This window comes from Listeria marthii (genome assembly GCF_014227425.1).
GTDB classification, from domain to species: domain Bacteria; phylum Bacillota; class Bacilli; order Lactobacillales; family Listeriaceae; genus Listeria; species Listeria marthii.
In genome coordinates this window covers 115,344-230,686 of record NZ_JAASWB010000005.1, presented here as the reverse complement: position 1 = coordinate 230,686, position 115,343 = coordinate 115,344, and the positions used below count along the sequence as shown (strand labels likewise).

Annotated in this window: 115 protein-coding genes and 1 pseudogene (2 of these 116 cut by a window edge); 25 read left to right on the top strand and 91 right to left on the bottom strand. The window is 37.7% G+C overall.

All coding sequences use genetic code 11. From position 1 onward, the window contains the following. Together HCJ55_RS11240 and HCJ55_RS11235 are read right to left on the bottom strand one after the other, a co-directional pair. A protein-coding gene (locus HCJ55_RS11240; protein ID WP_185518235.1) for a cytosine permease crosses the window boundary here: on the bottom strand, positions 1–703 show its 5' portion. The gene continues 581 nt to the left of window position 1, outside the view; the window shows 703 of its 1,284 coding nt (coding positions 1–703); it begins with the start codon at positions 701–703; its stop codon lies beyond the left edge, outside the window. A gap of 135 nt (positions 704–838) precedes the next feature. Then, the gene (locus HCJ55_RS11235) at positions 839–2,434 is read right to left on the bottom strand and encodes a PucR family transcriptional regulator (protein WP_185518233.1); all 1,596 of its coding nucleotides are present in this window, start codon (positions 2,432–2,434) and stop codon (positions 839–841) included. A gap of 143 nt (positions 2,435–2,577) precedes the next feature. Here HCJ55_RS11235 and HCJ55_RS11230 point away from each other — a divergent pair, with 143 nt between their 5' ends. From HCJ55_RS11230 to HCJ55_RS11210, 5 genes are all read left to right on the top strand, one after another. Next, a complete protein-coding gene (locus tag HCJ55_RS11230) occupies positions 2,578–3,525 on the top strand; it encodes an AAA family ATPase (protein ID WP_185518231.1) in 948 nt (315 codons plus the stop codon). 4 nt (positions 3,526–3,529) lie between these two features. Further along, positions 3,530–4,678 (top strand): DUF58 domain-containing protein, encoded by a 1,149-nt coding sequence (locus HCJ55_RS11225; RefSeq protein WP_185518229.1) that lies wholly within the window; start codon positions 3,530–3,532, stop codon positions 4,676–4,678. Beyond that, entirely contained in the window at positions 4,675–6,834 is a 2,160-nt protein-coding gene (locus HCJ55_RS11220) for a transglutaminase TgpA family protein (protein ID WP_185518227.1), read from the top strand. Before HCJ55_RS11225 ends, HCJ55_RS11220 begins: the two co-directional genes overlap by 4 nt. 114 nt (positions 6,835–6,948) lie before the next feature. Further along, complete coding sequence (locus tag HCJ55_RS11215; protein ID WP_185518283.1) at positions 6,949–7,695, top strand: DUF4866 family protein; 747 nt, start codon at positions 6,949–6,951, stop codon at positions 7,693–7,695. A gap of 20 nt (positions 7,696–7,715) precedes the next feature. Beyond that, entirely contained in the window at positions 7,716–8,381 is a 666-nt protein-coding gene (locus HCJ55_RS11210; RefSeq protein WP_008946883.1) for a YoaK family protein, read from the top strand. Between the two features lie 46 nt (positions 8,382–8,427). Here the strand turns inward: HCJ55_RS11210 and HCJ55_RS11205 are convergent, their stop codons facing one another. From HCJ55_RS11205 to HCJ55_RS11195, 3 genes are all read right to left on the bottom strand, one after another. Continuing rightward, positions 8,428–9,153: a DUF2238 domain-containing protein gene (locus HCJ55_RS11205; RefSeq protein WP_008946882.1), complete on the bottom strand. Its 726-nt coding sequence runs from the start codon at positions 9,151–9,153 to the stop codon at positions 8,428–8,430. A gap of 211 nt (positions 9,154–9,364) precedes the next feature. Further along, on the bottom strand, positions 9,365–10,294 hold the full coding sequence (locus tag HCJ55_RS11200; RefSeq protein WP_008946881.1) for an LCP family protein: 930 nt from the start codon (positions 10,292–10,294) through the stop codon (positions 9,365–9,367). A gap of 138 nt (positions 10,295–10,432) precedes the next feature. Then, a complete protein-coding gene (locus HCJ55_RS11195; RefSeq protein ID WP_008946880.1) occupies positions 10,433–10,744 on the bottom strand; it encodes a hypothetical protein in 312 nt (103 codons plus the stop codon). 171 nt (positions 10,745–10,915) lie between these two features. Here HCJ55_RS11195 and pbp4 point away from each other — a divergent pair, with 171 nt between their 5' ends. Both pbp4 and HCJ55_RS11185 read left to right on the top strand, forming a co-directional pair. After that, positions 10,916–12,952 carry a penicillin-binding protein PBP4(5) gene (gene pbp4, locus HCJ55_RS11190; RefSeq protein ID WP_185518225.1) on the top strand — a complete coding sequence of 679 codons (2,037 nt, stop codon included), beginning with the start codon at positions 10,916–10,918 and terminating at the stop codon, positions 12,950–12,952. A gap of 204 nt (positions 12,953–13,156) precedes the next feature. Next, positions 13,157–14,425, top strand: a complete 1,269-nt coding sequence (locus HCJ55_RS11185; protein WP_185518223.1) for a condensation domain-containing protein — start codon at positions 13,157–13,159, stop codon at positions 14,423–14,425. 34 nt (positions 14,426–14,459) lie between these two features. On the opposite strand, the gene HCJ55_RS11180 is transcribed toward HCJ55_RS11185, so the two are convergent. Both HCJ55_RS11180 and HCJ55_RS11175 read right to left on the bottom strand, forming a co-directional pair. Beyond that, positions 14,460–15,083 carry a nuclear targeted protein LntA gene (locus tag HCJ55_RS11180; RefSeq protein WP_185518221.1) on the bottom strand — a complete coding sequence of 208 codons (624 nt, stop codon included), beginning with the start codon at positions 15,081–15,083 and terminating at the stop codon, positions 14,460–14,462. A gap of 227 nt (positions 15,084–15,310) precedes the next feature. Further along, positions 15,311–16,156: an SDR family oxidoreductase gene (locus HCJ55_RS11175; protein ID WP_185518219.1), complete on the bottom strand. Its 846-nt coding sequence runs from the start codon at positions 16,154–16,156 to the stop codon at positions 15,311–15,313. Between the two features lie 107 nt (positions 16,157–16,263). Here HCJ55_RS11175 and HCJ55_RS11170 point away from each other — a divergent pair, with 107 nt between their 5' ends. Then, positions 16,264–16,731, top strand: a complete 468-nt coding sequence (locus HCJ55_RS11170; protein WP_489433839.1) for an Rrf2 family transcriptional regulator — start codon at positions 16,264–16,266, stop codon at positions 16,729–16,731. Between the two features lie 46 nt (positions 16,732–16,777). Here HCJ55_RS11170 and HCJ55_RS11165 read toward each other — a convergent pair whose 3' ends face one another. From HCJ55_RS11165 to HCJ55_RS11040, 27 genes and pseudogenes are all read right to left on the bottom strand, one after another. Beyond that, positions 16,778–17,665, bottom strand: coding sequence for a hypothetical protein (locus HCJ55_RS11165; protein WP_185518217.1), 888 nt, complete (start codon positions 17,663–17,665; stop codon positions 16,778–16,780). Between the two features lie 938 nt (positions 17,666–18,603). Continuing rightward, the gene (locus HCJ55_RS11160) at positions 18,604–19,197 is read right to left on the bottom strand and encodes a hypothetical protein (protein ID WP_311773395.1); all 594 of its coding nucleotides are present in this window, start codon (positions 19,195–19,197) and stop codon (positions 18,604–18,606) included. Further along, entirely contained in the window at positions 19,173–19,769 is a 597-nt protein-coding gene (locus HCJ55_RS11155; protein WP_185518215.1) for a hypothetical protein, read from the bottom strand. Before HCJ55_RS11155 ends, HCJ55_RS11160 begins: the two co-directional genes overlap by 25 nt. An 882-nt stretch (positions 19,770–20,651) precedes the next feature. Then, positions 20,652–21,137, bottom strand: coding sequence for a DUF2716 domain-containing protein (locus HCJ55_RS11150; protein ID WP_160124121.1), 486 nt, complete (start codon positions 21,135–21,137; stop codon positions 20,652–20,654). A gap of 81 nt (positions 21,138–21,218) precedes the next feature. Continuing rightward, positions 21,219–21,389, bottom strand: a complete 171-nt coding sequence (locus HCJ55_RS11145) for a hypothetical protein (RefSeq protein ID WP_003725223.1) — start codon at positions 21,387–21,389, stop codon at positions 21,219–21,221. 299 nt (positions 21,390–21,688) lie between these two features. Beyond that, a complete protein-coding gene (locus HCJ55_RS11140; protein WP_185504483.1) occupies positions 21,689–22,354 on the bottom strand; it encodes a hypothetical protein in 666 nt (221 codons plus the stop codon). Between the two features lie 33 nt (positions 22,355–22,387). Then, complete coding sequence (locus tag HCJ55_RS11135; RefSeq protein WP_185518213.1) at positions 22,388–22,744, bottom strand: hypothetical protein; 357 nt, start codon at positions 22,742–22,744, stop codon at positions 22,388–22,390. 73 nt (positions 22,745–22,817) lie between these two features. Further along, positions 22,818–23,861 carry a hypothetical protein gene (locus HCJ55_RS13945; RefSeq protein ID WP_228470596.1) on the bottom strand — a complete coding sequence of 348 codons (1,044 nt, stop codon included), beginning with the start codon at positions 23,859–23,861 and terminating at the stop codon, positions 22,818–22,820. A 28-nt stretch (positions 23,862–23,889) separates the two neighbouring features. After that, complete coding sequence (locus tag HCJ55_RS11120) at positions 23,890–24,120, bottom strand: hypothetical protein (protein WP_228465093.1); 231 nt, start codon at positions 24,118–24,120, stop codon at positions 23,890–23,892. Next, on the bottom strand, positions 24,117–25,256 hold the full coding sequence (locus tag HCJ55_RS11115; protein WP_185518211.1) for a hypothetical protein: 1,140 nt from the start codon (positions 25,254–25,256) through the stop codon (positions 24,117–24,119). Before HCJ55_RS11115 ends, HCJ55_RS11120 begins: the two co-directional genes overlap by 4 nt. 476 nt (positions 25,257–25,732) lie before the next feature. Continuing rightward, positions 25,733–26,005, bottom strand: coding sequence for a hypothetical protein (locus tag HCJ55_RS11110; protein ID WP_185503072.1), 273 nt, complete (start codon positions 26,003–26,005; stop codon positions 25,733–25,735). Positions 26,006–26,043: 38 nt separating this feature from the next. After that, a complete protein-coding gene (locus HCJ55_RS11105) occupies positions 26,044–26,427 on the bottom strand; it encodes a hypothetical protein (protein WP_185503071.1) in 384 nt (127 codons plus the stop codon). A gap of 67 nt (positions 26,428–26,494) precedes the next feature. Next, the gene (locus HCJ55_RS11100) at positions 26,495–26,914 is read right to left on the bottom strand and encodes a hypothetical protein (protein ID WP_228465561.1); all 420 of its coding nucleotides are present in this window, start codon (positions 26,912–26,914) and stop codon (positions 26,495–26,497) included. A 148-nt stretch (positions 26,915–27,062) separates the two neighbouring features. Next, positions 27,063–27,758 carry a hypothetical protein gene (locus HCJ55_RS11095; protein ID WP_185518209.1) on the bottom strand — a complete coding sequence of 232 codons (696 nt, stop codon included), beginning with the start codon at positions 27,756–27,758 and terminating at the stop codon, positions 27,063–27,065. A gap of 55 nt (positions 27,759–27,813) precedes the next feature. Next, on the bottom strand, positions 27,814–28,488 hold the full coding sequence (locus HCJ55_RS11090) for an Imm26 family immunity protein (RefSeq protein ID WP_185518207.1): 675 nt from the start codon (positions 28,486–28,488) through the stop codon (positions 27,814–27,816). 245 nt (positions 28,489–28,733) lie between these two features. Further along, the gene (locus HCJ55_RS11085) at positions 28,734–29,444 is read right to left on the bottom strand and encodes a hypothetical protein (protein ID WP_185518206.1); all 711 of its coding nucleotides are present in this window, start codon (positions 29,442–29,444) and stop codon (positions 28,734–28,736) included. Positions 29,445–30,136: 692 nt separating this feature from the next. After that, on the bottom strand, positions 30,137–30,691 hold the full coding sequence (locus HCJ55_RS11080) for a hypothetical protein (RefSeq protein WP_008946856.1): 555 nt from the start codon (positions 30,689–30,691) through the stop codon (positions 30,137–30,139). A gap of 353 nt (positions 30,692–31,044) precedes the next feature. Next, the gene (locus HCJ55_RS11075; RefSeq protein WP_185518204.1) at positions 31,045–31,398 is read right to left on the bottom strand and encodes a hypothetical protein; all 354 of its coding nucleotides are present in this window, start codon (positions 31,396–31,398) and stop codon (positions 31,045–31,047) included. A 750-nt stretch (positions 31,399–32,148) separates the two neighbouring features. After that, on the bottom strand, positions 32,149–32,448 hold the full coding sequence (locus HCJ55_RS11070; protein WP_228470473.1) for a hypothetical protein: 300 nt from the start codon (positions 32,446–32,448) through the stop codon (positions 32,149–32,151). Between the two features lie 338 nt (positions 32,449–32,786). Next, a complete protein-coding gene (locus HCJ55_RS11065) occupies positions 32,787–33,209 on the bottom strand; it encodes a hypothetical protein (RefSeq protein ID WP_185518286.1) in 423 nt (140 codons plus the stop codon). Positions 33,210–33,748: 539 nt separating this feature from the next. Beyond that, positions 33,749–34,702: pseudogene (locus HCJ55_RS11060) on the bottom strand (RHS repeat domain-containing protein); the annotation flags it as partial. 118 nt (positions 34,703–34,820) lie between these two features. Further along, on the bottom strand, positions 34,821–35,525 hold the full coding sequence (locus HCJ55_RS11055; protein WP_185518200.1) for a HEAT repeat domain-containing protein: 705 nt from the start codon (positions 35,523–35,525) through the stop codon (positions 34,821–34,823). Positions 35,526–35,550: 25 nt separating this feature from the next. After that, complete coding sequence (locus HCJ55_RS11050) at positions 35,551–40,962, bottom strand: DUF6531 domain-containing protein (protein WP_446500398.1); 5,412 nt, start codon at positions 40,960–40,962, stop codon at positions 35,551–35,553. After that, positions 40,902–41,768 carry a DNRLRE domain-containing protein gene (locus HCJ55_RS14060; protein WP_446500397.1) on the bottom strand — a complete coding sequence of 289 codons (867 nt, stop codon included), beginning with the start codon at positions 41,766–41,768 and terminating at the stop codon, positions 40,902–40,904. The genes HCJ55_RS11050 and HCJ55_RS14060 overlap by 61 nt, the downstream gene beginning before the upstream one ends. Positions 41,769–41,798: 30 nt before the next feature. After that, complete coding sequence (locus HCJ55_RS14055) at positions 41,799–42,122, bottom strand: hypothetical protein (protein WP_446500396.1); 324 nt, start codon at positions 42,120–42,122, stop codon at positions 41,799–41,801. A 323-nt stretch (positions 42,123–42,445) separates the two neighbouring features. After that, positions 42,446–43,192 carry an SDR family oxidoreductase gene (locus HCJ55_RS11045; RefSeq protein WP_185518198.1) on the bottom strand — a complete coding sequence of 249 codons (747 nt, stop codon included), beginning with the start codon at positions 43,190–43,192 and terminating at the stop codon, positions 42,446–42,448. Between the two features lie 13 nt (positions 43,193–43,205). Next, the gene (locus tag HCJ55_RS11040) at positions 43,206–43,775 is read right to left on the bottom strand and encodes a DapH/DapD/GlmU-related protein (protein WP_185518277.1); all 570 of its coding nucleotides are present in this window, start codon (positions 43,773–43,775) and stop codon (positions 43,206–43,208) included. Positions 43,776–43,892: 117 nt separating this feature from the next. Here HCJ55_RS11040 and HCJ55_RS11035 point away from each other — a divergent pair, with 117 nt between their 5' ends. Then, the gene (locus tag HCJ55_RS11035; protein WP_185518196.1) at positions 43,893–44,768 is read left to right on the top strand and encodes a LysR family transcriptional regulator; all 876 of its coding nucleotides are present in this window, start codon (positions 43,893–43,895) and stop codon (positions 44,766–44,768) included. Positions 44,769–44,937: 169 nt separating this feature from the next. Then, the gene (locus HCJ55_RS11030; protein ID WP_109909189.1) at positions 44,938–45,042 is read left to right on the top strand and encodes a type I toxin-antitoxin system Fst family toxin; all 105 of its coding nucleotides are present in this window, start codon (positions 44,938–44,940) and stop codon (positions 45,040–45,042) included. Between the two features lie 153 nt (positions 45,043–45,195). On the opposite strand, the gene HCJ55_RS11025 is transcribed toward HCJ55_RS11030, so the two are convergent. From HCJ55_RS11025 to HCJ55_RS11000, 6 genes are all read right to left on the bottom strand, one after another. Next, the gene (locus tag HCJ55_RS11025) at positions 45,196–45,711 is read right to left on the bottom strand and encodes a hypothetical protein (protein ID WP_185518194.1); all 516 of its coding nucleotides are present in this window, start codon (positions 45,709–45,711) and stop codon (positions 45,196–45,198) included. Positions 45,712–45,847: 136 nt separating this feature from the next. After that, entirely contained in the window at positions 45,848–48,430 is a 2,583-nt protein-coding gene (locus HCJ55_RS11020) for an alpha-mannosidase (RefSeq protein ID WP_185518191.1), read from the bottom strand. A gap of 15 nt (positions 48,431–48,445) precedes the next feature. Then, on the bottom strand, positions 48,446–49,552 hold the full coding sequence (locus HCJ55_RS11015) for a PTS fructose transporter subunit IIC (RefSeq protein WP_033920569.1): 1,107 nt from the start codon (positions 49,550–49,552) through the stop codon (positions 48,446–48,448). Positions 49,553–49,564: 12 nt separating this feature from the next. After that, complete coding sequence (locus tag HCJ55_RS11010) at positions 49,565–49,885, bottom strand: PTS fructose transporter subunit IIB (protein WP_003722977.1); 321 nt, start codon at positions 49,883–49,885, stop codon at positions 49,565–49,567. Next, positions 49,882–50,346 carry a PTS sugar transporter subunit IIA gene (locus HCJ55_RS11005; protein WP_185518189.1) on the bottom strand — a complete coding sequence of 155 codons (465 nt, stop codon included), beginning with the start codon at positions 50,344–50,346 and terminating at the stop codon, positions 49,882–49,884. Before HCJ55_RS11005 ends, HCJ55_RS11010 begins: the two co-directional genes overlap by 4 nt. After that, positions 50,346–52,307 (bottom strand): BglG family transcription antiterminator, encoded by a 1,962-nt coding sequence (locus HCJ55_RS11000; RefSeq protein ID WP_185504498.1) that lies wholly within the window; start codon positions 52,305–52,307, stop codon positions 50,346–50,348. The genes HCJ55_RS11005 and HCJ55_RS11000 overlap by 1 nt, the downstream gene beginning before the upstream one ends. Before the next feature lie 160 nt (positions 52,308–52,467). Here HCJ55_RS11000 and HCJ55_RS10995 point away from each other — a divergent pair, with 160 nt between their 5' ends. The 4 genes from HCJ55_RS10995 (at position 52,468) to HCJ55_RS10980 (ending at position 55,746) form a co-directional block, all read left to right on the top strand. Beyond that, positions 52,468–53,325 carry a GRP family sugar transporter gene (locus HCJ55_RS10995; RefSeq protein WP_185518187.1) on the top strand — a complete coding sequence of 286 codons (858 nt, stop codon included), beginning with the start codon at positions 52,468–52,470 and terminating at the stop codon, positions 53,323–53,325. Between the two features lie 191 nt (positions 53,326–53,516). Continuing rightward, positions 53,517–54,065, top strand: coding sequence for a sigma-70 family RNA polymerase sigma factor (locus tag HCJ55_RS10990; protein ID WP_185518185.1), 549 nt, complete (start codon positions 53,517–53,519; stop codon positions 54,063–54,065). Between the two features lie 2 nt (positions 54,066–54,067). Then, positions 54,068–54,499: a PadR family transcriptional regulator gene (locus HCJ55_RS10985; protein ID WP_185518183.1), complete on the top strand. Its 432-nt coding sequence runs from the start codon at positions 54,068–54,070 to the stop codon at positions 54,497–54,499. Then, a complete protein-coding gene (locus HCJ55_RS10980) occupies positions 54,496–55,746 on the top strand; it encodes an FtsW/RodA/SpoVE family cell cycle protein (protein WP_185518181.1) in 1,251 nt (416 codons plus the stop codon). The genes HCJ55_RS10985 and HCJ55_RS10980 overlap by 4 nt, the downstream gene beginning before the upstream one ends. A gap of 51 nt (positions 55,747–55,797) precedes the next feature. On the opposite strand, the gene HCJ55_RS10975 is transcribed toward HCJ55_RS10980, so the two are convergent. Beyond that, positions 55,798–56,610, bottom strand: coding sequence for a Cof-type HAD-IIB family hydrolase (locus HCJ55_RS10975; protein WP_185518179.1), 813 nt, complete (start codon positions 56,608–56,610; stop codon positions 55,798–55,800). A gap of 103 nt (positions 56,611–56,713) precedes the next feature. On the opposite strand from HCJ55_RS10975, the gene HCJ55_RS10970 reads away from it, so the two are divergent. Beyond that, positions 56,714–57,013 (top strand): hypothetical protein, encoded by a 300-nt coding sequence (locus HCJ55_RS10970; RefSeq protein ID WP_008946832.1) that lies wholly within the window; start codon positions 56,714–56,716, stop codon positions 57,011–57,013. Positions 57,014–57,126: 113 nt separating this feature from the next. On the opposite strand, the gene HCJ55_RS10965 is transcribed toward HCJ55_RS10970, so the two are convergent. The 3 genes from HCJ55_RS10965 to HCJ55_RS10955 all read right to left on the bottom strand — a co-directional run bounded on the left by HCJ55_RS10965 (position 57,127) and on the right by HCJ55_RS10955 (position 59,846). Beyond that, the gene (locus HCJ55_RS10965) at positions 57,127–58,527 is read right to left on the bottom strand and encodes a polysaccharide deacetylase family protein (RefSeq protein ID WP_185518177.1); all 1,401 of its coding nucleotides are present in this window, start codon (positions 58,525–58,527) and stop codon (positions 57,127–57,129) included. Positions 58,528–58,819: 292 nt separating this feature from the next. Next, a complete protein-coding gene (locus HCJ55_RS10960) occupies positions 58,820–59,629 on the bottom strand; it encodes a ZIP family metal transporter (RefSeq protein ID WP_008946830.1) in 810 nt (269 codons plus the stop codon). A gap of 25 nt (positions 59,630–59,654) precedes the next feature. Then, entirely contained in the window at positions 59,655–59,846 is a 192-nt protein-coding gene (locus tag HCJ55_RS10955; protein ID WP_185503051.1) for a hypothetical protein, read from the bottom strand. A 223-nt stretch (positions 59,847–60,069) separates the two neighbouring features. Here HCJ55_RS10955 and HCJ55_RS10950 point away from each other — a divergent pair, with 223 nt between their 5' ends. Both HCJ55_RS10950 and ppsA read left to right on the top strand, forming a co-directional pair. Continuing rightward, the gene (locus tag HCJ55_RS10950) at positions 60,070–60,930 is read left to right on the top strand and encodes a cell envelope integrity TolA family protein (protein WP_185503050.1); all 861 of its coding nucleotides are present in this window, start codon (positions 60,070–60,072) and stop codon (positions 60,928–60,930) included. 199 nt (positions 60,931–61,129) lie between these two features. Further along, positions 61,130–63,730 carry a phosphoenolpyruvate synthase gene (gene ppsA, locus HCJ55_RS10945; protein ID WP_185518175.1) on the top strand — a complete coding sequence of 867 codons (2,601 nt, stop codon included), beginning with the start codon at positions 61,130–61,132 and terminating at the stop codon, positions 63,728–63,730. Between the two features lie 154 nt (positions 63,731–63,884). Here the strand turns inward: ppsA and HCJ55_RS10940 are convergent, their stop codons facing one another. The 18 genes from HCJ55_RS10940 to HCJ55_RS10855 all read right to left on the bottom strand — a co-directional run bounded on the left by HCJ55_RS10940 (position 63,885) and on the right by HCJ55_RS10855 (position 79,140). Then, on the bottom strand, positions 63,885–64,307 hold the full coding sequence (locus tag HCJ55_RS10940) for a NusG domain II-containing protein (protein WP_185390589.1): 423 nt from the start codon (positions 64,305–64,307) through the stop codon (positions 63,885–63,887). A gap of 12 nt (positions 64,308–64,319) precedes the next feature. Continuing rightward, entirely contained in the window at positions 64,320–64,712 is a 393-nt protein-coding gene (locus HCJ55_RS10935) for a DUF1149 family protein (RefSeq protein ID WP_185518173.1), read from the bottom strand. A 69-nt stretch (positions 64,713–64,781) separates the two neighbouring features. Next, complete coding sequence (locus HCJ55_RS10930) at positions 64,782–65,162, bottom strand: VOC family protein (protein ID WP_008949073.1); 381 nt, start codon at positions 65,160–65,162, stop codon at positions 64,782–64,784. A gap of 15 nt (positions 65,163–65,177) precedes the next feature. Continuing rightward, the gene (locus HCJ55_RS10925) at positions 65,178–66,185 is read right to left on the bottom strand and encodes an inorganic phosphate transporter (RefSeq protein WP_185503048.1); all 1,008 of its coding nucleotides are present in this window, start codon (positions 66,183–66,185) and stop codon (positions 65,178–65,180) included. Positions 66,186–66,293: 108 nt separating this feature from the next. Further along, positions 66,294–66,704 (bottom strand): hypothetical protein, encoded by a 411-nt coding sequence (locus HCJ55_RS10920; protein WP_185518171.1) that lies wholly within the window; start codon positions 66,702–66,704, stop codon positions 66,294–66,296. Further along, entirely contained in the window at positions 66,695–67,132 is a 438-nt protein-coding gene (locus tag HCJ55_RS10915) for a DUF4064 domain-containing protein (RefSeq protein WP_185518169.1), read from the bottom strand. The genes HCJ55_RS10920 and HCJ55_RS10915 overlap by 10 nt, the downstream gene beginning before the upstream one ends. Before the next feature lie 126 nt (positions 67,133–67,258). Further along, positions 67,259–69,193: a BglG family transcription antiterminator gene (locus tag HCJ55_RS10910; RefSeq protein WP_185518167.1), complete on the bottom strand. Its 1,935-nt coding sequence runs from the start codon at positions 69,191–69,193 to the stop codon at positions 67,259–67,261. 32 nt (positions 69,194–69,225) lie between these two features. Next, positions 69,226–71,853 (bottom strand): mannosylglycerate hydrolase, encoded by a 2,628-nt coding sequence (mngB, locus tag HCJ55_RS10905; protein WP_185518165.1) that lies wholly within the window; start codon positions 71,851–71,853, stop codon positions 69,226–69,228. 21 nt (positions 71,854–71,874) lie between these two features. Further along, positions 71,875–72,987, bottom strand: a complete 1,113-nt coding sequence (locus tag HCJ55_RS10900; RefSeq protein ID WP_061105414.1) for a PTS fructose transporter subunit IIC — start codon at positions 72,985–72,987, stop codon at positions 71,875–71,877. 3 nt (positions 72,988–72,990) lie between these two features. After that, a complete protein-coding gene (locus tag HCJ55_RS10895) occupies positions 72,991–73,323 on the bottom strand; it encodes a PTS fructose transporter subunit IIB (protein ID WP_003723112.1) in 333 nt (110 codons plus the stop codon). Then, entirely contained in the window at positions 73,320–73,778 is a 459-nt protein-coding gene (locus HCJ55_RS10890) for a PTS sugar transporter subunit IIA (protein ID WP_008946816.1), read from the bottom strand. Before HCJ55_RS10890 ends, HCJ55_RS10895 begins: the two co-directional genes overlap by 4 nt. A gap of 169 nt (positions 73,779–73,947) precedes the next feature. Beyond that, the gene (locus tag HCJ55_RS10885) at positions 73,948–74,430 is read right to left on the bottom strand and encodes an SRPBCC family protein (protein WP_185518163.1); all 483 of its coding nucleotides are present in this window, start codon (positions 74,428–74,430) and stop codon (positions 73,948–73,950) included. Between the two features lie 70 nt (positions 74,431–74,500). Next, complete coding sequence (locus tag HCJ55_RS10880; protein ID WP_008946814.1) at positions 74,501–74,644, bottom strand: BH0509 family protein; 144 nt, start codon at positions 74,642–74,644, stop codon at positions 74,501–74,503. Positions 74,645–74,662: 18 nt separating this feature from the next. Then, positions 74,663–75,829 (bottom strand): ABC transporter permease, encoded by a 1,167-nt coding sequence (locus HCJ55_RS10875; protein ID WP_185518161.1) that lies wholly within the window; start codon positions 75,827–75,829, stop codon positions 74,663–74,665. After that, the gene (locus HCJ55_RS10870) at positions 75,826–76,500 is read right to left on the bottom strand and encodes an ABC transporter ATP-binding protein (RefSeq protein WP_185503041.1); all 675 of its coding nucleotides are present in this window, start codon (positions 76,498–76,500) and stop codon (positions 75,826–75,828) included. The genes HCJ55_RS10875 and HCJ55_RS10870 overlap by 4 nt, the downstream gene beginning before the upstream one ends. Before the next feature lie 17 nt (positions 76,501–76,517). Then, positions 76,518–77,117, bottom strand: coding sequence for an efflux RND transporter periplasmic adaptor subunit (locus HCJ55_RS10865; RefSeq protein ID WP_185518275.1), 600 nt, complete (start codon positions 77,115–77,117; stop codon positions 76,518–76,520). Positions 77,118–77,158: 41 nt separating this feature from the next. Beyond that, positions 77,159–77,809: a GntR family transcriptional regulator gene (locus tag HCJ55_RS10860; RefSeq protein ID WP_008946810.1), complete on the bottom strand. Its 651-nt coding sequence runs from the start codon at positions 77,807–77,809 to the stop codon at positions 77,159–77,161. A 116-nt stretch (positions 77,810–77,925) separates the two neighbouring features. Further along, a complete protein-coding gene (locus tag HCJ55_RS10855; RefSeq protein WP_185518159.1) occupies positions 77,926–79,140 on the bottom strand; it encodes an LPXTG cell wall anchor domain-containing protein in 1,215 nt (404 codons plus the stop codon). Positions 79,141–80,067: 927 nt separating this feature from the next. On the opposite strand from HCJ55_RS10855, the gene proC reads away from it, so the two are divergent. Continuing rightward, positions 80,068–80,868 carry a pyrroline-5-carboxylate reductase gene (gene proC, locus HCJ55_RS10850; protein ID WP_185504515.1) on the top strand — a complete coding sequence of 267 codons (801 nt, stop codon included), beginning with the start codon at positions 80,068–80,070 and terminating at the stop codon, positions 80,866–80,868. 2 nt (positions 80,869–80,870) lie between these two features. Here the strand turns inward: proC and HCJ55_RS10845 are convergent, their stop codons facing one another. The 6 genes from HCJ55_RS10845 to HCJ55_RS10820 all read right to left on the bottom strand — a co-directional run bounded on the left by HCJ55_RS10845 (position 80,871) and on the right by HCJ55_RS10820 (position 84,740). After that, positions 80,871–81,296, bottom strand: coding sequence for a GNAT family N-acetyltransferase (locus tag HCJ55_RS10845; RefSeq protein ID WP_185518157.1), 426 nt, complete (start codon positions 81,294–81,296; stop codon positions 80,871–80,873). Positions 81,297–81,352: 56 nt separating this feature from the next. Further along, positions 81,353–82,036 carry an NlpC/P60 family protein gene (locus HCJ55_RS10840; protein ID WP_185518155.1) on the bottom strand — a complete coding sequence of 228 codons (684 nt, stop codon included), beginning with the start codon at positions 82,034–82,036 and terminating at the stop codon, positions 81,353–81,355. A 144-nt stretch (positions 82,037–82,180) separates the two neighbouring features. After that, a complete protein-coding gene (locus HCJ55_RS10835; protein ID WP_008946804.1) occupies positions 82,181–82,630 on the bottom strand; it encodes a hypothetical protein in 450 nt (149 codons plus the stop codon). Positions 82,631–82,664: 34 nt separating this feature from the next. Next, positions 82,665–83,609 carry a flotillin-like protein FloA gene (floA, locus tag HCJ55_RS10830; RefSeq protein WP_008946803.1) on the bottom strand — a complete coding sequence of 315 codons (945 nt, stop codon included), beginning with the start codon at positions 83,607–83,609 and terminating at the stop codon, positions 82,665–82,667. Next, positions 83,606–83,905 carry an NfeD family protein gene (locus HCJ55_RS10825; protein ID WP_003741454.1) on the bottom strand — a complete coding sequence of 100 codons (300 nt, stop codon included), beginning with the start codon at positions 83,903–83,905 and terminating at the stop codon, positions 83,606–83,608. The genes floA and HCJ55_RS10825 overlap by 4 nt, the downstream gene beginning before the upstream one ends. 169 nt (positions 83,906–84,074) lie before the next feature. Then, positions 84,075–84,740, bottom strand: a complete 666-nt coding sequence (locus HCJ55_RS10820; RefSeq protein ID WP_185503197.1) for a uracil-DNA glycosylase — start codon at positions 84,738–84,740, stop codon at positions 84,075–84,077. A 134-nt stretch (positions 84,741–84,874) separates the two neighbouring features. Here HCJ55_RS10820 and HCJ55_RS10815 point away from each other — a divergent pair, with 134 nt between their 5' ends. Beyond that, positions 84,875–85,990: a low temperature requirement protein A gene (locus HCJ55_RS10815; protein WP_185518153.1), complete on the top strand. Its 1,116-nt coding sequence runs from the start codon at positions 84,875–84,877 to the stop codon at positions 85,988–85,990. Between the two features lie 23 nt (positions 85,991–86,013). Here the strand turns inward: HCJ55_RS10815 and HCJ55_RS10810 are convergent, their stop codons facing one another. The 6 genes from HCJ55_RS10810 to iolA all read right to left on the bottom strand — a co-directional run bounded on the left by HCJ55_RS10810 (position 86,014) and on the right by iolA (position 92,205). Further along, positions 86,014–86,382: a hypothetical protein gene (locus HCJ55_RS10810; protein WP_008946800.1), complete on the bottom strand. Its 369-nt coding sequence runs from the start codon at positions 86,380–86,382 to the stop codon at positions 86,014–86,016. A gap of 93 nt (positions 86,383–86,475) precedes the next feature. After that, on the bottom strand, positions 86,476–86,847 hold the full coding sequence (locus HCJ55_RS10805) for an iron chaperone (protein WP_185518150.1): 372 nt from the start codon (positions 86,845–86,847) through the stop codon (positions 86,476–86,478). 134 nt (positions 86,848–86,981) lie between these two features. After that, positions 86,982–88,898, bottom strand: a complete 1,917-nt coding sequence (gene iolD / locus HCJ55_RS10800; RefSeq protein WP_185518273.1) for a 3D-(3,5/4)-trihydroxycyclohexane-1,2-dione acylhydrolase (decyclizing) — start codon at positions 88,896–88,898, stop codon at positions 86,982–86,984. 12 nt (positions 88,899–88,910) lie between these two features. Next, positions 88,911–89,888 carry a 5-dehydro-2-deoxygluconokinase gene (iolC, locus tag HCJ55_RS10795; RefSeq protein WP_185518148.1) on the bottom strand — a complete coding sequence of 326 codons (978 nt, stop codon included), beginning with the start codon at positions 89,886–89,888 and terminating at the stop codon, positions 88,911–88,913. Positions 89,889–89,904: 16 nt separating this feature from the next. Next, entirely contained in the window at positions 89,905–90,726 is an 822-nt protein-coding gene (iolB, locus tag HCJ55_RS10790; RefSeq protein ID WP_185518146.1) for a 5-deoxy-glucuronate isomerase, read from the bottom strand. A gap of 12 nt (positions 90,727–90,738) precedes the next feature. After that, a complete protein-coding gene (gene iolA / locus HCJ55_RS10785) occupies positions 90,739–92,205 on the bottom strand; it encodes a methylmalonate-semialdehyde dehydrogenase (protein ID WP_185518144.1) in 1,467 nt (488 codons plus the stop codon). A gap of 195 nt (positions 92,206–92,400) precedes the next feature. Here iolA and HCJ55_RS10780 point away from each other — a divergent pair, with 195 nt between their 5' ends. Continuing rightward, positions 92,401–93,162, top strand: coding sequence for a DeoR/GlpR family DNA-binding transcription regulator (locus HCJ55_RS10780; RefSeq protein ID WP_185518142.1), 762 nt, complete (start codon positions 92,401–92,403; stop codon positions 93,160–93,162). Positions 93,163–93,464: 302 nt separating this feature from the next. On the opposite strand, the gene HCJ55_RS10775 is transcribed toward HCJ55_RS10780, so the two are convergent. The 3 genes from HCJ55_RS10775 to HCJ55_RS10765 all read right to left on the bottom strand — a co-directional run bounded on the left by HCJ55_RS10775 (position 93,465) and on the right by HCJ55_RS10765 (position 96,151). Next, entirely contained in the window at positions 93,465–94,823 is a 1,359-nt protein-coding gene (locus tag HCJ55_RS10775; protein WP_185518140.1) for a reverse transcriptase/maturase family protein, read from the bottom strand. Continuing rightward, positions 94,820–95,419, bottom strand: a complete 600-nt coding sequence (locus HCJ55_RS10770; protein WP_185518138.1) for an SLATT domain-containing protein — start codon at positions 95,417–95,419, stop codon at positions 94,820–94,822. The genes HCJ55_RS10775 and HCJ55_RS10770 overlap by 4 nt, the downstream gene beginning before the upstream one ends. 312 nt (positions 95,420–95,731) lie before the next feature. Beyond that, positions 95,732–96,151 (bottom strand): effector binding domain-containing protein, encoded by a 420-nt coding sequence (locus tag HCJ55_RS10765; RefSeq protein ID WP_185518136.1) that lies wholly within the window; start codon positions 96,149–96,151, stop codon positions 95,732–95,734. 101 nt (positions 96,152–96,252) lie between these two features. Here HCJ55_RS10765 and HCJ55_RS10760 point away from each other — a divergent pair, with 101 nt between their 5' ends. Next, positions 96,253–97,173: a helix-turn-helix transcriptional regulator gene (locus HCJ55_RS10760; protein WP_031665275.1), complete on the top strand. Its 921-nt coding sequence runs from the start codon at positions 96,253–96,255 to the stop codon at positions 97,171–97,173. Between the two features lie 38 nt (positions 97,174–97,211). Here HCJ55_RS10760 and HCJ55_RS10755 read toward each other — a convergent pair whose 3' ends face one another. The 4 genes from HCJ55_RS10755 to HCJ55_RS10740 all read right to left on the bottom strand — a co-directional run bounded on the left by HCJ55_RS10755 (position 97,212) and on the right by HCJ55_RS10740 (position 100,584). Then, the gene (locus HCJ55_RS10755; protein ID WP_003723087.1) at positions 97,212–97,406 is read right to left on the bottom strand and encodes a hypothetical protein; all 195 of its coding nucleotides are present in this window, start codon (positions 97,404–97,406) and stop codon (positions 97,212–97,214) included. Positions 97,407–97,494: 88 nt separating this feature from the next. Further along, on the bottom strand, positions 97,495–97,797 hold the full coding sequence (locus HCJ55_RS10750; RefSeq protein WP_003723086.1) for a PTS sugar transporter subunit IIB: 303 nt from the start codon (positions 97,795–97,797) through the stop codon (positions 97,495–97,497). 17 nt (positions 97,798–97,814) lie between these two features. Further along, positions 97,815–99,149, bottom strand: a complete 1,335-nt coding sequence (locus HCJ55_RS10745) for a PTS sugar transporter subunit IIC (protein ID WP_149116887.1) — start codon at positions 99,147–99,149, stop codon at positions 97,815–97,817. Further along, complete coding sequence (locus tag HCJ55_RS10740; RefSeq protein WP_185518133.1) at positions 99,142–100,584, bottom strand: glycoside hydrolase family 1 protein; 1,443 nt, start codon at positions 100,582–100,584, stop codon at positions 99,142–99,144. Before HCJ55_RS10740 ends, HCJ55_RS10745 begins: the two co-directional genes overlap by 8 nt. A 156-nt stretch (positions 100,585–100,740) precedes the next feature. On the opposite strand from HCJ55_RS10740, the gene HCJ55_RS10735 reads away from it, so the two are divergent. Beyond that, complete coding sequence (locus tag HCJ55_RS10735) at positions 100,741–101,454, top strand: GntR family transcriptional regulator (protein ID WP_003723222.1); 714 nt, start codon at positions 100,741–100,743, stop codon at positions 101,452–101,454. Between the two features lie 39 nt (positions 101,455–101,493). On the opposite strand, the gene HCJ55_RS10730 is transcribed toward HCJ55_RS10735, so the two are convergent. The 6 genes from HCJ55_RS10730 to HCJ55_RS10705 form a co-directional block, all read right to left on the bottom strand. Continuing rightward, positions 101,494–101,832 carry a zinc ribbon domain-containing protein YjdM gene (locus tag HCJ55_RS10730; protein ID WP_185518131.1) on the bottom strand — a complete coding sequence of 113 codons (339 nt, stop codon included), beginning with the start codon at positions 101,830–101,832 and terminating at the stop codon, positions 101,494–101,496. Positions 101,833–101,868: 36 nt separating this feature from the next. Then, the gene (locus HCJ55_RS10725; protein WP_003733006.1) at positions 101,869–102,588 is read right to left on the bottom strand and encodes a YebC/PmpR family DNA-binding transcriptional regulator; all 720 of its coding nucleotides are present in this window, start codon (positions 102,586–102,588) and stop codon (positions 101,869–101,871) included. Positions 102,589–102,684: 96 nt separating this feature from the next. Next, positions 102,685–103,194: an NUDIX hydrolase gene (locus tag HCJ55_RS10720; protein ID WP_185503025.1), complete on the bottom strand. Its 510-nt coding sequence runs from the start codon at positions 103,192–103,194 to the stop codon at positions 102,685–102,687. 72 nt (positions 103,195–103,266) lie between these two features. Further along, entirely contained in the window at positions 103,267–104,532 is a 1,266-nt protein-coding gene (gene efeB / locus HCJ55_RS10715; RefSeq protein ID WP_185518129.1) for an iron uptake transporter deferrochelatase/peroxidase subunit, read from the bottom strand. 17 nt (positions 104,533–104,549) lie between these two features. Then, the gene (gene efeO / locus HCJ55_RS10710) at positions 104,550–105,704 is read right to left on the bottom strand and encodes an iron uptake system protein EfeO (RefSeq protein ID WP_185518127.1); all 1,155 of its coding nucleotides are present in this window, start codon (positions 105,702–105,704) and stop codon (positions 104,550–104,552) included. Then, positions 105,701–107,185, bottom strand: coding sequence for an FTR1 family iron permease (locus HCJ55_RS10705; protein ID WP_185518124.1), 1,485 nt, complete (start codon positions 107,183–107,185; stop codon positions 105,701–105,703). Before HCJ55_RS10705 ends, efeO begins: the two co-directional genes overlap by 4 nt. Before the next feature lie 308 nt (positions 107,186–107,493). On the opposite strand from HCJ55_RS10705, the gene tatA reads away from it, so the two are divergent. Both tatA and tatC read left to right on the top strand, forming a co-directional pair. Beyond that, complete coding sequence (tatA, locus tag HCJ55_RS10700) at positions 107,494–107,673, top strand: Sec-independent protein translocase subunit TatA (RefSeq protein WP_003723213.1); 180 nt, start codon at positions 107,494–107,496, stop codon at positions 107,671–107,673. Next, positions 107,670–108,413 (top strand): twin-arginine translocase subunit TatC, encoded by a 744-nt coding sequence (tatC, locus tag HCJ55_RS10695; RefSeq protein WP_185518122.1) that lies wholly within the window; start codon positions 107,670–107,672, stop codon positions 108,411–108,413. Before tatA ends, tatC begins: the two co-directional genes overlap by 4 nt. Positions 108,414–108,442: 29 nt before the next feature. Here tatC and HCJ55_RS10690 read toward each other — a convergent pair whose 3' ends face one another. From HCJ55_RS10690 to HCJ55_RS10675, 4 genes are all read right to left on the bottom strand, one after another. Continuing rightward, a complete protein-coding gene (locus HCJ55_RS10690; protein ID WP_185518120.1) occupies positions 108,443–109,873 on the bottom strand; it encodes a J domain-containing protein in 1,431 nt (476 codons plus the stop codon). Continuing rightward, a complete protein-coding gene (locus HCJ55_RS10685) occupies positions 109,870–111,555 on the bottom strand; it encodes a molecular chaperone HscC (protein WP_185518118.1) in 1,686 nt (561 codons plus the stop codon). Before HCJ55_RS10685 ends, HCJ55_RS10690 begins: the two co-directional genes overlap by 4 nt. 202 nt (positions 111,556–111,757) lie before the next feature. After that, entirely contained in the window at positions 111,758–112,774 is a 1,017-nt protein-coding gene (locus HCJ55_RS10680; protein ID WP_185518115.1) for an oxidoreductase, read from the bottom strand. Positions 112,775–113,007: 233 nt separating this feature from the next. Beyond that, on the bottom strand, positions 113,008–114,522 hold the full coding sequence (locus HCJ55_RS10675; protein ID WP_185518113.1) for a flavocytochrome c: 1,515 nt from the start codon (positions 114,520–114,522) through the stop codon (positions 113,008–113,010). A gap of 236 nt (positions 114,523–114,758) precedes the next feature. Between HCJ55_RS10675 and HCJ55_RS10670 the strand changes: the two genes are divergently transcribed. After that, positions 114,759–115,343: the beginning of a class I adenylate-forming enzyme family protein gene (locus tag HCJ55_RS10670; protein WP_008946751.1), read on the top strand. It continues 942 nt past the right edge of the window; only the first 585 of its 1,527 coding nucleotides appear in the window; its start codon is at positions 114,759–114,761; its stop codon lies beyond the right edge, outside the window.

Here is a 115,343-nt window from a genome sequence, read left to right as displayed (position 1 = left end):
CACCTGAGGGCAAAATGCCGATGATCGCTGCTTTAACAACGTCTTTACGTGATTTTGTATATTGCGAGTAATCGCCGGCAATAACGGCACCTAATGCGAACGAGCCGATTGTAATCGCAAGTCCGGTCATGAACGACATGCTGTTTGCTGGTTTATAATTTTCAACAATCGCAAGTCCGCCATTGTTTAACGAAACAACCAAACCATAAATACATACAAAAAGTAAAATCGGAACTGCAATATAATTTAAAATACTCAAAATTCGAATACCATAGATAGCTGATAGTAACATAATAACTCCCCAAATCAAGGAAGATGCTGGTATTGGAACATTAATTCCATAAATACCAAGGAACTGTGAAAATGCTGCGCCACAGACGTTTGCTTGAATACCAAACCATCCTAGACAAGCAATCGCTAAAAGAATCGATATAATTTTCTTGGATCCTTGTTCGCCAAATACTTGCGATGCTACGCTAACTGCCGGAATGCCTAAGTCACTACTTTGCATTCCTTGATATATCATAAATAAGACAATAACTCCATATCCTAAAAGTGCTATTAAAATTGCTTCCCATAGAGGCATGCCCGAAATAAGCGTTCCACCTACAAGGAGACTCGGTACGCAAATCATTGCGCCAGTCCATAAAAATGCCAAACTTTGCCAGGATTGTGTCTGCTCAACTGTGTTTTTCTCTGTCATAATGTTTCGCCCCTTTTTTTCTTGAATTTGTTCTATTAAGGACTAATTATATAAGAACTAGCTATCATTTGTATTTATCTGAATTGAAAAAAAACAGCGCAATCTTTGTCACTTTGGACAAAAATCATGCTATTTTTAATTATTATTGTTTGTTTCGCCAAGCAAACGACGAATTGCTACAGCTAAATAGAGATTATACGACTCTGGAATTTTTGTTGCTGGATATTGCAACAATTCATTAACCCTCTGAATTCGGTATTTAATCGTATTTTTATGCAAAAATAGCAGTTCGGCGGCTTGATTATAATTCGACTCGCCTTCTAGCAAAAACACTGACAACGTTTCAATTAATTCTTCGTTATCGTCTAATGCTTTTAGTGGCTTCATTTGTTCCGCAATCGCCAATTCTCCGCGATTAACGATATCCACACATTTGGCTGCAAAATCGATTTCTTGAAGTGAATAAATCGGTTTATTAGCGTAAATCGCATTGGCAGCATTTTTATATTCATTTACGAGCGAATAAGCACTCTGAACATCCGAAGTCTGCTCCATTCCCTGGCAAACGGTGATTTTTAGTTCAATTCCAATTTCCTTCATCATCGTCGCAAACTCATTGGCCGTATGCGTCCGATCTCGCTGCGCAACGGAATTATCAAGCAAAACAACGATATTCTTCTCAAATAAATCAATCAAAGAAACATCAAAATGGCTAGCGACAAAGCTTTTTAGTTCGCTCAAAACCCGCTCGTTGTCACGAATTTCTTCCGTTTTCACGAGCCACATCCATTTAATAGAAGAAACATCGACATTTAAAATTTTACCAAGTCGGCGCATCTTCACACTTTCATCATTCAAAATGGCCTTCATTAGCTCCGCCGTACTGATTTCGACATAGTTGCGGCCCCATAAGTTCATAAATACTTGGACTACTTCCGTAATTTGCATGACTACATCTGTTGTTAGCGCCCCTTTTTCCTTCATCATAAACAAGTGCATCGCCTGCATTCCATCTTGAAAAATCGGCTTTCTCGCTGTATAAAATTCACGTTCATCTAAAGTGAGTTGCACGAGTTCCTGTTCATTTATTTGTTTGGAAGCTTCAATCACTTTTTCAAAATCCCAGTGGCGCGTGCGTGGCCAAGTGATTGAATTAATTACTTGAAAGGAATTGTCGGTCAAAACGAGTGAAGTGTGCGTTCTGTCAGACAAGATTTTAAGCGTCGTATCAATATTCCGCTGCGGAGGCCGCACACTCGAAATCTGTTCTAACGATTCAGTTACAAAGTTGGTATCTGTCATTTCTTGCTTAACAATCGCTTCAACCACTTCATAAATCACTTCGCTATACCTTAGTGACATTTCGTTTTCCGGCATCACGATAATCGTAAAATCCAGTTCATTCGCAAAATCAATCAGCTTTTGATCAATTTTCGGCATAAAAATTCCAACGTAGTAAAGAATTAAAGCAACTTCCCCGACCTTATGTAATCGTTCAATCGTGCGGCACTGTGCCTCAACATCATCACGAATATTCACAAAAGCAGATACAACAATTTCACTGCCATAAAATTCATCATTATCAAATAAATCATCTTCTAAAAGAGCTACTTCTGTGTATTCTAAAACAGAAATAGACGAAACTAGCTTAGATAATCCAGACTTCCCAGATACTACTTTCGCTTCTTTTAAAGATGGTAATTTCATTAAATCAGCCAATTTAACGCTCAAAGTTCGCCACCTCCAGTTATTCTAAGTGTAAACAATCTCCTAGAAAAAGTCCATGCCACGTTAAATCTTTTACATTCAAGGTTGATTATAGTAGCATTAAACCATGAATACACATATTCTGACTAAAACATAGGAGGCAAATTATGTCTATAGAGCCATCCATTAAAATAAATGAGATTATTAATGAAGTTGAAAAAGTTATCGTCGGTAAACGACATGTTGTTAAATTAAGCTTAACTGCCCTACTTGCGGGTGGTCACGTATTACTGGAAGATGTTCCCGGAGTTGGTAAAACAATGATGGTGCGCACACTTGCAAAAACAATCGGGGTTTCCTTTAAACGAATTCAATTTACGCCGGATTTATTACCAGCAGATGTGACTGGGGTTTCGATTTTTAACCCAGAAACGCGTGATTTTGAATTCCGTCCAGGTCCGGTTATGGGAAATATTGTTCTCGCCGATGAAATTAATCGAACTGCACCGCGCACACAGGCCGCTTTACTGGAAGGTATGGCCGAAAACAGTGTGACAGTTGATGGGATTACGCGCAAACTCGCTGATCCGTTTTTCGTAATGGCGACGCAAAACCCGATTGAATACGAAGGCACTTACGCTTTGCCAGAAGCCCAATTAGACCGATTTTTACTTAAAATCAATATTGGTTATCCGACAGTTGAAGAAGAAATGCAGCTGCTTACTTTAAAACAATACCAAGATCCACTTGACCAAACGATACAAGTTGTAACGCTGGAAGAATTGTTGAATTTAAAAAATAAAGCAAAACAAGTTTTTATTGATGATGTGTTGAAAAATTATATTATTCGCTTAGTCGATGCGAGTCGGAAACACCCTTCTGTTGCGCTTGGGATTAGTCCGCGTGGCTCGCTGGCGTTTATGCAAGCCGCTCAAGCTTTTGCGCTTATTGAAGGTCGCGATTATGTGATTCCTGATGATATTCAGTATTTAGCGCCGTATATTTTCACCCATCGTCTTATTTTGAAGTCTGAAGCTTATTATAATGAGGAAACAGCCGAATCCATTATTGCTTCCATTTTGAAAAACACGTCAGTTCCGGTAGAGAAGAGGTAACTCAATGTTGAAAAAACGCCTCCTATTAGCATCTCGGTGGATTATTATGCTAATTATTTACGCTGGACTTTGGGCTTATACGTTATTTCAAGGCGACACAGCTAGTTGGTTTTTAACCTATTTCTTTAGTTTTATCTTGTTACTATTATTTTTGTCCTCGATTTATCCGCTCAAAGCGTGGAAAGTAAATCGAAATTTTGTTAAAACGACCTACCATGATGGCGATTTAGTTGATATGCAAGTATCGTTCTCTCGAAAATCGCGTTATCCAGTGGGTTATTTGCTATTCCAACAAAAAATACCGGCTAGTTTCGGTAAAGTGAGCGCACGCCAACAAGTGGTCTATCCGCTTTTTAAAAAGAATTTCACGGTGACGCTTGCTGGATTTGCCGGTGTTCGTGGGATTCATTCATTCCCGCCACTAGATGTGGAAACAAGTGATGCATTCGGTTTACTGGAACGTTCGCGCCAATTGTCGACCGAAAAAACGCTCACTATTTATCCCACCTATTTTCCTGATGTATTAGAAAAAATCAGTGAAGTTTCTCCGGAAAACGAACGCAATGCAGCTTATTGGACACTCAAGAAAAACAGCAATCTGCACAGTTTGCGCGAATTTTCTTCTGGCGACCGAATTTCCCTGATTGACTGGAAATCTTCTGCTAAAAGTGACCGGTTGATGACCCGGGAATTTGAAAATAGCGCAACATCACGCTTGTCAGTCATTTTTTATGGCGCTAACCATCCAAATTTCGAATTATCACTTCGGGCAGCATACTCATTTATCCGCAAAATCTCCGAAAATAATGGGGAAATTCGTGTTACGCTTCTAGGCGACCAAACGAGTAAATTTGCACCAGCGAAAGGCGCGAATAGACTTCAAGATATTTCGACAGCTTTTGCTGAAATTGCACCGGTAGATAGTTTAACCCTACAAGAATCGCTTGATAGTAATTTACATGCTGGTGAGAAAATCCTTTTATTTACACCGTGTATGGATACGATGTTAATGCAAAAAGTGACCCGTTTAACGGATAATAAACAGCTTCAAATTATTACATTTCAGTCAGAACATTCCAAAGCGATGGATGCTCCAGCGATTTTTCTTGAGCCAGCGAGTCTTCTAAGCAGACGGGAGCGTGAAACTAAATGAAAAGATACTTATCGCTCGTAATGCTGTTCATTCTTTCGGTTTTACTTATCTCCGAGTGGATTTATCCTTTTGCCGAGCTGACAGAACTCTCAACAGCAAATTGGATTATTTTATTTATTACTATTTCACTCGGCAGTTTTTTCCTCCGTTTGAAATATTACTGGACCATCCCTCTTCATGTCGTGATGATTTTCATTGTTTCAGGAATTTATTACGCTAAAGGTGGTATTCTGTCCGCGAATTGGTTTAGCTCCTTTTTCCAAATTACCTTTAATGGTTTTAAAGATATGGTGCAGTTCCGTTCTTCTGATATTTCTATGGACTTTATTTTAATCGTCTTTTTAATTGCTTTATGGCTTTTGAGTTATATTACTACGTATAGTATTTTGCGCAAACAGCGGATTATGAGTGTGTTAGTTTTAACGGTTGCCTATTTAGCGGTTATTAATACTTTTACGGATTATAATAGTAATTGGGCGATTGTTCGGACTGTGTTGGAAGGATTTTTACTGCTGCATCTTGCGCTGGCTAGCCGAATTGCAGCACCTAATCGAATAAGTGGGGATTCCTTGAAACGAAATGGGATTTTATATCATGTTTTTGTGATTATGTTACTGGCGGTTTTTGTTTTTAGTTCGTTAATACTTCCGAAAAAGGCGCCCATTTTCCCAGATCCTGTACCGACGATTAAAAATGCGCTTGGGATTAATACTTCGCGCACGGTTGGTTATAGTGAAGACGACACAACGCTCGGTGGTGCACTCAAAAAGGATAACGGGACTGTATTTACCGCACGTACGGATAAAGGCCACTACTGGCGCGTAGAGTCGAAAACTAACTACACTGGCACCGGCTGGGCAAATGCAAACTCAGGCGATGTGGTATCTTTTTCTTCCGGCGATATGTTCCCGATTCAACTTACAGAACAAACTACTGGTCCTACAAACACGGCTGAAATTAGTTTTGCTTCTTCCAGCGACTACATGCCTTACCCGTATGGAACGCAGACGGTGAATGGCGCTGTCGATTCGTTTAGTGCCAATTTAACGATAGAAAGAGTTGGACCTGTGGATACTATCAAAAATTACACGGTTCAATTAAAAACGCCTGTTTACAATATTGAAAAGATGCAAAGCGCGGATTTTAGTACATTATCTAGTGCCTTTGTTTCAAAATATACGCAAACGCCAAGTGAGTTACCGGATCGGGTTGCAAAACTGGCTAATAAAGTAACCAAAGACGCTGATTCCATTTATGACAAAACAAAAGCTATCGAAAGCTATCTAAGCTCTTCGGGCACGTTTACTTATAGCACAGATGATGCGAAAGAAACGCCTAGGGGAGCCGATTATGTCGACCAATTTTTATTTGAAACGCGGATTGGTTATTGTGATAATTTTTCTACTTCGATGGTTGTGATGCTTCGTTCGCTTGGGATTCCAGCAAGATGGGCCAAGGGTTACACACCCGGCGAGGGCGAGAAAAAAGAAAATGATGCGAAATCCACGTACACGATAACAAATAATAATGCGCATTCTTGGCCGGAAGTATTTTTCCCAGGTACTGGTTGGGTTCCATTTGAGCCAACAGCAACGTTCTCCAACCCAGAAGACTTCCAAGAACCGACAACCGAAACAGCTAATAAACCAGAAACACCGAACGATAGCACGAGCACGCCAGAAACACCAAATACACCAGAGAAAACACCAGAACAAGATAACGGCAGCAGTTCCACTGGTGAAGCAACGAAAAAAGAAGAACCTAAAACAGAAACAGCGGCCTCTAATTTCAAAATTCCTGCTTGGTTTTGGTGGATTCCCGCTGGATTAGTTACAGCATTACTTGTGTTGGCCGTATTATTCAGACGCAGAATTCGTAGTTATTTATTGCTTCGTTCCCTGAAAAACAAACCCGCATTTGGCAAAACGTATCATAAGCTATTGAAGTCACTCGCTTCTTATGGTTATGTGCGCGAATCAAGTGAAACTTTACGTCATTTTGCGGTGAGAGTTGATGCGGATTTAAAAACAGCTGATTTCTCGCGATTGACTAAAATTTATGAAGCTCAGGTTTATAGTAATGGTTTGGATGAAAAAGAGCTGAGTTCGGATGAGATGGAGCTTGTTCAGCAAATTATTGCTAAATTAAATAAGTAAACAGAGAAAAGCGCCCGCGAAAATATCGATGGGCGCTTTTTATTATGTAATATTTTTATCTTTTATCGATAAATATGAGATAATATTAACATGAAAAATAAAGGAGACCTGAAAATGACGACTATTTTCCCAAAAGAGCAAAATGTAGCTACCCTTTTCGAGCAGATTTTAGCTAATCCAACAGCTTGCAGGCGGTTCAAAGATGTATTTCTGGATAATTTAGAGAGTTATCAAGAAACGCGTGGTTTTGAGAAAGACGACACACTTTTGGCTAAAATCATTTTATCCTCCTATCAGCAAAGTGATGTCAGTGCGTTATTGTTAGGCGTTTGCGGCAGAACTTTATTTGAGCTTCTGCGTCAAGCTTTTCTTATTCCAAAAAAATTAACAGCAGATAACCCTTTCTTTTTAACAGACGCACAAGGTCATTTTATTGTAGAAATTCCTAATCGGGAACAAGAGAAATTTCAAGAAATATTTCAGACTGATCTTGCTAACTCCGAAACCGCGATTTATTTAGTTGATGACGAGGACACGGTGCATTCCTATGAGTCAGATTTTACGGTATCCACTAAAAAAATTAATAAAAAAAGAGGCATTCTCGTACTCTACTCCCTTCCTAATACTTTAAAATTAGGATTGACTGAATCGCAAGCTTATGCGGTTATTTGGAAAACTTTTTTACAAATACAAGAAATTATTCCATCGAGCAGAATTTTTTATGGGCAAGAAACCGCTGAAAATGCAGATGAATTAGGCGTCTTTCTTCCTATTCATCATTTCGAGAAAAGACTGTTACAGAATATCGAGCAGATCAATACATTAATTAGTACATTGCGCGAACAGATGGTTAATAAATAAGAAAAAAAGGATGAAAAGCTATGGCAAGAACTAGGCAAATTTCAGAATCAATTGGGTTGGGGCTTTTGCTCGCTCTCGCAGGCGGGTTTATGGATGCTTACTCTTATATCGAAAGAGGACAAGTATTCGCTAATGCGCAAACAGGGAACATACTTTTATTTGGAATTAATATTTCGGAAGGTAACTGGGCTACGGCTGTTCAGTATTTTTGGCCGGTTGTTTCTTTTACGGTTGGGATTGCGCTGTCTGAACTGATTCACCGGCGTGCTATTCGGCGGCTCCACTGGCGGCAGCTTTCTGTTTTGATTGAAGTGGTGATTTTGATTGGGGTTGCATTTATTCCGCTTGATAAAAATCTTATTGCCAATTCGCTGATTTCTTTTGTCTGTGGGATTCAAGTGGAAAGTTTCCGAAAAATGCATGGTAGAGGGATTGCGACGACGATGTGTATTGGGAATTTACGGAGTGCTACGCAAAATTTATGTGATTATTTTGAGTACAAGGAAAAACAATATCTGCATAATAGCTTCTTGTATTTTTCCGTTATTCTTAGTTTTATTATTGGTGCAGTTGTTGGTAATTTCTTTATTCAGTTATTCGCTCAATACGCCATTCTCGTTTGTGCATTTTTACAATTTATCGCCTTTTTAATGATGTTTATTGATAGAGAAAGAAAAATTATCTAAAAAAACTGCCAGCAAAATGATTTCTCACTTTGTTGGCAGTCTTTTTTTATTTCGCTTCTTCGTCTAGTTTTTTAAATTCGAAGTTTTTCATCCATTTTTTATTTTTACGAATGGAGAAGTAACCAACGATGGAAATGACGAATGCGCCGAGGAAATCGACGAACAGATCGCCCATTGTGTCAGCAACTGCTGCGTGGCCTTGAAGCATTGTTCCATCTTCCAGCATTGTTTTTTGCATGTTCATTCCAAAGCTATCCGCTGCAAATTCATAGAACTCCCAGAAAACGCCTAGGAATACGGCAAAACTACAAGCAAATAATGCTACAAAAACTGGACTCATCGAAAGTGTAACGCGTTCATCATTATTTAGTAAGCTCACAATCGAGAAGCCAAGCCCCCCAAGCATCGCGCCACTAAACGTATGTAAAATCGTATCCCAGTTAGGAATTAAATAATAGAAACTACGTACTTCGCCAAGATAAATGGCACAATATAAGAAAACGATAAAAACAATATACATCGCATTCGGAATCACGAATTTCATTTTTTTACTAATGATGGATGGTAAAAATAGCACTACCACACCAAGTACACACTGCATAAGCATAAGTGAGTAGTCGCCCTTTGTTTGTTGTCCTTCTGGAACATTGCCAGACGGTGCTGTAATTAAATTAACCGTTGCATAAACCATCGAAACTACGAGCGTTACTAATACAAAAATTGCAAGAATCTGCGCCCAGTTCCATTTTCTTTTCTTTGTTTTGTCTTTCATGAAGCGTCTCACCCCTTTTTAAAATATGTATTCATTATAAGCTATGTGAAGCGAAAAAAGAAATTTAAAACAAGATTTGTCAATATTTTGTGACAATATTCTGTCTGAAATTAGCAATATTTTCTATATTAGTACATATTGGTTTGATAACTGGCTTAACAATGACTATAAAAACACGGAAATCCAGTAACGAGGATTTCCGTGTTTTTTGTTATTTCAAAAAGTCTTGTAAAGCTTTCGCATTTGCGGCTACATCGTCTAAACGAAGGACTGCTCCTGCGCCGTCGATTCGCTCATTGTGCCATTTCCCTTCAACTGGGATGGCAAATTTTTCCATTGTTTCGGTTTTGCCTAGTAGGAAATCTGCGCCAATGGACATTAGTGTTCCTGTTGGGATATTAGTGGAAGAATAACCTTGTAGTTTTCCGATGACATCTGGAATTTTTGCTACATCACCAACGTCAATGGCTTGTTCTTTCAAGGCTTCTAACACTTGTTGCTGACGGCGAATTCGACCGAAGTCACCTTCTGCGTCTTTACGGAAGCGAGCATATTGTAAAAGTGTTTTACCATCCATTACTTGCTCACCTTTTTTAATATTTGCATCGATATTTTTCGACATATCTTTTTCGGCGTTAATTTTGATTCCTTCTGGTGCTAGCGTATCAACGATCTTAGGGAAACCTTCGAAATTGGCTACTACGTAATATTGCACGTCTACACCAAAGTTTTCTTTAATCGTTTGGCGTACAAGTTCTGGTCCGCCGTAGGAATATGCTGCATTGATTTTGTTTTTACCATGTCCCGGGATGTCCACATATGTATCACGCATGATGGACACGAGTTTTGGCGTATTTGTTTTCGTATTATAATGAGCAATCATTAAGCTATCTGAACGCCCTTGGTCTTCTCCGCGTGAATCACTGCCGATAAGTAACACATTAATCTCATCGCCAACTGCTTTGACACCATTAAATTCGTAATCTTTTAATTTACTTTCTGTTTGCGCTTCTTTTAAGCTAGATTGATATTGAAAATAACCGATAACTGCAACTACACCAACTAAAATTAATAGGGCTACAAGAATAGTAACAAAAATTCTCCCTTTACGCGCTTTTCTTTTTCGTGCATGTCTTGCCATTTTACACACCTCATTTATTGTAACTTACCTCCATATTACAATAAAATGACAAAAAAAGAGAGCGATAATTCCATAAGATTTTTTAAAGATTGGGAAAAGCCCTCTAAAAGTCTAGGTTTTAGAGGGCTTTTATAACTATTAAAGGGTCCCATCGCTACTTGTACTACTGTCACTTGTTCCAGAATCAGAACTATCATCTGAGCTTCCTGGCGCTTGACCTGGTTGACCGGACGGCGGTGTTCCACTCGGTTCCCCACTTCCTCCAGGACCTTGCATCGTTCCAGTATTATTTTCCGGGGTATTTTGACTAACTGAATATAGTTGATAACTTAAAACACTAATAATAATGACAGAAAGAATACTAACAATAATCGTGCTCCACTTCCATTTATTGTGGATGCCTTTCCCACGAATAATGAGTTTCTTTTCTGGCTGTTCCATCTCTTCCATCCAACATCATCCTTTCGTTACCACTACTTTACCAAGCAAATAAGAACAAATTATGACATGAATTAGAAAAAATTATGTCGGACAAAGCTAAAGTTTTCTTTAATTTTTTCAGCTTTTTTCGAAGTGTTTGGTATAATTAATTGAATATAACATGAAATTAAGGGGTGTATTATGGCTAGTTATAGTGGGAAAAAGAGGAATAACAAGAAGGCAATTTTGATTGGAAGTATTGCCGCTGTTGTCGTCCTCGCGGGTATTGCCATTTACTTTTTCATACAAAATCAACATAAAGATGAAAAAAATGCTTTAGCAGCCGCAGAAACTTTTACATCAAATATCGCTAAAGAAAAGTACGATAAACTTGGAAATAGTGTTTCAAAAGAATCTCTCAAAAAAGTTGAATTTACAACGAAAGAAATGGAAGCCAAGTATCAAGCTGTTTATGACGGCATTGGCGCAAAAGATATTAAAGTCAAAAACCTCAAGTCTGTCTATGATGACTCAGCGAATAAATTCAATCTAACTTACGAACTAGAAATGCGCACCAGCCTTGGAAAACTCGCTACACAAAAATATAAAACAACTATTTCCAAGCAAGATGACGACTGGAAAATCGACTGGAAACCAGCGCTTATTTTCCCGGGGATGGTAAAAACGGATAAAGTCCGCATAACCGAAGATGACGCAGAACGTGGCCAAATCGTTGATAGAAATGGCAATCCGCTCGCAACAACTGGTCAATTTGCCGAAGCTGGTATTGTTCCTTCGAAGCTCGGTGAAGGCGATGAAAAAGTGAAAAACATTACTGATATTAGTAAAAAACTGGATATTTCCACAGAGTATATTAACAAACAACTCGAGCAAAAATGGGTTCAAGCGGACAGTTTTGTTCCTTTAGTTACGTTAAAGAAAGAGAATTTGCCCGAATCAACTGGCCTTACTTACGCGCAAAAAGAAATGCGCACCTATCCTCTAAATGAAGCAACGTCGCATTTGATTGGTTATGTTGGCGAAGTTAGTGCCGAAGACATCGAGAAAAATCCAAAACTCAGTGTCGGTGATGTGATTGGTAAAAGTGGTTTAGAACGCTACTACGATAAACAACTGCGCGGCAAAAACGGCGGTGCAATCAAAATCATCAACGATCAAACGAAACAAGAAGACACTTTGCAAAAAATTGATAAAAAAGACGGCGAAGAAATTAAACTGACGATTGATGCCGCGATTCAGAAGAAAGCTTTTGATAGTCTTGGCTCTGAAACTGGTGCCGTGACAATGATTAATCCTACAAACGGCGAACTTTTAGCATTAGTTAGCACGCCTTCTTATGATGCCAATCAAATGGTGCTCGGGATTACTTCCGAAGATTACGCGAAATACAATGACGATAAGCGCTTACCTTTCTTAGCAAGATACGCCAATCGTTACGCACCAGGCTCTACTTTTAAAACGATTACTGCAACGATTGGGCTTGATACAGGAGTAACAAAACCTGATAAAGTCCGTGAAATTTCTGGCTTAAAATGGCAAAAAGACGCTTCTTGGGGTAATTATTTTGTCACTCGTGTCCATGATGTTCCAAAAGTAAATATGACCGACGCACTCGTGCACTCGGATAACATTTATTTTGCGCAGGAAGGGCTCGAAATCGGCAAAGATAAACTAACTGCTGGTTTGGAGAAATTCGATTTTGATAAGGAATACAACCTTCCGTTTACAATGAAACCCGCGCAAATTTCGAATGAAGGGCTGAATTCGGAAATTTTATTAGCTGATACAGCATACGGCCAAGGTCAGCTACTAATGTCGCCAATCCAACAAGCAATCGCCTATTCTGCCATTGCCAACGATGGAAAAATGCCTTATCCAAAACTAGATACAAAAGAAAAAGCTGGCGAGTCTAGCCAAGCAACCGAAGCCGCATCTGCCAACCAGGTCAAAGCGGCTCTAGTCAAAACAGTTTCCGACCCAGCCGGCACAGCCCATGCCTTACAAATCCAAGGTCACAATATCGCAGCTAAAACTGGTACAGCGGAACTAAAAGAAAAACAAGGCGAAGATGGCCTTGAAAATGGTTTTGTTTATGCCTTCGATGCTGACAATCCGAATTACCTCATGGTCGGAATGACCGAAAACGTTAAAGGTCGTGGTGGTAGCGGGCTTGTTATTGATAAGTTAAAACCAGTTATTGAGAGTATGTATAAATAAAAAAGAACGACCCAGTTCATGAACCGGGTCGTTCTTTTTTACTTAGTTTTCAAGGAATAAATCAGCAAATTCATCCCAAAGAACACTAAATTAGTTTTTTCGCTTTTAGGTAATGCTCTGGTAAAAGCGAATTAGTTTCGCAATTCCGCTTTCAGGGAAACTATTAACAACTATTTAAACCAAAGAAAGAAGGAAGGAAGTCCCATGGTAAAAATTACTACTTATCCCGCTGAACCTTCTGATGTTAAACATTATATTTCTGGAGAAAAAATGAAAAATGACCACCATTTGCATACGGTACTTACATTTGATAATCATTTAAATATAGACGTTCTAAAAAAAGCAGTTATGCAGTCTACTCAAAAACTTCCGCTATTACTTTGTCATTTTAAAGAAACGAAAAAAGGCGCTTTTTGGCAAGAAAGTGTTTTTTCTGCGGTGGATTTGGTTTTCTTAGTGGAAACGCAAACGCCCGAAACCGAAGTGAACCGTGCGCTTGTTAAGAAGTTATCTACGGAAAATGGTCCGCAAATTTGTTTGACTATTGTTCGGACGGAAACCGCAGATCAGCTTGTTATTATTATGAACCACATGTTAGCGGATGGCGCTGGTTTCAAGGAATATCTTTATTTGCTGAGTGAAATTTATTCTAAGATGTTGGAAAATCCGGATTATCAGGCGAATTTAAGCTTGGGTTCGCGGAGTTTGAATCAAGTTTTTGAGCAATTTTCCCGCAAAGAAATAAAGTCGATTTTCACTGAGAAAACGACGCAAAAAGCTGTCCATAATCCATCTTTCCCACTGAAAGGCGATCCGAAAAATCCGGAAATCATTTGGACTAAAGTATCGAAAACAAATTTTTCGCAAATTATTCATTATGCTAAAGAGCACGAAGCAACCGTTAATGACGTGCTTTTCGCGGCAATGGTGCGCACCGTTCAACAAACAACGCAGCAAAATGAGATGTCTATTGATTGCCCAGTGGATCTCCGGAAATATTTGCCGAATAAGACAAGCCGCGGCATCACCAACTTAACCGCCAATATTACCTGCCAAATGAAGACAACGGACGACCTAAGCTCATTCGAAAGCACCCTTCAAGCCGTCAAAAAATCTCTCAATCCACAAAAAAACAGCCTAGCTCCTTTGCGAATTTATTATTTATTGGAATTCATTTTCAAGAAAAAAAGCTATTCTATTGCCAAAAAAGCATCTGAAAAAATGTATTCTATTCCGAAAACCAGTTTTACAAATATCGGCATTATTGACGACGAAAAACTCTTTTTTGAAGGAAGTACTTTAACAGATTGCTTCATTTGCGGTTCTCTAAAATATGCTCCGTTTTTCCAAGTCGCGGCTACTACTTTCCACGGCGAGCTGACACTTAGCACTAATTTGCATGGTACTGCGCAAGATCACACTTGGCAGAAAGCATTTTTGGAAAAGATGATTGCTAATTTCCCTTCTAAATAAACAAAAAGCCATCCCCAGTCAGATGGCTTTTTGTTTATTTTTGACTATCCAATAATTGGTAGCCTACTTTCAAGTTATTCAAGGCTGTTTGTAATTTATCCGTGCGCACCTTTTTAAAAATGATTTGATTATGATATCTTTTTTTAAATGCAGCTTCACTATCTTTTTTCCCATTTAGCAAATCTATCGTCACTTGTATTCGCTGTATTTTGAAGTCGCTCCACTCTGTAAAAACTTTTTTAAATGTCTGTGTATCTGCCGAAGCTTCCGAACTTCTTTTTAGTGCGTCTATATTTAAAATTTCTTGCTGATATCGCTTCATTGTGTCGATCATTTGATTAATATTATCATTCGCAAAGTCTAAATCTGACCAAATTTCTCCCTTAATCGTATCTTTTAAAATGTTTTCCGAAGAAAGCTCCCGTCCTTCAAATTCTACTAAATCAAATTTAATTAATGCTAAATCTTCGGCCGAAAGTTGTGGCTTCGGCTTGCTCGTCTGTTTTGTTGTCTTCGAGTTGTTTACGTCCCCGCTTGCTTGCTCGCCCCCATCGTCACTAGTAGTTACCGCTAATACGACGACAAGCACCGCACCGATAATCACTACAATTTTCCACGTTTTTGATAACCCTTTGAACCAATCCACTAATTTTTTCACTTGTTTTCCTTCTTTCCTTATCTATGCAAACACTTCTTTTCCTTAGATAAATCTGCAAAAAATAGCTCAGTAACTCACATAAATTTTTAGATTGGAATCAAAGAGCATATAGAATTATAGTCCTCTTTTCATTCAATGGTTAAAATGTCTTATAAATAGTACCGATAAAAGGAAGATTTTTCAGACATAAAAAAAGCCCACCTCAATCAAGGTAGGCTGTTTCATTATTATTTCAACAATTCCCGAAGCGCATCCACGCGATTCGTTAATGGTTTTCCTAACGCATTTGCAAAATCATCAGAAGTAACATCTAATTGGTCGTTCTTAATATCATGTTGGAATGATAAGAACATTTCTGCGACTGGTTGTGGCATGCCAATGGAAACTAGATTTTCCACGAAGCCTTTATCATCAGAAGCGATAACTTCGAAATCTTTTCCGGTAGCTTCTTTTAATACTTCTGTAAGCTCAGCATACGTCATCAGTGGGCCAGATAGTTCTAAAATCTCTGGGAAGCCTGCGCCCGCAACAGCTTTTGCCGCTACTTCTGCATATTCACGTTTGAGCGCCCAGCCAACTTTACCGTTTCCAGCTGCATAAACAAATTTCCCAGCATTCAAAGCGCCGCCAATCATTGGCATTTCATTTTCAAAATACCAGTTGTTGCGCAAGAATGTGTGCGCGATTCCGGATTTTTCAATTACTTTTTCAGTAAAGAAATGATCTTCTGCTAAAGCGCTTGCGGATTTATCTGCGCCCGCGAAACTTGTGTAAGCAATGTAAGAAACTCCCGCTTCTTTTGCTGCATTTACAACATTTTCGTGCTCTACTTGACGATTTCCTGGAGCACCCGATACAAATAATACCCGGTCGATGCCTGCGAATGCTTGCTTCATTGATTCCACGTCACTATAATCACCAATTCTGATATTAAATCCAGCCGCTTTTAAGTCCGCGCCTTTTTCTTCATTACGAACCAAAGCATAAATGTCAGATGTTGGAACTAGCTCTTTCAAATAATTTAAAGCATATCCTCCAAGTCCACCTGTTGCGCCTGTTACTAAATAAGTCATTTAAACCACTCCTTCAAAATTTTATGCTGTACATTTATAATTTACACCTTTATAATAAACATTGTGATAAGATAAGTCAAGAAGAAAACTTGAAAGGATTGAAAAAAATGAAATACTCCATCCAATTTAGTGACGCTATCCATATTTTGGCTTATATAGAGATTTTCAAAAATACGAATTTATTGTCGAGTGAAATAATCGCCGGCAGCGTTAAAACAAATCCCGCTAATATTAGAAGAATTATGAGCAATTTAAAAAAGGCGGATTTAATCACCACGCAAACTGGTAAAGCGAACCCTATTCTTGCCAGACCGCCAGAAGAGATTTCGCTACTTGATGTCTATAAGAGCATCGAGGGCAACACGAATTTAATCCACGTCGATCCAAAAACCAACCCTGATTGTGTTGTCGGCGCTAATATCCAGCAAGTTCTTACGAGTAAATACGATTTGCTACAGAAAAAATTAGAACTTGAAATGGAGCAAATAAAACTGGATAGCATCGTGCATGATATTTCTGTGTTGGAGAGTAAAGATCGTCCGCAAAATATGGAGATTTTAGAGAAGTATTTGTAAAAAAAGGACCTAATCCATTGAAATTGGATCAGGTCCTTTTTATAAGTTAATTTTGAAATGAAGTAAAAGATGCAGCTTTTTTCTTCAGAATATCTAAAAATACTTGTTGATTGGAAATGGCGCTACCTTGTAATTGAACTTGACCTAATTTCGCAGTTGCAAGTACACAAATGAAGTCAAATTCGTGGTCTCTTTGCGCATTTTTGATGATTGTATCGTGTTTATCATAATGAACTTCTACTGTTAATTCTTCCCAGTTAAGCACCGTTCCATCTAAAGAAATGCCATCTTGTGTAACAAGGATTTTTTTAGCATTAGTAGCCATTAATTGATCTAGTTGCGCTGATTTTTGCGTATTTAATGGATTATTTGTTAGCTTTTTATCTAATTTCTGGTAAAAAGCTCTGTAATCGCTCGGAGCTAGGAAATTAAATGATAGCTGATTTTTTTCATTAAGTACTTTCTCATTAGTAGCAATTAATTTTGGCGCAACTTTTGTCAGGAAATTTTCTAGTAGTTCCCCGGATTCGCCCACTCTTGCTGGGATATAAATCCAGTTATTTGTATTTTCCGCGCGGTAAAGCACATTGTTCACTAGCTTTAGCCCTGGAACGCGTAACATTTGAATTTCTTCTATATTTTCGAAAGGAATAACCCCTTCAGATTTCCCTTTAAACAAGGATTCAATCCCATTTTCATGTAATTGGAAAGAACGAGCATAAACAGTACTTTTCACGCGGATTGTAAGTAAAAGTCCTCCGATGAAAAATAGTACTGCACAAGCGCCGACGCCCATTACAATAAGTTGTTTTACTGAGTCTGTTACATCGAGATAAGTCCCTATGTCTGTTGGTGTTGTAGGCATTGCATTTACTTTAAAAGTAACAAATATCAACATGACTCCAATTAATAAAATGACAAGCGCCAAAATCATTGCGCCTATATTAGTCCGATGTCGTTCTTGGTAAGTTTTGATAATCTTTCCCCCTAATATTTACTTAAGCAACGCCATGATGATCCCAACAATAAAAAGACCAATTACAAAACCAGCAATAGATTTCCAACTTCTTTTTTGTTTCATTATGTCTCCTCCGTTTCTCTAGATGTATTGTGAAACTTTCATTTCAAGTCTTTTATAAAATACCATACAAAAAGCCCGAAATCAACGTGTTTTTGAAAGGATTTATATCTAATTTTCCCGGCAAACTCACATTTTGAATTTCCATCTTGTAAAACATTGGTATTTCAGTAATTACCAAAATTTGTTCTATACACAAAATCGACATTAAAATTATAGTATGTTAATAGAATCCCATCCATCGGCACATAATCTTCCTAAATATATTGAGCAACCATTAATTTCTCGCCGTGCGTTAACGGCTTGCCCTCACTATCTTTCTTTAAAGAACTTCGAGCTAATTCTGTAAACTCTTCGTATGTCATTTGTGTAAACTCCTTTTTTTATTTAATTTTAAGCCACGAACAAGAAGTCTTTCACTAGCGCGATTACAAAAAGAACCAAACACACAAAATATACACCGCATATAAAGTATAGAATATTTTTGGTATTATAAGTAACCAATTTCAAGCGCAAAATAATAAAAATTATTCCGAGTGTCAGTGTGTAAACCGCTATTACACTCAACAAAAACGTAAGCATTGCCTTCCTCCTAAATTATCCTGTAAAGAAAACAAATGTAGACAAAATGACGGCACCTACTATCGGAAATATGTAAGGCATACATTTGAGTAACTTATTTTTCTTTCCTTTATATTTATCAAAGATGATAAAGCATAAAGTATTTATTGCTAAAAATTCAAGCGAGATTATCATTTTCAAGAATATCACGGTAAGAATAACCTCCTTTTGGATTAAACATGTTTGCTGTAACTCTTAATTAAACGCTTCCTGAACTTCCTGTATAGTCTATCTTTCATCCCCAAATTCTCCACAGTCAAAAATGTTTTTACGTCGTACCAAGGAATATCGATATCCAGTTTTTTATCAACCGCTAAAAGGGCTGTGTCTGAATATTCATTAACGAAAAGAAAGAGTTGCTCAGAAGGGAAATACATATAGCAATATAAAAATATAGTTGTCTCCGTTATATTTTCAAAATCCAAATTTTCTACTATATTTGCTTCACTCTGTGTAAAATCTATTGTTTCTCGTAAATTTAAGATAGTAATACTCTTTTGCAAAAATTTCTTTTCACCTAGAATTTCACTAATATATGCTTTCTCATCCTGTGTAATTTCCACAATTTGTTTAATCATATGGATGAATTCTTTCGTATCCAAAGAAATAGCCTCTGGTTCTTCAAAATAAAAGTTGTATTTTTCAGGATTAAGAAATACTTGTTGTGGCAAGCATTTTTCTACATTGATAAGCTTTTTTATTCTTTTTTCAACCTCAACGCTCGTTAAAATGGGCATAAAATCTATCTCCTCAACCTTTGCTTCCACCTGCGCAAAATCTTCCTCAGAAAATTTTCTTTTTCCAATTCTTCATCCGACCTGCAATTTATAATATATTTAAAATAGCTCGAAAACTCCGAGTCATAGCTAAAATTATCTTCCCCGTACTGAATAAGTTGCTCTCTGTTTCCTCTTTTCCATTTCAAAGAATCTTTTTCTGGTATACCAAAAGAAGTCAAAAAAACGTCATCTGGGTTATTTATTGCTACATTACGAAGCATTTCTTTCCCTTTCTCCTCAAGCTCCAAATAATTATCATCTTCCTCAAAATAGATTGGATTAATTTCCATGCAATAACCCATTATCCAGTTGACCTCTGTAATATTTTCCAGCTCGCTAATGCCAAAATCATACATGTTTTTTAACTTATCGCCTTCCGTCTCATCATCTTCCACTTCATACATATCAACCAGCATATCCCATCTTATATAAAACGCCCGCACAAAATAACGAATATTCTTCTTATCAGACATCCAGGTATTATAGCTATAATCTAATACCTCTTGAACCTTTTCCTCCATCTCCAACCGATCCAGCTCTTTCCATTCTAGGTTTATCATAACAGCCCTCTTTTCTGTGAGTACTTATTTTTATAATATAAAAGCTATCATGAACAAATAAATGATATAGCAGCACATTAATATACCCCATACCATCGAAATAACAATCATTTTGTAACTTTTTTTCAGATAACATAAAATCCACAATGCAATGGTAACTACTAGGCTCAGTAGGGTTAGCACTAATAATAAATTGGTACTGAACACCTCATCCCAGACTACAAATAAAGCATATGAAAGAGAAAGTCCACAAAATATAATTCCTGCACAAATCACATAAACAAAGTTCTCCTTCCACCTTGTCTTCAAATCGTCATTAAAATCTCGATAAACTATTAATATGTAACCCGAAAATAACGCTACTAAAACACAAAGTAAACTTATTATTATATTCATAAATGCTGCTTTCTCCGTACTTTGAACTAATAGAAAAAAATGATTGAACAAAAAAATAACATAAAAAGTCATCAACGCGCACCAAATAATCGTCAAAATTATTATAATGTTACTTCTCTCATTTTTATTAAATATGTATAGAAAAATACTAGTAACTATTACAAATATAATCATCTGATACATCGTAGCATCGTCGCGCACTTCCCACGGGATAAAGAAACCAAAAGAAAAAACAGCAGAATAACAGAGCTCTAAAATGCATAATATCGATATAGCTGTTGAAACTAGCTTGGGCACTTTACCCGCTAGTTGTTTTTCCGTTCGAAGCAATAGCACGCTAGAAAATACAATTAAAGTGCATAAAAGACTTCCTAATACTTTAGTTAAGAAAATAATGCTGTTCACTTCCTTTTGTAATGGTAATTTTGTTGAATTTCAGAACGTCATTAAGTCCAACCACCAAATTTCACAATACAATAAACAACGCTAATCTAAAAAATCAAATTCCAAACTATCCACTTTACCTATAAAATCTTCCCCAACTACAATAATCGAGCCATTGTTAAAATCAGTAATCCATCCCTCCATCAAATCTTTAGAAAGAAAAAACACTGTATCTGCTTCTGGCAGGAAACTTGGCATCCATATTCCATCAGCTTCTTCATTTAAAACTGAAAAAAATTCATAAGAATCCACTTCAAAACAGTCATGCTGCCAATCTAAAACATACATTCCATTTTTAAAATAACTAGCAAACAATTTCTTCAATTTATCTGCATTATACTTATACTCTTCTGATACTTCACCATCAGCATTATATGAAAAAGTCATGATATTTATGTTTTTAAGCGAATAGGTTTTATATTTAAGATTGCTTGGAGAAATAGCTTTATGACTATAATTTTTAAAGTCATACAGATCCCTTATTTTCTTCCATAAAATGTCTGCCTTACTATCTTTAATTACAGTCATTCCCAAAAGTCTCATCTCCTTCTAAAAATACTCTTCCTTATCAAAGTTATTAGTTCTTTCCGCCTCTTTTTCACAAATCCCTTAACCCAAAAGTCCGACATAAACCCCGAGATAAGCATACATTCCAACTGAAAAAGTACATAGGACAACAGCACATATACCTTTAAATATCATACTTATTCTACTTCTTTTAATTAAATATAATCCTGCAATTATTACTAGGTTAATCAACGCTGCAATTGAGATAGCCATAATAGAAAGACCTCCTTAATAAAATAAATATGACGTGATTACTGTTATACCAAGTAAGATTAAAAAATATATTTCTATAATTCTTGTTGTCCGCTTTCTTACCTTTTTAACATCCATAATTTCTAGTGAGAACATGACAATAAAAATTGTTTCTAATCCCAAAAACACAGTTACAATAATATCTGTGAGAAAATTATAAAAAAACATATGAATTAAAATGGAACTCATGAGAAATAATATTAAAAACAGTAGAAAGCTATTTTTTCTGATAAAAACCAATAAGTATTCAACTCCAATTTTCAATTTACTTCAACCTTATACACTAAACCTTTTCTTTGCTTGTGTTCCAAAATCAAATTGTTATTATCTAACCATTTAAATTTCCCTAGATACTGGGAAAATACTGCTGGGTTAGGTGAATCACTGATTATTAATTCTTTTTTTATTATTTTTCTTTCTTTATTAAAAATGACAATATGTATGTCTGCTTTATACAATCCATGTTCAATATAAATTTGTGCTTTTTGCTTTCTATTCGGACTGGATTTTGGTTTTTGATAATAGTACTTATTTTGATAATCTAATTCTTTTACTTTTTCGTATGCCTCCATAAACTTAGTCTTATCTAAGCCCAAATCACAACATGCTTGCATAGCACCTATATGAAGTAGTTCTAAAATAATCTTTTTCTTACTTGAATCAGTCTCATCATTAAACTGATTTAAATCAAAAAACGTATTTTCAAAATAAACTCTATAAATATCATCGAGGTGATGTGATTTATCTACCTTTTTTCCAATTGGTATACAATTTATATCAATACAAGAAGTCTCTTTTGTCACCATTGGCTTAAATGCACCTGAATACATTTCTGAAATACAATGACTTTGACTATCAAATGACATTACTGGATTCTTTTCTTTATCATAATCAAATCCAACAGAAAAATAGCTTAATTTTTTCATATTTCATCTCCAATGTTTTATTCTAGGTAACCCTTACGGATGAACAAAAGTCAAAACCACATAAGTTACATACGTAAATAAATTAACTACCGTTAGAACTAATACGCATATACCTATTAAAACTCCTGATTTTACTTGCTTACTTAAATAATTCATGAATATATTCGCTAAAAGTAGCCCTATTTCAATTAGCAATACAATGTACATATATGTGTGTACTTCTTCTACACCAGAAATAAGTAAGCCTGTTCCAACTGTGGACAATCCAACTATTGACAAGATTGCGATTACTTTTCCGAGAAAACGCTCCTCTTTTTTTATCGTAAGTCCACCTACTAAAAAGCATATAAAAGCTATAATAGAAATTAAAATATTTAAAATAAAATCCATTTTCCACTTCAACTCTCTTTTTTTGTTAAACAACTTATGAATAAATACGATTCTGATATAGAATAAAAGTCATCTACACCAGCTCTAATATAGACATATCCGCCGAATACGCCATTAACTCACTTGAATCTGATAAAATGACAATTAACGGAAAAAATGCTAACAATTCGGCTCTTAAATTGTCTTTCGTTGGCATTTCACTAAGTTTTAATTTATCTATATCCTTAGAAAAGTCACTATCTTTTTCTGCTAAAAGATACTTATCATAGTTAGAGCCCTCATCAAATCGCTCTTCCTTTTCCTTATAAAAATTAGCATATGTCTTTCTAAATCTAGTTTCCTTTACAAGGACTGATTTATCAGCTGAATCATCGAATTTATGGGACAAATGAAATTGATAAATATCATAATGAAGAATAAGCCTCTTCATTATTTTTTTAATATCTTCATGAATTTCTTCCAGACATTCCTCTCGATTATCGTATGCACCCGCTGTTGTTATGCCTTTTAAATAGATCATTTTTCTAACCCTTTGCTTACAAAAAAATATTTTGTTAAACGTTTTTAAATATTTTCGATTACCTTTTTCAGTCCACGCTGACCAATCTTGAAAATGTTCAGTAAACTCTTCAACTGTCATACTTTCTAAATTTAGGAATGAGTCCGACTTTACAAATGTTTCCTCCGTGGCTAAAATAACGAAACTAAATTCTCTAACAAAATATAAGCCCCAATTACCTGCGTTAGAAAATAAACACGCCTCCTCAAACGTTAAAAAGAACGTATTTTTCACATCCTTAGATTCATTTTCCAGTATATCAATCTGTTCGATGATTTTCTTTGGCTCAAGCGAAATAGGGATTTCAGCTACCGTATAGTCCATATTGTTTTCAGGAACAGTAGTAAAAAACAAATGCTGGTCATTACCATCAGCCAGATTTTCTAAAATCCATTTCCAACCAATTTCTTCATAAAAATAATCCATATCATATACGTAGAAATTGTTGAATTTATGATTAAATACGTTATGGGGTAACCAATTTTCCAGACTAAACATCCCAGTAAATTGTTCATTAAAGCTTGCATACGGTTTCTTTTTCAGCTCTACCTTCTCCAATTAAATATCCCCTTTTCTGCAGTATTTTCTAGTCAGCATCATTAACAATATCCACTAAATCTTCTATCTCTAACCCATAGTTATTTGGTCTTTCATCGTCTTCTAAACCATACATGATAAACGCGGATGTAAGAATATCCATTATCGCATCGATACTCTCACGTTTAAGATTGTCTACTCCATTATTTTCAATTTCGTTAATGTATTCAGGATGCCTTGTTAGCAGTGTATACAGCATTGCTCTTTGTCTTGTTTTCATGCATTTCCCTCGTTTCCATTACGATAATTAGCTATAAGTTCCGCTAGAAATTTCTCCTCATCTTTTAGCCATGGACACCATTCTTCTCCTGGATTCGCCGCGAACAACTCTACTTCTTTCCAATTTTCAAGCGGATTTTTGATGGAAAGAGATTTTTTAATTGCCAAAATACTAATTTCACTCTCTTTATCACCAAAAATAAAACAGTCGGAATTAAAGTACCAGTATAAATAATCAAAAGCCACAAAATCCATTTTTTCTGTATCGCTACACCATAAAATTTCACCATATTCCTTTTCCGTTATATCTATACTTAATTCAGCATATGGAACATCTATTTGTTTTATCTTTTTAAAAATAAATTTTCTTATAGTTTCATAATAAGAATGTGGCGTAAACAACCTGACACTTTCTTGCTTAAGCAGTTGTCCAATTTTATTTAAGTCGTTTATGAAGTCATCGTCATAACAATGAAAGAAATCGGTAAAATAAAAATCATATAACTCCGGCTTTTTAAAAATTTGTTTTGGTAATACCGCCTTATAGTCAACTAAGTACCCAATCTCATTTCTCAAATTTTCATTATGATCCTCAATCAATCGAGATTTTGCTCCTGTTCCTTGTACAGTATCCAGTAATTCTGTATTAGTAATTTGTTGAAAAATCCGCACCAAATCTATCCCTTTTGAAAATATGCCTATCGCTCTAACATCAAGTATAGGGGCGATAATAGCCATGCCATCTTCTAATTCGATTTGTTTCCTACAATCTAATTCTATTTTTTGTTTAAATAAAAATAGCCTATTCAGATATGGACTATAATCACCTTCTATAAACAAACGGAACATTTCTTGTTTAAGTTGTTGCGATTCCCCCTGCAAGAAAACTTTTTTATATCCACCTTTTTCGTCTCCTTGCAATTTTTCATAAGGACCATCCACATCATTCAAAAAATAAGCAGAAATCATATATTCGCCAAAAGCCTCGCAAATATCATATACATCTTGCTCTAACAGTTTTCCCGGGTCTTTAAAATAGTAAATATATATTTGGTCCGCTCCGTCGATTCCTATGTCACTTCCATACTCGAGTGCATCTTCGGCTCTGACAATCTCTATTTGTTCTCTATTCAACATGTGGTTCACCTTCTTTTTTTAGAAAATAATTAGTCCTAGACAATCAACAAAAACATTCAATATTTATCACCGTTTTTTATAAAAATAAATCCCCTATCTGTATTGTAAAAAACACTCCCAGAGCAAACACTAACCAAAACAAAACCTTGCTCCATTTTTGCTTTTTTGGCTCTAAATTAAGACAAGTTACTAAACAAATAATTACTAGAAATATATACATTGTTAATAACAATGAAAGAATCCCCCTCTTTTTTTCAATAAAAGTATTCCAAATTACCTAATTAAACAGTTCCTTAATCGCATAATACTCATATAATCCAAAAGTTATAAACACGATTAAAAAAACGGTTATTATATATGTATTTTTGTATTTTTTAGGGATATTATCTGAAAAAACTAGAAAATAGATTAAAACTAGTATATTTACTATTAACAGTATGATTAATATATCCGGCATAATTAATTTCTCCTCAACTTCAATATAAAAAAAATGAACTGATTAAAATGCTTACAAACATAATAACACAGGTGATTTCAAGTGACTCTTGGATTCTTTTCTTTAATTTCATTTTGCCAATTAAATCAGATAACATAAAAATATTTGCAATCAGAATAAACCCCACACTAACTTCTATAATGGATTTAGCCCATGATGATTCCAACAAATAATATGCTATTACTGTAACTATTAGCAACAAAATTACGCCTAATTTGAAATGTTTCCAAGATTTGTGTTCTTTATTCGTCATTGTCTTTCTCCTAACTCATTGAGGTTTGTAGTAAGTTGTTAGACACCCAATATAATTACGCTAACACCTAGCTCAAGTGCTTTTTCTAGCCATGCTTCTATGCTACGAACCAAGATGGACAACGACCGAATACCCGCATCTTTTTCTACCATACTATCTGAAATTGCTACCATATCTCGCTCTTTCAGCTTATTTTTTAAATTATCTACTTCCTCAAAACTAAAATGATTCTCGCCAAACATGCTGAAATCCTCTTTACTCTTTTCAAAATCATCAAGTAAATATTCAAAAATATCGCTATTAACATAATACGAATCTTCATCCCAAAAACCTTTTTTGGCGGAACTATATTTAAATTCTACATACATCGTTCCTTCTAATTGATCTTTTCTTAAAAACAACTCATTATCTATTTTTTTCATAAGCAATTATTTTCCCGCCTCTAATATTGTTTTACCACTAGAAAAACCGAAACTTCTTTTTCTATATTTAATGATCTAGTTGTTTACTTATGATTATAACCGAACTTCCATCATAATCCGACATGACCAAGAACTCGTCCTTGCCTAAACTTAACTTCATTTTCCCCACTACCTTATTTCTTTTAAAAAGAGTGTCTTTCTGTAAGTAGTGCAAAATTCTGTCTAGTTTATGCCCAGATATAATATACACAAGAAAGTTCGAGTTGGCTAAAAGTCTGAAAACAAATAGAACTTCATCGATTTGCAGATTATCTGTTTGGATATTCTGAATTAATAACAGCTTCTTACCTTCATAAGAAATCTCCTTCATTTCACTATCTGGAAACTTCTCGTTCAAATCTTCTCTATCAAAAATGCCAAATTCTAACAGTAAATGAATAGGTTGGCTTTTATTTGCAATCATATTTCGTAGGTCATCATCTGACATTTCATCGTTGTAACTAGTTTTTATTTCTTCCTGATTTTCTAGTGTGAAAATGCTGTTTTCTATAATTTAGACTCCCTCTTTTCTAGTTTCCGTATTCTTTTCGATTTCTTAATCATACTTCATCTGACTCAAACCATCTTCCACTATTTCAATAAGTTTTTCCCCTATAGGCTTCCACCATATATCCTTCATTAGCTGAAATAGAAAATGTATGCACTTCATTCTTAATATACTTATGCCTCAATTCTACTGTATCATTATTTGACCACGTAAGTTCTCCCAATATGTCTAACCCCATACGCCCTGGGTGCTTTAAAACTATTTTTTCTTTTAGCTTCACTTGTTTTTTTCTGTCTTCAATAAGTATATATGCCTCCGTCTGTTCAATTCCCCAATTAATTTCCACATAGGCTCTGAGCTTTCTATCTGGACTAGATTTAGGCTTCTTCCAAATAAAATAATTTTTAAAGTTTCGTTCCTCCATCGCTTTAAATACCTGTTCAAAAATCCTTTTATCTAACGCCAAAATTTCCGTTGCTTTCTCTAAGCCATTTTGCAGTAATCTTACAAGTTGTTGTTCTTTCTCAAATTCATTTAATTTATTGAATTCCGACACATCATATTCGATAAAAACATCTAGAAATGTAGAGATTATCATTGGATTTTCCATATTTTCTTTTATCGCACAATTAATATTAATAACACTAACGTTTTCAGTGCGAATCTTGCCTAATAAGCTGGAGAACAAATCGGTGATTGCTTCGGCTTGTATGTGAAATGTTTCTGAAAAAGGTATATTGCTAACATCTTCATCGCTGTATAATCTTACTTCTTTTAAATACATATTTCGCTCCTATCTTACTCATCCTTCACTTAGCTCAAATCCTCTTCCTCCAGAGTTATAAAATCGACTTTCCTTTATATAAATCTTCTAAAAACCCCTCTATCCAAAATTGACCTGGGATTCCATATGGATTATTTATTTTTTTTGCTTCTTCATAATCAATTTTAATAAATTCTCCATTATTTGGATCACCAATACTTTTATAATATGTTATTTCATTTGGTCGTAAAACTCCCCCATCTTCTTTGCTCACATATTCAATTTTAGAAAAATCGTAATATAATGGTTGCATACTGGTTACTTTTTGCCACTCACCATTAAGTACTCCCGTAACTCCACAATGGGACAACATTAAGACATTATCAGAGATTAATTGCTCTTCTAAATCTTGTAATGATGCTTCTTTTTTGGGAAAAAAATCAAAAAATGCAAAGATGTGATAAGGAATGTCCTCGTTCGGTCTCTCTTCTTTTACACACATTGCGTAACTATAGACTTTCTCTTTATTTAAATATATTTGGAAAATGTCTCCAAGTGAGTACTTTGGTTTTAACGCTTTTTTCGTCCGAATAGAAACGCTTGATAGTTGTTTTTCATTAAATAATCTTAAATCTAAAGACAACGCTTTATAAATTCTGTCCTTTAGCTCGTTTAATCCTTCCTCCGTCTCAATGTTATCAATATCTTTGGTTAGTATCAAATTTAATTTTGTAGTATCTTCTCTGTTCAATAGTATTGCCCCCTTATCTCCAATATTCCCATGACCACGACATGTACTTTATATATCGGTTATCTTTAGTGGCAACTGGTCGAATTTTATTTCTAAGTTTTTTCTTGCCACCTAGTTTAAGATAATATCTATGCTCTAGTCTTCTGACTTCATTATCATAAGTTTAAGTTGCATAGGGGTTTTATTATATTTTAATTTTTTTAGAATTCAAGTTAAGTATTTCTTCCTTTATCTAATTCGAGCTCTTAATCATACTTCACCTGACTCCAGCCCTCTTCCTCCATCTCAATAAGTTTCTTCCCTCTAAACGCACCCACCATATAGTCCTCAATTACATGTTGACCAAATAATCCATATGGATTATTAATATTTACGGCTTCTTTGTAATCAATTCGCATATAATTCCCATTATTTGGATGCCCTACACTTTTAAAATAGTGCCGTTCATTAGGGCGTAAGATTCCTCCGTTTTCTACTTTAAGATATTCTAATTTAGCAAAATCCACTTGCCAATCAAAGGTTAAATTGGTTACTTTCTTCCACTCTTTGCGAATAATCCCTGTATAACCTGAATCGGCAAACATAAAGATATTTTCTCTAGTTAGTTTAGCTATTATTTTTTCAAGCTTCTCCGGTAATTTACTGAAATAATTAAAGAGCCCAAATACGTCGTAATACTCTTTTTCATCTTCCAATTTTAGTATAGCTATATAGCCATATACGTTTACTTCTTCTAAATAAATTTCGTACACGTCTCCCACTTGCATTTTTGGTCGGGTTGCTTTTTTTGTGCGGATGGAAACATTGGAAAGCATTTTCTCATCCCACCTGCGTTTATCTATATTTAAGGCTTGTGTAATTCGTTCTTGAATGATGGAAATTTTTTCAGCATCATCTAAATTGGAAATATCCTTCAGTAATACTTCATGTAGTTTGATAAGTTCTTGATTAATCATGATTTAATCTCCGCTGTGGTTATTCTTCTTACATCTCTTATTCTTAGTTTATTTTTTTAATTTGTTCATCAAATCTTGTTCTAAACTGCCGCCGAAACGCAGGGCTAGAATATCTTCTTTTTTTATCCAACAAGTCCCGTCTAATTGACCTTCGTCATCCACTAAAATGATTTCTAATCATTCATATTCCCATAATTGGAACCCTTTCCTCTTTCCGAGTCCTTATTCCTCTTCATTTGGATAGCATCAGCTTAACATATAAAATAGCTTAACTAAAATACTCTTTAATATTATCTTCTAAGTCTAATTTAAAACCATTTGCAATCTTTTCTTTCAACTTTTCTTGAAATGCTATAAATATTAATGAACGGTTCTTTTCATTCAATACAGCTATCAAATTGTTCACGGCTCTATAACTAGCCGTCATATCACTAGAATATAGGAGTTCAATAAGCTGATCCAAAACGTAAATTTTGTCAGATTCATTAGACAACATATAAACCCCGTATCTCTGTCCTACTTTTGCTAAATATCTACTTTGTTAGATTGAACAATATCAATTAATTGTTCCTTACAATTCATATCTCCTTGGAGCTCTGATAACTCTTACTCTATGGCTTGGATTCCTGTCTTTATTCACGCTTATCTTTCTTTTTTATTTTAGAAAAAAGCTTTTCTAAAATGCCTTTTTTTCATATTTCCTCATCTAAATCCATCGTAATTATTTCCTTAAAATAATCCGAGAAAAGTGAATCATAATTAAGGTTTGATTGCAGATAATTTGTAAGTTGTTCTTTATTTTCACTTTCCCATTTCACAAATTCTTTTATACTCTTTTCTCCAGCAGCATAATAAAAATCTTTTAAAAATACATCTTCTGGATTAGCTAATGTAGCTTCATGGAGATACTTCCTTCCTTTTAACCGGACATCGTCGTAATCCTCATCTTCCATAAAACACTCTGGATTAAGTGAGAGGCAATATCCGATAATCCATTTTACCTCTGTAACATCAAGTAGCTCTTTCTCCCCATAACTATACATATATCTTAATTTTTCATCTTGTTCTTCATTACTCTCAATATCAAAGTTATGAATTAGTAAGTACCACTTTAAGAAAAACGCTCTTACAAAGAAGCGAATATTTTTTTGATCTAAAATCCAAGCGTCGTAGCTAAATTTCAATATTTGTTCAAACTGCTCATCTACTTCTAAACAATCTAATTCTTTCCACTCTAGGTTTATCATGACTCTCTTACCTCTTTTCTATCAAAAAACTTTATTTCCTTGCAATGACCTTCTAAATTATGTTTATCATTGCGCTATTTTTTTATGTTTTAGCGTAATGATTCTAAAAGGGCTACCGCTTCACACCCCTTCCCAAATAAAGCTACTGCAGTCACATCGAAAACTGGTACCATGATAATCTGATTATATTTCATTTGGATTTTTAGATATATCCTGATTCTCTTCACTAGGTTGTAAAAGTGACAAATTAGTTTTTACCAATATTTTATGGTCACTAATTTACATAATTTCTAAGCCTTCATATCCCTTTAATCAAAATCCCTTCCTCTTTCAGGCACCTCGCTACACTTCATCTAAATAAAACTCGCTACGACGTAATAAATGTATATTCCTAAAGCGACTATAGCTAATATTGCTGATAGGATAGATAAAATTGTAGACTTTCCTTTACGTTTACTCCATAACACTAATATAAGCTCGATGCACAAAATAATTATTTGCACTACCAAAATCACATAAATATATGATTTCAGGGTTTCACTACTGCTTATGAAAATACCTGTTCCAACTATCATAATCCCCGCAAAAAGTATGCTTGCACCTATTTTCTCCAAGGTACCTTTATTTTTTTCTGAAAGATGAAGCGGAATGAAACAAATTGCAAATGTAATAAAATTTATCGATACATCGATAATAAATTCAATCATGATGGTCTCCTGTAATGTTCATAATGTTTTTCTCTTCACTTTACAGAGCCCGCTGTAAATTTGAATAGAGATTAATATTGAGATTTCAAACGCTAATTCTTCTATAGTGACTTTCATTCCTTAAATGCCCAGCCGAGGGACTAACATTATACAATAACTTATAAGGGCTAGAAGGAAAATAATGATAGTTATATTGTTAAAAACGGTTTTATCTTTTTTCTTACGTTTCTTTTCATAGCCAATAATTAATATAAGTAGAAAAACAAAATATATTATTATCACTAGTAGCATATTATCCTCCATCCTTCTTAAAAGTAGATAGTTATTCCCGTAACCACAAATAAACTTAACAATAGTAAAACTTGTATACACCTCGAAAAGAAGTTGTCTTTCTTAAAATCTATAATAACTATGCACATTATAATTATGCCGATGAATTCCAAATCCATTATTAATTTCAAAATTGAATCCATTTCAATCTCCTAATTTGGTTATTTTCTTCTTTTTTGTTTTCTAGGATTATATTCTTACTATCTTGCATATGCTTCCGCAAAGTTTATTCTTTTGATATGTATTATTTATATCTCTTACTTTTTTAATTTGTTCATCAAATTTTGTTCTACACTGCCTCCAAAACGTATGGCTAGAATATCTTCTTTTTTATCCAGCAAGTTCTGTCTAAACGACCCACCAAAGTTATTTCTAATCCTTCATATAACCTTTGCTGTATTACCATTCGGCTCAAATTAGCTAGATTGTTTGCCTATACCACTCCTTTAAATATGCTTCAGGGAACTTAACTTTCTCAAAATCCAAACTCTGTAGTGTATCGATATCATACGAATTAACTAGATATAAATCCCATTGTGCTGATATATCTTCTAGTAACTCTCTTTCTTCTAATGATAGATCATCGTTTATTGACTGCTGGTTCTCATCAACATATAGTATTTTTTCCGACCTTTCAACCAGTTCCTTACTTGTAATTACATCGGTAAGTGCCTCAGTGAGATTCACTTTTATTACATCCATAATACTACTCTTATCCAAATTACATCCTCCTACCATTTATGAGAATATTTTCCGTTATTAAATTTATAATGTACCTTCTTCCCTTTTTTCATAATCCTAACTTGGTTAACTTTATTTTGGTGCGTCACAGATTCATGCCAAGTTCTTTTCCTAGAGAACGCCAATACTATCAACGTGATAAAAGTAAGTTGTATAGCGGATACACTTTATTTTTAATTTTTTTGAATTTAAGTTAAGTATTTCTTTTACTATTTAATCATATGCTCCCGCAGAGTTTATGCTTTTGATATGTATTATTTACATCTCTTACTTTTATAATAAGCCCTCCCTGTAAAAATGGAGGGCTTATTCTTAGTTTATTTTTTTAGTTTGTTCATCAAATCTTGTTCTACACTGCCGCCGAAACGCAGGGCTAGAATATCTTCTTTTTTTATCCAACAAGTTCCATCTAATCGACCTTCGTCATCCACTAAAGCGATTTCTAATCCTTCATATTCATTTTCAGCGATTATTCCAATCACTGGCGTTTCATCGCCTATGATGTCAATAATGATTATCTCTTTGCTTTGGTATACATAATCAGCGGCAATTTCAAAAAGAGAGTGCTTTTTGTTTGGTACTTTCTCAAATAATCCTGAGCTGATTGGTTGATTAAGATGTTTTGCAAGTAGTTCAGCTGTTTTTAAATGTGCTGTGTCAATTTCTATTCGGTACACTAATTCTAACGGAAGAACAACATGTCCCTCTTCGTAACCGTCCGAACGTCGTGAGCGAAACATAACATCACTCGCTGTAACTGCTTCAATGTAGCCCGCCTCGAAATATTCGTCTTCGCGCGATGCAGAGTAGATAGCTACTAGTTTATTTGCTTCCTAACATTTTAGTTTCTTCTCTTAAATTTGTAATCAATATATTTAATCTTTTTAAATTTTTATGGTGTATATAAAAAATCTTTAATAAGGGTAATTATAAAAATTGTTAAGCAGAAAAAATATAATACACATAAAGTATATATATTTTTTAGACTTTTACTAGAATATAGTTTAAAGTATAGCTCAGCAATAACTATCAATAATATTATAGTATAAATCGATATTACAATTAATAAAAAAGATAACATATTCTTCCTCCTGACCTCTTCTTCAAACTGTAAAAAAAACAAATGTAGATAAGATTATACCACCTACCACAGTAAATAGGTAAGGCATAAATTTTATTAATTTATTCTTCTTTCCTTTATATTTATCTACAAATATAAAGCATAAAGTAGTTATCATTAAAAATTCAAGAGAGATTATAGTTTTCAAAAAGGTCAACATTAATATTTCCTCCTTTTTTTCTTTCCCATTTTTTTTTGGGCTTTATTAACTTTTTTTGAAATTTTCTTATAGGATTTTGGAAAAAGTGAATTTTTAAAATGTCCCTTCCAATCTTTTTTCATGCTTTTGATTGAGCTCTTCACGTTATGCACAACTTGTTTTGTACCTTTTTTTACACTTTTAGCTTTCCATATTTTTTTCCCGATGTTCCCTATACTTTTATATCCTAGAACGCGTCCGAAACCTACTTTGAACACTCCTTGCACTGCGCCAACACCAGTAGCAACTAATGCCCCCTTCCAACTGTATCCTTTTTTTCTGTTATTCCATAAATATTTCGCTAAACCTGTTGCAGCTCCTACGCCTGCTGACACAGCCCACCAAGCAACCTCACCATCAGGATCAAAATACATAACAGGATTATTATTCGCATAATTATATCCATTCATCATCTGAGGATCATCTTCATCGCCTGGATTCGGATCATATGCAGTAAACACACCTTGCTCTGGTTCGTAATAACGCGCCATCAAGTAATATTGTTCGATTTCCTTGTCATACGTGTATCCTGCATAACTATAAGGATTGGCTTTGGCTTCTTCTGTAGAGGCAGTGTTTTTCAGCACATTTCCCCAAGCATCATACGCATATTCCGCAACAATTTTACCTGCTTCATCCGTGAGTGCAATTACGTCGCCATGCGCATTATAGTGATAATAGAGGGTTTTACCATTCACCTTCATCGCTAAACGAACATTATCATCCGAATAAACATACTGACGAACTACTTTGCCATCACTATCAGTTTCATACAGAACATCAATACTATCGCCATCATAATGATAATTCGTCGTCACGCCATCGACTGTTTTCGACAAGCGGCGGTTATCATCATCGTACGTATAACTCGTAAACGGCTCGCTCTCACCTTTTTTCGTGATGCTGCTTAAACGGTAGTCATTAATAAATGTAATTTCGAAGCCTTCATATCCCTTTAACCGAAATCCTTTTCTCTTTCAGAATCCTCATTTCTCTTCATCTAAATATAATCGACTTAGTATACGAAGTCTCTTAGCTAAAATACTCTTTTAAGTTATCTTCCAAGTCCATTTTAAAACCATTTGCAATCTTTTCTTTCAACTTTTCTTGAAATGCCATAAATATTAAAGAACGGTTCCTTTCATTCAATACGGCTATCAAATTGTTCATAGCTCTATAATTAGCCGTCACATTGCTAGAGTACAGGAGTTCAATAAGTTGATTCAAAGCAGAAATTTTATCAGATTCATTAGACAACATATAAATTCCGTATCTCTGCCCTACTTTTGCTAAATCATCTACTTCTACTTTGTTAGCTTGAACAATATCCATTAATTGTTCCTTACAATTCATATCCCCAAAAGCTTCTGCTGCTGTACAGCGAACTCCAGCATCTATGTGTCGAAGCAAATTCTTGATATAAGGAACAGCTTCCAAATACTCATACTCCGCTAGCAATTCTATACAACTCATCACAACAATGTCTTCATCATTTAAATGTTCTATAGCCTTTTGAGCTATTTCTTTATCTTTAATCTCACTCTTTGCTAAACCTTCAAAAGCAATACAACGAATCAGTGGACTTTCATCATCCATATATGATTTAAATAAGTTTTCTAGTTGACTATTTGTTGGATATTCTTTCAATTCTTCTAAAATATTGCTCAATTCATCTACATCAGAAACACTATGAACTTTTCTAATCAAGTCTTGATAATTCATATCATTATGAATCATTTTATCCTCCTAAAAATCCGTTATATTATTTACTTTTACGATTACCTTGTCTCTTTCGTTTATTTGCTTCTCCTTTATGTTTTAATTGTCTTTTTATTCTTAGCTTTTCTTTCCCCTTTGCCGTTTTATATAACTCTTTTAATCTTTCAACTGATGTACCTTCATAAGCTGTATCTCCAACACGTTGTTTTCCTCCTTTGGAAAACATTCTAGTTGTTCTTTTCCAAAGTTTTCTTGACTTCTTATACACCTTTCTAGCAATCGGCTTACGATACTTCCACAGAGTTTTGTATACTTTCCCCTGTCTTTGCATATTTTTGTATGCCCAGGAACCGGCTTTTCCAATCCCATAACCAACAAATGGCGCGGCTGCAATAGCAACACTAACTCCCCAATAAACAGCAGGGACTACTATAGCGAAATGCCCATCAGGATCCACATATCTCACCGGATTATTATTCGCATAATTATACCCATTCATCGTCTGCGGGTCGTCTTCATCGCCTGGGTCTGGATCGTATGCAGTAAACACGCCTTGCTCTGGTTCATAATAACGCGCCATCAAGTAATATTGTTCGATTTCCTTGTCATACGTGTATCCTGCATAACCATAAGGATTGGCTTTGGCTTCTTCTGTAGAGGCAGTGTTTTTCAGCACATTTCCCCAAGCATCATAAGCATATTCCGCAACAATTTTACCTGATTCATCCGTCAGTGCAATTACGTCACCATGCGCATTATAGTGATAATAGAGGGTTTTACCATTCACCTTCATCGCTAAACGAACATTATCATCCGAATAAACATACTGACGAACTACTTTTCCATCACCATCAGTCTCATACAGAACATCAATACTATCGCCATCATAATGATAATTCGTCGTCACGCCATCGACTGTTTTCGACAAGCGGCGGTTATCATCATCGTACGTGTAACTCGTAAATGGCTCGCTCTCACCTTTTTTCGTGATGCTGCTTAAACGGTCGCCAGTATCCCATGTATATGTGAACTTGCCATCGCTTGTGCGGTTACCATTCGCATCATACGTCAGAGCTTCTCCGTTCCATGAAACCAGTTGATTACCATCATTATAACTTGCGGCAATTGTTTTTGTCTCGCTTCCGCTGATTGCTACTTGTGTACGGTTTCCAAAACCATCATACGTGTACGCTTTGACAGTGCCGTCTGGTAGTGTTTCTTTGGTCAGTTGGTTGACTGCGTCGTATTCGTAGGTTGTTTTTCCTGTTTGTTTGTTATCGATGCTCGTGCGATTGCTTGCTGCATCATAAGTGTAGTTTTCGTCTAAAATTTGGGTGCCGTTTGCGCTACTAATAGCTGCGTTGGTGATTTTTTGCGTGCTATCGTATGTGTAGTTAGCTACGGATCCATTTCCTGCTGTGTAGACGTTGATGTTTCCAAATTCGTCAAACTCGAAATAGGCGTTTTGGCTTCCGTCGTTTACACGGGTATTTCGGTCTAAGTCGTTGTAAGTGTATGTTGTTTTTGCTGTGTAGTCGCCGTGGTTAATGGCTACTTCGCCGACTTTGTCTGTTTTTCCTTTGTTGTCTTTTGTTGGTTTGTCTTTGTAAGTGTAGCTTACGTTGCCACCTCGTTCGGCTACTTTGGTGATTCGGTTGGCATCGTCGTAGGTTTTTTCTGTGACAATGCTGTTAATTTCGTCGGTCACTTTTGTTTGGTTGCCGTTTGGATCGTATTGGAATTTAAATGCTAGTTTATCATTCCATTTGATCCCGTCCATACGGTCAGCGGAATCGTACGTGCTTTCGGTTACGCGACCATTTGGCATGATTGCTTTTGTTTCATTGCCGGCTGCATCGTATTCGTACTTGATTGTGCGATTGAGTGCGTCGGTAAATGCAGTGATTTTGTTATCTACGTCATATTCATAGATATTTTTTTGCGTTTTGCCGGATGCAGTGACATTTTTTTCGGTGGTGTTGCCATTGTCGTCGTACTTATAGGCTACGGATGTACCGTTTGCTAGTTTTGTGTCTATAAGCGCGTTATCGGCATCATAGGTTAATGTTTTTTTGTTGCCTTTTTCGTCTGTTTCGGATGTTTTGTTACCGTAAATGTCGTAAGTAAAGCTGATTTTGCGGCCTTCTTCGTCATAGCTGGCTGTTACATAGTTGCCGGAAGCGTCGTATTCATTTTTTGTTAATACTTCGCCTTCTATGACACGTACATCGTCAAACCAAGCTTTCCCTGTTAAACCGTTGCGGAACATTGTATAGACTTTAATCATTTTGATTGGTTTGGTTGGTTTAACAACTACAGCACTTCGGTTCCAGTCGTTCGTTCCTAGTGGGAATTGGCCTTGTACGGAAGATGTTGTGCCATCTTGATAATATATTGTTCCCCATACCGAATAATCGTTCGACATCGTTGCAACAGAACCGTTTGATTTGGCGTCTTCTGATTTGGAAAGCGCTGAAATCGTTAATGCTTTTGCTTCTTTTTGATTTACAGGTACATCTTGGACAATATGCGTGTAGGCTTCACTTGTCGCTTTTCGCTCGAAGTAAACGGCGCTATCACCACTGTGGCTTTCATTATCTACTACTTTTGCTTGTGTTAGCGCGGTATTACCTGTTCGCATCCAACCAGTCGGAAGTGTTCCATTGTGATTTTCAAAACTGTTATTGACTACTGGATTGTAACTGGAAGCAACACTACCTTTTTCAAATTGAACATTGTCGTACCAAATGGTTGCTTTTCCTTTATGTGGAGCTGGTTGTTCATTATCCAAATAAAGCAATACTTGGCGCGTGTTTTTGGATGTTTTAAAGGTTAATTGGCGTTTTACCCAGTCGCCGTTCTTTTTGATGGATGTCGCACGGTTGGATTGCCATACGCCAGCATCGGTAATATCTTTTGCATTCGCATCTTGTAAACGGCCAATGAGAAGTGCATCGGCATTTGTCATTCCAGATGTTTTAATCCATGCGCTAAATGTATACGTTGTTTCTGGTTCTACATCGACGCGTTGGGTAACGGATGAATAACCTTTTACAGTAGAGTTTGCTTCACTAGTTAGTTTAACAGAGCCGCTACCGCCGAGTGCTCCTGGAGCTGACTGTGTACTATCGAATGTCATGCTACCTTTTGCATCAGATTGGATTAGCGTCCAGTTGGAAACTCCTGCACCTTTTTCAAAGCCGCTGTTTTGAAGTAAATTGCCGCCTGAGGAAAGTTCACCGCTACCTCGGACTGGGTTACCAAAAGCGTCATACTGCGTTACAGAGGATACTTGGGATTCTGTCGCAAGTGTTTCTGATACAGCATCTGCTCCGTCATAAGCAACGGTTGTTTTGCGTCCTTCTGTGTCGGTTGCGCTCGTTACATCGTTGTTATCATTGTAAGTGTATGATTCTGTTCCGTATGCATCTGTCATTTGCGTGACATTGCCATCTGCATCGTAAGAGTACGTTTCTTCTTGTCCCTTAGGATTTACTTCTTTTACTAGATTGTTTGATTCATACGTGTAGGTCGTTGTTAATTTGAGACCTTCTGCATCCACGATTTCTTTCTTGGGATTTCCAGCATCGTTGTATGAATAAACGGTTTTCTTCTTTTTCTCGTTTGTTAAAGTAGTTTTTTGTTCTTCTTTATCGTAGGAAAGGGTGGTTTTTTTGCCGACTGGATCGGTTATTTCTGTTAGTTTTTCCTCTTCATAGACAAAGGTTGTTGCGTATGGTTTTTCTTCTGTGTGTTTTGGATCATAAACTGCTGTTAATAAGCCATCTGTGTAGCCGTAGCGATAAATTTTTCCGCGGGCAGTTGATGAACTGATTAACTCTTGTTTATCATTATAGGTGTAACTGATTTTCCGGTCTTCTGGTCCAACAAGTTCTTTTACTAGCTCGCCTTCATACGCTAAAGTTACGGTACGTCCGGAAGCGTCGCGCATGCTTGTTAGTTTTCCATCGGTATACGCGTATGTTAATTCGTTACCTTTTGTATCTTTTTCGGATTTTAATCGTCCGTCAGCTAAAAAGCGTGTTTCTGACTTATCTTCTTCTATTTTCAAATAGCCGTCTGCGTTTTTAGTGATTTCTGAATAAATGCCCGGTGGTGCCTCGTATTTGTCGCCTTTTTTAGTGAAACGATGGACTTTTTTATCCGATTCCACCCATAAGATATTGCCGTTTTCTTCTTCGATAAGTCTTTCTTCGAGGGTACTTGTCCAGCCTTTACCGAAAATTCCTGTTGCGTCATCTTGGCTGTTAAAAGTACGGTCGACATTGATGCTTGGACCACGGCCTTCTAAATTGAAATCTGTTTCATGGAATAAAAAGTTTCCGTTTGTAGCGTTCACTTGCCCGCCGCGTACTGGAACACTTGTCCAGTAATCTACCATTCCTAGTTGTTTATTTACTACTTCTGGAATAGTTGGCGTTGCTGGTTCGGATTGGATACTTGTGGCGTTATTTCCTGCTTTTTGATATGCAATAACTCGGAACCAGTAATTTTTGCGTTCTTTATAATTCCCGCCAGAATTGGTATAAACTGGTGAAGGATCTTTTGCTAGTTCGGCGCCTTTTCCGTCATGATGAAGGGCAAATTTACCATCTGCAATCTCTTCTTTAGTTGGCCAAATTCCTTTATTTTGTGTTGTCCATTTTGTTTCTGCGCCGACATCGTATTCTTCGTAAGCTTTTCCATTGAATACAAGGACTTTATAGCCATCCGCCATTGGGCTCTTTTCCCAGTTAAGTTCCACATAACCTGTTTCTTTATGCGCTAAGTTAGAATAAGCTTTCGCAGCAGGTGGTTGTGGTTTTTCGATTGGCATGTAGGCAAATACTAAATCGGATAACGGACTTTCTCCACCCGGGAAAACGGCTTGCACTCTAAATAGATAACGCGTTAAATTGCGCAGTCCAAAAGTGCTTCCAGCTTGAAACGCATTTTCATATTGTGCTCGCGGATCCAGGGCGAATTCAGTTCCTTTGCCATCATGATGGAATTCAAATTCACCATTAGCAATTTCGTCATCTGTTGGGAAAATTTTCTTTCCTTTAGTGCTCCAGGTCGTTGCTGCACTTTTTGTATTTATATATTCGTATTTATATCCATCAGAAATAACGATATTATAACTTGTCGCTCCTGGAACGGCCTTCCAAGATACATCCATGAAGCCTGTTCCAGTACCTACTCCATTCGAGTTCGTTTTTACAGTAGGCTTTTCCGGTTGTGGATACGTATAATTTACTTCTAAATAAGGATAGTTTTTATTATTTTCACTTGCTACGACTTTTTTCCAATAATTTTGATCGATGTTCGTACCTAAGCGAAAACCGTTGTTCTCTCGCGTTCCACTCGCCCATGCTTGGACTGTTTTAGTTACGTCTAAATTAGCCCATTCGCCACGACCAACATTGACATAGTTACAGGAGGTACTGTGTTCCATGTTACTTGCCACGGGGACCATTTTGCATTGGCTTCGTAATACCAAAGATCATTTTTAACCGTTGGGGACATGTGCCAAATGTTATAGACTTTTAACGTTGCTTTAGAAACAGTCGCTTTGTTTAAAGTGGACGTATCCATTTTTAAAAAGGCGGCATTATTTCCTGTTGAATTGTCCCATTTACCGAGTTTTAACGTGTAAGCATTTTGGCCAGAATCCCAAAGCTTGCTCCCGATATTGGTTTCTGTTGGTTTAGCTGAATTAATGTTGGCATTATAAACTTCATCTAACCGAACAGATGGATCAATATAAACAGGATATTCACGCGCAGCATCATTTAACCATGCTGTGTCTACTTTTAATTGTAGTTCATATACTGTTTTTGTCAGTTGTTTTACTTCAAAAGAAGCGTTTTCGGATAACGCTGCTTCGCCAGTTTCAGCGCCGACATTGGAATCTGTCATAACTGGTTTCGGAAGCGTATACATTGTTTCGTCCGATTTATTTTTGAATAGCACATCGCCATTCTCTGCTAGCTCTAGATCTAGTTTTGTTTCAATTTGATAAACATACGTATCTACTTGATTTGGTTCATGTAGTACTAAGTCTTCTTTTACTGATTGTGGAAAAGTTAAATGACGTAAATCCGTTTTAGGAAATACATCTGCGTAAGTAACTTCATTTTCTTTGTAGGTCGCTGGTTGGTCTGTAACTGCTTGTTCATCCTCGCCTGTACGTGCTCCTTTTAAGCGAAAAGTAACTTCTGCTCCAGCTTTTGTTAGTTTCTGATATGCCCCGTCTTCCATTTTTTCTAAGAAACCTAGTTCTAATGGTGTTTATTTTGGAACAATCATGTCAGAATCTGCTTCTTTCTCCACATTTGCATCAATGCGTTTCATATCCCCGTCAACTTCCATATTGATAGGATCCGCAAAGATTTGCTTCGTAAAACTCCCGTCGTGATTATCAAAAACCACTTCATTTTCTGTTCGTTCTTCTTTAACTTCTGTTGGTGCTTTTTCTCCCGCTTCCTTTTCTGGTGCTGCTACCCCAGTCGACGTCTCCTCCGCCGTTGGTGCATAACCAGGTATTAGTGAAAGGAATAACATAATGGCTATCAAGGTCACTAATACTTTCTTTGCTTTTGCATGTATTTTCATGTATCAAGCTCTCCCTTTTCAATGTAATATCTTTCGCTGCCTTACCAATTTCTCTATTTTCTATCTCCCTACTAACAACCTTACTATCCCCCTCTTCCTAAAAAAGGACCAGTTTTAAACGAGTAAAACTGGTCCTTTTCTAAATTTAACAAAATCATTATAGCATGTTTTTTTAGTTTTGGGTTATGCAGAATGTAAAATTTTTACTTTTTGTTTGAATTGTTAATTCGTTTGATTAAAATTAACTCTTTATCAGAATAATTATGGTCAATTCCGCAAAAAAACCTTGAACCGATAATTCTTCCGTTCAAGGTTTTTTCCACTTACCAAGGTTGACTAGTTGGACCTACTGTGAATTCATTTACGTTTACGTCTTCGGGTTGGTCAATGGCATAAGCAACAATGCTCGCGATACGATCAGGTGTGATGCCATATTGTTTATATAAATTGGTCATTCCTTGCTCGGTTTCTTTATCTGTAATCGTTTCTAGTAATTCTGTATTGATGGCTGCTGGATAAATGGTCGCGGTGCGGATGTTGGTTCCTTCTTGGGCTGACTCCATTCGTAATACTTCCATTAGGTCACGGACTGCCCATTTAGTAGCGCCATATACTGCGCCGCCGGGATATGCTTTTAATCCTGCTACAGAAGAAGTTGCGATGATGTGTCCGGATTTTTGAGCGATGAAAGAAGGCAGCACAGCCGCAATTCCATTTAGCACGCCTTTAATATTGATATCAATCATTTGCTCCCATTCGTCTTCTTTTAAAGCCGATAATGGTGAATTCGGCATTATTCCCGCATTTAAAAAGATTGCATCCACTTTTCCGTATGTTTCAATCGCTAATTCTACTAATTTCTTATTATCTTCACGTTTTGTTACATCCGTTTTGGCAAAAATTGCTTCACCTGAACTCGCTTTAATGGTTTGAACAATTTTTTCCAGCTTTTCAACGCGACGAGCAGCAAGAACTACTTTCGCCCCTTTTTCAGCTAAAAGTATGGCTGTTGCTTCACCAATTCCGGATGATGCTCCGGTTATAATAATTACTTTATTTTTGATTGTCATTGGTTATCTCTCCTTATTCCTCAATAATTTTACGAATTTGTTTGGCGGGGCTTCCGGCGACGACAACGTTTGCTGGGACATCTCTTGTGACGGTAGCATCCGCAGCAACGATGGCATTTTCACCAATTGTTACCCCTGATAATATCGTCGCATTTGCGCCAATCCAGGCGTTTTTCTTCACATAAATTGGGGCTACCCGTAGTCCACGTCTTTTTTTAGGGCTGACTAAATGGTTGACGGTCACAAGTCTTGCTCCCGGGCCAATTAAAACATTATCATCAATCGTAATCCCGCCCAAATCTACGAAAGTTACATTCAAATTGATAAAGATATTTTTCCCAAAAGTAATATGTTTTCCGAAGTCGCTATAAAAAGGAAGTGAGACATCGACTGACGGATCGACTGGTTTTCCAGTGATGTCACTGAGGTATTTGGTCACTTCTTTTTTTGAGTGGTACTTGGTGTTTAGTTCGATGATAAGTTGTTCATTGTTTTGCTTTACTTCGTGAATTTCATCTAACAAATCCGACCCTTGGAGAATTTCTTTACCGACTATTCTTTTCTGTAAATCTTGTATCATTATGCGCTCTCCCCCTTGAAAACCTTTTACTATTTAATTATAGCGGGAGAAGTTATAATTGAATAATACTTATAAAGCATATCCAACTATTCATTTTAGTTATAGGAAAGGGTGGTTTTAATGGAGCTTCGTGTGTTGAATTATTTTTTAACTGTTGCTCGTGAAAAAACGATTAGTCGAGCTGCGGAAGTGCTTCATCTTTCTCAACCAACGCTTTCTAAACAATTGAAGGAACTTGAGGAAGAGTTAGGGGTAACTTTATTTATTCGTGGAAATCGGTCTATTACGTTAACAGAAGATGGGGTTTACTTGGCAAATCGCGCAAAGGAGATTTTATCTTTAGTCGAATTAACAACTTCGAACTTGCTACAAAATGAAACAATTAGTGGGGAAATAACGATTGGCGCTGGGGAAACGAGAGGTTTTGAGTTTATTGGTAGTGTCATTCATCAGCTAAGAAAAATACATCCTGAGATTACGTTTCAACTACATAGTGGTAATGCCGACGATGTTTTAGAAAAAATTGAGCATGGGCTGCTGGATTTTGGGTTGGTCATTAATCCTGTTGAAATGCAAGCATACGAATATTTGCAACTTTCTTTAGAAGATAGCTGGGGCATTTTAGTAAATATAGCCCATCCTTTAGCACAAAAAGAAGTTATAACTCCGGGTGATATTCAAGAAAATCCAATAATGGTTTCGAATCAATCTTTTGTGGATAATCAACTAGCAAGTTGGTTAGGAGAACATTTCGAACAATTGAATGTTATTGGTAGCTATAATTTGCTTTATAACGCCTCGCTTTTGGCTAAAGAAAATATTGCCAGTATTCTTTGTATCGATGGCATTATAAACACGGACAATACAAATTTGAAATTCATTCCTTTTTCGCCGCCCCTAACTGCTGGAATAAGCATTGTTTGGAAAAAGAATCCCACTTTTTCGAGCGCAGCGAAGGAATTTTTGCGGTTGATAGAAAAAGAAATGACAAAATAAGTAAAAAAAGCAGCAATAAAACTAAAATTAGTTTCATTGCTGCTTTTTATGGATTTATTTTTATTCTTTAAAACATCTCTTTAAATTATGTGAGCGCGCTATAATAATTAAGTCGTCTACCTTCAGACGAACAATAGGAACATTGTTCTTTTGAAGGGAGGTGCATTAAATGATTCTATTTTTTTCCAGTCTTATCGCTCCGATTTTTGTAGGAATTACTTTAGCTACCTACAAATATTGGTTAGAACATCGTAGTGATAAAAAACATAAGTAGACGGCAACCGTTCTAACCACAAGAAAACCCCCGAGGTCTTTAGCCGGACTCGGGGGTTTTTGTGCATTAAATGATTCATTTTCCAACTTTATTATAACACTTATTAGGAAAAATACAACTCACGGAGACACTCACATGGAAAAATAAAAGCTTTTAACAACGTTCTTCCATAAATCGCAATTTCAACGTATCCACACAAACATCTAGAATCGATTCAAATTCAATAAAACATTTCCCATCAGGTGAAAAATCATCAGACAAAAGAACGTTCATAGATACTAATTCATCATCAAGCACGTCAATCTCCCCAATAATTAGTTCATCCCAAACTGTTGTGAGCTCCACTATTTTCTTATTTTCTTTCGCCCACTGAAGAAAATTATATAGGGTATCTCCTTTGCTACTTAATTCCGGCATTTGCATTTGAGCTGGTTTCACATTTTTATAGGGCTCCAGATATTTGGTGCCTTTTTGAATTTTAAAAATGTTTTCATTGGCGATAATAGCAAAACCATCAAACTGACCACTTCTATGATAATTTTCTATTATAATGTACTTTTTAAAAATTGCTTTTATGTATCCCATATAAAATTCATTAGTTTCTTCCCTATCTGCATACACTTCATAGATACAATCCCGATTCAATTTCTCTAATTGTTGTCGATTCATTTCTCTATCTCCTTTTTTGAAAATGATTCTGCCAGTTAAAGCGTTTTCAATCCAAAGATAACATGTTTAATAACTCATTGCAATCCAACATAAATAAAAACTTGCTCAAAATAAATACTTTGAGCAAGTTTTCTTTCTATATATCTAATCGCAACGTAACAGCGCCATATGCTGGAATCGTGTTGTTGTCATTTGCGACAACTTCTTCGATAGCATTCACATACTCAAATGACATATCCGAGAGTGCCAACTTTTGTGGTGTGTTAGTTGGGTTTTCCAGGCGGATAATGTATTTATCTGCTGAGTAGTAGGACGGGTGGCACGCTGAAACTAAGTATTCTTTCGGCAAATTCAACATACCTAACGTTTGCTTCGCGCCTAATCTTCGTTCTGTTTTCTGGATTTTATTGTCTAAACGGTGTAAAAAGTGGTTGAACGGTTGACGCTGGTAGGACACGTTTGCTTGGTTGAACGCTTTTGTTCGTTCAGCTGTTTTATGTTCGTCGAAAGCTTGGTCGCCGAGGTAAATGGCTAATGAAAATTCATGTTTGCCAAGTAACTGCGCACCTTCTGTTTCGATGAGCACGTGGCCTTTTTTCGTTGTGTCGCCTGATGCTCGGCCTGGGCGGTAAGCTAAATCAGGTTTCCCAAGTTGGCCGGTTGTTGCGAGTAGCGTTAGTGCTAAATGTTGATCCAACTGTTGATATTCTTTGACGCCGCGTGTGAAAATGGTGCAGCTTTCTGCTTCATTTGTTAGTGTCACGCTTTGTTCTAACGGCTCGATATCAATTGGCATTTCGCTGTATATTTCTTGCCAATTCGCTGGTACAACTGGTTTTCTCTCGATATATCCAAATGGAAGCGAAGCGATGTTATAATCTGTTTTCACACCTGTGTTTACTTTCAAGCGTAATCGGTGGTTTTTGATTTGGTTGTCCACTTCGATTTTAACATCTAGCAGTTCACTACCTTTTTTCAGTTCTAAAATCAGCTCAATTTGTAACTCGCCGTGTCCCTCTTTCGTCAAACGGTCTAGCGGAAAATCGTTCTTTCCGGTTAAAATTAAACGTTCCACTTCACTCGATTTCTCCGTTTTTGCTTCGGAAAAAGTGAATAATTCCGCGATATCTCCGGCTAACGGTGAATAATCATACGTATCTCCCGCATTCACATCATCTTCCAGCGTAATAAAGGAAGTTGTGCGCTCCCCATTTGCTTTTTCAAGCGCGATTTCGCCATTTTCAAAAGTGATTCTGTAAAATTCATTCGCAATTGCCACATCGTTGGAAGCAACCATCGAATCCAGTTCGCGATCATTCTCTTCAAAAGCAATCACGCGGTAACCAAGCCCCGGCAACTCCACTTTGACACGCACTTGAAGCACATAATAACCAGGTTCTTCAATAAATCGGTTCCCGGCTGGCGTTTCTTCTAGCACATTTTCACGTGATGGGATGAATTCTTCTTGGACAATCGTCGCATCCGGAAATGCTGGGAAATGGATATTTTTATGTTCAGAAACTACTTGAATTTCTTTAAATCCATCAAAATCATGTAAATCGGTATTAAAAACTAATATTTCATTCGCCTCAAGCATCAAATCATCGGCAATTTTCTTCACAATCGTGTTTTCGATACTATCACACAACTCGTCAGCTTCCTTCATCCGGTGCAAAATATCTTCAGCAACAGGATCAGAAACGCAGCCCGCCAAGCTATCATGCGCTTGGCCTTCAAGCAATTTTTTCCACGTGTGCATTAGTAAACGCTCGCTGATGGAAATACCGGATGCCTTAGCAATAACAAGCAGCGGCTCAATGCGGGTTAGCAGTTTTTGCTCGAGTGACGCGCTTTTTAGCTTAATATTCATGCGGCTCGAGCCAATGGTTTTATGCACTCGTGCCAACACCGGACTTCTAAATTCGCCGCGATATTCTTCTAAATCTGGCAATTCTCTAACGTACTGAATAAAATCTTGATAGGTGCTAAGTTGATAATCATGGCGCCCCATCTTGTTGATTTCTGCCAGTTTTTCCGCAAAATTGCTAATAATATTCAGCTGATCATTCCCAGATGGAATTAATACTTCGGTCGTTTTGCTATATTTTTCAATAAAATCAATCGCCGGATCAAGGCGTCCATCCACGTATGCCGATGTTGGCTCAAGTAGCATCCCCGTGCCGTAACCTTGTGGCATATTAATCGCATAAATAGAAGTATCCTCGCCAAGTCCTTGCCATTTAAAATACGGAGATTCGACATGCTCGCCTAAATGAATTCCGCGCCAGAAAATCACATTATCAAATCCAGCGTGCTCAAGCAAAGTCGGTATTTGTGCATTAAAACCAAACGTATCTGGCAAATAGCCAATTTTCATATAGTCGCCGTATTTTTTACTATCAAAAATCCCAATCATCGCATTGCGCAAAATCGACTCACCGTGCGCGAAAAAGGCATCTGTTTGCGTAAACCACGGACCAATGAAAAGTTGTTCATCCGCAATCAGCTGTTTAATATCTGCTAATTTTTCTGGATACAGAGCGACATAATCGTCTAAAATCGATAATTGGCCATCAAGTACAAAGTTTGCTTCTGGGTGCTTTTTTAGTTCGTCAATCACTTCTGTAAAAAGTTGTTCACTTAGAACCAGTGCATCGGCCGAGGTGAAATACCACTCTCGGTCCCAATGCGTATGGTTCACAATATGTGCTTTAACCATAATTACCTCCGTTTTTTAAGCTTCCCATTCCGCTTCGTCAATTTCGTCATCGTAGCTAGAGCCAGCCATTTCTTCACCAGCACTTGTTTTACGTAAAGCGACTGACATACCCGCAACGATTAGCGTTCCAACTGCAATCGCTAAAATATAAACTGGCCAATTTTCTACAGTGAACCAGCCATAAAAACCACTGATTGGCGCTTGGTTAATTGCGCCAAGACCTACCGCAAGCGCGCCGCCGACAGCAGAACCAAGAACTGTAGCTGGAATAACTTTAAGCGGAGATTCTACGGCGAAAGGAATTGCCCCTTCACTGATCCCAACAAGTCCCATTATAAGCGAGGATTTCCCTGCTTCACGCATTTCTGTATTGTATTTACGTTTTGCGATTAATGTTGCTAAACCAAGACCAAGTGGTGGAATAATAATCGCTACTTGCGCCGCTGTATTCGGTGCATAAATCCCACTTGTCAAAAGTGCCATCGCCGTTGTTACAGCTGCTTTATTTACCGGTCCGCCTAAGTCAAAACCAACCATCGCGCCAATAATTGCCGCCATTAGAATTTGGTTCGATCCAGACATACCATTTAGCCAATTTTCAAGGGCTGTATTTAAATCTGCAAAAGGAATACCAACCACATAATTAATAATAAGAACGGTAATAAGTGTGCCAAAAACTGGTACTAAAAATACTGGTACAATTGAAGCCGCCGCTTTTGGCAGTTTCACGTATTTTTTAATCAATAGACATGTGTAACCAGCGATTAAACCAGCTGCAAGTGCCCCAAGGAAACCAGCGCCGATATCACGAGCTAACAAACCACCAACAAGACCTGGTGCCAGTGCTAATTTATCCGAAATGGAATAACCAATAAATGCTGCAATTACCGGGAACATCATTCCAAGCGCCAAGCCACCAAAACCATCTAAACTATGCAATAACGAAATTAAGCTATTCGCACTATCTGCGTATTTCGCGTCCCAAATATCTGTAATCCCGAAAAACGAACCGCCAACCCGCGCAATCGCCATAATTACGGCACCCGCGATAACGAGCGGAATCATATATGAAATACCTGTTAAAACGTGTTTTTTCAGTTCACTCCCAATTTTTCTGAACATGGTAGATCCTCCTTATTTTTCGTCAATTAACGCAAGAGCTGCGTTGATTACTTTTTCTGCATCTTTAATCGGTGCGCTTACTGGAACTTCCAGCACGACTTTACCGTCAAAACGTTCTTTGTTACGTACTTTTGTATCTACTGCGAAAATAACTACTTCGCCAATATTTACGTCTTTTTCGGTTAATTCATTTTCAATTCCTGTTGCGCCTTGTGTTTCTACTTTAATGAGGTTTCCCATTTTTTTCGCACCTTTTTTAAGGGCTTGCGCTGCCATATATGTGTGTGCCACTCCTGTCGCACATGCGGTTACTGCGATAATTTTACGTTTCATATCTCTACTACGCCTCCATTTAAAATTCGAATAACTTCTTCTTGATCTCTTGTGTTCTTTAAATTCTCAACAATATCATCGTCCATTAGTTTCGTTGCAATTTCAGCAAGGATTTTTAAATGACCGTCTGTTTTGTCGGAATCCGTAATTGCCAGCAAGAAAATCATGTTTACCGGTTCGTCATCAAGCGATTCCCATTCAATCATGGCTTTCGTTCTTGCAAAAACGATGGCCGATTTCGTGACACTTTCACTTTTTCCGTGTGGGATGGCAATGTTATTACCTATTCCAGTCGTTGAATGCGCTTCTCGTTCCAAAACGGCTTGAACATAAGTCGCTTTATCCGCTAAAACACCTTTTTCATTCAACATTTCTGCCATTTCTTCAATTGTTGCTTCTTTGGTTGTCGCTTCTAAATCAAAAACGACTAATTCTTTGGTTAAAATATCTTTTACTTCCATTACATCCCATCCTTTAACAAATGCTCATAAATTTCTGCGGCACTTTTTAGTTGCGTCAGCTTTTCTAGCCATTTTTTATTATCAATATATTTGTAAAATTGTTCGTACATCGCGTCTAAATTAATACCATTTTGTTCTGTCAAAGCGATAAAAAAGATTTTATCAACATCGACCAATCCCCATTTCACTGGGTGTTTCAGTGTCGCGATGACAATGCGCGATTCATTGATTAGCGCTGGATCCGCGTGTGGTGTCGCCATTTCTTCAAAAGAAGTGAACGATAGCGCTTCTCTTTTCAGCGCACTTTCCACGATGCCCGGCTTAGCAATGCCCTGCTCCACCAATTTGCCGCCGATTTCCGCAATTGCTTCTTCCATCGTCGCAACATCCAACTTCGCAAAAATGGTTTTTGGCTTAATTAAATCAACAAATGGTTGGCTGCGTTTCTTTTTCTTGCGTCTTGTTCGTTCGATTTGGCTTTCGACTTGTTGCAAATCCGCCTTACTCATCATCGGGCTTACAACAATGCTTGGAATATCCTCTAGTTCAAGGTAAATCGTGCTAATGACTAAATCCACATCGACTTCGGTTTCCATTAACGCCTGAACGGACAGTATTTTTTCAATCGTAATCATTGGAAAATATTTTTTAATTCTAGCTGCGAGCAATCTCGATGAACCGAGCCCTGTACTGCATACAAGAACCACTCGAATTTGGTCGGGGAAAGAGCGACTTCTTTCTTTGTATGCTTCAAAATGTAGCGCAATATACGCCGTCTCATCTTCGTTCACTTGCACATCGTACTTTTGTTCAAATTTTGCTTTAAAGTAAAGCGCTTCTTCAAACGCTTGGGGAAAGTTTTGCTTAATTTTGCTGAGGTACGGATTTTTAAAATGCATACCAAGTTTTAAACGGTTAATTGCGGATTTCATATGCGTTGTCAAGTCTTCCAGCAAGCCCTTATCGTAATTTCCTTCTGCTAAACACCGACTGACAAAATCAGCGACATCGTCCTCTTGCGGCGGAGTATTAACGAGCAGTTCATCATGTTGTTGATTATAAGCAGCCGTTAAATGAAGCTGAATATAGCCAACTTCGAATGCTGGAATTTTGATATCCAGACGTTCTTCTAACATGCCAACAAGAATTTCCGTGTTGTTGCGCTGTGATTCAAACACATCTTTCATCGGATCGCTCTCAACGTTTTCCACGTACTCACCTTCGCGAATTCGCTCTACCGCAATCGCAAGGTGAATCACAATCGATTGAAACGCATAATCTGTAAAAGTAAAATCATGACGCTCGCTGAATTCTTGAACAATCGCAATGATTTCTTTCAAGCCTTCTTCCGGAAAAATCCCAGTGACATCGGCCTGAATCGTATCGAATGCTTGGAGCACTTTTTCGCCTTCTTGCTTTAAATACCAGTTGTTACCCCAAAAATTAGTAATGAATTTCGATGTTAAGGCACGTTTTTCTCGTTCACTAATCAGCAACTTCATACCTTTACTAGGTTTCTTATACAAAGTGATGCCTTCTTTTTCCAGCATTTTCGTCACTTCAACCATATTTTTCTCAATCGTGCCCCGACTAATGTAAAGTTCGTCTGCAAGTTGATGAATCGTGATATAATCATCTGCTTTAAGCAATTTACTGAAAATGTAGATAACCCGCTCTTCTTTCGTTGATGGGATTTGGCTGACTTGGTTATCTAGGAATCGACTAACTTCGGCAAAAGCCTTGTTATCACCTTCAATATACACACCAATTTTTGGTTTTCGGACAACCGTCATATCAAAGTCCTTTAGAAAAACATCGATTTCCTTTAGTGAATTTGAGACAGTTTTTTCTGAAAGTCCGAGATGATTCGCGATAGTTCCAACACGTGTTTGACCTGTCTTCATTAGAAACTGAATGATATTTTTTTCGCGATTTGCAATCATTTTCGTTACCGCTTTCATTTTTAATTTTCCTTTCCCTACGCTTATTCTATTACAAAGACTCATCCCCAGAAAACTACGAAAATTACCGCATTGAATACCGTAATTTTGGGATATTGCTGTTCATTTTGGAGAATGGTAGATTTAAATAGCACCACTAACCTAGAAAGGAAGCTTATTTATGTCTATTTATCTTATTGCGTTACTCCCTGTTCTTGGGTGGGGATTTATGCCAATAATTGCGAACTTACGAAAAAGCACCCCCGAGGAACAACTACTGGGGACATCGATTAGTGCGCTATTATTTGCTCTCATTTTATTCTGGATTTTATCACCAGAAATAACGGTTCTTTCTTTTATTGTGAGTTTTGTTTCAGGTATCTTTTGGAGTTTTGGGCAATTACTACAGTTTAAAGGAATTGCGGCTTCCAGTGTCGCGAAGGCAATGCCAATTTCAAACGGAACACAGCTAGTTGGCGCAACGCTTTTCGCAGTTCTCGTATTCCGGGAATGGCAAACGGTTACGGCTGTTATCATTGGAGTTGTTGCAGTAATTTTAATCTTGATTGGGGTGGTAATGACCGGGTTTCAAAAACGCGGGAATCATATCACGGAGTCGGTTTCATTTCATGTCTACGGTATCGTTATTCTATCTTCCTTCTTTTTAACGCTTTACGTAGTAACAAACCAGCTTTTTGACGTTACTGGCTTTTCTATCATTTTACCACAAGCAATCGGGATGCTAACATGCGCCATTGGTATTAACTTAGCGAAAAAACAAGCAATTTCCCGGAAAAATGTCACGTTTAACTTAATGACCGGGTTGTCGTGGTCGATTGCCAATCTAGGCATGTTCTTAGCGACCGCCGTTCTTGGTGTCGCAACGAGCTTCTCGATTTCGCAAGCTTGCGTAATCGTCGCAACAATCGGAGGAATCCTCATTTTCAAACAGAAAAAAAGCCTGCTGGAATGGACCTTTATCCTTTCCGGCATACTGCTAATTATGGTGGGCGTCGTATTCCTTAGCTTATTGAAATAAAAAAGACTGTAAACAAAGTGAGAAATCATTTTGGTTACAGTCTTTTTTTTATTGCGTATTTTTAACAGATAGTTAATACTTTATAAGATGACTATCTCTATTTTGAGATAGATTATATGATATAAATAAAACTTTTCCAAACCAAAATGATACTTGCTTCGTCTAATATTGTAGAAGAGGGTGAAACTTAAATGACTGAACTTGAGGAAATAGGAATTAATATTAATAGCATAGAAAATACGGAACAAATTATCGACCAGTTAATGGATAACTACAGCGATGATGTACTGCATCTAGTTTTTTCCTATGTAAAGAATCGAACGACAGCGGAGGATTTAACGCAAGAGATATTTATTAAATGCTATGAAAAACTAGGTCAGTTTAATAATAAGTCATCAATAAAAACGTGGCTATATCGAATTGCTATTAATCATTGTAAAGATTACTTGGGTAGTTGGCATTATCGCAAACTAAATTTCAGCGATAAAATTTTGGATTATCTCCCCTCCAAGTCAAAACACGTTGAAGAGGAAATTATCTCAAAAGATGTAGCAAACAGCTTAATGAGTGCTGTTATGGATTTACCAGTAAAGTACAGAGAAGTTGTTTTCTTACATTACTACGAAGAGCTTTCTTTAGCGAATATCAGCAAAATTACTGGTGTAAATAGCAATACATTAAAAACTAGATTAAAACAAGCCAGAGAATTATTAAAGAATAAGATGAAAAAGGAGGTTTAATCATGAGCGATCCATTCCATAACTTAAAGGATTCTATAAAAAAAGATTTTGATGGTTTTTCTTTTTCCGAGGAGAGAAAAAATGCAGTGAAAGCAGCCATCCAGAAAAAGCAATCTCATTTAGAACTTCACAATTGGAAAGTAGAAACCCTTAAAAACATATTAGATTCACTACAAGATGAAGCAAAGCATGGGTACGAAATTTCCACCCAGCTATTTCAAAAAAATGAACTTAGCTTTAAAAACAATGAAGGTCAGCTTTATATCCTTTTACATCTACTTGAAAACAAGAAAATCATTACTTCCAAATGGATGAAAGATCGGAAATACTACTCCCTAACTTCGAAAGGGAAAAAATATGTAGCTTCTTATGAACATCAAGGTTCTAAGCAACAAGTATCACTGAAACATTTAATTGAGGAGGTTTCTTTATGAGTACATCTAAATTCGATACATATTTAAGTAAAGTAATCTCTAAAGTGAAATCCAAGCAAGCTCACAGTATGATAAAAAAAGAGCTTAGTAATCATCTGGAAGAGCTAAGCCATGCCTTCCAAAAGAGAGGATTATCAATAAAGGATGCGGATAAAAAGGCGATGCAGGAAATGGGAGATCCCTCTACAGTTGGCAGAAACATGAATCAGCTTCATAAACCAAGAATGGATTGGCTCCTGATTGCGTTATTTGTCCTACTTGCAGGCATTAGTTTTCTTCCACTGATTGGTGGTGTATCGATACCTAGTTCTTCATTTATGAAAAAACAGATAGTCTGGCTTGTGATTGCCATTCTTGCTCTGATAGGATTTCTTTTCTTTGATTATAGGAAACTGAAAGATTTGTGGATGTATTTTTACGCGGCTGCCTTAATCCTATTTTTCACACCTTTTTTAGTTGGCGTTTCGCTTACTGGAGGAGGAAGATGGATGTCTCTCTGGGGTATTGCAATTGATAGTCCAGCTATATCTTTATTTTTATTCTTCATCGCATGGGCTGGTATTTTTTCCAAAGTTAACGTGTTTAAAGGATGGAAAAAACAAGTAATGCTATTAATCCTATTTTGGGCCCCAGTTATTTCTTACATCATGATTAACCGATTTGTATTTGGTATTATGTACTTCTTATGTGTATTAGTGATGTATATTTTTTATTATCGTCATAATCGATTTGCCATTAAAGTAGCCCTCGGAAATTTGCTTGTAGTTATCATTTTCATTAGTACGATGATTCTTAAATTCTCTAGTAGTTATCTCTCGGATAATCTCATATCTGTGAAAGCTATCCTTTCGCAGGCTGGTTGGTTCGGCAAAGGACTTCACAACAATCTAGCACTCCCTGAAGCACATACAGATTTTGTCTTCCCATTTCTCGTCTATTCTCTAGGCTGGGTATTTGGAATTTCCCTCTGCCTGCTACTGGTTGTATTTATATTGCGAATTTCACTAAACGCTTTTAAAACAAAGGATTTATTCGGCAGATTATTAACACTTGGAGGGGCTGTATTAGTTACCGTTCCAGCTTGTTGGAACATTCTTATGGGGCTTGGAATAGTCCCAATGATGGTAGTACCCCTGCCGTTTATCAGTTACGGGGGAAGCATGTTACTAGTTTACGCTGCACTACTCGGCCTTATTCTGAACGTTTATCGAAGAAAGGATATTGTAGAATCTACACTGGTAAATTAACTTAGTGTACAACTGACATATTTACCACTTTCGAAAAAGCCAAAGACCGGATTAAGATCTTTGGCTTTTTTTCATATACTCTTCTATAACTTGTAACACGCCAGCTTCTTTGTTTGAGGCGGCAACATGTTTCGCGGCAGCAAGAACCTCTGGGCTACTTTTTTGCATTGCGTAACTATTCAGCGTTAATTGCAACATTTCGATATCATTATTCGCATCACCAAAAGCTAACAAATCATCCGGCGCCACTTGCCATTCATTCAAAAGTTGCTGAATCGCGCTCCCTTTCGTCACACCCGGAATAATAATATCAATACTCCCATGCCCACTCGAAACAGCACGAATTTCGCCAGCAAACGTTTGGTTCAAATCTTCCACAATTTGCCCCGTCTTAGCCACTTCGACATCAAGCGCAAATTTGATAAACGTATCATCCGGTAGCACATCGAACGAATCCACCTCTTGCAACTCAAAATAATATTTTTTCGCAAATGTTTTAAAATCCGGATTAGCCGCCTTTAACAAATAAGCACTTTTCACGCCACAAAGAATCACTTGCAAGTCCTGATATTCCTGAATAAACGTCCGCAAAATCTTTTGAACAAGCGCCTCCTCAAAACGATTCATACTACGCAATTCCCCTCGATGAAAAATAACCGCCCCATTTTCAGCGACATAAAAAAGTTCTTCATCTTTCCCAGGAAAAAAAGATTTAAGCTGATAATACTGATTGCCACTCGCAACAATAAATCGAATCCCACGTTGCACTAATTCCGCATAAATCCGCTCAAATCGCCCGCGGTCATAGTCACCATTTTCATCTAAAAAAGTTCCGTCCATATCTACAGCAATTGCTTTTATCATCACTCTAGCCCCCGTTCAACTAATTGCTTCTATTATAACAAAAACTTGACCTAACTTTACTATTTTGGTATTCTTGCATTAACAACAAGAAAGGAGCATAACTATGAGAAGCCTGGATGCAGTAGAGATACTCAGACGTGGCGAAACCATTGAACGTTATAAAGAAGGCGGAAATTCGATGTTACCTTTAATCAGATCGATGCAACCTGTTCGTTTAGAACCGATTGGCACGAGAGAATTAAAAGTGAACGATATCGTATTTTGCAAAGTTCGCGGCAGTTTTTTTACACATAAGATTAGTAAAATTCGCGGTAAACAATATCAAATTTCTAATAATCATAAACACGTGAATGGTTGGATTACACGTAATAGTATTTATGGCATTGTCACCAAAATTTGGTAAATGCTAGGTAACATGCAACGAAAAGTTGGATGTTTTTTATTTTGCCCAAAATCAGGCTTCGCTAAAAACAAAAAAAGTAGCTAAAATGATTTTCTCACTTTAGCTACCGATTTTTATTTCACCATTCTTGACTCTGTTTTGTCGAAATATTGCTTCCCAATTTGCAATTTCTCGCCATAAAGTTCGTCAATTGTAACAAACTCGTATCCTTGACTCTTCAGTTGTTGCAATGTAGCGTCAAGGCTCGCAGCAGTTGTCTTATGGATATCATGCATTAGTACAATCGCGCCATCCGTTGCACCTGCAAGGACTCTTTGCGTTACTACACCAGCATTTTTGTTTTTCCAATCTTCTGTATCAACAGACCACTGAATTATCGGAAGACCAATCGCTTCAGCAACCTCTTTGTTGACTGCACCGTATGGAGGGCGCATTGTCGTTGGAAAATATCCAGTTTGATCAAATACTACTTTTTGTGTTTGTAAAATTTGATTATATACTTCTTGTGTTGATAGTTTAGTTAATTGTGGATGATCCCATGAGTGGCTTCCAACTTGGTGCCCTTCTGCTAATTCACGTTTTACTAAACCTGGATTTTGTACTACGCTTGAACCTAGTACAAAGAATGTTGCTTTGACATCATAGCGTTTCAATGTGTCCAGTACTTGTGGCGTTACTGCCGCACTTGGACCATCATCAAAAGTAAGTGCAATTCGCTTGTTGGTTTTTGCTTTTGGTACTTCTGGAACTTTAACACTACTTGGTAAATAGCGTTTATTCACAGAATTAGCAATATCCGCAAGTTGTACATTTACTTTCTTCGGTTCTGAAGCCCCTGGAACTTCAATTGGTAAAATTAGTTCAGAATCAGTGATTTCAAAATCAGTTTGATCCCACTTCACTAAACTCTTGATATTCCCAAGATTCCCAACATCTTTTAAAGAATAATCCCCTGTTTTAATAAGTTCTTGCTCAACAGCAGATTTTACGTTTAGTTTTGTTTCATCGTTCTTTATTAATACTTCCCCAAGTGTTAATAAAGCGCCTGTTTCTGCGTCGGTTACAATGTTTTTGCAAATATCTTTTTTCTCTTTGAGTACAAATTTAGTTTTACCTTCTTTTACATACTCAGATTGAACTGCTTTGTAAGATACTGCTTGTTCGGCCATTTTCTGCTTTTGATAAGTGTAAAAAATAATCCCTTGCTTTTCGTTATCTCTCTTTAACTTCTTAACTTCTGCATCTGTGGCCTTTTCAATTTCTTTTTGGATAATTTCGTTGTCTTTCTTCTCAGTTGTCTTAGGAATGTAGGAAATAATTTCTACTCCATTTTCTTTCTTATCCAAGCGGCGGAAATTTCCTCCATCTTGGTCCTTCATTAGTCTGTCCATCTGCATTATTACTTTGTTGCGCGACTTTGAAAATTGGTATTTTTGGAAACCTATTACACCAACAAAAACCACGGCAATAATGAGAATCGTAACTAGTGAAATTCTAATCCACCTAATTTTCACATTATGCACCTCACCTTTGAAAAACCTTCCCCAGTTTTTCGTATAAAACAATTATACATGAAAAAAAACAACTTTCTAGCTTTTGTACCAAAATAGGAAAAAAGAACCAAAAATAATGTAAAAAAAGTCACGAAAAAGACACGGATAAAGTGGGAGCTTTTTTCCGTGTCCAGTGTATAGTTACAGGATTACCCCTGAAAACTAGCATATTGTGAAGCATTTCACTATCAATTCTACCGCAAAAAAACGTATTCCGCAAACATTTAATTACGTTTTTAAGCAGTTTTGTAATTTATCCTAACGCAACATCCAAAACCATCATCACCGCAAAGCCAGCCATGGTAGCTGCCGTCGCTAAATCCGCCGAACCTTCTACTTGAGATTCCGGGATTAACTCTTCTACAATAACAAAAATCATCGCTCCAGCCGCAAACGCAAGCGCGAACGGTAAAATAGGCGTAACGAAAACTACTAAAATTGCACCAATCACCGCGAAAATCGGCTCAACTACTGCGGATAATTGTCCGTACCAAAAGCTCTTTTTCCGAGAAAGCCCTTCTCCGCGCAAAGGAATGGACACTGCTGCTCCTTCTGGGAAATTTTGAATCCCAATACCAAGCGCCAAAACGATTGCTGTAATAAGCGTCTCCGTGTCTCCTGTTATCACCGCTCCAAAGGCAACCCCAACCGCGGCACCTTCTGGAATGTTATGAATCGTAATTGATAGAACGAGTAAAATACTTTTTCGAAGCGATGTTTTCGGTCCTTCCTTTGCCTGCTCTGGAAACCCGAAATGTAAATGTGGAATAATACGGTCGATCACCCGTAAAAATATTCCCCCAAGTAAAAAGCCCACTAAAGCCGGAACAAAAGAAAACTTCCCTAAGTCTTTGCTCATTTCTATTGCAGGAGCAAGTAGCGACCAGAAACTTGCCGCAAGCATAACACCAGCAGCAAAACCAAGCATAACATTGCCCCATTTTTTATTTAAATTTTTAAAGAAAAATACGAGCGAAGCCCCAGCTGCTGTACAAGCCCATGTGAAAATCCCGGCAAGTAACGCTAACAATACCGGATTTAGTTGCGATAAGTAATTTAACAATTAACTTTCTCCCTTTTCCTATTGCTTATTTGCCAGACCATCCTTGTTTAAAACCGCGAGTAAACGCACGAGCCTTACTCACTCCTGTTTTAACAGCCCAAACGGAACCATAAACAGAAATTTTAGCCGCCGTTCCAGCAACAGTCCCAGTTTTTCGAGCTACTTTTTCTGCTTTTTCTCCAAGCTCAGCACCAATTTCTTCTATCGGTTTCCCCATCTCTAGCACCTCCAAAACACTTGTCTTTCCTTCATCATAAAGCAATCAATTAGATTATTCAAGTTGATGAGTTTTTGTAATTTATTTCACCTTTATTTGAATCCCTAGATGATTTTAATGGTTTTTTTCTTTTATTGTATGAAAAACAGCTTATTTATCTTGTGTATTCACTCACATTATGCATATAATATAGCGTTGTACAAAAAGGGAGAGGGAGATGTATATGACGGGATTAGGAATTTTATTATTTCTAGCAGGTATTGGTGTGTTGATTTTTGGGATTTTACGATTTAGAAAGAGAAATTGGCCTCGTAGAAAAACACAAATTGTTATTATTAGTTCTATTTTAGCGATTATTATTGGGATTGGGATTATTCCTGCAGCTGAAGATGAAGCAGCCACGGAAGAGCCAAAACAAGAAGAAAAAACGAAGACGATTGAGACTACACCACTTTTAGAAGCAGAAACAACTTTCACGACGGACGATGAAGGAACCTTGATTGTTGAAGGGAAAACAAATCCTGGCGCAGTTGTATCACTTGATTTAGTGGAACTTCCAGACGCTGTAACTACAGCTGGTGAAGATGGTGCTTTCCGCCTTTCCGTAAATGAACTTGATAAAGCACAAGATGCAGTTCTTTCTATTGTAATTGACGGCAAAACAAAAGAACAAACGCTTAAACTAGCAGTAACCCCTGCTTATGAAACAAAACTGGCAGCTAAAGCAGAAGCAACTCGTGTCGCGGCTGAAAAAGCTGAAGCCGAACGAGTAGAACGTGAACGCGTAGCAGCAGAGGAAAAACGTGCCGCTGACGCAAAAGTGGCAGCTGAAAAGAAAGCCGAAGAAGCTAGAGTCGCATCTGAGAAAAAAGCGGCTGAAGCAAAACGCGCTTCCGCAGAACGTGCCGCTGCACAACCAGATACTAGTAATGAACAAGGACAAATGGTTTATATTACTGCTACCGGTAAAAAATACCATTATGATCAAAACTGTCGAGGCTTAAACAACTCCAATGGCGAAACTGCCGTAACAGTTTCCGCAGCCAAAGCGCAAGGCTTAACTTTATGTAAATTTGAACAGTAATAAAAAGCAAAATTTCTTGTAACGAGAAATTTTGCTTTTTATATTTGTTTTTAATTGAATTTAGGGCAGATTCGTGGTAAATTTATATAGATATAATTGTTTAAATATACTTGTGTAAAGCAATCCCTACTTTAAGTATACAACAAGGTATTCTTTACCGTCAAGTATTATTTTTTCGAAAAAATAGGGGGATGAATAAATGCAGCCATACGTATTAAAATTTCAAGACATCGATAAAGCCACGGAAGCCCTTGTTGGTGGTAAAGGACTGAATCTAGGCGCCTGTTCCAAAATCGCTGGAGTTCTTGTCCCACCAGGTTTTTGCCTCACAACAGAAGCTTATAAAAAAACATTGGCAGAAAACAGCGAATTCAATCAGCTACTCCAACATCTTTCCTTACTAAAAACGAGCGATAGTGACTCTATCCGAGAAATCAGTGCGGCTATTCGAACGCTGATTCAAAATATCGATATTGCTCCTGAAATCCTAGACGCTATCAACGCTTCCCTTTTAGATTTAGGTGAGCATGGAGCTTATGCGGTGCGTTCTAGTGCCACTGCGGAAGACCTGCCTCACACTTCATTCGCCGGGCAACATGATACTTATTTAAATATTATTGGCAGGGATGAAATACTTCTTCATATCAGCAAATGTTGGGCTTCTTTATTTACTGAACGAGCTATTATTTATCGAATTCAAAATCAATTCGAGCACAGCAAAGTCCAGCTAGCGGTTGTTGTTCAACAAATGATTTTTCCAGATGCTTCTGGTATTTTATTTACAGCTGACCCAATTACCTCCAATCGAAAATCACTTTCGATCGATGCCAGTTTTGGCTTAGGTGAAGCACTTGTTTCCGGTTTAGTTTCTGCTGATTCTTATACGGTTCAAGAAAATACAATTACAAACAAAATAATCGCTACTAAAAAACTTGCTATTTACAGTATAAAAGAAGGCGGAACGGAGACGCGCCAGCTTGAAAAAACGCAACAAACAAAGCAAACATTAACTGATTCGCAAATTTTGCAACTCGCGAAACTAGGGAGAGAAATAGAAGCTTATTTTGGTAAGCCGCAAGATATTGAATGGTGTTTGGTGGGCGATACTTTTTATGTTGTTCAAAGTCGACCTATTACTACTTTATATCCAATTCCTGAGGTGGATGCGCCCGGTAACCGCGTCTATATTTCTGTTGCACACCAGCAAATGATGACGGATGCGATGAAGCCACTTGGACTTTCCTTTTATCTAATGACGACCCCCGCTTCTATGTATACTGCCGGCGGACGCTTATTTGTCGATATTACGCAAAGCATGTCATCACCAGCTACTAGAGATATGATGGTGAACTCGCTCGGCCAATCAGACCCACTCATTAAAGACGCCTTACTCACGGTGATTAATAAAAAAGATTTCTTACAAACATTGCCAGTTGAGACTACTAATTCCAAAGTGGTGGCTCCTGGAAAACCACCAGTCCGTAACGTCCCTGATCCAGCTATCGTTTTCGATTTAGTCAAAAACAGCGAAAACTCGATAAAACAACTGCAACAAACGATTAAAACAAAAAATGGTTCCGATTTGCTTGATTTTATTGCAGAAGATTTAACAGAATTAAAAAATGTTTTATTTAATCCGACTAGTATCGATGCGATTATGGCTGGAATGGACGCTTCGGCTTGGCTAAATGAACATGTTTACGAATGGCTTGGCGAAAAAAATGTGGCGGATAAGCTTTCTGAATCAGCTCCAAATAACATCACTTCCCAGATGGGCCTAGAATTGCTAGATGTAGCCGATGTCATTCGTCCTCATCCTGCTGTCAGAGCTTATTTAGAACAAACGAAGAACCCCCACTTTTTAAACGAACTAGCTACTTTAGAAGGTGGAACAGCTGTCAAAAAAGCATTAGATGATTACTTGCAAAAATACGGCATGCGCTGTGCGGGCGAAATTGACTTAACGAAAACACGTTGGATTGAAAACCCGCTAGCACTCCTCCCGCTTATTTTAAGCAATATAAAAAACTTCGAACCTGGCGCGAGTAAACATAAATTTGAACAGGGCAAAAAAGAAGCTGCAAATAAAGAGCGCGGAATTCTTGAGCGCTTGGAGCAGCTACCTGATGGAGCGAAAAAAGCGGCGGAAGTGAAAACAAAAATCGATATTCTTCGCAATTTCATCGGATACCGCGAATATCCAAAATACGGCATGATTAACCGCTACTTTATATACAAACTCGCTTTGCTACGAGCTGGCGAACAACTTGTTCAAAATGGAGTGCTTCATGAGAAAGAAGATATTTACTTCCTTTATTTTGATGAACTACGCGCCGCTTCCCGTACAAATCAAGCCGATTACGAGCTTATTAATCAGCGAAAAAGTGATTTTATTTCCTTTGAAAAATTAACACCGCCACGGATTCTTACTTCCGACGGCGAAATGATCAATGGCAAATACAAGCGTGAAAACTTACCAGAAGAAACCATTCTCGGTCTTCCCGTTTCATCTGGTACAGTCGAGGGTCGAGCTCGCGTCATTTTAAATATGGAGAAAGCTGATTTGGAAGATGGTGATATTTTAGTTACCGCCTTTACCGATCCTAGTTGGACGCCAGCATTCGTTTCCATAAAAGGGCTCGTTACTGAAGTAGGTGGGCTGATGACTCACGGGGCTGTAATTGCACGCGAGTATGGTCTTCCCGCTGTCGTCGGCGTCGAAAATGCTACGAAAATCATCAAAGACGGCCAGCAAATACGGATAAATGGCACAGATGGTTACATTGAAATACTTGATTAAACAACAAACCCAGCATCCCTAAAAAGGAATTGCTGGGTTTTTGTTTATGCTTTTTTTCTCCAAACAAATGGTTCGTTGCTTAAATTGATTGCTTTTGGGGCATGGCTAGCATTTATTCTCAAAATATAAAAACACACTAATCGCTTAGTGTGTTTTAATTCGGCACAATTAAATCTGTATCGGGGTCTTTGCTTTTTTTGTCTGTTGATTTGATTTCTACGAATACTTTATGTGGCAAACAAACAATGGTGTCACCGGCTTTGGATTTCCAGCCCATTTTGACGCCTACTTGGTCTGGGCTGTTGTCTTCTTTAATGCGAATCCGTTCGCCATCTACTTCCATCAAATTATATTGCGCGCCTTTCCCTTTAATCGTAAACTGTTCATTTCCTTTGTGGCCAGTTAACGGGATTTCCCGGATTACTTTGCCATCTTGTGAAATGATTGCTACGACGTCATCGCCTACGTTTTTTGCTTCAGCAACAGAAAATAATATTAGTGGCAAAAACGAACCCAAAATCAGTGCAACAATAATTACAAAATCAAATGGGCGTACCATTTTCATATATTGACGCATTTTTTCTCCTAACTAGCCATTATGATTAGCGTTAAAATCCAAGCTAACTCCCGGCTCATCGAACGCAATTTCTGTTACATCATAGGTTAAACGCTTGATGTAGTCAATTAATGGGTTGGATATACCTTCCACATCAACAGCTTCTAAATCCGAAAAGTCACCGAAAAAATCTTTTAATTGAATAATACGGCTGATTCTACCATCAATCCGGAAATTTTCAAGCACTAATAAAAAAGGAATAGTTATCTTGAAAATTTTTCCTTTTGCCATAAGCTCTACATTGCCATCGACTGGCTCTACTTCATGGACCTCTAATTCAATTTTGTTTTCGAATTGCTCATTTGCTTCCACTGTTGTTTCAAAGTTATACTTTTCTACGACAATCTTATTAGTTACGATATCCATAAAATTCACCTCATTTATAGTATGTACACCCGTATATTACATGATAACTAAGCGACTGGCAAATTGCTGCTACCAAGTTATTTCGATACGGTTGCCTTCTGGGTCAAGCACGACACTTTCGTAGTATCCGTCGCCCGTCATTCTTGGCTCACCGGCAATTTCAAAACCATCTTGTCTTAGTTTTTCAGTCAATTCATCTACCGCTTCTTTCGTTCCAGTTGAAATAGCGATATGCGCCCAACCTAGGTTTTCGCCGCTTAGCTGATTTGTTACGTCCGTCCGACTCATAATCTCTAGTCTTGCACCACTCGCAAACGAAAGAAAGTAAGAAGTAAAGCCCTTTGTTTTATTCTCATATAGATCATTTGCAGTTGCACCAAAATAAGTACTATAAAATTGTTTCATTTTTTCTAAGTTAGTTGTCCATAATGCGACGTGTTCGATTTTCATTCAAATGCCTCCTTATTATAAAAAAATTGCTGCTGATATCCAGTATACCACTGCTGCCAAAATCCCTGCCAGTGGTAACGTTATAAACCAAGTGACAACCATGTTTTTTCCCGTGCGCCAGTTGACTTCTTTTTTATGGTTAGCTGTTCCAACGCCCATAATCGAACTATCAATTACTTGCGTCGTACTTACTGGCAAATGAATCAGGGTTGCTGTCATGATAACGGAAAGCGAACTTAAATCAGACGCCACTCCAGTAACCGGGGTGATTTTCATGATTTTCGTTCCGACCGTTTTGATAATCCGGTAGCCACCAACAGACGAACCAATCGCCATCGATGCCGCACAACTGACTTGCACCCAAAACGGAATACCCGCCGACTCTTTCAAAAGCCCACTCGCAACTAGGGCTAGCGTGATAACTCCCATTGTTTTTTGCGCATCATTCGTTCCGTGTGAGTAGGCTTGGGCGGCCGCGGTTCCAATTTGGATAAAACGAAAGCGTCGATTCATTTTCCCAAGTTTTTTATCGTGAAAAAGGTGTTTGAAGAGCGAATAAATCAAGTAACCAACTGTAAAACCAAGAATTGGCGAAATAATTAATGCGATAATAATCGTTGTAAATCCAGACCAATTAAGCACGCTGAAACTGCTAGCAGAAGCAATCGACGCTCCGGCTATCGCACCAATCAGCGCATGCGAGGAACTACTCGGCATACCGACAAGCCAAGTCATCAAATTCCAAATCACAGCGGCAATCAAGCCACATAAAACAACAAACTCCCCATTATTAAGCGAAAATGGATCTACAATACTTTTTGTGAGTGATTCCGCTACACCTGTAAATGAAATGGCGCCCAGAAAGTTCATGATTGCTGCAATTCCAATAGCTACGCGAGGTTTTAAAGCTCTAGTTGAGATACTCGTGGCAACAGCATTGGCAATATCGTGAAAGCCATTGATAAAATCAAATGCCAACCCCACGATGACAATAATAATCGTTACTAAAATAACTGTATCCATTCAGCAGTTCTCCTTGTCGAGATTCACTTTTTTATTGTCTATACCCTTTTTGCGGGAAAATAAAAAGAATCTGCTCCCATATTAGGTAGCAGATTCTTGTTGATGTAATTAAAATTCTTCCCAGTTTTCGCGGTCGTATTGTTCACCATCATCGTAGTTATAGTCATAATCATAGTCATAACCGTTCATCATGTTATACATTCCGTCATCAGTAACCGCAAAGTATAGTAAGAAAATCACTGCAAAAATGGCAATAATAGTATTAACTACCGCTAAAATAATCCCACTAATCAACAGTCCTATATTCCGTTTAATTACTTCACCTTTCGTGCGAACGATAAGGTAAATAACAAGAATAATAATTACATTAATAAATACCATCAGCAGACACCAAAGAATTGCATTCATTCCACGTTGTTCTGCATCTTTATATACCCAGATTGCTAAAAGTACTTTTGCTGCTAGCCCTAACACTGCACCAACAATAAAAAGTATTGGTAAGAACATCATCATTCCCATTTCGTCCCCTCATCTTCTGTAGAAATTGTTTCATATTTCTTAGAAACTGTTTTATATTCTTTTTTGTTAAGTATTAAAATACCTGCAATTATGAATAAAATTCCGTGAATTGAGAAAGCTTGTAATCCACCTAAAATGATAAAGCAAATGGCGATTGTTTTTAATTTTGAGCCGCCACTGTTCACTTTAAATGCACCAATGAAGCCAAAAACCGCGGATATAAGACCAAAAATTGCGGCAATCATTGAGCCAAAAGCCATTATCCCTGTTACAATTAAATCTTCTGAACTCGCGAAATAACTTGCATCGTCAAATATCACCAGCGCGCTAAAACCAAAAAGCACGGTGTAAAGCGCAGCTCCAAAAAAAGTTAATATGCTTAAAGAAGCACCAACGATAAGTAATGTAAATTCTGTTTGTCTGTTCATTAAATCCTCCATATGTTTAGTTAGTATTCTTATAGTGTACCATGAAATACGCTTTCACTAAATACAAAAATGAGAAAATTCACGAAAAATTCACGAAAAAGCTATTTCCTAAAAAGGAGATAGCTTTTACTTTTTCTTCAAAATATCATTTGCCAGGGCCGTGAATCCATAAAAATCAGAAAGTCCTGAAAGCTTTTCACCGTATTCTTCGCGCACTAATTCGACGAGCAACTCATAAATATTAATGGCTTCTTCATAATCATTTTTGCTTATACATAGTAAAAATACGGCGCGGACGGATTGTTTTTGATCCCATTTGATTGGTTTATCTAATATCCGAATAACGATTTTTGTTTCTTTCGCCATTAGTCCGAGTGGATGCGGGATTGCTATTCCGGTTCCGAGCACCGTTGAGCCTAGTTTTTCACGTTCGAGAACCGAGCGCAGAAAGTCGTCACCAACAATATTTTGTTGCTGCAATGAGTCGACCATTTCTTCTAAAATTGCCGTTTTACTCGTCATACTGCTTCTTGCAAAAAAATCGGCCGTGAAGAAATTAGATAGAAAGCCACGGTTAGGATCAGTTTGTTCTTGAATAATTGCCCCGAGCATTTTTAATTCTTCATTTGTTGGGATGTTGCTGATTTTGATGACCGGCTTATTTTTCTCAGGTATTCTAACGGTGGAAAGAATGATATCTTCTTCAATATGGATAAAACGGTTATATTCTTGAATCGAAACAACTTTTGTAATGTCGAGATTGCTCACTGCCGACTTCACTTTTGCTTCCACAATTCTTGCTGTTCCAAAACCTGACCCACAAACGATTAAAGCTGATTTATGACGATAGTAAGAGATTTGATAATTTCGCTCTAAAGATGCCCCGATATGAAGCGCCAAATAGGCTAATTCATTTTGATTAATGTCATATGGATAGTCTTTTTTTAGTGATTCTACTGCGTCGAGTGTGATTTCATAAGCTAATGGATAATAGCGTTTAATGTGCTCCGTCATTGGATTTTTGACGGTCATATGGTATTTCACGCGGTATAACATGGAATGAATATGGGCAACAAGATCCTTTTTCAGCTGCATGTCATCCTGTAAATGATAAAAATAATGTGACTCAATGCGGTTCAACATGCCTTCGATATACGCATAATCATCAAATTCGCTAATTTCTTTATCTTCTACGTTCAAAATTCGTTTGCTGGCGATTTGGAGAAGTAAATAATTTTTGTCCGCGTCGGCAATCTCTATTTCGAAAAGGGATTCTAAAATAGTTGCCAATTTAGCTGCAATCGCGATTTCTTCTTCACTAACGTCCGTTAATTCAAACTGTTCCAACATATGCCCGAGTTCAATTCGTTCCACTAAAATCATCATATGTAAAAGTAAGTTTTGAAGCGCTTCGTCTGTGAAACGAATGTTGGTCGCAAAAAAATAATCGGTCACAGCTGTCATTAATTTTTGCAGTTTATCTTTTTGTTTATGCCATTCGAAAAATGACTCTAAGTAGGATTCTGGGGCGTTTTTGGAAGCAATTAGCGCGGTTAGAGCATAGCGCATTTTTTCTTCATCGCCGACAATTTTCACGCCGCTACCCGGTTTCGAGACAAGCGTTAAATCATAGGAAGCAATAACCTTCCGAACTTGTTTCATATCATTGGAAATAGTTGCACGGCTAGCAAAAATCGTATCTGCCAAGTCTTCCAATTTAATATAGTCGGCGCTTGATAGCAGCAAGAAAATCTCATATTTCACGCGTTCTTCGGGATTATCTAAGTCAAAATAATCAGCGTTTTTCGGTTTATTTTTTTCGGCTTGAAAAGCTTGAAAAACGGTCGGATCAAGAATTTCGATTTTGTAACCCGCACCCCGAGTGAGCGTTATAGTTGCCCCGTTATTTTCGAGAAATTCGGTTAGTTTCGCAATGTCCGTTCGTATCGTTCGTTCGGAAATATGTAAATCTTGGCTGAGTTTCTGAGCTGATAAATGGCTACCCGCATCAAGGAGCATGCCATATAGTGTTTCCAAACGTTTATAAGCGAAATATCCCATTATTAGCAGCTCCTTTTTTAGGTAGTTAATCGTTATTTTTCAAATAAATAGCTTTGGACTTTGGCGTGTTTTAAAGTCGCTTGTTTTTCCTTCGCAGGGCTTTCATCCAAGTGGCGTTCTTTGCCTTGGAAAATTTCTGGAATGGTAATTTCTTTTTGTAAATATGGATTGAAAAAGCGCGTAATGAAGGCATCGCTATCTTCGGCTTTTTTCACTGCGCTAATAATCGCTCCGTCTATTGTCGGAAGTGCCAAGCTATATGTCGCATCCAGCGTTTTGTCTTCGTCGCGGTAAACATAAATTAAGCGGCCGTTTAGGAAATCTGACATTTGGTAAACTGGTGGATTCGATAAGTATTCTTTTGCTTTTTTCGCGATTTCCGCTTCGTCAAAAGAGCTTTCGAATAAAGTTAGCGCGAATGTTGCGTTGATTTCGCCAAGTAGTTGTGCGTCTGGTGTCGCAACGATTGATTCACCGGAAGCCCGACCTGGACGATATAGTAAATCGGTTTTACCCATATGGCTAAATGTGCGGAATAAGGTTAGCGAAATCGTATCGTAATTTTCGCCAATGATTTCATATTCGCGCACGCCTTCTGTCATTACAGCGACCCCATGAGATTCATCATGTAAGCTGACAAAACTTTGCATTGCTTCAATCGAAATTGGCGCTTCTTGCCATTCTTCCGCTTCCCATACATCCATTTCTGGAAGACGAACCGGGCGCTGGATTGGCGCGAATAATTGATCAGCTGTTGAGAATTTGCTAGCAATTTCGGTTGCAAACGTGACGCATAAACGATGACTCAATACTTGGTTAGCAATTTGTACATCGAAACGAATGAGTTCTTCATTTTTACGTAAAGAAATTACTGTTTTGATAGTCATTTCGTTATTTTTTTCACCATTTGCGCGTTCTTCTAAATTATACGGTACATTTAACTTGAAGGAAATAGTTAATGCTTGGTTGACGCTTGATATGCTAGACTCTACGCTTTCCACTACCGCTTCTTTCGATGAAATTACAAGGTCTTTTCGTGGCGGAGAATAGTTGTAGGAATCGCCATCGTCGCCATTTTCCACAAAAATCATTTGATCGGTGTAAGTTCTGCCCGCTTTTTTATCATGAATCGTTAGTGAATTGTTGGCTGCTAGCTGGATTTCATAAAATTCGTTTTCGATTTTTGTCGTGGCGGATTGTTTCGGTTCTTGCTCTGGTGTTTCTTTTTCTAAATTAAAGTAGATGGTGTCGTATCCTAGCGCTGGCAGGTTATTTACGTTTACTAGCATCGTCGCTAAAAAGACTTTTTCTGGTAAATAAACGGGTCTGCTTGGATTTAGATCGATATGTTGATTCAAGACATATTCGGTTAGGTCTGTTTTCTCTAGAATGGTGTATTCAAGCGTGTTTCCTTGCGTATCTTCTACTGTGAAATTGTCTTCTGGAATGTAGGCGGTCATTTTGATAACGCCACTTTTTTCGTATGGAAGTGGGTTGAAAACGGTAAATTGGAATGGTTGTTTTTGTTCGATTTTTTCGCTGATTAGGCGCATGTTTAAATCGAGTAAATTGGTCACTAAATCCGAAGCCAATTTGTAACGATGTTTGACGTCGCGGTTGGTCGTATCACTATTACAGCCACCAATGCTATCGTGTGCAGCATTTTCAAACATCAACTTCCAAATTTCTGCGAGTTCATTGTGTGGGTAGCGGTTGCCAAGTGAGTAGCTGATTGAAAGAACTGGCTCTAGCACATTGCTTAAAAAGTTTTCAATTTGATTGTTCGCTTGTTTTAAATCAGCTCGAGTAGAGAAAATCGATTTGTGCAGGCGACTATGTTTTCCTTCTGTTAATTCGCCGGCAATGACTGGTAAATCGGTCACATCTTTTTCTAAATCCGCGAAAAATGTTTCTGGTGAAGCGATTTGGTATTCCCGCGTGCTATCTAATTCATTGAATTTCGCAACCAATTCCGGCAAATTTTTTCTGACTGGCGCTTGGTCTAAACCGTTTGGGAAATAGACATTTGGCGTTGAAGCTTTTTCTTCTAAAGCACCAATTTGTTCATCCAAATACGTTTTAAGTTCGGCTTCATTTTCCGGAATGTTCGCTCCGTAGTAGTAGCCGAATGGAATTTGTTCCGCTAGCATTTCTGTGCCATCATCACCGCGCCAGATAAATTCGGTTTGTTTCAAGCGATTATCAGCAACCCCACGCCAAAACAGAAACTTCGAGATACCGAATTCTTTATAAATTTGCGGCATATTACCACCTTGTCCGAATGCATCCGGGACATAACCAACAGCCATGCTATGTCCCATTTCGCGTGCAATTCTCGTACCATAAAGCAAGTTTCTAACAATCGATTCTTGTGAAATGACTAATTGATCCGTTTGTGTATACCAAGGCCCCGTAATAAGCTGTTTTTCAGCAATAAGTTTTTCTAATCTCGATTTATCTTCCGGGCAGTAGCGCAAATAATCTTCTATTAAAGAACTTTGAGCATCCATTAAGTAAAAATGGTAATCTTCTTTCGCTTCTAAAGTTTCAATTACTTCTTTTAAATGCTTCACTAAATAGATTGTTGAACGGCTTGAAGTGAAATACCATTCTCTATCCCAATGCGAATGCGGAATTACATGTACTTTCGTTTTAGTCATTTTAATTAAATCCTCCAACTATTATTTAATCTCTATTTCGTCAAAACTAATATCGATATCGTCAATAGCATCGTCTGCAGCTGCTGTTTCTTCTTCTGTGAAATTGACGAATAAGTTCGCGCAAATTCCAATAATAAACGCTCCAACTAGACCACCAACTAAGTAAGCCCAGCCGTTACCAATGGTGAAGAAACCATACATTCCACCGATTGGCGGCATTTTTACATAAGCGCCAAGTCCCATTGTTACGGCACTTCCAATCGCACAGGCAATCACATTTAGCGGAATTAATTTACCCGGGCTGCGTAGTGTAAATGGAATCGCACCTTCTGTGACCCCAATTAGCCCCATGATTAGCGCGCCATTTCCAGCTTCTTTAAAGGTAGTAGAATAATTCTTTTTGCGTAAAAGTGTTGCGATTCCGTAGCCTAGTGGCGGAATACAAATTGCGACATTAATCATGATCGAAGGTAGATAAATCCCACTCATAAATAGCGCATTCCCAGCCATCCAAGCGGCTTTGTTTACAGGTCCACCAAGGTCAAATCCAATCATTGCTCCTAAAATAAGTGCTAGAATAATAACGTTTGTATCGTTTTTACACATTTCTGTTACCCAATCAAGTAACGTTTGGTTTAACCATCCAAGCGGTCCGCCGAGAATAAGTGACATCAGTATCCCCGTGGCACCAACCGTGATAAGTGGCAAAATAATTAGCGGTAAAGAACTAGCAGCTGGTCCAGTGATACGAACATGTTTTTTCACCCAGTTTGTTAACCAACCGGCGAAGAAACCAGCGACCACAGCACCTAAGAAACCAGCATTTGTACTTGTAGCCAAGACACCACCGACAAAACCAGCAGCAAGCGCCGGTTTTCCAGCGATTGAATAAGCAATATATCCCGCAAGTACTAAGTTAAGTAAGCCAATTGCCGCCCAACCTACATTTTGAAATAAGTAAACGTAATGATAAAACCCGCTTGCATCAGCGTAAGCATCTAGATTTGTAACCCCGCCGATAATCCCAATCAATTTTGCAACAGCTACAACAAGCGACCCTGCAATAATGACCGGTAGTGCATACGATATCCCCGACATTAAATGGTCTTTTGCTTCGTTTAATTTCCCTTTCATGACTTAATTAGCCTCCTTTTGTTTGCGTGCTTCAATTGCTGCAACAACTTTACTTAACACCGCTTCCCCGTTTGCGACACATTGACCAATTTTCACACGAACGACTGGTTTTCCTTTGAAACGCTCTTCCCCGTCGATCACTTTATCTGCCGCGATAATAACTACATCTGCCGCACTCACTTCAGCTGGTGTGATTTCATCGATTGTTCCCATTGCTCCTTGTTGTTCAATTTTGACATCGTGACCTAATTTTACTCCCGCTTTTTCTAATGCCTTTGCTGCCATTGGTGTATGCGCAAGTCCTGCGATACATGACGTAACTCCTACAACTTTCATATCAATTCTCCTTCCAAATTATCTTTCAAGTAATCCATCAGTTCGTGTTCCGTTTTAATCGTTAAAATTTGTTCTTGAAACGTTTCTTCTAGTAAATTCACAGCCACACTGGATAAAATTTTCAGATGTTGCTGGCTGGCCTCGCTTGCTGGAACTAATATTGCAAAAATGGCTTGTGCCTTAAAGCCTTCTTTTGACTCCCAATCAATCGGTTCAACGAGACGAATGAAAAGCAGTTTCGCTTCCGATATTGCCTCCGTTTTCGCATGTGGAATGGCGATTAATTGTTGTACCGCAGTTGCGTATTCTTTTTCGCGTGCCCATAAGTCACGCTCCACTTGTGCTGAATTCGTCGTGATACCGATTTCAGCCGCCTTGTCTGCAATAAAAGCTAGCACTTCTTCTTTTGTGCTTAGATGCTGATTTAAAAATAATTGTTCTTCTGATACTATCATTTCGTCACCCCGTATTTTTTCAATGCCTTGCTTACAATTACATTCTAATGAAACCGATTACTTTTTTGAACATAAGGAATTTCCAGTTAAAGTGGAAAAAGATTAATTTACACAGAAAAAAGCCATAAACAAAGCGTTTCCGGCTTCATTTATGGCTTTTCTAAAGGATTTATTTTTCGATATTTAGTTCTTTTTGATATTTGGCAAAAAGTGATTCGAACTCCGCTTTATTAAAATCGTATGTTTTTCCTTCTGCGCTCGCTTGTAATTTCTTCAAGCAAATATGCCAACCAGAAATATCTCTCGGGCTATGTTCGGTGATTGCAGTGAGACGTTCTGTGAATGTTAGCTTCGTTTTATTCGTCGCAGTGGCATTCAGTTCAAAGGCAACCTCATCTTGATCCCACTCGAAAGCAAGTTTCTGGTTAACTTCCAACCCGCGAATTGGCATCTTTATTTTTTCTTCAAGCGTCATAACAAAAAGTAAATGTCCATCCGCGCCGAGCTCGCCTATTTCAAGTTCATCAAACCATTTTGCCAAGCCTTCATTTGTTGTTAATAATTCGAAAACTGCTGCAACTGCTGCGTTTATTTCTAGTTCAAATTCCACTACCGCCCCGCCAGCATCTTGCTTCGTGATTGATTCATCCATCAAAATCCCTCCCGCTAATTTGCTTTTATTTTCGCATAGATTGATCGTTCTCGCAAAAAGTAGGACTCGTTTAACGTTCAACTACCACGCGCTCGTATAAATCTTCTAACTCTGCATAACTAAGTTCTCTTAACCTGTGTCGTTCCACATTGGTCACAAGGCTGACAATTTCAACTAAAACCCAAGTATCGTCCGCTTGTTGTTCTACTTCCATCCCAAACGCCTCCTTTAGTTAATCCGCTCGCAACGCATCTATCGGCATTTTTTTCGATGCCTTCCGTGCTGGAACTACGCCAAACACCACGCCAATAAACATCGAAAACCCAACTGCTAAAAGAATTGTCGAAGCAGAAACATGCATTTCAAAACTAGATACGACCGTAACCATTTGCGCAGAAAAAACGCCTAATAAAATCCCGATGCCGCCACCTAACAAACTAAGCACAATCGCTTCAATCAAAAACTGCATTAAAATATCGCCAGGACCCGCACCAATCGCCTTTCGAATCCCAATTTCACGGGTCCGTTCCGAAACAGAAACGAGCATAATATTCATAATTCCAATCCCGCCAACGAGTAGCGAAATCCCAGCAATCGCCCCCAGTCCAATCGTAAGCGTACTCGTAATGCTATCAAATGTATCCAGCGCCTGTTGTTGATTCACCACCGTATACGCATCCTTATTATTCGGAAAAAGCTGACTCATTTTCTGCTCTATTCGCTTAACTCCCGCCGGAACCTGCTCCGTATTATTCGTTTGAACATAATATAAATCTACAGAATCCGTTTTAAAAAGTCGTTCAGCGGAAGTAATTGGGATAAACAGTTTCTCGTCTGCTGATCCAAAGAGACTCTCGCCTTTTTCTTCCAAAACACCAATGACCATATATCTGGCACCAGCGATTTGCAGATGCTTTCCGACCGGATTTTGATTTTTGAAATAGGTTTTGGCAATTTCCGAGCCAATAACTGTTACTTTCTGGGCATAACGAACATCGACATTCGAGCAAAATCGACCTGACGCAACTGCCAAATTCTTGATGCTGGCATAATCTTCCGTTATTCCAGTCACTTGATTGCTCGCAGTTTTGTCACTTGTTCTAACTTCCTTTGTTTGTATCACTTCCGGCGAGCCAATTTCAGCTCCATTTAAAAGACTTTTCGCGTCTTTATAAGTAAATTTGTCGTTAGGATTATCTGAATAAAAGCTAACCGACACCAGGTTGCTCCCCATATCGCCTAATTGGGTAGCGACATTTTTCGATATCGCCTCACCAATCGAAACAAGCAGTATAACCGAAAAAACACCAATAATAATTCCGAGCATCGTTAAAAATGTGCGAAATTTGGCGGATAATAGTTGTTTTAATGCTAATTTCACACTCTGAAAAAGGCTCATAATTCATTCCATTCACGGAGTTTTCCGTCTTTTATTTCTATGATTCGTTCGGCTTGTTCGGCGATTTCTTTATCATGTGTAATCATAACTAATGTATTTCCTTCTCTATGAATTTCTTTGAGTAACATCATTACTTCTTCTCCGGTTTTTGAATCTAGCGCTCCTGTTGGTTCATCTGCTAGTAATATTTCAGGGCTTCCGGCAATGGCTCGAGCGATGGCGATGCGTTGCTGTTGCCCTCCTGAAAGTTGCGCGGGTAAATGTTTCGCTTTATCTAATAAGCCAACTCTCTCTAAACTTTTTGCTACTACTTTTTTTCGGGTAGTTTTACGGACGCCGCGATATACTAACGGCAATTCGACATTTTCAAAAGCAGTGAGCCGTGGCATTAAATTAAATTGCTGAAAAATAAAGCCGATTTTCTTATTTCTAATTTTAGCTATTTTTTTGTCGGATATTCGCATTAGATTTACTTTGTTGAGATAGTATTCGCCTAAAGTTGCTTTATCAAGGATACCAAGGATGTTCATTAATGTTGATTTTCCAGAGCCAGATGGTCCGATAATCGCCAAAAATTCGCCTTGTTTGATTTGAAGGGATACGTTATCTAATGCTTTGACAGTATTTTCTCCCATTTGATAGGATTTTGAAATGTTGAATAGTTGGATCATGTTGTTTTCGCCTCCATCTAAGGAATAATCACAAGTTGCCCTGCAGTAAGTCCTTTTACTACTTGGATAGATTTGGTATTATGTTTGCCCGTTTCAATCCAAACTTGCTTCTTTTGTTTATCGGCGTCTACGATATAGACGTAATTTTTTTCTGATTTATCCGTGTGAACCGCTTCAATTGGTATTGTTAGGACATTTTTTTCTAGCGCTACAAGCACGTCTGCACTAATGGACATATTTTCTTTTAAATTAGTTTCGGTTTCCAGATTAATAGTTACTGCGTAGGAAGTTACAGACCCGTTTATGACTCCTTTTTCGTTGATATCAGTTATTTTTCCTTTGTAAACTTTATCATTTACTGCTTCGACATGTACGTTAGCTGTTTGTTTTTCTTTTATTTGGTTGATTTCTAATTCGTCTACCATAATTCGGGCCGCAAAATCTTCATATTCAGGCCATTCATTTTCTTTTTTGACGATGTGTCCTTCTGCGGAAACATAGACACTTAAATCTGCTATTTTCGCCTCGACTGTTTTGTAGTCAATGGTTTGCGGCGTTTTTGTTTCATTTTCTTTTATAAAATAATAGCTAACTGATGCACCAATGATAATCAGTATGATAACCCAGCTTATTTTTTTCAATAGTTAAAAACCTCTCTTTAAAAAGCAATTAAGATCATTGCATTCATAATGTGTTGAAAGCATTTTTTTAGTTGTTCGTAATCCCATGATTTTAAAATAGCAATCATGTGCGCTAATTCTTCAGCAATTCGATCACTTGCCGAAACAATAATTAGCCGTACTTCTTTTGTTGCATTATCATTTATTTCATTCCATAAATCTTGAATTACTCTATTAAAATAATCATTATTCAATTTGCCAATAAACGCGCAAATAAAATCTTCAAAAGCACCACGCATTAATTCGTATTCTCTATTTTTCTCATATTGAATGACGCTCTCTGCTATTTCTATGATGTCATCTACTACAACATAATCTTCCCGTAAGACTAATTTTTCCGTGCTTTCATACATTAAAAGTTCGACTAATTTCATCCGTGAAAAAAACTCTGTAATCGTTACTTCTGTGTTTTGAACGAAGGCACCACGGTTGTATTGATGAACTAAAAAACCGGAATGGCACAGGTTGATAATCGCTCGCCTAATCGGTGTTCTGCTCATATTTAGTTCTTGGGATAATTTCGCTTCTACTACACGATACCCTGTTGGATACTCACCCGTTGTGATTTTGTTCTTGATGTACTCAAAAGCTACATTTTCCAGTCGGTCACCTTTAGCAATTTTCGGCATAACTGATTCCCCTCTCCCTATGTAAAACTTCTTAAAAACAGCTTTATAATGCCATTTTATCATCTAGTTAATGAAAAGAGTATCGAACTTAAAATACTCTTTTCATCCATGATAATTTATCTATTTGCTTTTTTGCGATACGTGGTAATGCCGACTGTAGCTAAACCAAGTCCAGCAAGAACTACCCAAACCATCGAATTGTCACCCGTTTTTGGTATTTTGCTTGCTTTTACATTCGCTGTTTCTGCATTTCCAGCAGCTTGCTTAGGCTTTGTAGGATCGCTTGGTGTTCCACTTTGAATCAGTTTGATTGGCTCTATAATAAGCGTTAAATCTTGTGTTACAGTCACTTTAATTGTAAGCGTTGCTGATAAGTTACCAGAATCTGTTACAGTATACGTGACTTGATAAACACCTTTTTTCGTATTATTCACTGTGTCTTTTGTTATTTTGATTTTTGCTGTTAGGTCGCCATCTTCTTTATCCGTTGCGGTAACACCTTTTAACGAATTAAATAGGTCGCCTACTTTGATTGTTTGATCTTTGGCATTGATGACTGGAGCTGTATTTGCTGTTGTAGCTTCTTTAGTTACGGTTACTTTGATGCTTTTTAGCGTTGTGATTTCGCTTGAGTTTGTTACTTTGTAATCCACATCATATTCGCCACTTTTAGTCGTATCGACGGTGTTTTTTGTAACTTGGATAGCACTTGTAATATCACCATCTTTTTTATCCGTTGCAGTTACGTCATTTAGAGGATTAAACGTTTCATTTTGTTTGATTGTTTTATCTTCTGCATTAATAACTGGGGCTGTTGGGGCTTCTGCTGGTGTTTCGTCTGTCACAGTGATGTTTTTCCAAATTAGCGACGTTTCTGGCGTTGTTGGTAAAACGGATCCTGCACCCGCGAACACGCCAATGTCTGCTTTTGTATCTTCATTTGCCGTAAATTCGAATGTATGTGTGAAAACTTTACTATCATCATTTGCTACGTCCATTACATTATCTTGTGTACGAGTTACGGCGTTGTTGTTAAGTGCTACACCGGAAGAACTTGGTACAAATAGTCCCGCTTTTGCGGATTGTCCTGTAATTGTATCTGTCATTGTCATATCAACATTTGCTTCATAAGCTACTTTGTATTTGTACGTTTTGCCTTTTTCAAGTTGGACATTTTCATAACCAACAAAGTAAAAACCACCTCGTACATCTTTGTATGTCAAACTGCTTTCTGAAGTGTTTGCTGCTTTTGCAATAATACCTGGGGCGAAGTTAAAAACAACCATTGATAGTAGCGCAACTGTTGTAATGATCGCGATTATTTTTTTCATGGATTTAAAATCCTCCTTTTTTACATCTTTAATTAGAAAATAGGGTTAAGAAAGTCTTAACCCTATATTTCAGCGTATTCTACTTGGTAATCAACCAAAGATTCCTTTGATTAGATTGTTTAGGATTTCAGTTACATCTGGGAAACGTAAAGCGCCAGAAAGGTTAGTTAATAATTGTAGGAAGAAATTCATCTTTAGTAGCCTCCTTTCCTATTTTTATTTTTTTAAAATCAACCGAAGATTCCTTTGATTAGGTTGTTTAGGATTTCAGTTACATCTGGGAAATTAAACGCTCCCGAAAAATTACCTAATAATTGTAGAAAGAAATTCATGTGTAGTAGCCTCCTTTACGTATTATTTTGTTAGAATCAACCAAAAATAGCTTTGATTAGGCTGTTAATTACTCCTGTTACGTCTGGGAAATTTAAAGCTCCAGAGAAGTTACCTAATAATTGTAGAAAGAAATTCATCGTTTTCACCTCGCAATATTATGTAGTTGGGACTGTCATCCAAAGTTAATTATAGCTGATAAAAACGCCATTTATAGCGCTTTCAAACTTTAAAAACATTGCTCCAAAAATAGTATCCTAATCTAATTTCCCGTGTCGTTCAGATTGGCATATTTGAGGACAATTATCAGAAAAATGTTTATTTTTTGTTGTCAAGCAAGCAGCTTTTGACACATTTTCGCTACATTTATTTATTCTCCCAAGCCAAATCGTTGCTACAACAACGTTTTCCACAAACGTCTTTACTGATTTTGTACATAATTAGACTTTCTCTAGTGAAAAATACAATCGTCCACGCGAAAAAGTACCCTAGCAAGATTCACTAAGGTACTTTTATGATTATTATCGCAAAACTGGACAAAGCCGTGTAACGTGAGATAATAGAAAAAAATGATTTGGTTAGGAGCGAAAAAATAGCATGACAAAAATCGGCTTTATAGGCGCAGGTAATATGGGTACAGCAATGATTCGAGGATTAGCAAAAGCTAATTTAATAGCAAGAGAAAACATCATCGTTTGCGGTCGGAACATCGAAAAACTAAAACCGCTTGAAACGGAATTTAATGGCCTTGCGTTAACAACAGATACTGAAAAACTCGTAGAACAAGCAGATATTATCATTTTATCGGTGAAACCTTATACAATCCCAGAAATTTTAACTACAGTAAAAAATAAGTTAACACCAGAAAAAATCGTTATTTCTGTAGCAGCAGGCGTTACTATCAAAGACTTAGAAGAATTAACTTCTGCGGAGACTAAAATTGTCCGAGTAATGCCAAATACACCAGCATTAGTCGGTGAAGCAATGTCTTCTATTTCGCCAAATGCTAATGTAACGCAACAAGAAATTGATGAAGTTTCCGCTATTTTTGCTAGTTTTGGAGAGGCAGAAGTAGTGTCCGAAAACCTCATGGATGCGGTCATCGGTGTTAGTGGTTCTTCGCCAGCCTATGTTTATATGTTCATAGAGGCGTTAGCAGACGGCGCAGTACTAAATGGCATGCCACGTGATAAAGCGTATAAATTCGCCGCACAAGCCGTCCTAGGCGCTGCAAAAATGGTTTTAGAAACGGGCGAACATCCAGGGAAACTTAAAGATATGGTTACTTCTCCCGGCGGAACAACGATTGAAGCCGTGAAATCACTGGAAGATAATGGCTTCCGTTCAGCCGTAATCAACGCAGTCCAAGCTGCAGCACAAAAAAACAGCTCTATGTAAGATTACAGATATTTAATGAAAAAATACTTTTCTTCCCCTTTTAGCGGAAAATCTTTTACACGTCCAAGCTCGGTAAAACCACACTTTTTATAAAAATCTGGGGCTTGGTAACTAAATGTTGTTAATGAGATATGGTGGCAGTTATTTGCTCTACCATATCTTTCTATTTGTTCCATTAACGCTGTTCCGACGCCTGTTCCTTGTGTGCTTTTATCGACGGAAAGAAGGGAAACATGTAATTCCCCGTAGCTGATTTTAGCTGTTACCCCACCAACTATTTCCCCGGATTCGTTTAGTGCTGCAAAGCCAATATGCACAGTATCTCTTTTGGGGATATCGTAGCCTAGCCGTTCTTTATGCTCCAAAAGCCCTTCAATTACTCGTGACTCTAATTCTTCAAGTGGCATTTCTTTAATTGTATATTCCATTTTTCAGTTCCTCCTTCACACAAAAAAGCATCACTAGAAAGTGACGCTTGGTGAGATTATTTTAAGTTTGCTACGCGACCATAGCCGGCAATGTATTTTTTCCAGTAGCCAGATTTGATGGTGTCATATTTCACGCCGTTATTTTGGGCATTAAGCATTTTGCCATTGCCGACATAGATTCCAACGTGCGCGATGCCTTTACCATAGTTAAAGAAAATCAGATCGCCGTTTTTTAGTTCGTTTGCTTTAATTTTCTTAGCTGCAGTGTATTGTTGTTTGGCTGTTCTTGGAAGTGATTTTTTGATGCCTTTCGAGTAGACATATTGTGTGAAACCGGAGCAGTCGAAGCAGCTTGGGCCAGTTGCGCCAATTTTGTAGCGTTTGCCAAGGTGTTTTCTTGCTTCGTTATTTAATGCGGTAAAACTTTGTGTTGTTGCAACAGGTGCTTTATATGTAGTTACACATTTACCTGAAACATACCCTACTTTACCGTTATATGTTGTTTTATACCAGTTATTGTTCGTCTTTGCAGTGAAAGTAACTGTTGTGCCTTTTTTGTATAACCCGATGACTTTACCATTTGTGTTGTCTGCTGTGCGAATATTTACATCAGCCGTTATCGTCATTTTATATGTTGTTGCTGCTGATGCGTTAGTTGTTGGTAAGAATAGTACTGAAAAAGAAATCATTAAAGCTATAAACGCAAAAAAAATCTTTCTTCTCGTTGCTATTATTTTCAATCCACGCACCCCTTTTTTATATACACACAGCATATCAGGTCAATGTTACAGTTGTAATACAGGGATTTTAAAAATTGAAGCTATTGTGTAACAGATTAGACACAGCAACAAAAAGACCCAAGAAACTAGTTCTCGGGCCAACTTTTATAAATGATTTTTCCGTAAAGAAACGGGCTTATCAAGGATTTCCTTCGTAATTATTGCTTCTTGTAATCTGCCACGTAATTTACGGGCTTTTTTAGGATGATTACTTGTGTTTTTAATTAGATTCTTTCCTTTGGCCACATTGGATTCTCGGCGGATATCTCGTAGCATTTTTTCTTGAGTTGCCTTTTGTTCGGCAATTACTTTGTCTTGTTCTTTATTTTGTGTAAAAGTACCTTGTGATACTTTACGTTTTTCTGGTTTTTTGGTGATTTGAGTATGGCTCGCTTGATGAGTCGTGCGTAATTTCGGTCTTTGTTGTGGCGCTTTCTCCTCTTCCTCTTCTGCCCCTTTACCGGCTTTACTAAGGAAATTTATAAGGACACCAACTATCCCAAGAACGACTAAGACACTCTCCCAACCACTATTCAGAAAATCACTTAAATCCATTGAAAACACCTTCTTTCTTGCAAAAGATCAAGGTTTATTTTTCGTCTTCGTGTGCAATCGATTCACGCATAGCTGTATCTGATTGTACATTTTCCATTTTGTAGTAATCCATTACGCCTAAGTTTCCTTCTTCTAAAGCGCGAGAAAGAGCGCGTGGAACTTCTGCTTCTGCGGCTACTACGGCTGCTCTGTTTTCTTGTTCTAGGGCAATCGCTTCTGCTTTACGTTTCGATGCAGCTGCTTGAGCAACTTCCATATCAGCGTTGGCTTTTTCGATGTCTAGTTTTGCTTTAATGTTGTCCCCGATACGCATTTCGGCGATATCAATGGATAAAATTGTATAAGCTGTTCCGTCTCCAAGTCCTTGTTCTTGAACTTTTTTCGAAATGCTGTTTGGATTTTCTAGTACGTCTGTATGTTCTTTTGTTTCACCGACTGTAGATACTACGGCTTCACCGACACGGGCGATAACTGTATCTTCACCAGCACCACCGACGATACGTTCAATGTTCGATTGTACAGTAATTTGTGTGATAACTTTTACTTCTACCCCGTTTTGCGCCACACCAGTAAATTCAGGTGTACGGATAACTTTTGGTGTTACGGAAGTTTGTACTGCTTCAAGTACGTCACGTCCAGCAAGGTCAATAGCTGCTGCACGGCTGAAATCTAGTTCAATATTTGCGCGGTGTGCGGCGATTAACGCATCAACTGTGTTATCCACGTCCCCACCTGCTAAATAGTGACTTTCAAGTTGGTTTACTTCTAAGTCTAATCCTGCTTTTACTGCTTTAATTAATGGTTTTACAACGCGAGAAGGTACAACACGACGTAATCTCATCCCGATTAAAGTTCCTAGTCCCACTGGTACACGTGCGGATAATGCACTAATCCATAACCCCACTGGTACTAAAGTGAAAAATACGATTAAAAAGATGATAATCAATACTGCGATAATAATTGGTCCAATCATTGTCATTTTTCTCCCTCCTGTATATCTTCATTGACTAGTACGTACCCGAAATCGATACCTACTGCAATTATTGGTTTTCCCACTTCTAAATAACCTGTTTTTAAGCGAGCTTCATAGACTTCTCCGTCTATTCTGACACTACCAATTGGCTTAAGCGTCGTTTGTGCTACGCCTTTTTTACCTACTACTTTGTCTCGTAGCGCTTTCATTCTTTCTACTTCTTTGTCCTCTAAAACCCCCCGATGCACGAGTCCCCATGATTCTCCATAAACAAAGTCATCTTCTGTAAAATTATGCTTCAAACTAGTCACCTTCTTTAGGAACTTTTTTTAAATTTTACTTTCTCCTGTAATAACCATAACATGAAAGAAACCTTATGTAAAAAGCTTTTAGCAAGAATTATGTAAATTTTTTCACTTTTGTAGAAAACTATATTATAGAAGAAATAAAATTTTGGAATAGCACACTTTTTTACGCCTTATTTAAGTCCCATTCAATCGGTGTTCTTCCGTTTTCCTCCAGAAACTCATTGGTTTTCGAAAATGGTTTGCTTCCGAAAAAGCCTCGGCTCGCGGCCAGTGGGGATGGATGGACGTCTTTAATAAGTAAATGTTTTGGGTTTGTGATCCCACTTGCGACCTTAATGGCGTGATTGCCCCATAAAATAAATACGAGTGGTTGCTCATAATTATTTAATTCTTCTAAAACATGCTCTGTGAATGTTGCCCAGCCTAGTTTTTTATGGCTACCAGCTTTGCCTTCCGCCACGCTCCAGCTTGTGTTCATTAGTAGTACGCCTTGCTCCGCCCATTTGGCTAGATAGCCGTGGTCTGCTGGTTCGATGTCTAGGTCCGTTTTCAATTCTTTGTAGATATTGCGTAGGCTTGGTGGGATTCGCACGCCTTTTTGGACGGAAAAACTTAGGCCATGCGCTTGTCCAGGACCGTGATATGGGTCTTGACCAAGAATGACGACTTTGACTTTATCATAAGGACATAGACGGAAACAGGAAAACATATCTTCCTCTGTCGGATAGACGTTTCCGTTTGCTCGTGCTTCCTTGACTGCTTCCATTAATTCTATAAAATAGGGCTGTTTTGCTTCTTGCGCTAAAAATTCATCCCAAGTTTTCATTATTTTATTCTCTCCCATCCTAGTAATTCAATCATTCTGTCCTTCAATTATACGTGTCGATGCAAGCAACTGTCAAAAGCCTAAGCAATTCGCGTGGTATACTTTTTAAAAGAGAAAATATTGTGGGGTGAAGAAAAATGGCGGAAAGAAAAGTGTCTTGGTTAGAACTGTTTTTTGATTTAATATTCGTTACTGCTGTTGCTTCCACGACGCATCTTTTGCTGAGTGTTGATAATCATCCGGATAAAACGGCTGTTTATTTTGGTGAGTATTTATTAATGGTGACGCCGATGTTTTGGGCATGGGTTGGTCAGACGATGTTTTTCAATCGTTTTTGGAAAAAAATCAAACTACCTGAACTTTATATGTTACCTCAAATGTTTTTCTTGATTCTGATGACGGCGAGTTTTGATTTAACATTTTCGAATACGTATTATACTTTTTTGATTGGTTATTTGGGAATTCGGTTGATTACGGTTATTCAGTATTTAGTGATTAGTAGGCAGTTGACGGGAAATGCGCAGAAAGTGGCGCTGCTTCTTGGGAGTGTTTTTTTACTTGGGGTTTTGACAACGGCGACTTCAGTGTTTTTTGACGGATTTGCGCGTTATTTAGTGATGTATCTTGGGATTGCTGTTGATATTATTTTACCGATTTTCTTGTCTAAAATATTGCGAAAAGTGCCAGTTGATTTTCCGCATTTGGCTGAGCGTTTTGGCTTGTTTGTTATTATTACTTTTGGTGAGAGTATTGTTGCGATTACGACCATATTAGTTGGGCACACGCTTGATTTATACACGATTGGTTATACGTTGCTTGGCTTTTTAATTATTTGTACGCTTTGGGCATCGTATTTTTATAGCTTTGAGAAAATTGTTGATCATCATAAGGAGACTCACGGGCAGTTTTTGATTTACGGGCATTTCTTTATTATTGTTTCGGTAATGTTGCTAGCTGTGAATTTGCATTTGTTATTTGAGGGGCATTTGCAGCGAGACGTGCTGTTGTTGCTGTTGTTTGGTTCTGTAGCTGTGTTTTTTGTCTCGAAGCAATTTGTTTTTGTTGCTCATAAAAAGGCCGAAGTGACATTTTCTTTTTGGAAAGATGCGTTGTTATTAGGGCTGTTGGTGGGGCTGTTTTTTGTTAATTTGTATAGTGATTTGCCGCTGTTTGTGAGTTTTGTGAGTATTTTGGTTTGTGCACTGGTGGATTTTGGTTTACAGTTTGGGACTTCGCGGTCGGCACGAATGTAAATAAAAAAAGATGAGCATTTCGCTCACCTTTCCTCGCTCGTGTCCTGATGTCTTGTATAATCTGTGAAAATAAATAGGCCCATTAAAAAGCTTACTAAACATACGATTGGACGGAAGTAGAAGCCCGAATAGCTCGGGGTGAATATTAGTCCAAAAATAAGTCCAAAGAGCCATAAAACTAGTGCCATAAATATTAGAAAATCGTTTCGGTAAGCACAAATAATTAGAATTCCTGCTAAAATCATCGCTAATGACATTAAATAGCCTGATGACGCCGCAAGATCTTCCGGTATCATAAACAAGTTATTTTTTTTACTGTCAGGGCTTAGTATTTCAGCAAGAGCACCAACAAAACCTGCTTGGATTGACATAATCCCACAAAAAATACGCATTTCACACCACTCTTTTATAAAAATACATTTTAGCTTATTAATTATGGCATAAAAAATCTGGATTTACTACGCGACAATGTAACTAAAAATCATTTAAACACGCCAAAAACTAGTATAATTTGCTTTATCTTGAATATTAAACTCGATAACTTTTGTTAATAAATCAAAATCAACTGGTTTAGCCCATGTGATTCGGAATATACCTTTCGTATGACTATAACCCGCCTCTTTAAGTTCGGCTTCGAAACGCTCAATTCCAGCCGCTTCTGGGGAAACGCTCATATGTTGTTTTGCAATAGAGAAGCCAATAATGAACGTGTCATTCTTTGTAAACATCGGTGTATTCCATTTGATTTCCGGCTTTAAGTCTGGAAAAGTTTCCGCCACCCATGTTAAAACTTCTTGTGTTCGCGCGCGGTGATCCGGATTTTCAATTTCAGCTAAATATTCTGCAAAAGCTTCCATATTATTTCCTCCTATTAAAACATAATCTTACAGTTACTTTTTATTATAAAGGAAAACTAGGGCGATGCAAGGCGTGGCTATTGGATGTGGCAAACAAAAAACAAGTCCTGCGTTGGACTTGTTTTTTGTTTAGTTTAATATAGTCGCGCATTTTTCAGATTTGCTTGTTTTTCTTCGTATGCTTGCTTGATGCTTGCTTTGTTTGAAACTTCGGAAACTCCCACATTCCACCAGTTAAGATAGCCTTCTGACATTGTTTTTGGTAATACTTTCATATCGATTAAAGTTGTTTTGGTTTGTTTTTTTGCGTCTTCCAGTGCGCTGATTAAATCTTCTTTGGTGTTGGCTCTATAGACTTTTGCGCCGTATCCTTCTGCAATTTTGGCGTAATCGACTTGCATAATTTGGTTGTCGCTATCGCGGAATTCGCAGAAGAAACTGTCGCTGCCGTTTGCCATTTGGAGGTTGTTGATGCAGCCGAATCCGGAATTATCGAAAAGCATGATGTTGATTTTTTTGCCGTATTGTAGGGATGTTAGTAGTTCTGAGTGTGACATGCAGAAACTACCATCACCAACGATGGAGTAAACTTCTTGGTTGTTTGCTGCGGCCATTTTTGCACCGAGGGCTCCGTTTATTTCGTAGCCCATGCAGGAATAGCCGTATTCTAGGTGGTAGGTGTTTGGAACAGCTGGATTCCAAAGTCGTTGCAGGTCGCCTGGAAGTGAGCCGGCCGAACAAACGACGATGCTATCTGGGGCCACTGTGTCATTAATCGTGATGAGTGCTTCGGTTTGCGTGAATTCGGTTTGCAAGCTGTCGGCGTATTCGTTTAGGGTGGCTTGGTCGAATTGGTCTTTGATTTCTGGTGTAAAAGCTTCTCGGTTGAATTTCGTGTTTTGTAGTCGCGTTCTTTCTGCGAGCCATTCTGCTTTGTATGCGGCAATCTTGTCACCAAATTGGCTTTGATAGCCTTTTAAAAGTGGCGCGAGTTCGGCAAGGGTAGCTTTGGCGTCGCCGACAACTTGGAAAGCGTCTAGTTTGTATGTTTGCATGCGGCTGACGTTAATATTGATAAATTTGGTTGTTGGATCAAATGCGGTTTTGGAACTGGTTGTGAAATCGGTGTAGCGCGTGCCAATTCCGATGACCAAATCGGCGTCACGGATAGCTTTATTCGCAGCTAGCGTCCCGAGGATTCCAGTGCCACCTAGGTTGTTTTTGAAGTCAAACTCAACGGTTGATTTCCCGGCGTGCGTTTCGACGAGCGGAATGTTGCTTTGCTCGGAAAGGGTGATTAATTCTTCGCGAGCATCTGAATAGCGGGCGCCACCGCCGACGATTATAACTGGGGTTTTGCTAGCTTGGATGAGTCGCGCCGCTTCGGTTAGCTCGCGCTTCGTTGGAATTTGCCGATTGAGATAGTGAATTCGTTTTTGGAAAAATTCGACTGGATAATCGAATGCTTCTCCTTCTGTGTCTTGCGCGATGCAGATTGTGGCTGGGCCGGCGCTCACTGGGTTGGTCATTACTTCAAAAGCGCGAATCAGGGCGCTCATGAGTTGTTCTGGTCGCTGCACGCGGTCGAAATATCTGGAGACTGCTTGGAAGCCATCATTGGTTGTAATCGCCGCGCTCGACTCATGCTCTAGTTGTTGCAAAACTGGGTCGGGCTGTCTGGTTGCGAATGTGTCGGCTGGCAAGAATAATACGGGTAAATTGTTCGCAAGTGCGGTGCCGGCTGCTGTTATTAGGTTGGCGGAACCCGGTCCTGCTGATGCGGAACACGCGTAGATGCGCTTGCGATTTTTTTGTTTTGCGTAGGCGATTGCCGCGTGCGCCATGCCTTGTTCATTTTTCCCTTGATACACATTTAAATGACCCGGATTTTCTTCTAACGCTTGGCCAATTCCAACCACATTTCCATGGCCAAACACCGTGAAAATCCCGTCCACAAACGGCGCCATTTCCCCGTCCACTTCAATATACTGCTGATTTAAAAATTTCACCAGAGCTTGCGCGGTAGTTAGTCGAATTGTTTTTTCAGTCACCATAATCCCCTCCTACTCAGCTTGCGCAATGAGCGCTTTAATTTCGTCGGCAGTTGGCATCGCATCCGAAGAGCTATGCTTGCTAACCACAATCGAAGCCGCCGCACTTCCGTATTTAAGCGCTTTTTCGATACTTTCATCGCTAAACAAACCGTATAAGAATGCCGATGCATAGGAATCCCCTGCGCCAAATGTTTTAAGTACTTTTGTTTTATATGCTTGCGCTTGGAATGTTTCACCCGCTTTTGTATATGCGAACGAGCCTTCCACGCCATGCTTGATGACGACAATTTCTGCTTGATGTTGGAAAAGATATGCTTTTGTCGCTTCATTTTTGCCACCGACTTGGTTTTCCATCATATCGAATTCGTCACGCGTTCCAATAATCACGTCCGCCTGTTCCGCGACAAGTGAATAATAAACCGCTGTTTCTTCGGTGTTTTTCCACGTATAAGGACGATAATCCAGTTCGAAAGCAACAATCACATCATTTTTCCGAGCTAAACTAACTGCTTTTAAAACAGCTTCCCGCGACGGACTTTGCGCCAAGGCTGTACCAGAAACGAGCAGCACGCGGGCTTCTTTGATATAGTCTTCTGAAATTTCTTCCGGCGCTAAATATAAATCAGCCACATTTTCACGGTACATCAAAATACTGCATTCATCCGGACTTTTAATCTCCGTAAATGCCAAGCCAACTTTGCGGCCTTCTGTATCTTTCACCATTCCATCCGTATTTATCGCTAAATCACGCATATATTTTTCAATAAAACGACCATGTTGATCATCCGAAACTTTACCGATAAAACCGACTTTTAAGCCAAGTTTTGCGGTTCCTATCGCAATATTCGCCGGCGATCCACCTACATATTTCGAAAATGTCATCGTTTCTTCCATTGGACGATTGTATTCGACCGCGTTCAAATCAATGCACGCGCGCCCTACTGTGATTAAATCAAATTTTCGTTCACTATGTTTTTTAAGATTCATGCTCCAAGTCCTCCTCTTAGTCTCGCTCTAAAATCCATTCGTGATCCGGATCGTTATGGAACTTCCAAACCCGCTTCGGCCCTGCCATTACGTTCAAATAGTACGAATCATATCCATCCGGAACCCCAACAGGATGATAGCCTTCCGGAACGATAACTGCATTTTGGTGCTCCACAGCCATCGTTTCATCAAGCGCACGGTCATCCGTATAGACGCGCTGAAAAATAAAACCTTGCTCAGGATTAATTTCATGATAATAGCTTTCTTCCAAAAGTGACTCCGCTGGCAAATTATCGCTGTCATGTTTATGCGGCGGATAGCTAGAAAAATTCCCGCCATCCGTATACACTTCCACAACCAACAAACTACTCGCAACCTCACTCACATCTGGCAAAATGTTATGTACCAGTCGTTTATTTTGATATTTTCCGCGCTGCTCAATCGAATTATCGCTTGCTTTAATAAGCGTTGTCGGTAAATCTCGATCAGCCGGTGAATAGCAAAGCGCCACACGAGCTTTTTCAGAGTCTGCCTTCACTTGAAACGCTCGTCCACCGGAAATAAACACGCTATCAGTCGGAATTTTTTCAAAAACGTTCGCTCTTGTGCCGATTTCCGGAAAAATATGGTCGCCCTCACTCACCGAAATTTTTCCAGTAAGCGCGACGATACAACATTCAAGCCCATCCAACGTTTCTTGATAAACGGCATCTTTTTCCAATTCAATCAACCGAAATCCAACGTAACTTAGCGGCGAGTTTCCTTGGTTAATATCTTGAACAAGCGTAACGCCAGGTGCTATTCTTTCATTTAATGGTTTTCGTAACAGTTTGCCCATGTTCGCGCCCTCCTATTCTTCGTAACCTTTTAATGAATATCTCGCAGTAACTACTTTTTTATGTGTATAAAAATCTACGCTGTCTTTGCCGTTTGCATGAAGTGTTCCATAAAAGGATGATTTCCAACCAGAAAACGGGAAAAATGCCATCGGAGCAGGTACGCCCAAATTCACACCAAGCATTCCAGCATCGATTTTTTCTCTAAAGTAGCGAATTGCTTTGGCATTATTTGTGAAAATACAAGCACCATTCGCAAATTCAGATTGATTTGCCACCCGAACTGCTTCTTGGATATTTTTCACACGAATCACGGATAAAACTGGCGCGAAAATCTCGTCTTTCCAAATCGTCATATCCGTCGTAACCTCTTCCAAAATTGTCGGCCCAACAAAATGACCTTCAGAAAGTCCAGTCTCCCGGCCATCTACTGTTAATTTCGCGCCTTCTTCTATGCCTTTTTCAATATAAGCAATCGTGCGTTTTTGATTTTCTTCGCGAATGACAGGGCCGAGGAAAACACCATCGTCTAGCCCGTTTCCAATTTTCACATTTTGCGCGGCTGTTCGAAGTGCCGCTAGAAACTCGTCCGCGATTCCTTCTTCAACAGTGACAACCGCGCACGCCATACAACGTTCGCCAGCTGACCCAAATGCCGCTGAAATAACATTCGTGACTGTATCTTCTAAATCCGCATCATTAAGTACAATCGTATGGTTTTTCGCGCCCGTCAAAGCCTGCACACGTTTCAAATTCGCGCTCCCAGTTTTGTATACATATTCGCCAACTGGCTTAGAACCAACAAAAGAAACCGCTTTAATTATTTCGTTTTCTAAAATTCCGTTAACCACATCATGCGCCCCGTACACAACATTGAACACACCTTTTGGAAGACCAGCTTCGGAAAATAATTCCACCAATTTCTCCATCAAAAGTGGCGTTCTTTCGGATGGTTTTAAAATAAACGAGTTACCAAGCGCGATGGCCATTGGGAACATCCAACAAGGAACCATCATCGGAAAGTTAAATGGCGCAATTCCACCAACAACCCCAACCGGATAGCGATAATTTGCCGCTTCCACATCCGTTGCAATCGAAGCCAGTGAATCACCCATCATCAACGTTGGTGCTCCCGCCGCGAACTCAACATTCTCTATTCCGCGTTGCACTTCACCGCGTGCCTCGGATAAATTTTTACCATTTTCAAGTGTAATTAATCTTGCTAGTTCTTCTTTATGTTGAATGAGTAACTGTTGGAATCCGAATAATACGCGCGCACGTCTTGGTACAGCAACTTGGCTCCATTTTTCAAAAGCTTGTTCAGCAATGACAGCCGCCTGATCTAATTCTGCGCGTGTCGAAATCGGCACTTGGCACAGCACTTCACCCGTCGCTGGGTTGATGACATCTTCGTATTTATCCGTCTTACTCTCGACCCACTCACCGTTAATATAATTCTTTAATTTCCGTACATCTGCCATAAATAATCCCTCCACTTAAAATTACTCATAAGTTAACCATCAATCGATTTATACCCCCATATTAAGCCAATAAAATTGAAGAGTCAATTTAATTTTTGTCACTAACTTCACCATAAAAAATCACAGTTGATAACCTTTTGAGCATGTGTTATAAATAGTGTAATTGAAATAATTTTGCCAAAGGATGAATTTAAAATGAAAGTACAACGCATTCAAGCGATAGAGAATTTAATTCACGAAAAAGGCAGTGTGAGCCTCGATGATTTATGCGAACAATTCAACGTTTCCAAAAACACCGTTCGCCGCGATATTGCCAAACTGCTCCAAAAAAACACCATCCAAAAAGTCTATGGTGGCGTCGTTTCTGTTTATAATAATCCCGAAGAAATCCGCCCATTTGAAAATCGTGATACGGAAAATCACACAGAAAAACAGCTTATCGGAAAAGCGGCGGCTGATTTTATTGAAGAAAATGATTTGATTTTTATTGATTCCGGCACAACAACCAGCTGTCTCGCCGCGGCTCTGCCAACGGATAAGGAGATTACTATTATTACGAACAGCCTAGATGTGATCAATTTTGCGAGCGAAATGGATAATGTAAAATTGATTGTTATTGGCTCGACTTTTAAACCGAGTACTAAATCTTTTGTTGGCGTGGAGAATTGGGGATTTTTCGAGAAATACAATATTACGAAAGCTTTCATGGCCGCAACCGCGCTGTCGACTACGCATGGGGTGATGAATTCGGATATTTTGGAGTATGAGATTAAGCGCCATATGATGGAAAAAGCGACGGAGAAATTTTTGCTGGTGGATCATACGAAGGTGGGTAAGTCGGCTTTGCTTACATACGGGGAGTTGGCGGAATTTGATTGGTTGGTTACGTCGAAGGACATGGCCGGTGGGTGTTTGGGGTATTGTGAGGATGTTGGGGTTTTGGTGAGGTTGGTTTAGTTAAAAGAAAAAAGCCCCCTTTCATCAGAAAAGGGGCTTTTTAAATCTATCTGATTTTAAAATACCAAATAATTAATCTGCTAGAATTTCAATATTTCTAAACTGAGCATCTTTATGAGCATTATCAAAGGAAAATCTTACTTTGATTCGACTTTCTTATCTTTAAATTACAAAACCATATATGTCCAAAAACTTCATTTTTTATAAGATTCTACGTAGCTATTAATAACGATGAAATTGAAAATACAATATTTTTGCATACTTGTATACATCAATTAATTAACTTTGACAACAACTAAGTGTTAGGAAATCCCCGCAATCAAATCAATTTCATTTTCTTTCATTTTTTTATAAACTATTTTTCTAAACAAATATTCAATATCTTTTTCAGAATTAAATTTTTCAATTCCATAATAATGTAGAATTCTTTGTTTTTCATTAATAGACATTTCATCTGGTTTAAAAATGTATTTACTCTTTATTAAGTTAAACTTAATTTCTCTATATGTTTTTGAAAATTTTTTAATCTTTTTTTCTTCCTTTTTAGGAAGCTTAAGGTTCTTTATTTGGTCATCTATAAATCTATCTAAATGATATAACCTGTCCAAACAATTGATTTGAGAATAAAAAAATACCCATCCATAACGCTTATAGCTATCAGATTGCTCATCCATATTTTTTGAGACAGCTCCCGTAATGATTAAATTTAACTCAAAAATAAATGCTTTTGTAGAATATGAGCTTCCTATCTTTGTTTGCTGGTATTTATATTTAGTTATGAGATTAATTATTCTTTTTTCTTGTTTCTCCATATTAGATTTTTTCACCGAAATCATCGAAGTACCCATTTTATTTAATCCCAGTTTATATCCTAAATAATTAAATGACTCTTCTACCAATAAACCTTTTTCTTCTTTTTTATCATTAAGTATTAGTTTTAAATTACTAGTTAAAAAACCTGTAATTTCCTGATATATCCTATCGTGATTCCCTTCATTACATAAAATCAAAATGTCATCAACATACCTAATTAGAAAAAAATCTCCTTTTATTGAATCAAATTCGTTCATGTAAATATGAGCTAAAATATTAGATATAGACAAACCTTGTGGTATTCCTTTTTCTTCACATTCAACTTTAGGATAAGTAGGATTCTTTATAGCATTAATTATTAGATTTAGCAGTAATTTATCTTTAATTATCACTTTAATTTTATCAATGAGAATTTTTTGAGTGATATTCCCATAAAAATCACTCAAATCTAACTTAATAAAATGTGTATATATTTCTTTTTCCAATTCCATTCTAATCGTTTTTATACATTCTTGTGGTAAAGGAGGCCTAGCCTCTTGTGGAAAGTATTCTTTTAATGTTTCTAAAATAACTTTAAGCGTTAACTTATCTTTTAATGTTGGAATTGATATACATCTAGGGTAGGAATATCTGTTTTTCAAAATCAATTTTTCTTTATAGCGAGTATATTTATAATTATTTTTCAATATCCCTTCTCGAATTTCTTCAATGAACATCTCTTCTCTTTTCGAATATGTTCTATAGTTCACATTATCTAATCCAGTTGCACTATAAATTTTTATAACTTTACTAGATAAATCTTTCATGTTCTTTTTTCTTAACTGACTTTTTAATAATTTTCTTTTCATTGCCCCGCTCCACTATCAAAAAATACGATTTTAAGAAATACTATTAGAACAGGGAAGATACAAAGGCTAAGAAAAATAATTTTTCGTGCCCATTCACGCAAAACTACTTTAACGTTACTACTATTCATCGCTTTCTCGTAATCAATATTTTTGTGATTTAGTGTTTTTTCAAGAATATCAATATATTCATTTTTTATCTCTATATACATTGCATACGCATTACTTCTTAATGGTAACTTTTCATCTCTCAAAGTGCTATATAATCTGTCTAGTTTTGCTTCCACTTTCGTTATTTCAATATAGCTTATTTTATGCTCATCAGCTTTACCTTTAAAATTAAATCCCGTAACAATTAAAGTTACCCCAAGTAAATAAATTGAAATTATTAAATTTAATACATCGAAATTTTTATTTGGAACAGCTAGAGTTAATACAGATAAGGCTATCATAGATATTGATGAGATATTCAATACAATGTGCGAATAATCATTATATTGCAGATATCTATCTTCTGCATTAATTCTTGCTTTTCTAGTTTTATAAACCCGTTCATTTCTATACTTTTCTATTTCTTCTAATAACCTAACGTACGCCATTTCCCATCCTCCTTATTATGTGGGGAGGAACAAACATGGTTTGTTTAATCAGTAACAGTATTGCTATAAAAAAATATAGCCTAATAAGTATAATTATAGTTTTAAACTACTTATACTAAGGTATCAGCTCACCTAATGCAACAAGTACATTAAGTCTATATATTATTAATTTAATATATACCTCCCCACAAAACTATATTCCCATATTGTGCTCTAAAACACAATCAATATTAATTTCTCCCTTAAGAAATCCATAATTCTGATCACTCATATAAAAAAAGACCCCTCTCCACCGAAAGAGATCTCCTCAATTTACTTACTAACAACCGGAATATAAAGCGTAAAATCAGCTTCTCTAAGATCCTCCAAATTAAACGATCCCGCAATGCCAACTGTATCACTTTGGCTCACTTCGCCGTATGCTGCGCCGATGAAGCCGTCTAGAGCTGGGCGGTCTGTTTCACTTGTTCCGAATTTTGCGTATTTGCCTTCTGGAATGTCGAAAGTAGTGTCGCCGTTTTCGCCGTTTGTACTTGCTACGATGTAATATTGTAAGCCATCAAGACTTGCGTTAATGCCAACGTAGTCTTTTTCGTTTTTTGCAAATTTTGTGTAGGCTGCTTCTTTAATTTCGCTCATTGGGCCAAAGCCTTTTTGTGGATCAAATTCAGGGATTTCTACTTTGTTTCCTGTAAATGTTTCTTTTTTTAATTCAACGATTTCAAATGCCATAATATTTCCCTCCAAAAAGTTACTTAACTTTGATATGATGTAACTATAACACGCGAATGATGACAACTGTCTGTCATCATTCCAAAACAAAGGAGAAAAAAATGAAAATCGAGCGACTCATCGGAATTATTATGCTGCTCCTCCAACGCGAGCTGGTCAGTGCTTCTGAAATGGCTACAATGTTTGAGGTTTCCAAACGTACTATTTTCCGCGACATTGACACACTCGCAATGGCGAATATCCCGATTTACACAATTGCCGGAACGAAGGGTGGCATCGGTATTATGCCTACCTACAAAGTCGATAAAAAGCTTCTGACAGCAGATGATTTAACAGCGATTATCGCAAGTTTGGACGGGATGGAGCAGTTACTTTCTTCCGCCGAAACTAAGAAAACGCTGCAAAAAATGAAAAATATGCTCGACCATTCCAGCGAACCGCCTAAAAGTTCCATTTCGCTCGATTTCTCCAATTTATCCATGAAAAACGAATTAAATGCTAAAGTCGAAAGTTTGTATTTAGCGATTAAAAAACATCAACTCGTGGAACTCAGCTATATTGATCGAACGGGCAACCAAACCGTTCGTAAAACTGAGCCTTATCACCTCCTGTTTAGGAATCGTTCTTGGTATTTGCAGGGTTACAGCTTGGAGCGCAGCGATTTTCGGACGTTTAAAATGTCGCGGATTGTCGAACTGAAAACGCTAGAAGAAACTTTTGAAGTACGTCCTTTTACTGTAAAACCATTTGGCGCACCGCCCGACAGACCGATGTTTTTGATGCATGAAGTTAGTTTGATTGTCGACAAAATTGCCCGCGAGCAAATCATCGAACGCTTTGATCTAGTCGAAATTTCGCAGCAAGATGACACGCATTTTCTGGCAAAAGTGACGCTTCCTGATCATGAGGCTGGGTACCGCTTTTTGCTCCAACTTGGAACGCATGTAACCATTCAAAACCGTGATGACTTTTACGATAATTTTGTTGACTACTTAAAGGAAATCCAAGGAAAATATATCTAAAAATGGCTCTGCTAATTGTTTAGCAGAGCCATTTGATGTTAATCTTTATATTTATAATCCAAATCTTGATACGCTGTTTGGTATGCGCCACCGTCAGCTACTTCTGAATGATAAAGTGCTTTTAAAGCGAAAGTTTTTTCTAAATCCATTTCTTTCATTAGCTTTTGAAGGCGTTCTTGCAAGTCTACGCTATCTTTTACAAGCTCTTTCATTTGTGATTTTACATATTTCATAATAATTCCGCTCCTTTTCACACATTATAACACTTTCTTGGCCGATAAAAAAGGAGTGCGACTATAAGCCACACTCCGCTAGTTTATTTTAACCGATTAATTCGATTGCTCTTTCAAGCACTGCCGCTCCGTTTACACGGCCGTAATCTAGCATATTAATTACTTCGACAGGAATTTTTCCGCCAACTACTTTTTCTGTATTTCCTTTTAAATAACCAACTTGTGGTCCAAGCAAAATGACATCTGCTTTTTCCCAGTTTTCGTGTAATTCAGCGTCAGATACAGCCCAGATATTTGCTTCAACACCTTGTTCCGCGCCTGCTGCTTTCATTTTTTCTACTAAGAAACTTGTGGACATACCCGCGTTACATACTAATAAAATATTTTTCATTGGTTAAACATCCTTCCTTATTTTGCGTCTGATTTTTGAGCTGTAGCAAAAGCAACTTTTTCATCCATACGTAGGAATGGCAGATAGATAAAGACAGTCACAACAATGATAATTACTTGTAAAACGGACGCGCGCCAGTCTCCACCAGTTGCTAAGAAACCTGAAATAATCGGCGGTGTTGTCCACGGTGTTTGTACAACTACATGATTAATCCAACCTGCTGCTGTCGCATAATACGCTGTTGTTAAGGAGAAAATCGGCGCTAATACGAACGGGATAATAAGTAACGGGTTGAACACAATCGGTAGACCAAAGATAATTGGCTCGCTAATGTTAAATAGTGATGGTGCCGCAGATAGTTTCGAGATATCTTTGTAATCTTTTCGTTTCCCAAAGATGAAAATGGCAATTAATAAGCCAATCGTGTTTCCGGAGCCACCCATAACCGCAAATGTGTCTTTGAAAGCCATGTTAATAATATGCGGAATTTCTTGATGATTCGCGTAAGCAACCATATTTTCTTGCATATTTTGAAGTAAAAATGGATCTAGTAACGGACCAGAAATAACTGCTTGGTGAATACCCAAACCGAAGAATAAGTTAGCGATAGAAGTAATCAGCAAGAACCCTGGAAGACTTGTCGTCACATAGCTAAGCGGCTTCGTGATAATCGTTGTCACAAGTGTATTAAAGTCCATGTTGAAAATTTGATTAACGGCAAATGACATAACGGAGAAAATAATAACCGTAATCATAATCGGAATTAATACGTTAAATGATTTAATAACTGCCGGTGGAATATTTCCTGTTAAATTGATTTGCATGCGTTTGTTTTTCGATAATTTAATGAATAAATCGGTTGCAATTAAACCAACGATAATACCGACGAACATGCCTGACGCACCAGTATAACTAACTGGGATAACATTCGGTACTTCGATTGATTTTGATGCGCCTTCTGGAAGGAACGTCATCGCAATCGGTGTTACAACAATAAAAGAAGATAAAGCGACAAGAATCGGAGCAATAACGTTTTTATAGCCACGATTCAAACATAAATGATACGAAATCGCCACAGTGACTAAAAGCGTAATGACACTCAGCGTACCATTTCCGATTGAAATACCAATCTCTTGCCATGTTTTAAGTGTATCTGGGTTAACAATTTTGCCCATAAAGCCAGTCGGTTCTAAAATAACATAGTTAATCAGCGTGACAAAACCAGCTAAAATCATGAACGGCATAATACTCGCAAAAGCATCACGCAATGAGCGCAAATGAATTTGTCCGCCTAGACGTTGTGCTACATTAATAAATCCATTAACAATCGACTTCTTTTTCGTTTCAGCCATTAGTTGTTTCCTCCCTTTTCGTCCCAACTAGTTTGCTTGTTTCATATTCAAAACCGTTCATGTCGCTCATTTTTTTATAAAATTCGCCACTTTTCTTCATGGTGCGTTTGCCAGTTTCAACATCAAGTGAAACGAGTCCGTAACGGTTTTTATATGCATTAATCCAAGACCAACAATCAATAAACGTCCATAAGTGGTAGCCTTTAATATCGCAACCTTCTGCAATCGCTTGATGTACATAAGCCAAATGATCTTTGACGAATTGGATACGGTAATCATCTTGAATTTGCCCTTCTTCATTTAAGAAACGTTCTTCATTTGCTACACCCATACCATTTTCAGAAATAAATGATTCGATGTTACCGTAATTATCACGAATATCAATACATAAATCATAAATACCACGTTCATAAATTTCCCAACCGCGATAAATATTCATGCGTTTGCCTGGCATATTATGCGGTTCAAAAAACCAATCTGGTAAAAACGGACTTTTTTCATTAATTGCTGTTAAACGAGCTTTTACGCGTCTTGGTTCATAGTAATTGAGGCCAAGAATTTGTGCCGTATTTTCTTTAATAATCGTCAAATCTTCTTCCGTATATTCCGGCATTTGATTATATTCACGCATGATGTCTACTAATTTTTCTGGGAAAGTCCCTTTAACCATCGGGTCCAAGAAGCTTCTCGTATAAAAAGCATCACAGATTTCGGCTGCTTCTAAATCGTATTCGTTTTGGCTCCGTGGATACGTTGGGCTAAGGTTTAAAATAACGCCAATTTTCGACGATAAGTTTAATTTTTTGAATGCTTTAATTGCTAATGCATGAGCCAAAATCGTGTTAAAACCAGCTTGCGCGCCTCGTTTGAAGTCAATTTGATTCGGATAATGGAAATCTTCTAAATACCCGCCAAGAATCGGGCCAAGTGGTTCGTTAAATGTAAACCAGTTATAAACTAAATCGCCAAATTCTTTAAAACAAGTATCCGCAAAATGAACATAGGCATCAACAACTTCCTTTGATTCCCAGCCACCAGCGTCTTGAAGTGCAACGGGCATATCGAAATGGTATAAGTTCGCGAATGGTTTGACACCGTTTTCATTCATTTCAGTAAGTAAATCGCGATAAAACGCAATCGCCTTCTGATTCACTTCGCCAACACCATCATTTGGAAACATTCGCGCCCATGAAATCGAAATCCGGAACGAATTATGTCCTGTTTTCTTCATCCACTGTACGTCTTCTTTATACCGATTAAAATGATCTGTTGTAATTTCTGAACCTACGCCTTCGTAAAAGCGATTCGGTTCTGTTTCGAACCAATGCTCCCAAACAGTTTTTGCCTTACCAGTGTCACCGCGACCTTCTGCTTGTTCCGCAGACCACGCAGAGCCCCACCAAAAATCTTTTGGAAACGTTAATAATTCTTTCATTTTTTATGGCCTCCCTTTTGTCAAAATAAATATAGCATACATTTATTTAAAAAACAATACTTTTATATAAAGATATATACTTTTAGTTATAGGGATACCTTTTTGTAAAAGTATATGTTATACTATGCTTATTACATCAGTAAAGGGGCCAATAAAATGTCGGGAATGGCTAAATACATGGAAATATACATAGATATCCGTGATAAAATCAACCAAAACAAATACGAAATTAACGAGAAATTGCCTGATGGGGATAGTCTGGCACGCGTTTATGATTGCAGCAAACTTACTGTCAAAAAAGCGCTGGATATGCTCGTACAAGAAGGTATGGTTATTAGACGACGTGGCGCTGGTACTTTCGTGAAATCTCATTCTACTAACGGTGGAGAATTCGCGCTAGGCCCAATGTCTGGACTCGTAAATACATTTGGAAAAGACAACATTAAATCGAAAGTCATTTTATTTTCCATTGAAAAACCATCGAAAGAAGTTGCAGAAAAATTAGAGATGCAGGATGATTATATTTACCGAATTATTCGGATGAGAGAAGTTGGCCATAAAGCCTATTCCATCGAACATACTTATATGCCACTGGCGATTATTCCGGGTTTAGAGCCGCGTCATTTAGAGGACTCGATTTATAATTACATTCGGGATGACTTGAAACTTAAGATGCAAAGTGCGCATGTTTGGGTGCGCGGAGATAAATCTAATCAAGAAGATAGTAAGCTCCTCGATTTAGAAGAACCTACTTTTATGATGGAAATTGAGAAATTGGCGCATTTGGAAGATGGTCGTGTATTTGAATATTCGATAACGCGTCATACGTATGAATCGTTTGTGTTTGAAACGGTTTTTGTGCAGAATTAAAAAAACAGCGACTCTCTGAAGTAGAGAATCGCTGTTTTTTTATATCTTCTTAACAAATTCCGATTTCAATTTCATCGGACCAAAGCCATCAACTTTACAATCAATATCATGGTCGCCGTCAACTAGGCGGATGTTTTTTACTTTTGTTCCCATTTTGATTGGGTTGGATGCGCCTTTTACTTTTAAATCTTTGATGACTGTTACGGAATCGCCATCTGTTAGTACATTGCCGTTTGAGTCTTTGAATACTTTTTCTTCGCTAGCTTCTTCTGTTGCTACTGCGCTCCACTCATGTCCGCATTCCGGGCAGATTAATAAGCCGCGATCTTCGTAGGCATATTCTGAGTTACATTCTGGGCAATTTGGTAATTTTGACATTTTATCAATTCCTCCGATTGTTGTAATAGTTGGATGTTAATCTTCTAATTCGACGTTATGATATACTTTTTGCACGTCTTCTAGATCTTCTAAAGCATCAATTAGTCTTTCGAATTTCTCTAAGTCCTCGCCTGATAATTGAATATCGTTTTGAGGGATCATTTCGATTTCTGCTACTGTAAATTCTTCAATTCCAGCCGCTTTCAAGCCTTCTTGTACTTTGTGGAAATCTTCTGGTTCTGCATAAATAATCGCTTGGCCATCTTCGTCTAAAATGTCACGAACGTCAATATCCGCTTCCATTAAAAGTTCTAATAGCTCGTCCGCGTCTTTTCCTTCAACGCCAAAAATAGCTGTATTATCAAACATATAAGCAACTGAACCACTTACGCCCATGTTACCGCCATTTTTGCTATAAGCTGCGCGAACATCGGATGCAGTACGATTCACATTATTTGTCAGTGCGTCTACAATAATCATCGAACCATTTGGACCAAAGCCTTCATAGCGCAGTTCTGAATACGTTTCATCGCCAGTGCCTTTCGCTTTTTCGATTGCGCGGTCAATAATATGTTTTGGCACATTGTATGTTTTTGCACGTTCAATAACAAAACGTAATTTTTGGTTGGAATGTGGATCTGGGTCGCCTGATTTAGCCGCTACATATATTTCAATTCCAAATTTCGCATAGATACGACTATTTGTTTTATCTTTTGACGCTTTTTTCTCTTTAATATTTGCCCATTTACGGCCCATATTACCACTCGCTTTCTAATTGGAGTTTTTCTCATGTCTCTGTACTATTATAAGTGTAGGAAACGAATTTGTTAAGTGGAAATTTAGTTATATTCGTTAAAAGTGAATAGTTGTGGCATTTTTTAGGCTGAAAAGTTGATTTAAAAAGAAGTATGGAATGAATTCGCCTGATTTTCTTAATTCGTTTAGCTCTTCCTCGCTCACAAAACGGGCGTCGGCAACTTCTTCTTTTTGTAATGTTAAATCGCTTAGTTGCACGTCTTTCGTAATAAACCAATAATCATCAAAGCCCTCTTCAAAATGATAACTGAATTTGGCGCGTGTTCCACTTAAATCAATCGTAATGCCTAACTCTTCTTGCACTTCTCTTTCAGCAGCTTGCCGGCTTGTTTCGCCTTTTATCGCAGAACCAGCCGTAGAAAGATCCCAATAATTCGGCCAACTTTCTTTATCTTTTTGGCGCTTTTGGATTAAAAGTTGCCCTTTTTCGTTAAAAATACATACGTGAATGACCATATGAAGTTCTCCAGGCGCTAGTTTTTCACCGCGTATATGCGTTTTCCCGGTTAATTCACGATTTTCATTTAGCAAATCCCATTCTTCCACTAAAATCGGCTCCCTCTAATCATTGACTTGCTTTCATTATACAAAAAAAGTCTAAGGCTCGCGAACCTTAGACTAAAGTAGTTTTTCTCCAAAAATTTCTCCGGGAGCAAGTCCGCCTTGGCAAGCAAACATCGCGCTTCCAATTGGGACGGTGTATTCGTTTAATTTATCCATTTTCCCCATGATACTTAGCATTGGCAAAAATTGTTTGGCTGGATTTTGGGTGAAACAGATGAATAATAAGCCGGCATCAATCGTTCCCGTGCTTTTATCAATGCCGTTTGTGTAAGAATAGGCGCGGCGATGCATTTGTTGCTTGGTGTCTTTGGCTAGACGCACATGAGAATCAGCTGGCAGTTTGCTCGGATCGACTTTATCGTGCTCATGTTTTTTGTGATACGGGGCGCCGGATGCTTTTTTTCGACCAAATGTGTCTTCTTGGTCAAGTAAGGATGAGCGGTCCCAAATTTCGATGAGCATTTGGATTTTACGATAGCCAAGGTAGCTGCCGTTTTGCATCCATTCTGGTTCGTCATTTTCCGCCCAAACGACGTCTTTGTAGCCTTTGTTTGAGTCGTGGTCAACGTTTGCCGTTCCGTCTTTAAAACCAAACAGATTGCGCGGTGTTTCGTTTTTTGGTGCGCTGAGAAAACCTTCTTCAATCCAGCGAACAACTGCGACGCCGCTCGCTAAACGGATGAAATTACGAATTCCGTGGAAAGCTACTTGCTGATCATCGGCGCACACTTGGATGCATAAATCGCCGTCAGAATAGGCTTCATCGAGGCTATCATGCGCCATATGGGGAATTTTTTCCAGATACTTCGGCTTTTTCGCCTTAACACCGAACCGGTCTTTGCCATCTTTTTCAAAAAAAGTCGGACCATAACCAAGTGTTACAGTGAAATTAGAAATGCCTAGTCCATCCGCTTCCCCAGTGTCGTTCGGCGGTAACATATCATTATCCACATCTCGCAGAACCCCACCACTCGCCGTCAAATCAGCAAATTTTGTCCATTTCACAAACAAATCTTGCAAAATTTGCCGTGATTCCGTTTGAATATCAAAGCTGGCGATGTAACAATAGGTTTGCTGCGCAGTAATAATCCCCGCTTGATTCGTCGCATAAAACGGTACGCCTGTCTCCGCCTTTTCTTTCGGAGTGAGCGCCTTGTCCACATGATCCACCACATTTAAAATCGTGCCAAGACCGGTTGCCCCAACAGCAATCCCGGTCCCAGCTACAGCAGAAAGTTTCAGCATTTCGCGCCGAGTCATTCCTTTATTTTCCTTGGCTTCTGTCTTTTCCGTCGGATTTTCGCTCTTCTTATCTGTCATCGTTTTCCTTCCTATGCTTAGAAAATTTTCCCTGTTTGCGCCATTAATTCGGAAAGGTGGCTCAATTGGTCACTGATTTCGCGAATTTGGTCTTTCGTTAAGGTTGTATAGAGTACGAATGAGTCGCCATTTTTGTAGTTCGCTAACGTGTCTTCCATTTTGTTGAAAGCTGCATCAATTTGGTCAGCTAACTTTTTATCTTGTGCATTTAACGCCGGAATAATCGCCTGATAAACTACTTTCGAACCTTCGACATTCGCATTTAAATCGTCTAAATCTGTGTGCGAGTATGCTTCTTCTTCCCCAGTAATTTTAGTCGTTGCGGCTTCATTTAGTAATTCCATCGCACCTGCGACCATTGGTTTTGGCTCTAATTTTAAGTTTTTCACTTCGGCTTGAAGTGCTTTCGCATCTGTTAAAAGTTTATCCGCGTAAACATCCATGCCTTCGAGCGATTTCTTTTCCCAAAGCGCGCGTTCAATGACGTGGAAACCAGTCCAGTCCGCTTCGTTTTCCACATCGTTAATCCGAGCATCGATTTTTGGATCTAAATCACCAAAACTTTCCGCAATTGGCTCAATCCGTTCGTAATTCAAGCGCGGGGAAACATAGCTTGCTTTGGCTTTTTCGATATCACCAGATTTTACGGCATTTGTGAAAATTTCGGTTTGGGCAACGAATTCATCTACTTGCTCCGTCACATATTTAGAATAGTTATCTACCGCTTTATCCAGCACTTCAGAAGTTTTCGCTTTGGTTTCTTTGGCTTTTTCAAGCGTATCTAACGCCCCGTCAAGTCCAGTCGCGTTATCATTTAATGTGCCAAAATTTGGGTTATCATTTTTTGATTCATAGAAAATCGGTGTTTCATATTTTTCGACGTCCGTATATTGTAATGGATACAAATCGCGGACGTTGTTTTCAAACTCTAACCAATGTTTATGTAAATCTGCCGCACTAGATTGAAGTGCACTCTTGTCTTTGTCCGCAATGGCTTTTTTCACTTCATCCAAGTTGGTTTTCATTTCTTTTACTTCTTTTTTGACCGCGTTTGCTTGCTTACTTTCTTTCGTTGTCTCCTTTTTCGTTTCCGCCTTGTCCGCTGTCCCGCTACATCCAACAACCAACACCGCTGTAAAAATAGTCAACATAACAATTATCAATTTTTTCATGATTTGCCCCCTTGCGCTAATTCCTTTTTAGAATCAGCTCTTTTTTTAATTTGTTGTTTTATTAAAATAATTAATCCAAAAATAACGAGTAATACTTGTGGCAAAAAGCTATACCATGATGGGTAAATGCTTAGCGCCGGAATGGATGGCAAGTAATCTTCTACAGATGTTGGAATGACTCCAGCCAGTTGCAAACTATGAATTCCCGACCCCATAAATTTAAAGCATATATAAAACACAATCGCGCTCGAAATCATAAAGAATGGCTTCACAGGAATGTGTACGCTGTATCGCAACATCACAAAAGCGATGATTAGCAATACGCCAAGCCCAGCCAAAATCCCCATCAACAATTCAAAATTCGACATCCGCCCAACCATACCAATTAAGAAGACAACCGTTTCTAAACCTTCCCTCAAAATCGCTAAAAACGCTAAAAAGGCAAAAGAAATCATTTTTCCATTCGAAAGAGCTTGGTTACTCTTACCTTCCATGTAATTATTCCAACGAGTAATATCCGAATTTCGGTGCAACCAGTAGCTAACATAAAGCATCATAATACTTGCAATCAGCCCAGCCCAACCGTTAATCAAATTGTTATTATCTCCAAAAGCAAGCGCCGATAGCCAAAACGCCACGACCATGCCGAGCGCTAAACTAACTACTAAACCAGCTGCCGTTCCGCCGATAATCCATCTTTTCGCCGCGCGTGTATTCGTTCTTTTTGTATAAGTAAGGAGCGTCGCGATAATCAAAAGTGCCTCAAGCCCTTCGCGAAACGGGATTAACGCAGCATCGAACCACGTGTAAGTCACATCCGCAAAAGGTTTTAGCTCCTCCGTCATCCCGTCCAGAACATCCGCTGTTTTAGCTTGTTTCGCAGGATCATTAATATAAGCATCAAGCAGCATTAAATCACGCTCAGTATTGTCGTAAGCCGCTTGCGATTGGCTAACCACATCACCTTCCACCGCGAGCCACTCTGTTTTTAAATCTTGAATTTGTGTCGCCGCTTTTGCCCAATCTTTCTCATCTATCAGCTTTTTCGTCGCAGTCAGTTTAGCAATGTAGCTTGATAAAGTAATATTGGTATTTCCTTCATTATCCGTATATGTACCCTCTTGATAGGTCTTGAGCAAATTATTCAGCGCAGTAATCCCATCCATCGTTTGCTGTTTATCATTATTTAAAATTCCAAGTGATATTTCCGCAATTTGCCGGTCAATCTGTCCAGCCAAGTCGTACGATTTTTCTTTGACAGTCTGCTTATTTTGCGACCACCATAATTTATCTTCTTGAAACAAGTCCTTCGCTTTATCATAATCAGCAGCTTCCACCGCCGTTTCTGTTTGCTGCAGCGCTTTTACAGGTTTATCAATATTTGGCTTTTCGGCAGCAGTTACATCACTAAAACCAATAGTCAAAACTACCGCAAAAATGCCTAATAGTAATGCAAATCGCCCTAAAAGCTTCTGAGCCATATTCAAATCGTCCTCCTTTTTAATTGATAATGATTATCATTATCATATTCTTTGTGTTCGCAAAAGTCAATAAATTTTTTCACGGTTGAAAGTAAACAAAAACCTTCAATATTCTTATCGAAGCTTCTTTTAAAACTATAATTTCAGTAAATGGTTCTGTAATGAAACAAGCTCATTTAGTCGCATTTTGTCCAATAAAGTAACCGTTAAAAGTACGACCAGAAAAACAGATTGACATCTGCTAACTTTCGATTTAGAATTGATTGATAATGATTATCATTTTCAATAAAAGAATGGGGGAAATCGAAATGATCGGACCAGGAAGTATCGCTTTAATTGTCGGAGCTGCCCTTGTGATTTTTGGACCTAAAAAACTGCCAGAACTTGGTAGAGCTGCCGGTGACACACTTCGCGAATTCAAAAATGCGACCAAAGGCATGATGGATGACTCCAAAGAAGAAACCAAAAAAGAAGATCCACGCCCGTGACCGAAGTTTCCATGAGCCTCACTGGACACCTGAAAGAACTACGAACCAGATTATTAATCATCCTGCTATCCTTTTTTCTCGCTTTCTTTGTGGGGCTTTTCGTTTCCAAGCCGTTAATTTTATTTCTCCAAAAAGATGACCTCCCAAAAGAAGTGATTTTGCACGTTTTTAAAGTGACGGATGCTTTTCAAATTTATATCGAAATGGCGTTTGTTATCGGACTCGTCTTAGTATTTCCAGTTATTTTATATCAATTATGGGCCTTCGTGAAACCGGGGCTACATGCAGCCGAACAACGAATTACTTTACGCTATATTCCGATTACTTTTTTGCTTTTTTTGTTCGGTGTTGTTTTTTCTTATTTAATTACTTTTCCATTTATTTTAAAATTCATGTTCCAATTTGCAGCCGAACTTGGCGTTGAAACGACGATTGGCCTCGCGACTTATTTTCAATTTTTGCTACAAATCGTACTTTCGTTTGGTGTGTTATTTGAGCTTCCAATGGTGATTATGCTACTAACGAGATTGTCGCTGATAACACCAAACGGCATGCGCCGCTCGCGAAAATATGCTTATTTTTGCCTATTGATTATCGCCGCATTCATCGCCCCGCCAGAAATTTTATCGCATTTGATGATTACCGTTCCGCTGATTGGGCTGTATGAGATTAGTATTGTCGTGTCCGGGCTTACGGTTCGGCGAGTGAATAAGGAAATGAACGCGAAAAAGATGCCTTGAGATTTCAGGGCATCTTTTGTTTATTATAATTATTTAATATCAGCAAACTTATTTCGATAATATTCCTCTCTATTTTCATCTCTATGCTTTATCCATATGTTTTTCCTGAAAAGTAAATGTACGCCTATAGTCATACTGAAAAAAAATATCCAAAATACTCGCCAAAAATTAAGGTCTTCTCCAAAGATTGAAGTTAAAAGCATAATCAATATAGCTACTTTCGCTATACTAAACAATACACTGAATACATTTTTCGCCCGCAATTTCAAATACCAAAGTTCATATGCAAATATTGAGTAAAAGCTTAGTTCAGTCGAAATATCTTGAATTCGTGCTTTATTTTTAGTTGTTTCTTTTTCTTTTTTTAAATCTAATTTTAAACAAAAAGCAATTCTATCTCTAACCGATTTCACGCTCGTATCAGCAGCTTTGATTAAATAACTATACGCCGTAGGATATTTTTCCAACTCAAAATAGATGAAACCTAATAACTTATTTTTATCTACATGGTAAATGATGTCATCAAAAAACTCATTCTCTTTAGGAACCGAGAAATACGTGTCCAACAGAGCATATTCTAAATCATCCAGATTAATTGGATTTTTCATTTTTTGATTAAGAAACATTCGATACATGCGAGCTGTTGGGTTTTCTGGATTTTTTTCAATAAATTGATTGATTCTCTTTAAAATTGTTGCTTGATTAAGTTTTCCTGTACTACTAATAATATCTATCAGTTCAAGATCTGGATCGCTAGCAAAAATGATTTTTGCGCGTTTAATGTGACTTTCTATACCACGCCGCTCTAAACAATTATAAGCAGCATAGCGTGTCATAATAAACGTATTCCGTGAGTGTTCATCCAAGTTTTCTAATGCCTCAAAAGAAAATGGCGGAAGGTTCTTCGCATTACGTAAGTTTATTGCGAGCCTCTCATTAAAGCTATTTAAAACTATTTCATCCAAATTATATAATTCAAAAGCTAATTTAATTATCTCTTTTGGAAGAAACATTGCATTTTCAGCTATAAAATTCGCTAAATACGTCTTATTACTATCATATCCATCCATACTAAACGAGCTATCGGTTTGGAGTAAATCACGCCAAACTTCAATATTTATCCTCTCACTAAAGTTCGCAAAAACAACATTCAATTGTTCCATAAAAGAAGGCTCTTTCTCTTCTAGCTCTAGTGGTTCAAGTTGCAATTGTGGTTTTTTCGCAGTTTGCTCATCCGTATTATTTTCATCATTAGCCACCGAAAATACTATCGGTTCGAAATCGTCCATATCCCAATCAGATTCTTGATATTTTAAAGCTATATCAAAGGACTCTTTTAATTTTTGAAAAGCTGCTGGGTCGTCATCTGGATGTGTATATTTGAGTGCTTTGGCATAAGCACGCTTGATTGCACGTTTGTCTGTTGTCTTTTCTATTTGTAGTATTTCCCAAACTGTCAATCCCAGTTCACTCCTTCAAATTCATCTAGTTGTTGTTTAAGCTTCTCACATTGAGCTTCTATTTTCTTCTCATCTTGTGTTTCAACTACCTGTTCAAACTCAGCGATTAAGAATTCTATAAATCTTCGTCTTTCACCTAAAGACATTTGATATATTCTATCTGCTCTTGCAAGTAAAAGTCGGTTTTCAGAACGATCCCGCGGATGTATTTTAAGATGACTTAATTTTTCTAATTGTTCTTCCAACTCTTTTTTTGACATTGCCCCCGGATTATTTTGAATAATTAGCTGCTTTACTTCTCCTGTAGCTACTGTTTTTACTAATACTTCAAGAATTCCATTTTTATCATAGGTAAAGCGCACTTCCATTTTAGATCCTGCTTTAGTTTCTGGAGGTAGTGACACTAGTAATTCTCCAAGTTTAAGATTATCTTTAACGTTTCTACTTTCTCCTTGATATACTCCAAATTCTATATGAGATTGATTATCCGAAATCGTATAATAATTCTCCACACGGCTTACTGGTATCGTTGTATTCCGCTCAATAATTGGTGAAAAAATACCTTCTTGGTATCTGTTAGGGCCAATCTCCTTTACTATTTCCGTGCCGAGCGTGTGCGCGCAAACATCCGTCAATACGAACTCTTCCAGTGACTCGTGGCGTTCTTTTAAGGCCGCTTGAACTGCAGCGCCAAGCCCCACTGTTTCATCAGGATTGATGTGCATAAAAGGTATCTTGCCTAAAAATTTACTTGTAAAACTTTTAATATTTGGCATTTTTGTAGCCCCGCCGATAAGTACTACTTGTTCAATATCAACCGGTTTTAAATCAGCATCTTTTAAAGCTTGAATGATTGGTTCGCGTAATTTTAAAATTAATGGTTGGCTAATTATCTCAAATTGCTTTTCTGTGATTGTATAATTTATTTCATTTAACGCTATTTCACCTATTTTCGCATGACAAACAGATTTCTTCGCATCTTCTGCTTGTTTATAAAGTGATGCAAAATCTTCCGGAGACAAATTATCTTTTTTCAAGTCGTTTTTACTCAAAAAATCTTCAATAATAACACTTGTAAAATCTTCGCCACCTAAATAATTATTTCCGCCAATCGCAATTACTTGCATGACACCATCAAACATTTCCAAAATCGAAACGTCAAAAGTGCCTCCACCAATATCAATTACCATCAAAGTTGTATCATTTTGTTCATGGATTCCGTAAGCAATTGCAGCCGCGGTTGGCTCACTAATTAATCTTTCTACTTTCAACCCAGCTAAAAAGGCCGCATCAATCGTTGCTTTTCGTTGTGAATTATTAAAATAGGCAGGCACACTAATTACTGCTTCTGTACATGTCTCACCCAGAAATTTCTCTGCATCTTCTTTTAAAGATTTTAAAACAAAACTAGATAAATCCGTAGCTGAAAAAGCTTGCTTACCCAAGTAATAATTCTTTTCTGTCCCCATAAATCTTTTAAAAACTGCCGCTGTTTTGTCAGGGTCTGAAGTTAGACGTTCTTTAGCAATTTTCCCAATTAAAAACTCACCGTTATCATCTACACCGACCACAGATGGCGTTAGAAAATCTCCAAAAACGTTTGGTATCAATACAGCTTTATCCTCATTCCAATATGCTACTAAACTATTCGATGTTCCTAAGTCTATCCCTAATGTTGTCATTCTGCTTCCTCCCGTTGTATGTATCTTTTTATTTCTATATAACTCTCACTACTTATCTAATTAAGTATAGCAAGAATCCAGTTAAAAATGAGGTGCGTTTCAAAAATTCATTGAATTGTCACAAAATGAGTTTTTTTGCAGAAATAAATTGTTCTATTGCACAAAAAAAGCCCACGAGATTTCTCCCGCGGGCACTCTATCATTACTTACAACTCTCGACACCTTTTTCCAAAATTTCCATTTGCAGCAACGTTTCTTCATCCGTCACTTGTTTCGGTTTGCCATTAATAATCGCTTCATACAAATCATCATATACGCGACCATAATCGCCAACCTCAGAGATTACTTTCTCTTCGTGCCAAACTCCTGCATCATCCACATACGTAAGCGTTCCGTAATGCTCTGGCAAATCGATTCCAAAGTCCGGGTTGCTTGGCATGTAAAATAATTTTAAATGTTCTTCTTGGCGGTCTTTTGTTTCTTTTGTAAAGGTTCCTTTTTTGCCGTATAACACGAAGCTTGGACGGGCTTTTATGCGGAAATAGCTGGATTTTACGGATACTTTTGTTACGCCGTAATATAAATCAAGGTCGAAATAGTCGTTCATACGTCCTTCGCCGAGCAGTTGGCGCACGTCGTAATGAATGTGGTCCGGTTTGCCGAAGTAAGATAGCACTTGGTCGATTGTGTGGCAGCCATGACCATATAAATAGCTGTCGTAAAATTTAAATTCATGCACGGATTCTGGAATTTCTGGGCGGAAATAGTCATAATGCATTTCCACTTCCAAAAGTTCGCCCAATTTTCCGCTTTCAATTACTTTTTGCGCAGTAAGGAAATCGGAATCGAAACGACGATTTTGGTAACATTGAACAAGCAAGCCGCGTTCTTTAGCCAATTCGAAAATTTCTTTAGCTTCGTCGTAAGTCATCATAAATGGTTTTTCAACAAGCACATTTTTACCGTTTTCTAATACCATTTTGGCATATTCGTAATGAGAACTTTGTGTTGTAGAAATAGTAATTAACTGGATTTCTGGGTCTTTTAACAGCTCGTCTAAGTCTGTTGTGTAGTGGACACCTTCAATTTTATCCCATGTAGCTGTTTTAGGATTGCGATTATAAATCGTCTTCACTTCAATATTATCCCGCTCCAAAATAAACGGTAAATGATATCTATTCGTACTTTTTCCGTTTCCGATAAAACCCATTTTCAACATATTATTTCCTCCTTATTTTAACAAACTAACCGCCTTCGCTGAGAAAAGTTTGTACAAGTACTTATACCGAGGTCAAATCAATCATATTCGTTCATAATTTCATTCCTCACCTCTCCATAGTACTACACTATCGCTCCTTTTAGCCAATAAAAAACTTGCTAAAACGTCTATTTAAAGCGTCTTAGCAAGTTTTAAAGTTCCATTAATCACAGTCACTATTGGTTAAGAAATTTTTATTGTGCTTTTACAAATTCAGCTGATTTGTCGCCAGCTTGACGTCCGAAGATAATGATTTCAGCAACAGAGTTTCCGCCAATACGGTTTTCCCCGTGTAAGCCACCAGTTACTTCTCCCGCAGCAAATAGGCCAGTGATTGGTTTACCGTCTTTGTCTAAAACTTCTGTATTTGTGTTGATTTTTACGCCACCCATTGTATAGTGAATTCCTGGGCCGATTTTGATTGCGTAATATGGTGCTTTAGATAAATCATTATCCATTGCAGTTGTTCTACCGAATGCTTCGTCTTTTTTGTTTTTCACGCTTGCATTCCAAGTATCTACTGTTTTAGCTAGGTTTTCTTTGGAAACATTGATTTTACCAGCTAATTCATCAATTGTTTTACCTTCTTCAACAAAGCCCATTTCTTCGTATTGCGCGATTGCTTTTACGCGCTCTTTAACGCCAGCATCGAAAATTAGGTACGCTGTTTTTTCTGGTAATTTGTTGATAGAAGCTGTTACGTTATCACGTGTGTCTAACTCATTGCCAAAACGGTTACCTTGCGCTGAAACTAAAATGGCACCTTCGCCACGAACTGCTTCACCGATAAGGTAAGATTTATCTTGTTGAACTGTTGGGTGAACTTGGATTTGATCCATATCCACTGTTGTTCCGCCAAGTTTTTCGATCATTTTAATACCGTCGCCAGTACTTCCTTCTTGGTTCGTTGTTACATAGCCTTTTAAGTCTGGGCGTTCTTTTTCAATCATATCTTTATTAGCTCCGTAACCGCCAGTTGTTACAACTACTGCATTTGAACTAATTGTTTTTTCGTCATTATTGTTTAATTTTACTTTAACACCAGTTACTTTGCCGTCTTTTTGCGTAATTTCTTTTACGTCTGCATTAACGAAAACTGGGATTTTTTGTTCTTGAACATTTTTTAGTAAACCGTCTACTAAGTATTTACCAACAGCCGAACCATCTTCCGGACGGTGTGTACGTTTTTCGCTCATTCCGCCTGTGATTGTTAAGTTGTTTAATTTAATGTCCATAGAGTCCAACCAGTCAATCGCGCTGGCGGAATTGTCTACGAAAAAACGAAGCATAGCTTTATCGTTTGTTCCGTGACCACCTTTTAATGTTTCTTCGTAAAATTTGTCGTTGCTATCATTAATTCCTTGTTCTTTTTGGAATTTAGTTTCAGATGCATTCATACCAGAAGAGGCTTTCATAGTGTTTCCGCCTGCTAGTGGCATTTTTTCAAGGATTACTGGGTTCATACCTTTCGCTTTTGCTTCTAGTGCTGCTGACATCCCTGCGCCGCCCGCACCAACAATAACGATATCGTATTTATCTTTTAATTCAGATGGATCTGTGTAGCTAGTTTTGGATGCTCCCGATGTTACTTCTGTTTTCTCTTTCTCTTTAGCCGTGTCACTTTTACTTGAGTTGTTACTGCCACAACCTGCAATGACTAGTGCAAGCGATAGTAGCATGATGAGTGTTGTAGCTAACCTTTTTTTCATTTTTGTACCTCCACTTTTTTGAAAATTTTTCCCTAATCCAATAGTTTGTGATTATATTAACATATTATATCACTAATTGAGATATCTTTACAGGGCATCTCCAAGATTTTTCAAAATAAGAAAAAAAGCAATTTACAGACTTTTTTACAAAGATGTAAATGTTTTCTATAACTACTCCTCATTATTTCGACAAAGTGATATAATAACAACATCAAATATTAAAGGAGTCTCGCCATATGACGATAAAAAAGTACGAACCGCTTAATCTCTATACCAATTTCAAAAATGCAGCTGAACGCTATCCAGAAATGCCCATCCATTTTGATGAAGAGCTTGTAACTTTTCCAGAATTAGGCTTGCACACAACTTACAAAAAATGCGAAGAAGCTATTATTCAAAAAGCTGCTCATCTACATAAATTCGGTGTTCGCAAAGAAGAAAAAGTAATCGTTTATAAATCTGCCAAATTCGATTCCTATATTTTAGCAGTTGCGATTTCTTATCTTGGAGCTGTGCCAATCATGGTTTCGCCGCATCTCCCAGCGTCCACTATCGATATTTTCGTCAATCGATTAGACCAACCTTGGTTACTTTTTGATTCCGAAACTTCCGAGAAAAGTCACCAATTAAACAATTTGCCAGATGCTAGATTGATCAATGCTGAACAATTGTTTAAAGCGCCACTTGACGGCTACACTTGCGAACAAGAAGAATTACCAAAAGATATGATTGCCTATATGACACACACTTCCGGAACAACGGGCGTACCAAAATTAATTGCCCACTCCGCGAATTCGATGGGCTGGAGAACAAAATACCAA

Bases quoted from the DNA above. Each gene is read 5' to 3' on its own strand.
- HCJ55_RS11230 (WP_185518231.1), top strand. From the start codon at position 2,578: ATGTCTATAGAGCCATCCATTAAAATAAATGAGATTATTAATGAAGTT.
- HCJ55_RS11225 (WP_185518229.1), top strand. From the start codon at position 3,530: ATGTTGAAAAAACGCCTCCTATTAGCATCTCGGTGGATTATTATGCTA.
- HCJ55_RS11220 (WP_185518227.1), top strand. From the start codon at position 4,675: ATGAAAAGATACTTATCGCTCGTAATGCTGTTCATTCTTTCGGTTTTA.
- HCJ55_RS11215 (WP_185518283.1), top strand. From the start codon at position 6,949: ATGACGACTATTTTCCCAAAAGAGCAAAATGTAGCTACCCTTTTCGAG.
- HCJ55_RS11210 (WP_008946883.1), top strand. From the start codon at position 7,716: ATGGCAAGAACTAGGCAAATTTCAGAATCAATTGGGTTGGGGCTTTTG.
- HCJ55_RS11205 (WP_008946882.1), bottom strand. From the start codon at position 9,153: ATGAAAGACAAAACAAAGAAAAGAAAATGGAACTGGGCGCAGATTCTT.
- HCJ55_RS11200 (WP_008946881.1), bottom strand. From the start codon at position 10,294: ATGGCAAGACATGCACGAAAAAGAAAAGCGCGTAAAGGGAGAATTTTT.
- HCJ55_RS11195 (WP_008946880.1), bottom strand. From the start codon at position 10,744: ATGGAAGAGATGGAACAGCCAGAAAAGAAACTCATTATTCGTGGGAAA.
- pbp4 (WP_185518225.1), top strand. From the start codon at position 10,916: ATGGCTAGTTATAGTGGGAAAAAGAGGAATAACAAGAAGGCAATTTTG.
- HCJ55_RS11185 (WP_185518223.1), top strand. From the start codon at position 13,157: ATGGTAAAAATTACTACTTATCCCGCTGAACCTTCTGATGTTAAACAT.
- HCJ55_RS11175 (WP_185518219.1), bottom strand. From the start codon at position 16,156: ATGACTTATTTAGTAACAGGCGCAACAGGTGGACTTGGAGGATATGCT.
- HCJ55_RS11170 (WP_489433839.1), top strand. From the start codon at position 16,264: ATGAAATACTCCATCCAATTTAGTGACGCTATCCATATTTTGGCTTAT.
- HCJ55_RS11165 (WP_185518217.1), bottom strand. From the start codon at position 17,665: ATGATTTTGGCGCTTGTCATTTTATTAATTGGAGTCATGTTGATATTT.
- HCJ55_RS11155 (WP_185518215.1), bottom strand. From the start codon at position 19,769: ATGATAAACCTAGAATGGAAAGAGCTGGATCGGTTGGAGATGGAGGAA.
- HCJ55_RS11150 (WP_160124121.1), bottom strand. From the start codon at position 21,137: ATGACTGTAATTAAAGATAGTAAGGCAGACATTTTATGGAAGAAAATA.
- HCJ55_RS11145 (WP_003725223.1), bottom strand. From the start codon at position 21,389: ATGGCTATCTCAATTGCAGCGTTGATTAACCTAGTAATAATTGCAGGA.
- HCJ55_RS11140 (WP_185504483.1), bottom strand. From the start codon at position 22,354: ATGAAAAAATTAAGCTATTTTTCTGTTGGATTTGATTATGATAAAGAA.
- HCJ55_RS11135 (WP_185518213.1), bottom strand. From the start codon at position 22,744: ATGGATTTTATTTTAAATATTTTAATTTCTATTATAGCTTTTATATGC.
- HCJ55_RS11120 (WP_228465093.1), bottom strand. From the start codon at position 24,120: ATGAAAACAAGACAAAGAGCAATGCTGTATACACTGCTAACAAGGCAT.
- HCJ55_RS11115 (WP_185518211.1), bottom strand. From the start codon at position 25,256: ATGTTGAATAGAGAACAAATAGAGATTGTCAGAGCCGAAGATGCACTC.
- HCJ55_RS11110 (WP_185503072.1), bottom strand. From the start codon at position 26,005: ATGACGAATAAAGAACACAAATCTTGGAAACATTTCAAATTAGGCGTA.
- HCJ55_RS11105 (WP_185503071.1), bottom strand. From the start codon at position 26,427: ATGAAAAAAATAGATAATGAGTTGTTTTTAAGAAAAGATCAATTAGAA.
- HCJ55_RS11100 (WP_228465561.1), bottom strand. From the start codon at position 26,914: ATGTCAGATGATGACCTACGAAATATGATTGCAAATAAAAGCCAACCT.
- HCJ55_RS11095 (WP_185518209.1), bottom strand. From the start codon at position 27,758: ATGTATTTAAAAGAAGTAAGATTATACAGCGATGAAGATGTTAGCAAT.
- HCJ55_RS11085 (WP_185518206.1), bottom strand. From the start codon at position 29,444: ATGATTAATCAAGAACTTATCAAACTACATGAAGTATTACTGAAGGAT.
- HCJ55_RS11080 (WP_008946856.1), bottom strand. From the start codon at position 30,691: ATGATAAACCTAGAGTGGAAAGAATTAGATTGTTTAGAAGTAGATGAG.
- HCJ55_RS11075 (WP_185518204.1), bottom strand. From the start codon at position 31,398: ATGATTGAATTTATTATCGATGTATCGATAAATTTTATTACATTTGCA.
- HCJ55_RS11065 (WP_185518286.1), bottom strand. From the start codon at position 33,209: ATGTTTCGCTCACGACGTTCGGACGGTTACGAAGAGGGACATGTTGTT.
- HCJ55_RS11055 (WP_185518200.1), bottom strand. From the start codon at position 35,525: ATGATTCATAATGATATGAATTATCAAGACTTGATTAGAAAAGTTCAT.
- HCJ55_RS11050 (WP_446500398.1), bottom strand. From the start codon at position 40,962: ATGGAACACAGTACCTCCTGTAACTATGTCAATGTTGGTCGTGGCGAA.
- HCJ55_RS14060 (WP_446500397.1), bottom strand. From the start codon at position 41,768: ATGGAAGACGGGGCATATCAGAAACTAACAAAAGCTGGAGCAGAAGTT.
- HCJ55_RS14055 (WP_446500396.1), bottom strand. From the start codon at position 42,122: ATGAAAATACATGCAAAAGCAAAGAAAGTATTAGTGACCTTGATAGCC.
- HCJ55_RS11045 (WP_185518198.1), bottom strand. From the start codon at position 43,192: ATGACAATCAAAAATAAAGTAATTATTATAACCGGAGCATCATCCGGA.
- HCJ55_RS11035 (WP_185518196.1), top strand. From the start codon at position 43,893: ATGGAGCTTCGTGTGTTGAATTATTTTTTAACTGTTGCTCGTGAAAAA.
- HCJ55_RS11030 (WP_109909189.1), top strand. From the start codon at position 44,938: ATGATTCTATTTTTTTCCAGTCTTATCGCTCCGATTTTTGTAGGAATT.
- HCJ55_RS11025 (WP_185518194.1), bottom strand. From the start codon at position 45,711: ATGAATCGACAACAATTAGAGAAATTGAATCGGGATTGTATCTATGAA.
- HCJ55_RS11020 (WP_185518191.1), bottom strand. From the start codon at position 48,430: ATGGTTAAAGCACATATTGTGAACCATACGCATTGGGACCGAGAGTGG.
- HCJ55_RS11015 (WP_033920569.1), bottom strand. From the start codon at position 49,552: ATGTTCAGAAAAATTGGGAGTGAACTGAAAAAACACGTTTTAACAGGT.
- HCJ55_RS11010 (WP_003722977.1), bottom strand. From the start codon at position 49,885: ATGAAACGTAAAATTATCGCAGTAACCGCATGTGCGACAGGAGTGGCA.
- HCJ55_RS11005 (WP_185518189.1), bottom strand. From the start codon at position 50,346: ATGGAAGTAAAAGATATTTTAACCAAAGAATTAGTCGTTTTTGATTTA.
- HCJ55_RS11000 (WP_185504498.1), bottom strand. From the start codon at position 52,307: ATGAAAGCGGTAACGAAAATGATTGCAAATCGCGAAAAAAATATCATT.
- HCJ55_RS10995 (WP_185518187.1), top strand. From the start codon at position 52,468: ATGTCTATTTATCTTATTGCGTTACTCCCTGTTCTTGGGTGGGGATTT.
- HCJ55_RS10990 (WP_185518185.1), top strand. From the start codon at position 53,517: ATGACTGAACTTGAGGAAATAGGAATTAATATTAATAGCATAGAAAAT.
- HCJ55_RS10985 (WP_185518183.1), top strand. From the start codon at position 54,068: ATGAGCGATCCATTCCATAACTTAAAGGATTCTATAAAAAAAGATTTT.
- HCJ55_RS10980 (WP_185518181.1), top strand. From the start codon at position 54,496: ATGAGTACATCTAAATTCGATACATATTTAAGTAAAGTAATCTCTAAA.
- HCJ55_RS10975 (WP_185518179.1), bottom strand. From the start codon at position 56,610: ATGATAAAAGCAATTGCTGTAGATATGGACGGAACTTTTTTAGATGAA.
- HCJ55_RS10970 (WP_008946832.1), top strand. From the start codon at position 56,714: ATGAGAAGCCTGGATGCAGTAGAGATACTCAGACGTGGCGAAACCATT.
- HCJ55_RS10955 (WP_185503051.1), bottom strand. From the start codon at position 59,846: ATGGGGAAACCGATAGAAGAAATTGGTGCTGAGCTTGGAGAAAAAGCA.
- HCJ55_RS10950 (WP_185503050.1), top strand. From the start codon at position 60,070: ATGACGGGATTAGGAATTTTATTATTTCTAGCAGGTATTGGTGTGTTG.
- ppsA (WP_185518175.1), top strand. From the start codon at position 61,130: ATGCAGCCATACGTATTAAAATTTCAAGACATCGATAAAGCCACGGAA.
- HCJ55_RS10940 (WP_185390589.1), bottom strand. From the start codon at position 64,307: ATGCGTCAATATATGAAAATGGTACGCCCATTTGATTTTGTAATTATT.
- HCJ55_RS10935 (WP_185518173.1), bottom strand. From the start codon at position 64,712: ATGGATATCGTAACTAATAAGATTGTCGTAGAAAAGTATAACTTTGAA.
- HCJ55_RS10930 (WP_008949073.1), bottom strand. From the start codon at position 65,162: ATGAAAATCGAACACGTCGCATTATGGACAACTAACTTAGAAAAAATG.
- HCJ55_RS10925 (WP_185503048.1), bottom strand. From the start codon at position 66,185: ATGGATACAGTTATTTTAGTAACGATTATTATTGTCATCGTGGGGTTG.
- HCJ55_RS10920 (WP_185518171.1), bottom strand. From the start codon at position 66,704: ATGGGAATGATGATGTTCTTACCAATACTTTTTATTGTTGGTGCAGTG.
- HCJ55_RS10915 (WP_185518169.1), bottom strand. From the start codon at position 67,132: ATGAACAGACAAACAGAATTTACATTACTTATCGTTGGTGCTTCTTTA.
- HCJ55_RS10910 (WP_185518167.1), bottom strand. From the start codon at position 69,193: ATGGGATATTTCGCTTATAAACGTTTGGAAACACTATATGGCATGCTC.
- mngB (WP_185518165.1), bottom strand. From the start codon at position 71,853: ATGACTAAAACGAAAGTACATGTAATTCCGCATTCGCATTGGGATAGA.
- HCJ55_RS10900 (WP_061105414.1), bottom strand. From the start codon at position 72,987: ATGAAAGGGAAATTAAACGAAGCAAAAGACCATTTAATGTCGGGGATA.
- HCJ55_RS10895 (WP_003723112.1), bottom strand. From the start codon at position 73,323: ATGAAAGTTGTAGGAGTTACGTCATGTATCGCAGGACTTGCGCATACA.
- HCJ55_RS10890 (WP_008946816.1), bottom strand. From the start codon at position 73,778: ATGATAGTATCAGAAGAACAATTATTTTTAAATCAGCATCTAAGCACA.
- HCJ55_RS10885 (WP_185518163.1), bottom strand. From the start codon at position 74,430: ATGGATGAATCAATCACGAAGCAAGATGCTGGCGGGGCGGTAGTGGAA.
- HCJ55_RS10880 (WP_008946814.1), bottom strand. From the start codon at position 74,644: ATGGAAGTAGAACAACAAGCGGACGATACTTGGGTTTTAGTTGAAATT.
- HCJ55_RS10875 (WP_185518161.1), bottom strand. From the start codon at position 75,829: ATGAGCCTTTTTCAGAGTGTGAAATTAGCATTAAAACAACTATTATCC.
- HCJ55_RS10870 (WP_185503041.1), bottom strand. From the start codon at position 76,500: ATGATCCAACTATTCAACATTTCAAAATCCTATCAAATGGGAGAAAAT.
- HCJ55_RS10860 (WP_008946810.1), bottom strand. From the start codon at position 77,809: ATGCCGAAAATTGCTAAAGGTGACCGACTGGAAAATGTAGCTTTTGAG.
- HCJ55_RS10855 (WP_185518159.1), bottom strand. From the start codon at position 79,140: ATGAAAAAAATAATCGCGATCATTACAACAGTTGCGCTACTATCAATG.
- proC (WP_185504515.1), top strand. From the start codon at position 80,068: ATGACAAAAATCGGCTTTATAGGCGCAGGTAATATGGGTACAGCAATG.
- HCJ55_RS10845 (WP_185518157.1), bottom strand. From the start codon at position 81,296: ATGGAATATACAATTAAAGAAATGCCACTTGAAGAATTAGAGTCACGA.
- HCJ55_RS10835 (WP_008946804.1), bottom strand. From the start codon at position 82,630: ATGGATTTAAGTGATTTTCTGAATAGTGGTTGGGAGAGTGTCTTAGTC.
- floA (WP_008946803.1), bottom strand. From the start codon at position 83,609: ATGACAATGATTGGACCAATTATTATCGCAGTATTGATTATCATCTTT.
- HCJ55_RS10815 (WP_185518153.1), top strand. From the start codon at position 84,875: ATGGCGGAAAGAAAAGTGTCTTGGTTAGAACTGTTTTTTGATTTAATA.
- HCJ55_RS10810 (WP_008946800.1), bottom strand. From the start codon at position 86,382: ATGCGTATTTTTTGTGGGATTATGTCAATCCAAGCAGGTTTTGTTGGT.
- HCJ55_RS10805 (WP_185518150.1), bottom strand. From the start codon at position 86,847: ATGGAAGCTTTTGCAGAATATTTAGCTGAAATTGAAAATCCGGATCAC.
- iolC (WP_185518148.1), bottom strand. From the start codon at position 89,888: ATGAATCTTAAAAAACATAGTGAACGAAAATTTGATTTAATCACAGTA.
- iolB (WP_185518146.1), bottom strand. From the start codon at position 90,726: ATGGGCAAACTGTTACGAAAACCATTAAATGAAAGAATAGCACCTGGC.
- iolA (WP_185518144.1), bottom strand. From the start codon at position 92,205: ATGGCAGATGTACGGAAATTAAAGAATTATATTAACGGTGAGTGGGTC.
- HCJ55_RS10780 (WP_185518142.1), top strand. From the start codon at position 92,401: ATGAAAGTACAACGCATTCAAGCGATAGAGAATTTAATTCACGAAAAA.
- HCJ55_RS10775 (WP_185518140.1), bottom strand. From the start codon at position 94,823: ATGAAAAGAAAATTATTAAAAAGTCAGTTAAGAAAAAAGAACATGAAA.
- HCJ55_RS10770 (WP_185518138.1), bottom strand. From the start codon at position 95,419: ATGGCGTACGTTAGGTTATTAGAAGAAATAGAAAAGTATAGAAATGAA.
- HCJ55_RS10765 (WP_185518136.1), bottom strand. From the start codon at position 96,151: ATGGCATTTGAAATCGTTGAATTAAAAAAAGAAACATTTACAGGAAAC.
- HCJ55_RS10760 (WP_031665275.1), top strand. From the start codon at position 96,253: ATGAAAATCGAGCGACTCATCGGAATTATTATGCTGCTCCTCCAACGC.
- HCJ55_RS10755 (WP_003723087.1), bottom strand. From the start codon at position 97,406: ATGAAATATGTAAAATCACAAATGAAAGAGCTTGTAAAAGATAGCGTA.
- HCJ55_RS10750 (WP_003723086.1), bottom strand. From the start codon at position 97,797: ATGAAAAATATTTTATTAGTATGTAACGCGGGTATGTCCACAAGTTTC.
- HCJ55_RS10745 (WP_149116887.1), bottom strand. From the start codon at position 99,149: ATGGCTGAAACGAAAAAGAAGTCGATTGTTAATGGATTTATTAATGTA.
- HCJ55_RS10740 (WP_185518133.1), bottom strand. From the start codon at position 100,584: ATGAAAGAATTATTAACGTTTCCAAAAGATTTTTGGTGGGGCTCTGCG.
- HCJ55_RS10735 (WP_003723222.1), top strand. From the start codon at position 100,741: ATGTCGGGAATGGCTAAATACATGGAAATATACATAGATATCCGTGAT.
- HCJ55_RS10730 (WP_185518131.1), bottom strand. From the start codon at position 101,832: ATGTCAAAATTACCAAATTGCCCAGAATGTAACTCAGAATATGCCTAC.
- HCJ55_RS10725 (WP_003733006.1), bottom strand. From the start codon at position 102,588: ATGGGCCGTAAATGGGCAAATATTAAAGAGAAAAAAGCGTCAAAAGAT.
- efeB (WP_185518129.1), bottom strand. From the start codon at position 104,532: ATGACAGATAAGAAGAGCGAAAATCCGACGGAAAAGACAGAAGCCAAG.
- efeO (WP_185518127.1), bottom strand. From the start codon at position 105,704: ATGAAAAAATTGATAATTGTTATGTTGACTATTTTTACAGCGGTGTTG.
- HCJ55_RS10705 (WP_185518124.1), bottom strand. From the start codon at position 107,185: ATGGCTCAGAAGCTTTTAGGGCGATTTGCATTACTATTAGGCATTTTT.
- tatA (WP_003723213.1), top strand. From the start codon at position 107,494: ATGATCGGACCAGGAAGTATCGCTTTAATTGTCGGAGCTGCCCTTGTG.
- HCJ55_RS10685 (WP_185518118.1), bottom strand. From the start codon at position 111,555: ATGACAACATTAGGGATAGACTTAGGAACATCGAATAGTTTAGTAGCA.
- HCJ55_RS10680 (WP_185518115.1), bottom strand. From the start codon at position 112,774: ATGTTGAAAATGGGTTTTATCGGAAACGGAAAAAGTACGAATAGATAT.
- HCJ55_RS10675 (WP_185518113.1), bottom strand. From the start codon at position 114,522: ATGAAAAAAAGGTTAGCTACAACACTCATCATGCTACTATCGCTTGCA.